The organism is Nitrospirillum amazonense (assembly GCF_029594735.1).
GTDB lineage: Bacteria > Pseudomonadota > Alphaproteobacteria > Azospirillales > Azospirillaceae > Nitrospirillum > Nitrospirillum amazonense.
The window spans coordinates 427,304-542,646 of record NZ_JARPAF010000003.1; the positions used below are offsets into that span (position 1 = coordinate 427,304).

The following is a 115,343-nucleotide window of genomic DNA, read 5'->3' on the forward strand; positions in this document are numbered from 1 at the left end:
GATGACGGCGTCCGGCTGGTATTGCCGCACCAGGGCCCAGGTGTTGGTCCAGTCGTAATAGCTTTCGGCGTCGATGGAGCGCTTTTCCCGCGCCCCGCCGTAATAGCCGTCGCCCCCGTTGGCGCCATCGAACCACATCTCGAACAGGGGGCCGTAGCCTGTCAGCAGCTCACGCAGCTGATTGTGATAATAGGTGATGTAGGCGGGCCGGCCATACTCCGCGTGGTTGCGATCCCAGGGGGAAAGGTAGAGGCCAAACCGCAGGCCGGCCCGGCGGCAGGCGGCCGCCATCTCCCCCACGATGTCGCCCTGCCCGTTCTTGTAGGGGCTGTTGCGGATGCAGTGCTCGGTATGCCGCGTGGGCCAGAGGCAGAAGCCGTCGTGGTGCTTGGCGGTCAGGATCAGGCCCGTCAAGCCCGCCGCCTTGGCGGCCCCGGCGATCTGGTCGGCGCTGAAGTCCGTGGGGTTGAACAGGGCTGGCGATTCATCGCCATAGCCCCATTCCCGATCCGTGAAGGTGTTGATGCTGAAATGGACGAAGGCGTAGGCCGCCATTTCATGCCAGGCCAACTGCCGTGCCGTCGGCACCGCCCCCCAGGGTTGCGGCGCCGGCACCTGCCCCGCCGAGGCGCCCACCAGGGACAGCGCGCTGGAGGCGGCACCGGTCGCCAGGACGGCACGGCGCGACGGCAGGAACGGGCGGGACATCGGCAGGCTCCCCGGTATGGCTTATCATTAATGAAACTGAATTAAATTAATGATGCCATGCTTGCGGAAGCGTTTAAAGACCTAAACCCGCGTGGCGGTGAAGGACGGCGGCCGATCCTCCGCCGCGGCACCAAAGCGTGGGTTGGGCCTGGATCCCATGGTGAAGACCAGGCGGCCGCCCTGCACCAAGTCGGCATGCCGGATCCATGTCCGGGTATAGGGCTTGCCCTGCCAGGCGACCGACTGAATGTAGGGGCTGTCCGGGCCGTTGCCGATGGCCTCGATGGTCAGGGTCCGCCCCTCCCCCACCGTCACGTCCACCCGGTCGAACAGAGGGGAGCCGAAGACGTAGATTGGGGTAACCGGATCGACGGCGTACAGGCCCAAGGCACTCATCAGGTACCAGGCGCTCATCTGGCCGCAATCCTCATTTCCGGCCAGGCCGTCGGGATCCGCCCGGTACATGGTCTTCAGCAGGCTGCGCACACGCGCCTGGGCCTTATGGTGGGCGCCGGTGTAGGCGTAGAGATAGGCGATGTGGTGGCTGGGCTCATTGCCATGGGCGTATTGGCCCACCAGGCCGGCGATGTCGGGGGGGGCGTCGTCCGGCAGCTCGGAACTGGTGGTGAACAGCTCATCCAGCTTGGCCTCGAACGCCGCCGGGCCGCCGAACATCTCCATATAGCCGTAGATGTCATGCTGGTTCAGGAAGGTGGCCTGCCAGGCGTTGCTTTCCGTGAAGTCGCGCCACTTGCGGCTATGGCCCATGCCGCGCGGGTCGAAGGGCTGGGCCCAGCTTCCGTCGGTAAAGCGCGGGCGCATGAAGGTCACGTCGCGGTCGAACAGGTTGCGGTAATTCAGGGAGCGTCGGCGCAGCGCGTTGGCGTCGTCCGCCGCCCCGACGGCATCGCCCAGGCGGGCGATGGCCCAGTCGTCATAGGCGTACTCCAGTGTCTTGCTGACCGCCTCTTCCACCGTGTCGCTGGGGATGTAGCCCAGGTGCCGGTATTCCGGCAGACCGCTGGTCTGGGCCTGGAAGGCCTGCTTGCGGAAAACGGGCCAGGCCGCCTTGTAGTCGACGCCGGGTATGTTCTTGGCCGCCGCCTCGGCCACCACCACCGCCGAATGCCAGCCGATCATGCAGCCCGTCTCGGTACCCTGCAGGGGCCACACGGGCGGACCAGCGGGGCTTTCCTCCGCCATGCGCACCAGCCCACCGACGATGTCGCCCACACGGCCGGGCGGCTGGGCCAGGGTGAACAGCGGATGCAAGGCGCGATAGGTGTCCCATAGGGAATATGTGGAGTAGTTGTTGGCCCCCGCCGGCAACTGGCGCACCGTGCTGTCCATGGCGCGATAGCGGCCGTCCACATCGCTGAACAGCGTGGGCGCCAGCAGGGCGTGGTAGAGGGCGGTGTAGAAGATCTTGATGTCGGCGGCGTCACCACCCTTGGTGATGGCCAGCCGGCCCAGTTCCGCCTCCCACGCCGCGGCCGCCGCCGCGCGCACACCGTCGAAATCCCAGCCGGGGATTTCCGTGTCGAGGTTGCGCAGGGCGCCGTCGATGTCCACGGCCGACAGCCCCACCTTGACCAGCAGGGGGCCGCCGTGGGCGTCGGGCAGGTCCAGCACGCACTTCAGCGCCGCCCCTTCGACATCCTGCGCGCCCTCAGGCATGGCGTGGTCGTTGCTGTAGAACCGCGCGCCGGCGAAGGGGCGCGACAGCTTCATCGCGAAGTAGATGACCCGCCCCTGCCCCCATTGGTGGACATGGCGCCCGCCCACCAGCGTGTCCTTGCCCACCAGGCGCAGCGAGGCGCCGGTGATGCGGGTGACGGAGCCGGCGGGGTCCTGGAAGCCGTGGGCGAAGTCAATCAGCAGGTGGGCGCCGGCCGTGTCAGGGAAGTAGTAACGGTGCAGGCCCGCCCGCGCCGTGGCCGTCAACTCCGCTTCGATGCCGCTGTCCTTCAGCCGCACGCGGTAGTAACCAGGCGTCGCCTGTTCGTCCGCATGGTCGAAGCGGGCGCGGTATCCTTCATCCGGGCTTTCCAGCGTACCGGGGTCCAGGCGGACGGGGCCGACCCGGGGCACCACCAGCACGTCCAGCATGTCGCCCACGCCGGTGCCGCTGAGATGGGTGTGGGAAAAGCCCAGAAGGCTGCGATCCTGGATATGATAGCCGGAGCAGGCGTCCCAGCCGGCGGTGTTGGTGTCGGGGCTCAGCTGCACCATGCCGAAGGGCACGGTGGCGCCGGGGTAGGTGTGACCATGGCCGCCGGTGCCGATGAAGGGGTCGACGTGGCGGCAAAAGCCCCCGCCGGCTTTCGGCCCCGTGCCGGCGACCGCGGTGCCGACACCGCCCGCCAGCGGCACCAGGGCCGTGGCAGCCACACCGCCCAGCAGGTCACGCCGTGTCATCATGGAAAGGCCCTCCGTCATCATCGGCTCAGGTCAAAGGCTGGCGCAGCAGCGCCGGCTTGCGCGCCATCAGGTCCAGGATCAGTTCGCCGAACAGGCTGTTGGCCCAGGCGAACCAGGGTCGGGTGAAATGGCCGGGATCGTCCTGGCCGAAAGCCTCGTGCATGAAGCCGGTGCCGGCGTGCGTGGTCTTAAGCCATACCAGGCACTGGCGGATTTCCGCGTCGTCGTCGCTGGTCAGGGCCCGCACGATCAGCGACATGGGCCAGATCATGCCCAGGCCGACATGCGGCCCGCCGACCCCCTCCGCCGCGCGGCCCCGGAAGAAATAGGGGTTGCGGCCACTCAACACCCGTTGCCGGGTACGCCGGTACAGCGGGTCCCCGGCGTCACAGCAGCCGAGATAGGGCAGGCTGAGAAGGCTGGGCACGTTGGCGTCATCCAGGAACAGGGCGTTGCCGAAACCGTCGACCTCATAGGCCCAGACCTCCTGCCCCTCTCCATCCGCGATGCGGCCGTTCCGCGTCAGCGCCACCGCCACGGTGTCCGCAAGGCTGTGGCAGGCGTTGGCCAGGGCGATGTCGCCATGGATGGCCTGCGCCATGTCGGCGAGCTGGCGCAGGCTGGCCACGGCGAACAGGTTGGCAGGGACGAGGAAGGGCAGCACGCAGGCGTCATCCGACGGCCGGAACATGGAATGGATCAGCCCGACCTTGGCCGTGGGGGCGCCGTAGCCGTCCAGCGGCAGCGTGTCGCTGGGCGTTTCGCTGGTGCGCTGGAAGCGGTAGGGCCCGGGCCCGTCCAGCCGCTGCTGCTCACGGAAGGTGCGCACCACCTGGGCCATGGCCTGGCGCCAGGCGGCGTCGAAGGGGACGGTGTCACCCGTCGCCCGCCAATAGCCGTGGGACAGGCGGATGACGTGGCACAGGCTGTCCACCTCCCACTTCCGCTCAGCCACCCCGGGCTTCATCTCCGTCATGTCCTCCTTGGCCCAGCTCAAGGGCGTGGTGGCATCGGCGTCTCGGCTGAAGGCGTTGGCGTAGGGGTCGATCAGGATGCAGCGCGCCTGGCGGCGGATCAGCCCCTGGTAGAGGTGGCGCAGGGCCGCGTCCCGCCGCGCCAGCGGCAGATAGGGCCAAACCTGGGCGGAACTGTCGCGCAGCCACAGGCAGGGGATGTCGCCGGTGATGACGAAGGCGTCAGGGCCGCCGTCCAGGGATCCTAAGGATACCGTGGTGTCCAGGGTGTTGGGATAGCAGTTCTGGAACAGCCAGTAGAGTTCCGGGTCGGCGATGGCGGCGCGGGCATCCCGTATCACCGCCTCCACCGCCGGGCTCATGCAGCCCCGGGCGGCGGGTGCGGGGCGCCGGCCGGCCGGGATGGGCGCGGCGGCGGCACGAAGCGGACCCGACAGGCCCATACCCACGCCGGCCACGGCCATAGTCAGCACATCTCGGCGATTAGGCATCCACAACCCATGTCCGGGGCCCGTGATGGGAATGGGCCGGTTCCGCCGGCCTCATCCCCCGCAGAATAGGGAAAGGCCCTGGTGACCGCCACCAGGACCTTTCGTCTCAGCGCAGGATCAGTAGCTGTACTTCATGCTGACCAGGATGGTCCGGCCCGTCTCCACCACGTCGGAGATGGCCAGGCTTTCCTTGCCGATGTGCGACCAGTAGGAGACGTCGTCGAACAGGTTGGCCACCGACAGGTCGGCCCGCACGCCATAGCCGAAGTCGTAGCCGGCATGCAGATCCACCCGCTGGGACGAACGGACCCACAGGTCATCCCAGCTGCTGCCCAGGCCCAGGTAGTCGTACTGGGCCACATAGGCGCCGGTGTAGTGGTAGATCAGGTCCAGGGTGAAGCCATCCTTTTCATAGAAGGCCTCGATATTGGCCATCCATTCCGGGGCGTTCTGGATGCGCTCGTTCGGGTCCAGCCCGGCGGCCTTGGTATCGACCGAGGTCCACTGCCGCGTGAGGTTGGCACCGATGCCGAAACCGTCGAACGGCGCCGGCATGTCCTGGAACTTCTGCCGGGCGGACAGTTCGACGCCATAAACCTGGCCGTCCCCACCGTTGGTGGGATGATGGAAGATCACGGAGTTGCTGTTGGTGACAGCCGGGTTCGAATAGGTGCTGCCGTTGTCGTAGATGTAGTTGGACAGCTGCTTGGCATAGCCCGCCACAACCAACGTACCGCCGTGGCCGCTGTCCCACTGGCCGGAGACGTCGTAATTAACGGCGGTGATGGCCTTCAGGTTGGGGTTGCCCTCGGTGATGGTGGTGACGCCGTTGGAGATGCTGGTCTGCGACCCGCCGCCCAACTGCACGAAGGGCGGACGGGTGTAGCTGGTCCAGATGGCCGCGCGGTAGACCGAATTGTCGTCGGGCCGGTAGTTGGCGAAAATGCTGGGCAGGGGCTCGTTGTAATGGGTGCCGTTATAGCCCCAGTGGCCCGCCAGCTCATTGCCGTCGGCATCATGCGGCGTCACCCAGAAGGTGTTGTGGATGGCCGTGTGTTCGAACCGGAAGCCCGGGATGACCTCCAGGTCGTTGAACTTCAGGTTGGCCATCACATAGGCCGCCGTGACCGCCTCGGTGCCCTTCTGCGTGTTGCAGTTCCAGTTGTTGACGTAGAGGCTGCTGCAGCTGTCCAGGTTGCTGGGGCTGGAATAGGTGTTGTACAGGCGGAACAGGGCGGCCTGGTCGATGACCGGCACCGGCCAGTTGTAGACGCCGGGGTAGACCGCGGAATAGTTGCCGTTGATGATGCCCAGAGAACCAAAGGTGCGGCCGTCGGTGAAGTTGCCGTTGTACCAATCGCGGTTGGTCACCTGGCGCTCGCTGTCCTGATACTTCACGCCGAACTTGATGTATTCCAGCGGGCCGGCGTTCACGTCGTACCGGGTGTCCAGCTTGGCGCCGCCGCGCACCTGGCCGCTGTACTGCTCCGTCAGTTCACCCCGGTCGCGGGCCGGCAGGCTAGCGACATTACCCAGCTGCGAGATGATCTGCGAGCCGACCAGCGGATAGGGCAGGTCGTTCACATATGTCGCCAGGACGTTGTTGCCGTAGGCGAAGCCGTTGCCGTCGTTCTGAGTGGACCGGGTGGAGATTTCGATATGGTTGGGGCGGTCGTTGTCGCCCCAGCTCAGGAACACGCTGGGGCTGAAGGTCCAGTTGCCCCACTTCTTCTCCCCGCCCAGCTGGGCGGTCGCCAGATCGGAATATTCCGGGTTGGTCTCGTACCACAGGCGGGTGGACAGGTACTGGATGTTGGGGTGGTAGAGGCCCGTGCTGCCAATTTGGTCGTAGGTCACATTCATGCCGACCAGCTGGCTCAGCGTGCTGTTCTGTTCCGTCTGCGCCACGGCGTAGCCTAGGCGGAAATAGGCGCTGGTGGTGTCGTCCGGCCGCCAGTCCAGCGAGACGTTGCCGCCATAGCGCTCGGTATAGCCGGAGGAGACGCCGGCGTTGAAACCCGTGGTCTCCAGATTCTTGGACGGGTCCAGGTTGCTGGGGTTGCTGCCATCGGCATTGGCCACGGCGAAGGCCCAGGCGTTGTCGCAGCAAGTGGACTCCATCACCGCGCCCATTTCGCTGTTGGCGTAGTGGCGGATGTCGTAATAGGCGCTTACATAGACGCCGAACTGGTTGTCGCGGCCGAACTTGCCCGCCGCCTCACCCGCCAGGCCGTAGCCCAGGCTGCTCTTGTTGTAATCCTCCGCCCGCGTCTCCAGCCGGCCGCTGGCCGTGAAGCTGAACATCAGCGGCTGGTTGTAGTCGAAGGCCGTGGGCGTGCGGAAATCGACGGTGCCGCCGATGGCGTCGCCGTCCATGTCGGCCTTGGACGTCTTGTTGACGACAATCGTGTTCAGGCCGGATGGCGGCAGCAGGCTCAACTGCACCTCGCGGCTGTAGGGCATGCCCTGGGCGACGTTGACGCCGTTGATCAGGTTGACGTTGTACTCGCCGTTCAGGCCGCGGATGGAAGTGAACATGCCCTCACCGCGCGAGGCGCCGTCGATGCCGCCCACGAAGGACTGGCCGGTGTTCATGACGTTCACGCCGGGCAGCAGCCCCAGCGCCTCGGCCACGTTGTGCACCGCCGTGTGCTCCAGGTCCGCCGCCGACATGACGTCGACGGTGTTGCTGGCGTTCATCTGCAGGCTGGAGGCTTGGTAGCGGTTGGCGGCGACGATGATCTCTTCCAGGGCGGCGGTGTAGGCCTCGAAGCTGACCGTCACGGCACCATCCCTGGGCACGGTCACGCGGGTCGAGCTGGTGTGCAGGCCGGGGCGTGAGGCGGTGACCGTGTAACTGCCCTCGGGAATGTTAGCCAGGGTGAAGGTCCCGTCCTCGCCCGAGGCGGTGGAATAGCCGGTACCGGGAATGGTGATGGCCGTGGCGGCCAACGGCTTGCCGGTGCCCGGGTCCACGATCGTGCCGGTGATGCTACCTGCGATAGCCGGCAGCGAGAACGCCATCACCGTCGATCCCGCCAGAAGGCCAGCCCTGAATTTGCCCAGGCCCATATCTTGCTCCCCGATTTTAGTGGAGCGGCGGCCGGTTTCACCGGGGCAACGGTCCCCGGGGAAAGGGTGGTTCAGCGCGCCGTTCTACCTACACAGGAACGCCTGGCCGGCGGCCAAGTCAATTCATTTTTTCTATTTTCTTTATTTTTGATCTAAAAATTTCATTCTATGCCGCCCCTCATATGAAACCTGGGCTCATGAAGATGGAAGGGGGGGCCGGCGAAGATATTGGAATTGCTTGCATTGCCGGATCAAGCCATACGGCCGTATCGGTCAATAGAGTGGCCATGCCTCAAGGTGATGTTTGACATGGGCGCGGGAAAGCGCGCTTTCCCTAGTCTTGCGCAGGCGCATCGCCACCTGCCGATGTAAAGCCCCGGACCATACGAACCCTTGGATGCGCCAACGGTTTCAGGCGGCACCGGACACCCCGCCCTTTTGCCGACTCGCGAAGGTTGTCACCGCGGCGGCCAAATGGAAAATAATTTCCACAATATCGTGTTTGGGAATATATTTATCGAAACAGGCTCCGCACACGACAGGGAAAGCCGACGCCATGGCCGTCATCCGCCGCCGCCTCGCCACCATTCTGGCCGGAACCGCCCTCGCCACCCTCATGGCGCTCGGGACGCAAGCCAGGGCGGATACCGCCCCGCCGGGCATGGCCCAGGCCTATGCGCCGACGGCGGAGAACCTGGCCGCGCGGCAGTGGTTCCAGGATGCCCGATTCGGCATCTTCCTGCACTGGGGCCTGTATAGCGAACTGGGTGGCGCCGGCAAGATGGGTATCGCCGAATGGATCATGGATGAGAACCAGATCCCCGCCCGCCATTACGAACGCCTGGCCCGGTTCTTCAACCCCACCGCCTTCGACGCCGACGCCTGGGCCCAGACCTTCAAGGCGGCGGGCGCCCGCTACGTCGTCATCACGTCGAAGCACCATGAGGGCTTCGCCATGTTCGCCAGCAAGGCCAGCCCCTACAACGTCGTCGACGCCACCCCCTTCCATCGCGATCCGCTGGCCGAACTGGCCGCCGCCTGCCGCAAGGCCGGGCTGAAGCTGTTCTTCTATTATTCGCAGCTGGACTGGCACCATCCTGACTATTTCCCCCAGGGTACGACAGGCCATGCCTCGGAACGGCCGGCCGGCGGCGACTGGGACCGCTACATCGATTTCGAACAGGCGCAGCTGCGCGAGCTGCTGACCCATTACGGGCCTATCGGCGGCATCTGGTTCGACGGCTGGTGGGACCAAAAGGACACGGCCATGCGCGACCGCTGGCGCCTGGATGAGACCTACCGCCTGATCCACAGCCTGCAGCCGGCCGCCCTGATCGGCAACAACCACCACCAGACACCCTTCCCCGGCGAAGACTTCCAGATGTTCGAGCGCGACCTCCCGGGCGAGAACAGCATGGGCTTCAACAAGGCCGGCGTCAGCGCCCTGCCCCTGGAAATGGCCGAAACCATGAACGGATCCTGGGGCTTCAACATGATCGACGACCAGTACAAGTCGACGGCGACCCTGATCCGCAGCCTCGTGGGCGCCGCCGGCCGCAACGCCAACTTCCTGATGAACACCGGCCCCATGCCCAATGGCGAGCTGCAGCCGGAGAACGTCCAGACGTTGAAAGAAATGGGACAATGGCTGAGACGCTATGGCGAAAGCGTCTACCAGACCCGGGGCGGCCCCGTGACGCCGCGCCCCTGGGGCGTCACCACCCAGGCGCCGGGACGCGTCTATGTTCATGTCCTGGACTGGAAGGATGGGCCCCTGTTCCTGCCCCTGACCCAGGCCGTGCGCAAGGCGACCCTGCTGCGCGACGGCAGCGCCGTGCCGGTACAGCCCCGGCCGGACGGGCTGGAACTGACCCTGCCGGCGGCGACGGGCGAGGCCATGGACGGTTGGGACCGGGTGATCCGCCTGGATCTCAGCCCCTGACCGGGCCCGTCAGCGGCGCATGATCCAGTCGTGCGCGGGGTCGTTGCGGAATATCCAGCGCCGCTCCGGCCCCGCCATCACGTTGAGGTAATAGAGGTCGTAACCGTGGGGTGCGCCCACCGGATGATAGCCCCGGGGGACCATGACCACGTCGCCGTCCTGCACGCAGATGGTCTCATCCAGGCTGCGATCGTCGGTGTAGACGCGCTGGAACGCGAAGCCCTGCGGTGGGTTCAGACGGTGGTAGTAGGTTTCCTCCAGCGCCGTCTCATGCCCGGCCTCGGCCGTGTCGTGCTTGTGCGGCGGATAGCTGGACCAGTGGCCACCGGGGGTGATGACCTCCACCACCAGCAGGCTGTCGGCCGGCTTGCCCTCCGGCAGGATGTTGCGGACATGGCGGGTGTTCGTGCCCTGGCCCCGCACCTCGCGCGGCATCTCATCCGCCGCGATGACGCGGGCCTGGGCGCCGGCCCGGCCCGGGGCGGTACAGACCGCCAACTCGACGGCATTCGTCGCCACCACACCATAGGACTGGCCCGCCGGCACATAGACCGCGCCCGGCGCCTTGTCCTCGAACACGCTGGCGCGGCCGCCGACGGGGCCCAGGTCCTGGTCCCCCGCCGTCACCCGCGCCGTGCCCGACAGCACCACCAGGCAGGTCTCGCGCCCCGACTCCGCCCCGTCGAGGGTCTGGCCCGGCGCCAGCCGGTGCAGGCGGAAACCGACATGGGTCCAGCCAGCACTTTCCGGCGTCACCTCCAGCACGCGGCCATCGCCGCCGGGCGCCTGGGAACGCACCAGCAGGGGCGACGCGCTCATGACGCCACCGTCAGACCGGCACCCGCCGCCGCCTGCTGCAGGTGGCGCAGGCCCATCTCGCCGTACTGGCGCGGGTCGGCCTTGGCGGGATCCTGTTCCGCCTCGATGATGACCCAACCGCTGTAGCCGATGTCGGCCAGGGCCCGCATGACGGCGGCATAGTCCAGGCGGCCGTCGCCGGGCACCGTGAACATGCCGTCCAGCACACCGTCCAGAAAGCTGCCACCCCGGTTCATCAGCGCCTGGAACACCGGCTGGCGTACGTCCTTGCAATGGACATGGGCCACGCGGGCCGAATGGGCGCGGATGACATCCACGGCGTCGATGCCGCCCAGGGCGGCGTGGCCGGTGTCCACCGTCAGGCCCACCGACGGGCCGGTATGGGCCAGGAACTGGGCCAGATCATCCGGCCGTTCCACCACTGTGCCCAGGTGATGGTGATAGGCGAAGCGCAACCCCTGCCCCGCGATATAATCGGCGACCTCGGTCAGCCGGCGGCCGAAGACGGCCCACTCGGCGGCGTCCAGCCGGGGCGTCTGCGCCAGCGGGCGGGCGCGGTCGCCATGGATGGCGTTACTGGTCTCGGCATGGACAAAGACGGTGCTGCCCATGGCCTTCAGCAAGGCCAGATGCCCCTGCAAGGCGGCAATCTCGGCCGCCGCGTCATGGGCCAGCAGGTTGCCGCTGTACCACCCGCCCACCAGGTCCAGGCCATGAGCGGCCAACAGGGGCCTCAGCGCCTGCGGATCGCGGGGGAACTTGCCGCCCAGCTCTATCCCGCTGAACCCGATGGCGCGGGCGTCGGCCAGCACCGTTTCCACCGGCGTCGCCCCGCCCAGTTCGGGCATGTCGTCGTTGATCCAGGCGATAGGACTGACGCCGAAGCGGATGGCCCCAGAGCGGACGGACATGGCGGTTGATCTCCCTAACGTTGGTCTTTTGTCTTCTCGTCATACGCCGCGCGGGCCTGGCGGACGGCCGCCCGGTCGGACACCTCGGGCACGGCCACGTCCCACCAGGCGCCGCCGGCGTCGGTGGACACGGCCGGGTCGGTGTCGATGACGATGACGTACACACCCTTGCCCGATCGCGCCTCGGCCAGGGCAGCCTCCAGCGCGGCAATATCCGCGACCTTGCGCGCCGCGGCGCCCAGGCTGGCGGCATGGGCGGCGAAGTCGATGGCCGGCAGGGCCGCGTGGCGCGTATCGGCCAGCAAATTATTGAAGGGGGCGCCGCCGGTGGCGCGCTGCAAGCGGTTGATGCAGCCGTAGCCGCGGTTGTCCAGCACGGTGATGGTCAGCTTCAGGCCCAGCATGACGGCCGTGGCGATCTCGGAATTCATCATGAGATAGCTGCCGTCGCCCACCACGACGTGGACCTCGCGATCCGGCTCCGCCATCTTCACGCCCAGGCCGCCGGCAATCTCATAGCCCATGCAGGAATAGCCGTATTCCACGTGGTAACCGCCGGGCCGGCGCACCCGCCACAGCTTGTGCAACTCCCCCGGCAAACCGCCTGCGGCGCAGACGACCACCGCATCCTCGGCCGCCTGGCGCCATAGGGCACCCAGCACCTGGGCGTCCGTGGGCAGGACGTTATCGCCCCCCGGGGCCCCCGGCGCGGCCATCGCCGCCTCCCACGCCTGATCCCAGGCCAGCGCCGGGTCCGCCAGGGCCCGCGTCCAGTCCGCCGGCACGCGCCAGCCGGCCAGCAGCGGCGCCAGGGCCGCCAGCACGGCGGCGGCATCGCCCACCACGCCCACGGCACCCTGCTTAGCCGCGTCGTGGGCCGAAACGTTGACCTGCACCAGCGTGCGCGCCGTCCCCCGGAACAGGGCGCGGGATCCGGTGGTAAAATCCTGCAGGCGCGTGCCAATGCCGATGACCAGGTCCGCCTCGGCCGCCGCGGCGTTGGCCACGCCGGTACCGGTGACGCCCACGGCGCCCAGGTTGGACGGGTGATCCCAGGGCAGTGCCCCCTTGCCCGCCTGCGTCTCCGCCACCGGAACGCCGGTGGCCGCCGCCAGGTCGGCCAGCCGAGCTTCCGCCCCAGCGTACAGCACGCCGCCGCCGGCAATGATCAACGGCCGCCGCGCACTCCGGATGCGCACCACCAGGTCGGCCAGGTCATAGGGGTCGGCCGGCGGGCGGCGGATGCGCCACAGGCGGGGGGCGAAGAAATCCTCGGGATAATCCCAAGCCTCGGCCTGCACATCCTGGCAAAAGGCCAGGGTGACGGGGCCGCAGGCAGCGGGATCGGTCAGGACCGCCATGGCCTTGGGCAGGGCGTCCAGGATCTGCTCGGGCCGCGTCAGCCGGTCGAAATAGCGTGAGACCGGCCGGAAACAGTCGTTGGCCGACACCGTGCCGTCGCCGAAATCCTCGATCTGCTGCAGTACCGGATCCGGCCGGCGGCTGGCATAGACGTCGCCCGGCAGGAACAGCACGGGCAGGCGGTTGACATGGGCCAGGGCGGCCGCCGTCACCATATTGGTGGCGCCCGGCCCGATGGAGGTGGTGCAGACCATGGCCCGCCGGCGGCGCGCCTGCTTGGCGAAGGCGATGGCGGCGTGGGCCATGGCCTGCTCGTTATGGGCGCGATAGGTGGGCAGGGCGTCCTGGCTGGCCTGCAGCGCCTCCCCCAGCCCCGCCACGTTGCCATGGCCGAAGATGGCCCAGCAGCCGGCGAAATAGGGCACCGCTTGCCCGTCCGCGCCCTCGACCCGTTGCGCCGCCAGATAGCGCACAGTCGCCTGGGCCGCCGTCAGGCGCAGCACCCTGCCGCTCACGCCTTTTGCCCTTCAGTCACGGCCGCGCGGGCCTGCCGCCAGGCGTCCACCAGGGTCTTCAGCTTGCCCGCCATCATGGCCACCACCTGTTCATCGTCCAGCCGGTTGGCAAGCCAGCCGCGCGCAACATCATAGAAGATGGTCCGCCCGACGGCGAAGCCCTTGACGATGCCCGAGGGGGCCGCCGCCTGGAAGGAGGCCAGCAGTTCCTTCTCCGGCGCCGAGAGGCCCAGCAAGACCACGCCCCGGCAATAGGGGTCGTTTTCCAGCACGGCCCCCTCGATATTGCGCCAGGCTTCGGGATCGGTCACCGGCTCCAGCTTCCACCAGTCCGGCTTGATGCCCAGGGCGTACAGGCGGCGGATGCCGCGGGCCACCGTCATGGCATCGACCGGCAATCCGGCCGGCACGATCATCTCGACCAGCAGTTCATGCCGCGTCTTGCGACAGGCATCGAACAGGCGCAGCAGCTGCCGCTCCTGCCGGTCGCGCAGGTCGGCGGCGTCGTCCGGGTGATAGAAGACCAGGCACTTGACCACATGGTGCAGCGGCCATTCCGCCAGCTCCGTCGCCACGTCGGCGGAGCTTTCGAACACCAGCGGGCGGGACTTGGGTTCCTCGATGGGGCGCCCGATCCAATAGGGGTCGTCGGCGGAACTGGCCAGGGCCGCGAAGCCATAGCGGCCATCCAGCAGCAGGCCGAAGCGGTCGTCGCCGCCGGCCACCGTTTCCACCGCCCGCAGGGCCAGGGCCTTGAACAGCGGGATGCGGGCCGGGTCGGCGCCCAGCTCCGCCACCAGATCCTCGAACTGGCTGCGGTGGTCCACGGCCAGCACCGTCAGCTCGTCATAGCGCCGCCGTCGGGTGGTGGCCCAGTGGATGTGTTCCAGTTCGGCGCTGTCGCGCAGGCGGTGGGGCAGGCTGGGCTGGGCCAGGAACCATTCCAGTTCCGGCCAGGTGGGCATGGCGGGGGCGCAGCCGTGGCGCGACACGACGATGGCGCCGCAGGCGTTGCCCCAGGCGCAGCAACGCTCCAGCGGCTCATCGCGCAGCCAGCCGCGCAGGAAGCCCGCCATGAAGGCGTCGCCGGCGCCCAGGACGTTGAACACCTCGACCGGGAAGCCGGCCACCACGACGCCCTCTGCCAGGGTGGCCGGAATGGCACCGGGGAAGGCGGTGCAGCCACCCGCCCCCTGCTTGCAGACGATGACGGCGCCGGTCTGGGCGCGGATGGCGCCCAGCGCCGCCAGCGTGTCGGTCACGCCGCCCAGGATGTGGATTTCCTCCTCCGTGCCGACGATCAGGTCGCACAGCGGCAGCACCTCGCGCAGGCGGGTGGTGACGCCCTCATGTGCAACAAAACGATCCTCGCCCCGGTCGCGGCCAGCCAGGCCCCACAGCACCGGTCGGTAGTCGATGTCGAACACCACCCGACCGCCGTTTTCTTTCACCAGCCGTGCCGCCGCCACGCTGGCGGCGAAGGCCTGGGGCTGGGACAGGTGGGTGCCGTTGATCAGCACCGCGCCGGTATGGCGCAGCCAGTCGCGGTCCAGATCCTCCACGTCCAGCGCCATGTCGGCGCAGTTCTCGCGATAGAAGATCAAGGGAAAGTTTTCGCGGTCGCGGATGCCCAGGACCACCAGGGCGGTCAGCCGGTCGGGGTCGGAGACGACACCGGTGACGTCCACCCCTTCCCGCTCCAGCTCTTCCCGGATGAAGCGGCCCATATGGTCCGCCCCCACCCGGGTGATAAGGCCAGTGCGCAGGCCCAGGCGGGCGCCGCCGGCCGCGGTGTTGGTGGGACTGCCGCCCAGGTACTTGGCAAAGGACGCCATGTCCTCCAGCCGGCCGCCGACCTGCTGGCCGTAGAGGTCAACGCTGGATCGGCCGATGGCGATCAGATCCAGCGACTTGGGACGGGTTTGGACGGGGGATTGCGCAGAAGACGCCATGCCGGTTCCAGCCTTGGGGGCGCCGGATCAGCGCCCGATAGAATGGAACGTATATTCCACGTTTCATGTTTTTGTAAATAACGTATCGCCAAATGGGTCAGGCTTTCCGGCGGCGGGGCCGCGATACGCCCCTGGCGCTCGCCCGTTCGCGCTCGAACGCCAGGCTGATCACCAGGGTTTGCGCCAGGCACAGCGAGGCCGCCAGCGACCGGAAGCCGCGCACCTCGGACTCGCGCACCTGCAGGACATGGACCGCCATCTTGGCCATGGGGCTCACCAGGCTGTCGGTGATGGTCAGGACCTTGGCGCCGGCGCCGGCCGCCGCCTCGACGGCGTGCACCGTTTCCTCGGCATAGGGGTGGTAGCTGACGGCGATCAGCAGGTCGGTTTCCCCGACCGCGCCCATCTGCTGGCTGGTCAGGCCGCCCACGCCATCGACGAAGATGGTGCGCTTGCCCACCTGTTGGAATGAATATGCCAAATAGGACGCCACCGGGAACGCGCGCCGAAAACCCATGATATACAGGGTTTGCGCCTGGTCGATCAGCTTCACGGCACGCGCGAGGTCGGCCTTGGTCATGGTCTGGCCCAGGTTTTCCAGCGCCAGCGTGTCGCGTTCCACGAATTCCGCCAGCAGGTCGCCGTCGTCGCCGGCCCCCGCCTGGTGGTCCAGGGCGGCATTGAATTGGCGCACGCGCTCGCCATAGCCCAAGGCGGTGTGGTTGGCCAACAGGCCGTCGCGCAGCAGGCGCTGCATGGGCATGGCGCCGGAATAGCCCAGCGCCTTGGCGAAGCGGACGATGGCCGAAGGCTGGACGCCCGAGCGTTCCGCCACCACGGCCAGGGTTTCCAGCGCGAGGTCGTCCGGATGATCCAGGACAAAGCGTGCGATCTGCTGCAGCCGCTTGCTGAAGGTGTCATAGCGTTCCAATATGGCGGCCCGCAGCTCCTCGGCCGTGCGCGGCACGGTGGCACTCCCCGTCATCGCCCCTCCAAAATCCTATGTGGCCCCAAGAATAGACTCTCACCGGGTGAAGGCAACGCCACCCGGCGTTATGGATATTCCATCATACCCCATGGTATGATATTTTCATTCCATAATGTGATGATGACCGCCCCGCTGGCGCCGAAACCGGCCAGCCGGGCGGCCAGGCCTTGACAGGGAGCCTGCATGTTCGACATCGCCATTCTGGGGGCCGGCCGCATCGGCCGCATCCACGCCCGCAACGTCGCGGCCCACCCGGCCCTGCGCCTGAAGTACGTCACCGATCCCAACGCCGCGGCCAGTGACGCCGTGGCGGCCGAAACCGGCGCCGCGGTCAGCGACCTGGACACGGTGCTGGCGGACGAGGGCGTGCGCGGCGTGATCATCGCCAGCTCCACCGATCTGCACCTGGACCAGGCCGCCCGTGCCATCACCGCGGGCAAGGCCGTGCTGTGCGAGAAGCCGCTGGACATGGATCTGGCCCGCGCCCAAGCCGCCGCCCCGGTCCTGGGCGGCGACGTTCCCCTGATGCTGGGTTTCAACCGCCGCTTCGACCCGAACTTCGCCACCCTGAAGGCCCGACTCGAGGCCGGCGCCGTGGGGGCGCTGGAAACCCTGCAGATCACCAGCCATGACCCGGCCCCGCCGCCCGTCAGCTACATCAAGGTATCCGGCGGGCTGTTCAAGGACATGGCCATCCACGACTTCGACATGGCCCGCTGGCTGCTGGGCGAACCGGTGGTGGAGGTGTACGCCGCCGCCAGCTGCCTGGTGGATCCGGCCATCGGCGAGGCCGGGGACGTCGACACCGCCAAGACCATCCTGCGCACCGCCACGGGCAAGCTGTGCGTCATCAGCAACAGCCGCCGGTCCGGCTATGGCTATGATCAGCGCATCGAGGCCTTCGGGTCCAAGGGCCTGCTGCGCGCCGACAATATCCTGGAAAGCAGCGTCTCTACCTGGGGCGGTGCCGGCGGCAACCCGGGCGCCGCCAGCGACGCCTTCCAGAACTTCTTCCTGGACCGCTATGCCGAGGCCTATCGGCAAGAGGTGGCCCATTTCGCCGAGATCCTGGCCGGCACGGCCAAGCCCAGCGTGGGGTATGCCGACGGCGTGGCGGCCCTGGCCCTGGCGGAGGCCGCCGCCCGATCCGTCGCCACCGGCCAGGCCGTGCGCCTATGACGACGGCCCTGGAGCCTGCTTCCCAACCGGCCCTGAGGCCCGTCCGCGGCATCGGGCTGGGCGGCGGCTTGGCCGCCAACATCCTGAACATGGTGGGCATCGGCCCCTTCATCACCATTCCCCTGGCCATTTCCGCCATGGGCGGGCCGCAGGCCATGCTGGGTTGGCTGGTGGGCGCCGTGCTGTGCGCCTATGACGGCCTGGTGTGGGCGGAACTGGGGTCCGCCTTCCCCCGCTCCGGCGGGCCCTACCATTACCTGCTGCACGCCTTCGGCCCCGCCCGCCTGGGCCGGCTGTTCAGCTTTCTCTATCTGTGGCAGTCGCTGCTGATCGGTCCGCTGTCCATTGCCTCGGGCACCGTGGGTCTGGCGCAGTACGCCAGCTTCCTGGCCCCGGACATGAAGCCCTGGCACATGATGGCCATCGCGGCGGCCGTCTGCCTGGTGAACACCGCCCTGCTGTACCGCGACATCCGTTCCATTCAGCGCCTGTCCATCGCCATCACGGTGGTGGTGGTGGCCGCCTGCCTATGGATCGTGTTCAGCGGCGCCCTGCATTTCGACGCCAGGCTGGCCTTCGACTTCCCCGAAGGCGCGTTCAAGCCCACGGGCGCCTTCTGGATGGGCATGGGCTCGGCCACGCTGATCGCGGTCTATGATTACGGCGGGTACAACAACGTCTGCATGATCGGCGAGGAGATCAAGAACCCCGGCCGCACCATCCCCCGCGCCGTGCTGCTGTCCATCGCCATCGTCGCCTTGCTGTACCTGGGCCTGAACCTGTCCATCCTGGGCACCCTGCCCTGGCAGACGGCGCAGAAGTCCGGCGCCGTGGTGGCGGATTTCATGCAGGTGATCTATGGCCGCTGGGGTGGGGTGGTCGTCTCCGTCCTCATCCTGATCGCCAGCTGGGGGTCGGCACTGGTGGTGCTGCTGGGCTTTTCCCGCGTGCCCTACGCGGCGGCGGTGGACGGGCGCTTCTTCAAGCCCTTCGCCCGGCTGCACCCCAAGGGGCGCTTCCCCACCGTGTCGCTGCTGTTCATGGGTGTGGCGTCCGCCATCGCCTGCTTCTTCTCGCTGGCCGACCTGATCGCCGTGCTGATCGTCATCCAGACCCTGTTCCAGTTCACCGCCCAGTGCGTGGCGGTGGTCATGCTGCGCCGGCAAGGAGCAGCGGCCCCGGGGCAGTTCCGCATGCCGCTGTACCCCCTGCCCGTCATCATCACCATCGCCGGCTGGCTGTATATCGTCGTCACCAGCCAGCCCCGGCACATCGCCATCGGTATCGGCATGCTGGCGCTGGGTGTCGCGATCTATCTGGCGCAATCGCGGCGCGAGGGGGCCTGGCCCTTCCGGGTGCCAGCCTGGCGAGCGCCATGACCGCGACCAAGACCCATGACGTGGCCGTGGTCGGTGAGCTGTACATCGACCATGTGCTCAGCGGCTTCACCACCTGGCCGCAGCCGGGGGAGGAGGTGGTGACCGACGCCTACACCCGCGAGGTGGGCGGCGGGGCCGCCAACACCGCCTGCGGCCTGGCCCGCCTGGGTCGCGCGGTCCAGCTGGTGGGCATCGTGGGCGAGGCCGATGCCGCCTGGTTCCGTCAGCGCCTGGCCCCTTATGCCCTGGACACTGGCGGCCTGCGCATCGGCGACGGCGCCACCGGGATCAGCATCAGCGTCTCCACCCGCGAGGACCGGTCCTTCTTCACCCATATCGGCGTCAACCGCGCCCTGCCGGCCCTGCTGTCCGACCCGGCAACGGTCGCCGGCTTGACCCGAGCCCGCCACGTGCATTTCGCCCTGCCGCTGGATCGTGCGGTGGCCGACGCCCTGCTGCCCGCCCTGCGGGACGCCGGCTGCACCACCTCGCTGGACGTGGGTTTCCAGCCCGGGTGGCTGCCCGATCCGGCGAACCACGCCACCTGCCGCGCCGTCGACCACCTGCTGCCCAATGAGAAGGAAGCGGCGCTGTTCTGCGGCAGCGACGGGACGGAGGACTATCTGTCCATGGCCCGCCGCCTGGCCCTGCCCAATCCCATCCTGAAGCTGGGGCGGCGCGGCGCCCTGGGCCTGGACGGCGCCGCGACCCTCAGCGCGGCCCCGCCCCCCGTGGACGCCATCGATACCACCGGCGCCGGCGACGCCTTTGACGCGGGCTACATCGACGCGCTGCTGGACGGCGCGCCGGTGCTGGAACGCCTGCGCCGCGCCTGCATATGCGGCGCCCTGTCCACCCGGGTGGCGGGCGCCTTGGGGGGCATCCCCGACCGAACGGAACTATGGAGCACTTATGAGCAATCCTACCGATCGTAAGATCGCGATGATCGGCGGCGGCGGCGTGCGCACCCCACTGGTCATCTTCGGCATCAACGAGGCGGCGGAGGCCCTGGGCGCCCGCGAGATGGTGCTGTACGACCCGGACCAGGAGCGTCTGAAGGTCATCGCCGCCCTGGGCCGCGCCGTCGTCGCCAAGGAGGGCGGCAGCCTGGTCATTCGGGAAGCCGCTGCCATCGAGGACGCGGTGGAAGGCGCCGATTTCGTCCTGAACAGCGTGCGGGTCGGCGGCATCGCCTCGCGCGCGGCGGATGAGCTGGCGGCCATCAAGCACGGCTATCCCGGGCAGGAGACCACCGGCCCGGCCGGCGCCGCCATGGCGCTGCGCACCGTGCCCGTGGCCCTGGACCACGCGCGGGTGGTGGAGCGGCTGGCGCCCAGCGCCTGGATCGTCAACTTCACCAATCCCGCCGGACTGATCACCCAAGCCGTCAGCACCCACACCAAGGCGCGGGTGGTGGGCATCTGCGACACCCCCACCGAGCTGCTGCACCGCATCACCCTGGCGCTGGGCGCCCGGCATGACGAGGTGGTGTGCGACTATGTCGGCCTGAACCACCTGGGCTGGGTGCGCCGCATTCGCCTGCGCGGCGAGGACGTGACCGACCGTGTGCTGGACGACGACCGCATCCTGTCGCAGCTGTACACCGCCCCGCTGTTCGACTTCGCCATGATCCGCACCCTGCGGCTGATCCCCACGGAGTACCTGTTCTTCTACTACAGCCGCCGCCGCGCGCTGGAGAACCAGAAGCGCCAGGGCAGCAGCCGGGGCACGGAGGTGGAGCAGTTGAACCACCAGCTGTTCGCCACCCTGAAGGATCGCCTGGGCGCCGACGATGGCGAGGGGGCGGTCGCCGCCTACGCCGCCTATCTCAACCGCCGCTCCGGCTCCTACATGAAGCTGGAGGCCTCGGCCGGCTCCGCCTTCGACAAGGACGCGCCGTTTGACGAGGATCCCTTCCGCGTAGCCAGCGGCTACCACCGCATCGCCCTGGACGTCATGACGGCGCTGTGCGGCGACAAGCCCGCGCGCATCATCGTCAACACCCGCAACGACGGCGCCGTGCCCAACCTGCCGGACGACGACATCGTCGAAACGCCCTGTCAGATCAGCCGCGACAGCATCATTCCGGAACCGCTGGAGCCCCTGCCCGACGAAGTCCACGGCCTGGTGCAGTCGGTGAAGTCCTATGAGCGGGCCGCCATCCGGTCGGCCATGAACACCGACCGGCTGACGGCGCGCATGGCCTTCCTGATCCACCCCGCCATTGGGGAGTGGGAGCCGTCGGACCCGCTGCTGCACGACCTGCTGGACCGCTGCATCCACTGCTGATCCCAACCGCTGATCAGGCACCGCGAGGGAGAGGATCCAGCGCGGTGCCCGGCCAGCGGTCAGGCCTGACGCACCGCGACGTTGCGGCTGAAGCCGAACTCGGCCCCGGCGGGCGTGCGGAACACCACGTCCAGGCGCCGTACGCCCGCCCCGGGGGCCAGCGCCACGGTCAGCGGCCCCGGCGGTGCCGCCGTCTTGCGGCCCAACAGGCGGCCGCCCTCATAGACGTCGCAGGACCCGACCAGGCTAAGGAACGCCACGCGGCCGCCCTGGCGCCCCACCTTGGCCTGAGGGGTGAAGCGGACGGAGCAGAGGGTATAGCCGTCCGCCGTCTGCGGGTCATGCGCCCAGCGTGTGCCGAAGTCGTCCCACGCCGTCATGTCCGCGTCGCGGTAGGCAAGCGCCCCTTCCATCGTGGCGGCAGGGGGAGCCGCGTACCAGGTATCCAGGATCAGGTCGGAGGGAGCGGTCGCCTGCTCCGTCGGGGCCGCCGCCGCCTCGACCGCCATGCGGGCACTGGCGGATTTCAGGCCGGGCGCGATGGCCGTCAGCGTGAGGGCCCCACGGCTACCCGCCCGCGTTTGCACGATGACCTGAGCCAGGCCGTTGAACAGGGCCCGGCGGGTGCCTTTCTCGGGGGCGGCGCTGTTGGGATCGCCGTTGCCCAGGCCGATGATGTCGCCCCCCTCGATGGTAAAGGTGACCATGTCCTGGGCCAGCGGCACCGGCCGGCCCTGGGCGTCGATCGCCTCCACCATGACGGGCGTGGCGTCCAGCCCATCGCCGCGCAGGCGGTCGCGGTCGGGCGTCAGTCTCAGGGCCGCGGCCGGGCCCGTCGTCTCCACCTGCGCGCGGGCCGTGACCTTGCCCCCGGCATAGCCCACCGCCTCCAGCCGTCCCGGGGCGTAGGCCACCATCCAATGGTTCATCTCATAGGGGTCGACCGCCTGCCGGCCCTGGGAGCGGCCATTCAGGAACAGCTCCACCTCCTCCATGTTGCCGCAGGCCATGACCTTGACGGGCCGGCCCTCCCGCCCCGCCCAGTTCCAGTGCGGCACCAGGGCCAGCACGGGGCGGTCCGTCACCCATTGGGCCTGGTGGATGTGGAAGGCGGCCTTGGCGAAGCCGCACAGATCCATGATGCCGTAGAAGGAGGAATTGGAAGGCCAGCCCCAGGGCGACGGCTCGCCGTGATAATCGAAGCCCGTCCAGACGAAGCCGCCGGCGATGAAATCGCGCGTCGCGATCGCCTTCCAGGCGGCGCGGTGGGTGTTCCAGTCCTTCACCGGGTCGTCATAGCCGGCGATGGTGCGGCTGTCCTTGTCCGTCACATAGGCGCCCCGGGTGCTGAAGGCGCTGGTGTCTTCCGACGAGATCAGCGGCACGTCGGGATGGGCGGCATGGAAGGCGTCGTACTTGTCCTGCTGGTAGTTGAAGCCGACCACGTCCACCGCCTGGGACACGTTCACCGGGGTGAACAGGCCGCCGTTCATGGCCGCCGTCACCGGGCGGGTGGTGTCCAGCGCCTTCACCGCGTGGGCCATGCGCCGCACCATCTCATACCCGGCGGCCGATCCCTGCATCGGTTCCTCGTTGAACACCGACCAGAGGATGACGGAGGGATGGTTGCGGTCGCGCCGCACCATCCATTCCAACTGGGCCAAGGTGTCGGGCGACGGGTTGAACTGCCGGTTCTCATCCATCACCAGCAGGCCATGACGGTCGCACAAGTCCAACACCACGGCCGATGGCGCGTTGTGGGTGCAGCGGATGGCGTTGCAGCCCAGTTCCTTCAGCCGCCGGATGCGGTAATCCCACAGCGCGTCGGGTATGGCGGTGCCGACGCCGGCATGGTCCTGGTGCACGCACACGCCCTTGATCTTGAGCGGCCGGCCGTTGAGAAAGAAACCCTTGTCCTTGTCAAACCGGGTGGTGCGAAAGCCGCAGGTGGTGGTGACCGCGTCCACGCACCGGTCCCCCGCCATCAATCGGGTCTGGACGCGGTAAAGGGTGGGCGCCTCCACGCTCCACAGCCGGGGATTGGCCACGCCCAGGTCCAGCCGGGCGACGCCCTGGTCTAGGGGCGTGATGCTCACCGGCGCCTGGCCGCTGGCCACCACCCGGCCGTCGGCATCCTCCAGCGTGCTGACCACCATCATGGCGGCGGGGTTCTTGCCGCTGTTGTAGGCGGTGACCTCCACCGGCAGCACCCAGCCGTCCCCTTGCGGCACTGGATGGGCATAGACGCCGTCGGTGATGATGTGGACGGGATCGCGCTTCACGATGCGAACGGGGCGGTACAGGCCGCCCCCCTCATACCACCAGCCTTCCATGGCATGGGCGTCCACGCGGATGGCCAAGGTGTTCAGGTCGTCGCCGAAGGTGGCGAAGGGCGTCAGGTCGATGGTGATGCCGTTGTAGCCGCTCCAGTTCCGGTCCACGACGGTGCCGTTGAACCAGAGGGTGGCGTGGGTGGCGATGCCGTCGATCTGCAGCTCGATATGGCGGCCCTGGTCGGCCGGATCGAAGCGCAGGACGGTGCGGTACCAGGCGATGCCGCGCCGGCGGTAGCCCTGGGCCCGGTTGGCGTCGGCCTCGATGGGCTGAAAACTGACGAAATCATGGGGCAGACGCACGTCGGCCCAGTCGGAATCATCAAAGCTGGGGGCGGCCGCCCCCCAGGCCTTGCCGGCCTTGGCGTTGTCGTAGGAATCGTCCTGGCTGAGGATCTCGGGGAACGGGATGTCGCCCTCGAAGAAGCGCCATCCCTGGTCCAGCGCCAGCACCTCGCGGGGACTGGCGATGGGTCGCGGCGCCATCGGGGATGCCGCGAAGGCGCCCACAGCGCCGATGGGGTCGCATCCGCCCACCGCCACGGCGATGGCGCCACCCGCCTTCAACATCTGCCGCCGGCTGATACCCCCGTCCCTGACCGCCACCGCGCCCTCCCCCGCTGATTTAGCGCCGATGCTACTGGGCGGTCCGGAGTGTCGCAATGACTATTTCATATTTATAGTATTTGGAAATTACGTTCCATCCAGGTGAGCATCAGGACAACCGCAGGCGCGGTGTCAGCATGAGGCAAAGCACCGCCCCCAGGGAGGGCAGGATGGTCATGGGCAGGATCAGGCCCAAGGCGGAAACGACCGTCTGGCGATCTCCGGTCCGCCAGACCAGGATCTCGCTGACCACCAGGATGGCGACGGCACACGCCACCTTGATGCACAGGGTCAGCAAGCCGAATACCTGTGTTGGCGCCAGGCGATGGCCGGACATCGCGGGTGACGCGGCACAGGCCCCGGCAGCCGCCCACAACAGCATGCTCATGCCCCCCAGGCCTGTTCCCAGCAAACCGGCAGCGGCGGCGGTGAGCGGCAGGCTGTGCGCGCCGGAGACCAGGAAGGTCAGCGCCCCGGTGATGGCCGCCGCCGCCGAGGCGCGAAACGCGGCCGAGGGGCTGTGTCGGTCCACCACCAGCGTCCACAGCGGCTGCCCCACCAGCCCGCCGATGGCGACGCAGGCCATGACGGTTCCCCGCGCCAGGGAGGAGGTGAGGACGGTGGCGGCGAAGTAAGGCTCCAGCCGCGTGAATACCGAGGCCGTCCCAGACAGGACGAACTCCGCCGCCAGCACGGCGGCCAGGGCCATGGGGAACCGGAATTGCGACAGGAAAGGGCGCGTCATCGCCGGTGCCGACGGCTCCAGGGCCAGTCCGCCACGCGCAGCCCACCAGAACCAGCCGGCGCTCACCATGCCGAGCCCCCACAGCACCAGGGCGAAGACGGCAAAGGCGCGCGCCTGTTCCAACCCGCTTCGGGCCAGCAGCAGCGGCGCCGCCACTGCGACGGACAGGGTGGCGAGGCCGGCGCCGACGAAGCGCAAGGCCGACAGGGCGGTGCGCGCCCTGTCGCCAGCGACCATGCCCAGCACGGCGTTCTGCGGCACGTCATACAAGGCGTAGGTCAGGCGGAACAGCAGCCCGGTGCCCAGCGCATAGAGGATGCGCCAACCGGCGGGTACCAGCCCGGTGGCCAGGAACAGCAGCAGCGACGCCCCCGCGAGGACGCTGCCCAGGACGTGCAGGCGGGCGGCGGCCGGAACGGTCGCCGCCCGGCGCCGCAGCACATGCCCCATCACCATATCGGTGGCGCCATTGATCACCAGCGACACCGCCAGCACGGCCCCCATGGCGCGGGGCGGCAGGCCGCACGCCTCGGTCAGGAAATAGGCGAACAGCAGCTCGCTGCTGTACCAGATCAGGCTCTTGCCATAATGGCCGACGCTGTAGGCGCGCCACACGGCCACCCGCAGCATCCGCGCCCATTCCGGGCCGCCATTCCCATCCATGCTGGACATCCGGCCCACCCGGCTTTGTTCGGGCGGCACACTAGCCCGTCCGCCGTTGCGGCTTTATGACAGGATATCAGGCGAAGAACGCCTCCCGCAGGGGCATGACGGCGGCACCCAGCGCCACCGGGTCGCCCAGCGCCTCGGCCACCACCACCGCGGGAAGCGGCGGCGGATAGCCCCGGCGATTGGTCGGGACCGGCACGACGATACGGTCGGCCAAGGCCTGGGCGATGGAGGGGGGCAGCCGGCCGCCGATGACGATGAGGCCGGGATCCATGCTGTAGGCCAGAAGCCCGCACAGCATGGCGAAGGAGGGCTGCGCCTGTTCCAGCCAATCCGCCACACCCGCCCATCCCACGTCGATGGCCTGCACCATTTCCTCAACCGTCGCGAAAACGTGGCCGTGGTTCTTCAGGCAGGTCTGCAACAGGTCCAGGTTGGCATACGTCACGCCGGCCAGCGTCCAGATGCCGCCGAACTCCCCCGCGTTACCGTTCTGGCCCCGGAAGGGCTTGCCATCGGCGATGATGCCGCCGCCGAAGCCATTGGTCAGGTGCAGGTAGGCGAAGTTGCGGCAGCGCCGGCCCACGCCGAACAAGCTTTCGCCGATGGCGGCCACGGTACCGTCGTTGTCCACACGGACCGGCAGGCGCAACGCCTCTTCCAGGATGGGCTCGATCTCCACCATCGCCCAATCGTCCAGGTAGGCCGGTGGGTTGAACAACCGCCCCCGCCCTACATAGAAGGCGGAAATGCCCACGCCCACACCCACCAGGCGCCGGGGATCGATCCCTGCCTCCTCCTCCAATTCCCGGCGAAAGGCCCGCAGGCGTTCCAGCACCACCGGCCGCGCCATGGTGGGCATGGCGGCGCGCCGCTGCCCCCGCACCGTGCCGGTGAAATCCATCAGAGTCATGGACACGGCGTCGCCCAGCAGCGACACGCCCAGGGCATAGGCGAAATCAGGGTTGAGGGAGACGTGGACGCTGGGATGGCCCGGCCGGTCCGCCTGCCGCGCCGCCGTGCGTACCAGCCCGTCTTGGTGGAACCCCTGCAGCAGCCGCGTCACCGTCGGCTGCGACAGATCCAGCGACCGGGTCAGTTCCGCCTGGCTCAAGCCCCCGCTTTTCAGCAGCAAATCCAGAATGCGCCGTCCGCCCTCGCTGACGGGCCGGGCCACCGAAACCATAGGAAGGGTTGGTTCTGACTCAGGAAACATCCGCATGGGAACAGGCAGCCGGTAACGGGTGACGACAGCACCATAGAGACATAAGCCCCCGCCGTCATCAAGGCGTCATACATTCCGCATAGTATGCATGCTGCATACATTTAACGCGCCGTGGGCGCCCGCGGTTCCATCCGCGGTTCAAGGGCCGGAACAGGCCAGGGGAAAGAAATGAGGTTGGGGACCATGCTCTGTGATAAACGCCGCCGGCGCGTGCTGATGGGGTCCGCGCTATCCTGGGGGCTCCTGCACGCGACGACCGTCTGGGCACAGCCGGGCACGGGTGCGGAAACGGCCGCACCCGTCGATACCACCGACAGCCCGGAAGAGATCATCGTCACCGGCGTGCGCCGGTCCAATGCCAAGGCGATCGACACCAAGCTGAACACGCCCGGCGTCACCGACGTCATCAGCGCCGACGACGCCCAGGCCCTGCCGGACCGCACCATCGTGGAGGCGCTGCGGCGCGTGCCCGGCCTGTCCGTCCTGCCGGCCACCGACAACGAACACCCGCGTGATGAGGCGGCGACGCCTGTCATCCGCGGCCTGGGCCCCGCCTACAACAACGTGACCATCGACGGCGTGCCCATCGCCAGTCCCGGCACGCCCAACGGCAACCTGGGATCGATGGGGCGCGGCGTGCGGCTGGACATCCTGCCCACCTCCATGATCAGCGAACTGCAAGTGACCAAGACCTTCACCGCCGACCTCGACCCCAATGCCGTGGGCGGCGCCATCAACCTGAAGACGCGCAGCGCCTTCGACAACGGCGGCCGCCCCTTTTTCACGGCGGAGGGCGCGCTGGGCATGGCCAACGACCATGGCCAGCCCCGCAGCCAGGATCCGCTGGGCCGGCGCATCAGCGGCACGGGCAGCATGACCTTCGGCCCCGACCATATGTTCGGCGTGGTGGTCTCAGCCAATTACCAGAAGCTGGACAGCTTCACCGACACCCACATGACGACGGACACGGTCCACTATAATTTCTACAACAGCGCCGGCGTCCTGCAGAGCAACAACAACCTGGGCAACGGCATCGCCGTGCCGCAGCAGGACAAGTATTGGTATGTGGAAGACAGCCGCCAGCGCGTGGGCGTGACCACCAAGCTGGAAGCCCAGCCCACCGACACCCTCTACGGCTTCCTGACGCTGGGCCATTACCGCTTCGTCGACACGATGGAGCGCAACGAAGTGATCCTGGATCCCCGCAGCACGGCGCGGGTCTACAACCAGACCCCCACTTCGGGCAGCTATCCCGGTGGCGACGTGGAGGTTGGGTTCGAGCATTCCAACATCATCACCAGCACCAACCTGGCACAGGCGGGCATGGACTGGCACCCGGCCGACAACCAGGTGCTGTCGGTACGGGGCGACATGTCGCGGTCAACCTATCGCGAGCCGTTCGACATGGTGAAGTACATGAGCGGGGTGAGCTATCCCGCCCCCGGTTCAGCCGGCGCCATCACCTCCAGCGCGGCCAAGCCCGCCTATGGCTTCACCTATGACACCAGCCAGCTGAACCAGCAGTTCGCCATGCCGCCCAGCGCCTACTACAACCTGTCGAACTATGGCGGGCTGTACTGGCGCGATGCCAAGCGGTCAGCCGATGACGACATCAAGAACGCCCGCGCCGACTACCGCTACAACATGGGGGCCAAGGACCAGGGTCTGGGCTTCGCCGTGGGCGCCAGCTTCACCGACGACCGCCCCGACTACAACGTCTGGCGCAATGACTGGGAGCCGAACAACACCGCCGGCCGCGTGCTGCTGGTGGACGCCGCCGGGCCGGCCGGCGCGCCCATGAAATATTCCAATGGCCTGAACTTGCTGACCATCGACCCGGCCAAGGCCTGGGCCGTATTCAACGCCAACCCGTCCTGGTTCAACCTGACCGACCAGTCGTCCTTCAACAACCAGGACAACTTCAAGCACACGGAACAGACCGTGGGCGCCTATGCCACCGTCGCCTACGCCCTGGAGGACTTCCACGCCCAGGTTGGCCTGCACAACGACAGCACCGACCAGGACACGGTCAGCCGGGCCAAAATCTCCGGCGCGTGGACGGACCTGAAGACCAGTTCCAGCTACGACTACCTGCTGCCATCGGCCCTGGCCAGCTACGACATAACCCATGACCTGGACGTGCGCGTGGGCGCCAGCCAGACCATAGGCCGGCCGAGTTACGACAGCTACGCCGCGCGCACCTCCATCAGCTTCACCAACGCCTCCGACCTGGGCAATCCCAACGCCACCGGCGTGTCCGTCACCATCGGCAACCCCAACATCAAGCCGCGCCTGTCCACCAACGTCGACCTGGCCTTCGACTACAAGCTGCCCAACGAGGGCGGCGGCCTGCTGTCGCTGGCCCTGTTCAACAAGGACATCAAGGACGAGATCTTCACGGCCAGTTCCATCGGCTACACCTACCAGGGTGTCACCTACAGCAACGCCGTGGTCTCCACCCCGCAAAACGCCAGCAACGCCTCCATCCGGGGCGTGGAGTTGAACGCCATCGTCAACTCGCTGGAATGGATCCATCCGTGGCTGCGCGACTTTGGCGTCAGCGGCAACTGGTCCTTCATGGAGGGGGAGCTATCGGTGCTGCAGTCCAGCGGCGCCAGCCGCACCTTGAGCCGACTGGTGGGCCAGCCCAACCAGACCCGCAACATCCAGGTCTTCTACAGCGACAGCGATTTCGAGGTCCGCCTGGCCTATAACCGCCAGGGCAAGGCCCTGCGTTCCATCGTGCCTGACATCGCCTGGCAGGATCTGTACTGGGCCCCGCGCGAACAGCTGGACCTGCAGGCCAGCTACAAGGTGCGCGACAGCGTCACCCTGTTCGGCGAGGCCAGCAACCTGACCCACAGCCGCCTCACCAGCCTGGTCGGCCCCAACCAGAACCTGCTGAAGGACAGCTACTCCGTCCCCACCGTGTTCTGGGTGGGCGTGCGGTTCACGCCGGACCTGTGACGGACCGGAAGCCCCGGGGCGACGGTCCCCGGGGCGCTTCTCCACCTTATCGACGCGAGATCACCCCCGTGCGGTTCACCCGACGCCATCTCCTCTCCGCCGGCGGCGCCACCGCCCTGCTGGCCCCTATCCGGCGGGCGCTGGCCCTGTCACCGCCCCCCAACGGCGGTGGCCTGGGCGATATCCGCCATGTCGTCATCCTGATGCAGGAAAACCGCTCCTTCGATCACTATTTCGGGACGCTGCGCGGCGTGCGCGGCTTCCACGATCGGGCGACCGCACCCGGCAGCAACGGCGATATCTGGCGGCAGGCGGACGGCCAGGGCGGCCATGTGCGCCCCTTCCCCCTGGATGGCGCCGCGACCGCCGCCCAGAACATTGCCTCCCTGCCCCACTCCTGGGTGGACGGGCATGCCGCCTGGAACGGGGGCCGCAACGACAACTGGGTGCCGGCCAAGGGGGCTTTGACCATGGCGCATTATACCCGCGCCGACATTCCCTTTCACTGCGCCCTGGCGGACGCCTTCACGATCTGCGACGCCTTCTTCTGCTCCACGCCCAGCGCCACCAATCCCAACCGCATCCATCTGATGACGGGCACCCCCGACCCGTTCGGCAGGGCGGGCGGCCCGGTGCTGAAACAGCCGGCGGAGGGACCGGACTTCCAGCCACTGAATGGGCCGCCCTTCTCCTGGACCACCTATCCCGAGCGCCTGGAACAGGCCGGCATCTCCTGGTGCGTCTATCAGGGGGTGGACGCGGACGGCCCCTTCACCATCGACGTCCAGGACATGATCCGGCCGCGGCATCGCCCGGCGGTGGATGAGAACGACGGTGTCAGCTGCTTCAACGCCCTGCGCTTCTTCACGCAGTTCGCCCACGCCCCGGTGGGGTCGCCGCTGCACGCCAAGGCGATGACGCGCCGGCCGCCCAGCGTCTTCGCCGCCGATGCCAAGGCGGGCCGCCTGCCTGCCGTCTCCTGGCTGATGCCGCCGCACAACCACTCCGAACATCCGCGCTATGCCCCGCTGGACGGGGCCGCCTATATCGCCACGGTGCTGGAGGCGCTGACCGCCAATCCGGAAACGTGGCGCCACACCGCGCTGTTCGTGCTGTACGATGAGAATGACGGCTTTTTCGACCATGTCCTGCCACCGGCCCCGTCGGCGGGGCCGAGCGGCGGCCTGTCGAACGTGGACCTGACGGGCGAAATCAACGCCGGTGATGGCCAGCCCTTCGGCCTGGGCGCCCGGGTGCCCATGATCGTCGTTTCCCCGTGGACTACGGGCGGCGCCGTCTGCTCGGAAGTGTTCGACCACACCTCGGTCCTGCGCTTCCTGGAGGCACGGTTCGGCGTGGCGGAGCCCAACATCAGCCCCTGGCGCCGGGCAGTGTGCGGCGACCTGACCAGCGCCTTCGACTTCGCGCAGGCGGCGCAGGCACCGGCGGCCCTGCCGGATACGCGCGGCTACCGCGCCGAGGTGGAGGCGCAGGCCCACCGGCCAGAACCGATACCCCGCCGTCACGATACGCCATTGCCGCAGGAACCCGGCCAGCGCCCGCTGCGGCCCACGCCATATGACTTGGCGGTGGATCTGGTCGCGGCGCTGGGGCGGCCTCCCTCTCTGGTCTTCCACAACCGGGGCCGGGCCGCCGCCGTTTTCCATGTCTTCGACCGCCTGATGCCCGGCGCCGGCCCGGCGCGGCACACGGTGGCCCCGGGCACCAGCCTGCCCACGCCGGTGCCGCTCAAGGCCGGACAGGGCTGCGAGGTGCTGGTGCTGGGCCCCAACGGCTTCCTGCGCCATCTCACGGCCGGCCCGGACATGGCTGGCCGCTTGTCCCTGTCGGCTACACCCAACGCGGCCGACATGACGCTGACCCTGACAGTGCATAACCATGGTGGCGAGACGGTGCGATGGCACCTCGCTGACGGCGCCTACGGGGCCGCACCCGTCACGGCGACGGTCGCGGCCGGGGCATCCCAGGTCCTGTCCTGGCCCACCGCCGCCCATGACGGATGGTACGACGCCACGGCGACCCTGACGGGCCCCGGGGGGCAGTTGAGCTGGCGCCTGGCCGGCCATATCGAAACCGGCCAGTCGAGCCGGTCCGATCCGGCGTGGGGGGTGTCGAGCTGAAAGGTTGGTACGTCCCGCCCGTCGTTCTGACATAAATGCGCGGATGTATGCGGTGCCGGTCCGCCAGCAGGATAGCCTCGCGCACGGGCGGCGACAGCGTGGCGCTGGGCCAGCCACCCCGCCCTTCCTGCGCCGCTTCTTCTGATCACGGAAACTCGTTTCCGATAGCCACGTACTGGAAGGAGGCGGCCACCAGCACCATGAGATGCCACAGGACGTTATGATAACGCACGCGGTGCGCCAGATAGACGCCGACGCCCAGCGTATAGGTCAGCGCGCCGGCACCAATCCATGGCCCAGTGTCGGCCAGCAAGCGGCCGGACAGCGCGGGGATCAGGGGCAGGCCGATCCAGCCCAGGCCAACATAGAGGATGAGGCCCAGCCGTTCATGGCGGCGGGGCCACCCCAGCTTCAACAGGATGCCCGCCGTGGCGACACCCCAGACAATGCCAAGGGCCACGGTGGCCGTCACAGCCGGCAGACGTGTCAGCAAGGGGGTGTAGGTACCGGCGATGGCGGCGTAGATGAAGGCATGGTCCAGCCGCCGCAGATAATCCTTGAGCCACCCGCCGCCTATCAAATTATAAGCCGCGGACGCGGTGAACATTCCCGCCATGGCCAAGGCGTAGATGGCCACGGCCGTCAAGCTGCCGGCGCCGAGGGACCCTAAGCGCGACAGGACCAGCCAGGCACCTCCCGACCATCCGGCCGTCACGCCCAGCAGGTGGACGACGGCATCGGCGGCGTACTCACGACGGCTGTAGACGGAACAGCGGAGATGGTCGGGGTGGGTATCGATGGCGTCCCCCCTGAAGGAACGGGCCCCGTCAGCGGCGGCGGGGTGGGGGGCGGCGGGCGGGGGCGGCGGACCCGGGCCGCTCGTCCTTGTGCCGGTAGGTGATGCGCCCTTTGGTCAGGTCATAGGGCGTCATTTCCACCGTGACGCGGTCACCCGCCAGCGACCGGATTCGGCTCTTGCGCATCTTGCCGGCGGTGTAGGCGATGATCTCATGCCCGTTTTCCAGCTTCACGCGGAAGCGGCCATCGGGCAGCGCCTCTTCGACATAGCCGTCGAATTCGAGAAATTCTTCCTTGGCCATTGCATCCTCCCAAATAGGAAAAAGGCGGCGGCACGCCTAGGCATGCCGCCGCCGCTCGTCCAGATGAGGAGGAGATCAGATGGCGCGCAGGTTCTCCGCCGCGGTCTTACCCTTGCGCGGGTCGCGGACGGAGTCGAAGCTGACCTTCTGGCCTTCGTTCAGGCCGCTGAGGCCGGCGCGCTCAACGGCGGAGATGTGGACGAAAACATCGGCGGAGCCATCCTCGGGCTGGATGAAACCAAAGCCCTTGGTGCTGTTGAACCACTTGACGGTACCGGTGGACATGGGATTGCCTTCTGGGATTTTTCCCGTTCGGAGCTGCCCGGCGCGAGAGTGCGGACGGGCATCAAAGTCACGACAGGGAAAAGAACCGGCGTCAGCCGGTAGATGGCCCAGTAGCAAAGTCGACCGGCACAGCATCCACCCGGCGGCGCGAAACCACAAGCATTAACGCACGCCCTTCAGAACATGGCTGTAACCCGCGCCCTCTCCTGCCGTGGGTATTGTGGCACCGAAATTCCGCACCATGACGGATATGTTCGCCTTCAACCGGCCGCTCTTCCTGACCGAGGACCCTATTTTTATGTGGCAACCACTCCGGATGTGTCCCTCTGAAGCGGTCGCACCCTAGACCCCCAACCGGCGCAGGTCGGCGTCGATGGCGGCGGCGTAGGCTGGGCCGAAGAGCCGCAAATGGACCAGCAGCGGCCAGAGCCGGTAGACCGGCAGCCGCTCGCGCCACCCGGGCTCCAAGGCCAAGGCGTCAAGGAACGACGCCGGCGGATGGTCAAACAGGGTCAGCATGGCCGCGTCCACCTCGCGGTCACCGACGTAACAGGCCGGATCGATCAGGCCGGAAACGCGAGTCCCGGACACCAGCACATTGCCGCCCCATAGGTCGCCATGCAGCAGCGACGCCGGCGGGCATCGCGGAACGTGATCGCCCAGCCGGTCGGCCAAATGCTCGATACGGGAGCCGAGGCCGGCATCGACATGAGCGATGTGGCAGCGCAGCCGCTGCTCCGCCCAGAAGCCAGGCCAGTCTTCGGCGCGGCGATTGGGCATGGCCACAGAGCCCAGGCAATGGTCATGGGACCAGCCATAGGGCTCATCGGCGGACGCGTGCAGCCGGTTCAGGCAGGCGGCCAGATCGTCCCAGGCCGCCGCCGGCGTGCCGTCAGCGGGCAGCTTTTCCATCACCAGCCATCCGCCATCCGCCGCCAGCACCGCCGGCGTTGGAACGCCGGTTGCGGCAATGGCCCGCAGCATGGCGCCTTCCCGTCCGGCGCCGTCGCCGTGTTTGGCGACCACGCACGCGCCATCCGACAGCGTCAGCTCATAGACAACGGAGAGATCGCCCCCCGCCAGACGGCGCAGAGACAGTACGCGCCGCCCTAGCAGGCCAGATAAGCGATCCTTCAACGCATCCATGTCACCCCTCATCCGTCACAGGCCTGAAAGAGCAAACAACCAGGCGGCCCAGATCCCCAGGGCCAGGCAGGGCCCAAAGGGGATGGGCGTGGCCGCGTCCACGCGCCGGCCGGCCAGGCGCAGCGCCGCCATCGCCAGCAGGCCGGCCAAGGCGGCGGTCAGCAGCACCTGGGGCAAGGCGGCGGGGCCGACCCACGCCCCGCCGGCGGCCAACAGCTTGGCATCCCCCCGGCCGATGCCGTCACGGCCCCGGAAGCGGCGGTACAGAACCTCCAGCAACACCAGGCCGGCATAGGCCGCCGCCGCCGCCGCCAGCCGGTCGATGGGCAAACGCCCGTCCTGCACCCATGCCACCAGGATGCCCGCCATGATCAATGGCAGGGTCAGCACGTCGGGCAGGATCATGTGGCGCAGGTCGATCCATGCCAAAGCCAGCAAGACCCAACCCAGGCCCGCCCCCGCGCAGAGCGTCAGGGAATCCAAGGGCATCAGGAAGGCCAGGCACAGGGGCGGCAGGACGGCCGCCAGCTCGATCGCCGGATGGAAGGCGCCGATGGGCGCCGCGCAGTGCCGGCACCGTCCCCTGGACCATAGGTAGGAGAGAATGGGCACCAGGGAGGCAGGACCCAGCGTATGGCTGCACCGGTCGCACGCCGACCGCCCCCAGACAACGGACCGCCCTTCCGGCAGCCGGGTCACGACCACCCCCAGAAAGCTGCCGACGAAGGGGGCGGCAATCAGCAATGTCCAAAGGGTGATGATGTCCACTTTCCCGTTTCCCAACGCGTCCCGGGGCTCCATGGGACCGCCCGCCATACCCCTCCGATTCGCGAGGGAATTTCAACAGCCAATCGGCACCGGCAGCTGGAAATGAGCCGTTAACGCCGCTGAAACGGCGCCACACTTTTGAATCTTTCAAAATTTTAAGTACAGGTTCGATGTCACCGGTTACCTGTCCGGATAGACGACACACCCATCCTTTCGATGGCTTGCGCACGACCGCAGCACATTCCTGCGTTCCAGGTAACAATGTATACCGTTGCATCATGTTTAAAGTTGTAAGCGAGAGCTTTCCCCTTTTGGACAGTTAGATTCGAATTTTGTAACCATTGCGGCCATATGAAATCAGAACATGCGGCAGTAACGTTGAGAACGACATCGATAACATTTTAGGAATTAACCACTTCTTTGACTCGACAGTGCGGGATTATACAGCCTCCCGAAGAAACGCGCCCGCTCAGGCGGCGCTACTGCAAGAGAAGACGGGGCATGTCTCTCGCAAGTTGGGGGCTTAAAATGACAGCTCGTGCCTTGCTCGCGTCCTTAGGGGCGCTGAGGGTTTTGTTTGTCGGGTTAATTATTAGCGGTATTTTAGGAATGTCCGCTGCATGGGCGGATAATGGCACGGCATTGCCGCCGTCCAACCGCATCTCCATCAACCTGGGCGAAACGCCATGGCGCTTCCTGAAGGACAGCGACCCGGCCAACGCCATGGATCCCGCCTATAACGACACCCCCAGCAACCCTAATCCGAACGAGGTATGGACTTCGGTCGGCGTGCCCCATTCTCCCAGCGACAACGACACCTTCCTGAATCTGAAGTCCGGTGGCGGCCAGGGTCAGCTGACGGGCAACATCACCTGGTACCGCAAGCACTTCTCGCTGGATAACGCCTACAAGACCCGCAAGATCTTCGTGGAGTTCGAGGGCGCGCACATGGGCGCCCGCGTCTTCATCAACGGCCATTTCATCCCGGGCAACAGCCTGGTGAATCCCAACGCCACCCACGTCGTTGGCTTCGTGCCGTTCATCGTCGACATCACGGACTATGTGAAGTTCGACGGCGCCGACAACGTGCTGGCGGTCAAGGTGGCGCGCGGCGACACCTTCTTCACCAACCCCAATTTCTCCGGCGCCTTCCGCTTCGGCCAGGCCGACAGCGGGCTGTTCCGCCCGGTGTGGATGTACATCACCGATCGGGTGCACATCCCGCGCAACACTTACGCCGTGCTGAACACCTGGGGCACCTACGTCTCCACGCTCAGCGCCAGCGACGCATCAGCCACCGTTCGGGTGCAGACCAACGTCGCCAATGAGTACGCCAACGCCCAGACGGTGACGCTGAACACCCAGATCGTGGACGCGTCGGGCAACGTGGTGGCGTCCGCCCAGGACACCAAGACGCTGGCCTCGGCGCCGCTGCCCGCCGTGCCGGCGCAGAACGCGCCTGAAACGGCCCCGCCACCCGCCACCTTCGACCAGACGCTGACGGTCGACCACCCCACCCTCTGGTACCCGAACAACAGCCAGTGGGGCCGCCCCTACATGTACACGGTGGTGCACACCGTCAGCGTGGACGGCGTCGTGGTCGACGCCACCACCACGCCGCTGGGCATCCGCACCATCGCCTGGGACCAGAACTTCCCCATCATCAACGGCCATGCCCATTACCTGTGGGGCGCGTCGGGCCGCTACGACTACCCCGCCCTGGGATCCGCCGTGCCGGAGGAACAGCAGTGGCGCGACGTGGCCCTGCTGGCCAACGCCGGTGGCAGTCTGTACCGCCCGGGCCATTCCGCCCAGGGGCCGGAGTTCCTGGCCGCCGCCGATGCCTTTGGCGTAATGATGGTCCAGCCCAGCGGCGATGGTGAGAACGGCTTCGCCCACCTGTGCCCGGGCGACACCTATGTCGGCAACTGCACCGCCTCCACCCTCGACATCGAGATGAAGAAGGAGGTGCACCGTGACATGATTGTGCACGACCGCAACAACCCGTCCGTGCTGGCGTGGGAGGCGGACAACGGCGTCACGGACACCGGCTTCGCCCGCGCCCTGAAGTCCCTGTCGGAAACCTGGGACCCGGTCCTGACCCGCGCCCAGTCCGACCGCACGCCCGATGCCGCCAACGGCGACATCCTGGGCTGCTCGGGCGACGGCTGCGACATCGGCGTGAAGCGCGACAACCCCAACGTTCCGGCCTGGGGCTCGGAATACTGGGACAACGGCGTCGGCCGCGACCTCTACGACTTCGAACTGCCCTTCGCCGCGCTGTACATGAAGCAGTGGGTGCAGAGCGTGGCCATGAAGTCCTTCGGCATGGCCCACTGGTACCTGGCCGACACGCCCGGCGAGATCGTGACCCAGGTTGACGGCCCCGGTTCCCCCACCGGTTCCGCCAGCGGCCACACCCCCGAAAGCATCCGCGGCAACGGCGCCTCGATGATGGACGCCAACCGCATTCCCCGCCTGCTCTACCACATCTACCAGGCGGCCTGGACCCCGTACGACACCCGGCCGGTCGTGAAGCTGGCCTATCACTGGAACCGCGTGGGCCAGGTGCGGGTCAACGCCTTCTCCAACTGCCCGTCCGTGCGCCTGCTGCTGAACGGCCAGCGCCAGGGCGGCGACATGACGCCCAACCCGCTGACCAGCGACGTCAGCCCGGACATGACCCAGAACACCACCCTGCTGCCCACGCAGGTGCATTGGGACGTGATGTGGGCCGCGGGCACCCTGACCGCCCAGTGCCTGGACGCCAACGCCCGCGTGGTGCTGGACACCGCCGGTAATCCCATCCAGGACACCCAGGTCACCGCCGGCACGCCGGACCACATCCGCCTGACCGTCACGCCGGAACTGGTCCGGCCCAACGGCCAGCCTTTCGCGGTGCAGGCCAACGGCACCGACGCCGCCTTCATCACGGCGGAGGTGGTGGACGCCAACAATGTGCGCGTCCCCAACGTTTCCCCCACCCTGACCTTCGCGGTCAGCGGGCCCGGCACCTACCGCGGCGGCGCCGACCATTACGTCAACGACGGCCAACCCGACAGCTATCACGCCCCGGGCGACCCCAACCTGACGGCAGAGGGCGGCGTCACCCGCATCGCCGTGCGCGCCCAGTTCACCCCCGGCACCGTGACGGTCACCGCCACGGCACCCGGCCTGGGCGCCGGTACCGCCAGCTTCCAGACCGTGCCCACCACCGGGCCCAGCCTGGGTGTCAACGGCAACCTGTCCGTCCCGGCCACGCCTGCCGGCCAGCTGTCCATCGTCACCCCGCCACAGGACCAGACCGTCACCGTCGGCCAGACGGCGACCTTCACGGTGCTGAGCGCGGGGGCGGCGCCCCTGAGCTACCAATGGCAGCGGGGTGGCGTCGCCATCCCCGGCGCCACCAGCTACAGCTACACCACCCCCGCCACCAGCCTGGGCGACAACGGCGCCGCCTACAGCGTCATCGTCTCCAACGCTTCGGGCGCCAGCGTTACCTCCACGGCGGCCTTGCTGACCGTGGTGCCGCCCACCGTGCCCACCGTGCTGACCCAGCCCAAGGGGGCAACGGTCATCGCCGGCCAGAACGCCAGCTTCAGCGTCCAGGCCAACGGATCGCCGGTGCTGAAGTACCAGTGGTTCAAGAACAAGGTCCTGATCGATGGCGCCACAGGGTCGATCTACAACACGCCCGTGCTGACGCTGGCCGACAACGGCGCCAGCTACACCGTGGTGGTCACCAACACGGCGGGCAGCGTCACCTCCGACGCCGCCGTCCTGACCGTGGGGGCCGCCACCCCGCCCACCATCCTGACCCCGCCCGCCAGCCAGGCGGTGCCGGTGAACCAGACGGTGGTACTGTCGGTCCTGGCCTCGGGCACGGCGCCGCTGCATTACCAGTGGACGCATGACGGCGTGGCCGTCGGCCCCGACGCGGCCAACTTCGTCATCCCGTCGGTGCAGACGGGCGACGCCGGCGCCTACACGGTCACCGTCACCAACGTGGCGGGCACCATCACCTCCAAGCCCGCCGCCACCCTGTCGGTCAGCGGCAGCAACGGCACCAACCTGGCCCAGGGCAAGACGCCGCTGGAAAGCAGCGAGCAGAACGGCGGCCTGACCGCCAAGTACGCCTTCGACGGCAACGCCACCACCCGCTGGTCCTCCGCCCCGCAGATCGACCCGTCCTGGGTGGGCGTGGACCTGGGCTCCCTCCAGACCTTCGACGAGGTTGTCCTGGTGTGGGAGAACGCCTACGCCACGGAATACCAAATCCAGGTTTCCAACGACGAGGGCGACAACAAGACCTGGACCACCGTGTACCCGGCGGACGGCAGCATGGCCGTGGGCCACGGCGGCACGGAAACCCTGGCCTTCCCCAGCACCACCGCCCGCTTCGTGCGCATGCTGGGCAACAAGCGCGCCACGGACTACGGCTACAGCCTGTTCGAGTTCCAGGTCTACGACGTGCCCCAGTGCGGCACGGCAACGGAGCGCTACACCCTGCAGCCGGCCAAGTCGGGCACCTATGTCTCGCCCATCGCCGGCATCCCCAACGGGCCTTTTGTGCCCACCGTGGTCGACAACGTCAGCGGCCTGACCTGGCAGCAGTACGTGACCACCTTCACCCAGGCCGGCGCCCAGTTCACCCGGCCGGTGGCCGAGCAGTACTGCGCCTCCGTAGGCATGCGCGTCCCCACCCAGGACGAGGCGCTGACCATCGCCGGCAACAACTATTCGGCCTGCGCCTTCCCCAACCCCTGGACCACCTGGACCGAAACCGACGTGGCGGGTGAGACCGACCGGTCCTACTTCGTCTCCTCGGCCGGCCAGTCGTCCTCGCAGATCACCGACAACTCGCCAGGCTGGGCCCTGTGCGTGGTGGGCAAGCCGCTGGCCGCCCCCACCATCACGGCGCAGCCCGCCAACCAGACGGCGCCGCTGGGCGGCACCGCCACCTTCACCGTCGGCGTCGGCGGCCCCGGCCCCTTCAGCTACCAGTGGCTGGAGAACGGCGCGCCCATCGGCATCACCACGGTTCCCACCTTCACCACCGCACCCTTGCAGGCGACCGATGACGGCGCGTCCTTCAGCGTCATCGTCAGCAACGGCGGCGGCAGCGCCACCAGTGCCACGGCCACCCTCACCCTGAACGGCACCGCCGGCGACGGTAACGGCAACACCGGTAATGGCGGCAACGGCAACACCGGCGGCAACACCGGGGGCGGCAACAACAATGGCGGGGGCAATAACGGCGGCGGCAACGCCGATCCGCTGGCGCCGCCCACCAAGTCCCCGGCATCGGACCTGGCCGCCGGCAAGAAGGCCACGGCCACCAGCGACCAGGGCGACGGCTATCCCGCGTCGGCCGCGGTGGACGGCGACCTCAACTCCCGCTGGTCGTCCGGCTTCAGCGACACGGAATCGATCACGGTCGATCTCGGTGCCGTCCAGACCGTGGACCGCGTGGTCCTGCGCTGGGAAGCCGCTTACGGCGTGGGTTATCTGATCGAGGTGTCGACGGACAACAAGTCCTGGAAGACGGTGCACACCGAAACCCAGGGCAAGGGCGGGGTCGATGACATCCGCTTCGACGCCACCCAGGCGCAGTTCGTGCGGATGAGCGGCACCAAGCGCTCCAGCCAGTACGGCTACAGCCTGTTCGAGTTCGAGGTCTACAACACCGCCACCACGCCGCAGTACACCCTGACCGCCACGGCCGGGGCCAACGGCGCCATCCTGCCCGGCACGGTGTCGGTCCTGGCCGGCGCCAGCCAAACCTTCACCTTCCAGCCGGCCAACGGCTTCGCTGCCACCGGCGTGACGGCGGACGGCCAGAGCGTGGGGCAGGTGGCCAGCTACACCTTCACCAACATCCAGGCCGCCCACACCGTGGCCGCCACGTTCAGCGTCTCTTCGGCGGCGGTGGACCTGGCCTTGCACCAGCCGGCCACCTCCAGCGAGCTGGAGAACGCGGGCTACCCCGCCGGCAACGCGGTCGACGGCGACCCCAACACCCGCTGGTCGTCCGCCGTCGGGCCCACCGCGTGGTTGCAGGTGGATTTGGGCACGCCCAAGGCCTTCAACCGCGTGGTGCTGAGCTGGGAGAACGCCTACGCCGTGGGCTATCAGGTCCAGGTGTCCAACGTGGGTGGTGCTGATGACCAGAACTGGACCACGGTCCATCCCGAAACCAACGGCAAGGGCGGGATCGAGGACATCACCTTCACCGAAGTGACCGCCCAGTATGTGCGCCTGAAGCTGACCCAGCGGTCCGGCCCCTACGGCTACAGCCTCTGGTCCTTCCAGGTGTACGACATGCCGACCCCGCCGACGCTGACGGCCCAGCCCGCCAACGTCACGGTGATGGCCGGCCAGACCGCGCAGTTCACCGTGGCCGCCACCGGCACCGCCCCCTTCACCTACCAGTGGTACGTGAACGGGCAGCTGGCGGCGACCACCGATGCCCCCCTGTTCACCACCAAGAGCCTGACCACCGCCGACAGCGGCACCACCGTCAGCGTCGTCATCAGCAACGTGGCCGGCACCGTCACCAGCGGCAGCGCCACGGTGACGGTGACCGCCCCGCCCCAAACGGGGACCGGTTCGGGTGACACGGGTAATGGAAACACCGGTAACGGCAACACGGGCACCGGGGGCACGCCGCCGGTCTCCACCAACGCCAACCTGGCCCTGGGCGTCACCATGACGGCCAGCGGCACGGAGAATGACGGCTACCCCGCCGGCAACGCCGCCGACGGCAGCACCAACTCGCGCTTCTCCTCCAACTTCGACGACCAGGCTTGGCTGCAGGCCGACCTGGGCGCGGTGCGGGCGCTGAACCGGATGGTCCTGCGGTGGGAAAACGCCTACGGCGTGGGCTACGTGATCCAGACCTCCGCGGACGGCAAGTCCTGGAACGACGCCTACACCCAGACCAACGGCAAGGGCGGGGACGAGGATCTGTCCTTCGCCACCGTGAACGCCCGTTATGTCCGCCTGCAGGGGGTGAAGCGCTCTTCCGGCTACGGCTACAGCCTGTTTGAGTTCGAGGTCTACAACACCGCCAGCACGCCCCGCTTCACCGTCACGGCGACGGCGGGCGACAACGGCGCCATCACCCCGGCCGGCGCCACCCAGGTGCTGCAGGGGGCCGACCCGCACTACACCTTCACCGCGGCCGACGGCTTTGTCGTCACCAAGGTGGCGGTGGACGGGCAGGACATCGGTCCCCAGGCCGGCTACACGTTCACCAACGTCCTGGGGCCGCACAGCCTGGCCGTCACCTTCGGTCCGGCCTCGGCCGGCGTCGACCTGGCGGCCGGCAAGGCGGCCACCGCCAGCGGGGTGGAGAATGACGGCTACCCTGCCGGCAACGCGGTGGACGGCAACCCCAACACCCGCTGGTCCTCCGCCTTCGTCGATCCGTCGTGGATCGCCATCGACCTCGGATCCCCACAAACCTTCAACCGCGTGGTCCTGAGCTGGGAAAACGCGCACGGCATCGCCTACCTGATCCAGGTGTCAAACGTGGGCGGCACCGACGACAAGGACTGGACCACCGTCTACACCCAGGCCGCCGGCAAGGGCGGGGTGGAGGATCTGGGCTTCACCCCCGTGACCGCCCGCTACGTCCGCCTGCTGGGCACGCAGCGGTCCAGCCCCTACGGCTACAGCCTGTTCAGCTTCCAGGTGTTCAACAACCAGGCGGACCAGGCGCCCACCATCACCAGTCAGCCGCAAAACCAGACCGTGGGCCTGGGCCAGAGCGCCAGCTTCTCGGTCACGGTCAGCGGCACGGGCCCCTTCACCTACCAGTGGCAGCGCAACGGGGCCGATATCGCCGGCGCCACCAGCGCCAGCTACAGCACGCCGGCCACCACCAGCGCCGACGACAACGCCCAATATGCCGTCGTCGTGACGGGTCCGCAGGGCACGAAGGTGACCAGCACCCCGGCCATCCTGACGGTCAACGCCAGCGGCCTGCCCTACACGGTCTTCCCCGGCTTCGTCGGTGTCGACCTGCAGAACAACACCCACGGCGCCTACAGCGACGACCAGGTGTACGTGGCCGTCATCGGTCGCGACCCAGCCACGGGGCAGTTCGCCTGGCTGAAGCCGGACGGCACCCTGACGGCCGCCAGCGCCGCCGACAATGACGGCGCCGGCCACCTGACCAAGAACGGCCAGAACTACAGCAACTACTTCTTCACCCTGGCCCAGGCCAAGCAGCTGAAGTTGCCCAAGATGGACAGCGGGCGCGTGTTCATCGCCCTGGGTGAACCGCTGTACATCAAGATCCTGATGGATGCGAACAACCAGGTTGGTTACGCGGGCCCCAATCCGCTGAACGGCACGGACCCCAACATCAACGTCTATTACGACTGGTACGAGTTCACCTACAACGCGTCCGGCTTGTGGATTAACACCACCCAGGTGGACCAGTTCGGCCTGCCGCTGCTGGTGGACGTGTACGGTGCCAACAACACCTTCCACAAGCAGACCGGCATCAACCAGAGCCGTGCCGCGCTGTACGACGCCTATATCGCGGAGACGCCGGCGGCCTTCCATTCGGCCCCACTGTCGCCCTACCGCATCATGGCGCCCTACAACGGCACCTTCGACGTGGGCCAGGCCAACGCCACCTACTTCGACGGCTACGTCGACCAGATCTGGGCGTTCTACGCCACCAATACCCTGACCATCGACATGTGGGGCGGCGCCCGCCGCTTTGTCGGTCAGGTCCAGGGGGGCCAGATGGTGTTCAGCGAGGTCGACCTGAAGAACGGCGCCTACGTCGGCGGCAGCTACATCGTGAACAAGCCGACGACGCAGGACGTGCTGCGCGGGGCCGGCGCCCTGCACACCGGCAACGACACCGAGCTGGCGCTGGAAGCCCAGCTGTGCGCGGCCTTCAACCGCCACATCATGGACAACGCCGGGGCCTGGGCCACGCCGTCCGTCTGGTACAGCGCGGCGCCGGCCAACTTCTACGCCAAGTTCTGGCACGACCACAGCGTCGGCGGCCTGGCCTACGGCTTCGCCTACGACGACGTGTCGGACCAGAGCTCCACCATCACCACCGACACGCCGGAGCACGCGGTGTTCGGCATCGGCTGGTGACGGCGGCAACGTCAAGCAACCGAAAGGACGGCGGCGCCTGAAAAGGCGTCGCCGCTTCTTCGCATTTCAGGACCAGTGATTTAGGGGTCGAGGATGAGGGGATTTGAGAACAGGGCGCGCGAGCGGGGTTTCACCCTGCTGGAACTGCTGGTCGTGGTGCTGATCATCGGCCTGCTGGCCTCTTACGTCGGGCCCAAGTACTTCTCGCAGGTATCGAAGTCCGAGGTGACGACGGCCAAGGCGCAGATCGAGGCCTATGCCAAGGCCGTCGATAATTTTCGCCTGGACGTGGGCCGCTTCCCCACGACGGAGGAAGGGCTGGCGGCCCTGATGACCCGCCCGGCCACCGACGGCGACAAATGGAACGGCCCGTACCTGCGCAAGGACGTGATCCCTGATCCCTGGGGCCACCCCTACCTTTATCGCTCCCCCGGAGAGAAGGGCGAGTTCGCCATCACCTCCTACGGACGTGACGGCCAGCCGGGCGGCAGCGGCCCCGACGCCGACATCAGCAACGAGTAGGCGGCCAGGCGGGGATCATTTCGAATGCGGTATGAGGTCCGGGCGCTGTCGCCCGATCACCTGATGACCCAGCTGGTCCTGGATGCCCAGGATGAGGACGACGCGCGCCGCCAGGCGGCGACGCGTGGCCTGGCCGTGGCCGAGGTGCGGCCGGCCAAGGGCCTTCGCGTGCCCGCGGCCCTTGGGGGAGCGACCGCCCGCCAGTGGTCGCTGGTGCTGTTCAGCCAGGAGCTGCTGGCCCTGCTGCGTGCCGGCCTGTCCATCGTCGAGGGACTGGAGGCGCTGCTGGAGAAGGAGGCGAACGAAACCGCACGCGCCATCCTGCAGCGCCTGCTGGCCGGCCTGCGTGACGGCAAGCGCCTGTCGGTCGTGCTGGCGGAACAGCCGGCGCACTTTCCGCCCCTCTATGTCGGCATCGTCCGCGCGGCGGAGGGAACCAGCGATCTGCCCCGCTCGCTGGCGCGCTACCTTGATTACCGCCAGCGGGTGGACGGCGTGCGCGGCAAGGTGGTCAGCGCCGCCATCTATCCCTGCATCCTGGCCCTGGTGGGCGGGGCCGTGTCCTTCTTTCTGGTGGGCTACGTCGTTCCCAGCTTCGCCCAGATCTACCAGGGCACCGGCCGTTCACTGCCCTTCCTGTCGCGCCTGCTGATGGACTGGGGCCGCTTCGCCGGAGCGCATTCCGCACCGCTGGCGGCGGGCATCGTCGCCCTGGCCGCCCTGCTCGCCCTCGGTGTCCGGCACACCGTTCGGCGCGGTGGCGTGGGCCGGCTGCTGGCGGTCATCCCCGGCATGGCGGCGCGGGTGCGGATTTATGAGCTGTCGCGCCTCTATCTCACCATGGGCATGCTGCTGGAAGGCGGCATCACCGTGGTCGCGGCCATGGCGTCCATCCAGGGCATGATGTCGGCCGACGTGGCCGCCCGCCTGCGGCTGGCCAGCGACGCCGTGCAGGCCGGCACGCCCCTGTCCGACGCCTTCGAGGCCCAGGGCCTGGCCACGCCCATCTCGCTGCGCATGCTGCGCGTGGGGGAACGCTCGGGCGAACTGGGTGCCATGTTGACCCGCTCCGCCGAGTTCTACGACGGGGAGATCGGGCGCTGGATCGACCGCTTCACCCGCATCTTCGAACCGCTGCTCATGGCCGCCATCGGCATCATCGTCGGCGCCATCGTCGTGCTGCTCTACATGCCCATCTTCGACCTGGCGGACAGCCTGCAATGAGCCAAGACGCGCCCCTTCTAGCATTGGATGACGAAGCCCTGCTGCGCCAGGCGCGGCGGGCCGCCCTGGCCAGCCGGCGCGGCACGCTGGCGGAGTTCGAGGCCCTGGCCGGCGGGGAACCGCGCCAGCGCCTGCACCGCCTGGGCCAGGTGTTGGGCCTGCCCGTGCTGGAGACGGCGGCCATGCTGGCCCTGACGCCGGCCCTGGACCTGCTGCCCCTGCCCCGCGCCATGCAGCGCCATTGCGCCCTGCTGCGCCAGGACCGCGGCGGCCTGCTGGCGGCCGTCCCCGATCCCTTCGACGCCGACCTGCTGACCTGGCTGGAAACCCAGGCGGGGGGGGCGGTAGGGGTTGCCCTAGCCCTGCCGGCCGACATCCACGCCTATCTGTCCAAGCTGGAAGAGTCCGTGCGCGCTATGGACAGCGTGGTCCAGGCCGGCGACGGCGACCGCCGCGACGGCCGCACCGCCGCCATCCTGTCCTTCGCCAGCGTCAGCGAGGCCGCCAGCCCGGCGGTGAAGTTGGTCAACTCCACCCTCTACGACGCGCTGAAGGCCGGCGCATCGGACATCCATATGGAAAGCACGGCCACCGGCCTGGCCATCAAGTACCGCGTCGACGGGGTGCTGGACCGGGGCACGGCAATCAATGGCACCGAAACGGCGGAGCAGGTCATCAGCCGCCTGAAGGTTCTGGCCGAGTTGGACATCGCCGAACGCCGCGTGCCGCAGGACGGCAGCTTCCGGGTGGAGGCGGCGGGCCGGGAGATCGACCTGCGCGTCTCCATCATGCCCAGCATCCATGGCGAGGACGCCGTCATCCGCATCCTGGACAAGCGCGCCATGATGGCGGCCTACGGCGCGCTGAGCCTGGAAACGCTGGGCTTCGACGCCGCCTCGCTGGCCATCCTGCGGGAGTTGGCGGAGGAACCCCACGGCATGCTGCTGGTCACCGGCCCCACCGGCTCGGGCAAGACCACCACGCTCTATGCCGCCCTGACGGAAATCCACAACGGGCGCGACAAGATCATCACCATCGAGGATCCGGTGGAATACCAGCTCCCGGGCATCCTCCAGATCCCGGTGAACGAGCGTAAGGGCCTGACCTTCGCCAAGGGCTTGCGCAGCATCCTGCGGCACGATCCCGACAAGATCATGGTGGGCGAGATCCGCGACCGGGAAACGGCGGAGATCGCGGTGCAGTCGGCCCTGACGGGGCACCTGGTGCTGACCACCGTGCACGCCAACAGCGTGTTCGACGTCTTCGGCCGCTTCACCCACATGGGCATCGACCCCTACGCCTTCGTCTCCGCCCTAAACGGCATCTGGGCCCAGCGCCTGATCCGCGTGAACTGTCCCCATTGCGCCACCGACTACGCGCCGGAGGACGGGGAGTTGCAGCGCCTGGGCCTGACGGGGGAAGCCATCGCCGGCTTCCGCTTCCGCCGCGGCCTGGGCTGTGGCGATTGCCGGGGCACGGGCTACAAGGGCCGGCGCGCCATCGCCGAGATCCTGACCCTGACGGATGAGCTGCGCGAGATGGTGGTGGAGAAAAGCCCCATACGCCTGATCAAGGACACGGCCTATCGCAACGGTACGCGCATGCAATAAGGGCGGGCCAATTAGGGGGGAAGCCCGATAGGATGGGGCGGCGCGGGGGCCGCCCCATCACTTTTCAACCACGGGGACCGCGTGGGGCCTGGGGCCCCAACGCTTCCACCGCCACGTGCAGCAGCCGCCCGACGCCTTCGGCGTAATCCCGGCTGGCCTTGACCGCGAAAGCCTGGCCGAAGCGCTGCAGATCCAGCGGTGTATGGCATGCCGACAGGGCCTTGCACGCCTCGCAGTCCTCGTGGAAGCGCCCCTCCCAAAGCCGCACCAGCTCCTGGACGGTGCCCAGCATGCCTTGGGTCCAGCGTCCATAGACACTGTGGACGTCGTCCAGCCAGGCGACGTTGCCGGTCAAAACCTCTTCCATGACGCCTTTCGCCAAGGTCCCGGCCGGGTTCAGGGGTTGCGTACCATCAGGCATGATGACCTCCATTTCTTCAGGTGTGGATGTCGAGCGGATTGGGCCCTGTGAAATGCGGCGGGCTTGACGCGTCCCGGGCGGATGGTGCCGTGCCGCCGTGCCGGGCCAAGGCCGGCAGGTCGGTGGCCAACGACGCCAGGACCATCAGGTCCCGGGCCGCAAGGACGCCGACCAGGCGGCCGTGGTCCAGGACCCACAGCCGGTGGCGCCCGGCCTCGCCCAGCCGGCGGAGCGCGTCGACCACGCCGGCGTCGGCGGCGATGAAGTCCAGCTCCCCGCACGGCACCATGATGTCGCGGACCGGGGTCGCGGCCCATTCGTCGGGCGTCAGGGTGGCCACCTGCGGGATGCCGACGACGCCCATGACGCGGCCATCCCAGACCACCGGAAAGCTGCGGTGGTGATAGCGGTAGACATAGCGGGTGAGGAAATCACCGACGACGGCCTGCGGACTGACGAAAATGGGATCCGGCGTCATGACGTCGGCCACGCGCATCCCGCCCAGGACCGTACGCACCTGCATGTCCCGGTAGCCGCTGGCGGCGGCGTTCCGAAGGAACATGCCGATGACCACCCCCCACAAGCCGCCCATGACATCGCCGGTCGCGGTGTTCCAGAAGCCCAGCGCGATGAGGAACAAGCCGAACAGGTCACCGCAGGCCGCCGAGACATGGGTGGCCCAGGCATAGTCGCCCCGCAGCCGCCACAGTGCCGCGCGCAGCGCCCGGCCGCCGTCCAGCGGGAAGGCAGGCACCAGGTTGAACAGCGCCAGATAGGCGTTGAGCTGGCCCAGATAGGCGAGGGTGGTGGCCGCCGCCGGCCAGCCGCCCAGAACCGGAAGCGGCTGCGACACCGCCCAGCAGGCGAGAGCGATGACTCCACTGGCGGCGGGGCCCGCGATCGCCACCAGGAACTCGTGCGACGGCTTGCCGGGCTCGTCCGCGATTTCGGCCACGCCGCCGAAGACGAACAGGGTGATGCCGTTGATCCGCATGCCGAAAGCGCGCGCCACCACGCTGTGCGCCAGTTCATGCAACAGGACGCAGACGAACAGGCCCAGCGTCCCCGCCACCGCCATCCACAGATAGACTGGCCTCGGCATGCCGGGAAGCAGCGCGGGGAACACCCCCGCCGCCAGCGACCACCCGATCAGGGCCGCCACGAAGAACCAGGACAGGTCCACAAAAATGGGAATGCCGAGCACATGCGGCAATTTGAGGCGAGCTGAGGCCATGACTCCTCCCCTTCCCGGCCCGCCGATGGGGAAGGCCCCTTGCGGGCCGTGACGGCACTATGCGCCCATGCCGGCACAGGCGCCTTGCGATGCATCAAGGCCGCCGCCGCCACGGCTGCCATGATGGGTATGGCCGGCCCCATGCCGCGGACCGGCGATAGGAGGCACCCCATGACCGCCGCCGTCCCCGCCACCATCCTGCCCCATGCCACGCCCCGGCGCGCGCGCCGTCCGGCACCACAGCCAACCGCGGCCGTGCCGCTGCCGCCATCACCACCCGCAGCGGACGCCGATCCGGATTTTCGCGCCCTCGACCGTGCCCTGCGCGCCACGGCGGCGCGGATGACGCAGGGACTTTCGCCGTCGGTGCTGCTGGAAGCATGGACGGACTGGGCCTCGCATTTGTCGGCCAGCCCCGGACGGCGTCTGGGCTGGGCACTGGCGGCGGCGGATGCCGCCGGGCAATTCGCCGTGTGGCTGGCGGAAGCGTCCGCCGCGGGCGATGCCGCGCCCCTGGTCGATCCGCAACCCGGTGACCATCGCTTCGCCGACCCCGTCTGGCGGCAATGGCCCCACGTGGCCGTGGCCCAGGCCTATCTGCTGGGCGAAAGGCTGCTGCTGGATGCCGCCCGACGCGTGCCCGGCGTGGCGCGCCAGCATGAGAACGAATTGGCCTTTCTCTTCAGCCAGTGGGCCGACGTCCTGTCGCCCACCAACGTGCCCTGGCTGAACCCCGTCATCATGGGGCACACGCTGCAGGAGGGCGGCGCGAACTTGGCGCGCGGCTGGCTGAACTGGATGGAGGATGCCAACCGCCTGATGAAGGGCGCACCACCGGCCGGCGCGGAGGAGTTCCAGGTGGGCCGCGACGTAGCGCTGACGCCGGGCGCGGTCATCTACCGCAACCGGTTGATGGAGGTGATCCAATACGCGCCGGCCACACCCACCGTTCATGCGGAGCCGGTGCTGATCATCCCCGCCTGGATCATGAAATACTACATCCTGGACCTGCGGCCGGAGAATTCGCTGGTGCGCTGGCTGGTGGGGCGCGGCCACACCGTCTTCATGGTGTCATGGAAGAACCCTGATGCCGGCGACCGGGATTTGAGCCTGGATGATTACCGCCGCCTGGGGGTCATGGCGGCCCTGGATGCGGTCACCGCCGCCGTCCCAGGCGAGCGGATTCACGCCTGCGGCTATTGCCTGGGCGGCACCATCCTGTCCATCGCCGCCGCCACCATGGCCCGCGACGGGGACGACAGGCTGGCCAGCCTGTCCCTTCTGGCGGCCCAGACCGATTTCGCCGAGGCCGGCGAGCTGATGCTGTTCCTGGATGAACGCCAGGTCAGCCTGCTGGAGGACCTGATGTGGACGCAGGGTTACCTCAGCGGCGGCCAGATGTCCGGCGCCTTCCAGTTGCTGCGCCCCAACGACCTGATCTGGTCGCGCTTCATCCGCGACTACCTGCTGGGCGACCGCGAGCCCATGACCGACCTGATGGCCTGGAACGCCGACACCACGCGCATGCCGGCGCGCATGCACGGCGAATACCTGCGCGGCCTGTTCCTGGAAAACCGCCTGTCCGCCGGCCGCTTCGCCGTGGAAGGGCGGGTGGTCGCGCTGCGCGACATCAAGGTGCCGATCTTCGCCCTGGGCACCGCGCGCGACCATGTCGCCCCCTGGCGTTCGGTCTACAAGATCAACCTGTTCAGCGACACCGCCGTCACCTTCACCCTGGTATCCGGCGGGCACAACGTGGGCATCGTCAACCCGCCGGTGGCGGAGCGGGGCAGCTATCAGATCCTCACCCGGCAGCATGAGCAGCGATACGTCGATCCCGACACCTGGGCGGCCTCGGCACCCAGCCACGGCGGTTCCTGGTGGCCGGCGTGGGAGGCGTGGTTGCGCGACACGGGAAAGGCGGCCCAGGTGGCGCCGCCGCGGCCATCGACAACGCTGTGTCCGGCACCCGGCGAGTACGTGCACCAGGCGTGAGGCAGGGCAACCCTCCGGGCGCCGGGTGGCGCCCGGAGGGTTGCCTGGGCCGGAACTCGTCCGCCCCTTACCATCCGCTCCTCACCATCCGTTGGTCAGGACGATCTTGCCGCGCGCACGTCCGGACGCCTGGTGACGGAACGCCGCCACGGCATCGCGGCCCGGCAACGTCCGGTCAATCAGCACCTCGACCCCGGCGGCGACCTTGTCCATGACGCCAGCCAGCCGGACGGCATCCGACCTGTGGAAGACGAACGCCGCCTCCACGCCATGTGCCTTCGCGAAAGCCTCATCCGGCGGGGCGGCGATGGAGGCCAGGAAACCGCCGGCGCGCAGCACCTCGTAGGACCGGGCCTGCGTGTCGCCGCCGATGGTGTCCAGGACCACGTCCACGTCTGAGACGCGTTTGGTGAAATCCTGGTTACGGTAGTCGATCACGAGATCGGCACCTAAGCGTTCCACGATAGCGATGCCGTCGCCGGACGCGGTGGCCACCACCCGCGCGCCGGCATGGCGGGCGAACTGGATGGCGAAGCTGCCGACCCCGCCTGCGCCGGCATGGATGAGTATCGTCTGCCCAGCCCCCAGCCGGGCGACCTCGAACAACGCCTGCCAGGCCGTGCCTGCGGCTGTCGGGACACCGGCGGCCTGCTCAAAGGTGAGGGCATCGGCCACACGCACCAGTTGGTCGGCCGGAACCACCGCGAACTCCGCCAAGGCGCCGCCGCTGGTCGGCGCCGTCCGGGCCACGACCTGGTCACCGATGCTCCAGCCCGACACGCCGTCGCCCACGGCCTCGATGGTGCCGCTGAGGTCGCTTCCCAACGTATAGGGGAAGGTCAACGGGAAGAAGGCCTCCATATAGCCGCGCTGCAGCTTCACATCGAGCGGGTTCAGGCTGGCGGCTGCAACGCGCACCAGCACGTCGCCCGCCCCAGGCCGGGGCATATCGACGGTGTCGATGACCGGATCCGCCCCGTAGCCATGAATACGAAACGCTTTCATCGTCACTTCTCCCCAGTGCCCAGGGCGCCCACCTGATGCAGCCAGCCGAACCAGTCCTCCAGGTGCCACGTATGGGTGACGCGCCCGTCCCGCACATAATGGAACTCGTGGATCGGGATGGTGAAACGGCTGCCGGTCGGCGCCACGCCGAACCATTCGCCCTGGTGGGTGCCCGTTATTTCGGCGCGGACAGCCGCCCGGCCCGGCGCGCCGATCAGTTCGTGGATGATGATACGCACGTCGGGGAAGGCGGCGCTGAAGGCGCGGACCAGCGGCTTCATGCCCTCGCGGCCCGGGGCTTGGCCGGGGGCGAGGGGAATGTCCTGCCAGTCCGTGGCCAGCGCCTCCTCCAGAAGGTCGGGATTATGGTCGGAAAAGGCGCGGTAGAGCGTTTCGATCGCGACGCGATCCCGCTCGGCGAGCCCATTGGATGTGACGATAGGGTCCTGCGACATGGACTGTCTCCTTGTTGACGCCTTCCAAAGCTAGGCAATCGACCAACATTCTTGAAATCGATAGTCTATATGTGGAAACATCCATGGCATGGATTTGCATGGCATCGACCTCAACCTGCTGGTCGCCTTCGACGCGCTGATGGCGGAGCGAAGCGTCACGCGGGCGGGCAAGCGGATAGGACGCACCCAGCCGGCCATGAGCGCCGCGCTGGCCCGGCTGCGCGCGCTGTTCGGGGATGAACTGTTCGTCCGCAGCCCATCGGGGTTGCAACCCACCCAGCGCGCCAGCGACCTGGCGGAGCCCCTGGGCCGGGCGCTGGCTGAGATCAGCCGGACGCTGGAGTTTACCCAGCGCTTCAACCCCGCCACGTCGTCGCAGGCGTTCACGCTGGCCCTGTCCGATCATCCGGCCCTGGTGCTGCTGCCGCGGCTGACCGAAGCCCTGCGGCAACGGGCGCCCAATGTGACGCTGCGCATCAACGCCTTCACCCATCGGGACGACGCCGTCGCCATCCTGGACGCCGGCGACGCCGACCTGACGATCAGCGTCCCGCCCCGCCAGCCGGTGGGCGGCCGTATCCTCAGCCAGCCGCTGTTTGAGGAGCGCTTCGTCTGCATCATGCGGCGCGGCCATCCGGCCGCCTCGGAGATGCTGGATCTGCCGACGTTCCTCAGCCTGTCCCATCTTCTCGTCTCGCCGGAGGGGGAGCGGTTCGGCCAGGTCGACGCCGCGCTGGCGGCGATGGGTTTGCGCCGCCGCATCGCCTTGTCGCTGCCGCAGATGTACGCCGCCCCTCCCCTGGTGGCCCGCTCCGACCTTATCGCCACCCTGATGGAGGGTGCGGTCGACGCGTCCGCAGCGCGCGATGATCTGCTGATTCTGCCGCCGCCGGTCGCGCTGGGCACCGTGTCGTTCGCCATGTCCTGGCACCGCCGGAACGACGCCCATCCGGTCCAGCGCTGGCTTCGCGAAACGTTGTCGAGCCTTTATGCGATCCAGCCCGCGCAGGGCTGATCATCGAGGCAGCGGCGTTTTCCAAATTTGGAAATCGAACTGCCATTTTCTTGCATTTCTTTCCGAGACCGGCGGAGCCAATCTGGCGTCACGACATAGATGACGCCCGCCCTCTGGTCCTCCCGCGCCCGTCAAGGCGCCGCGTCGCCACGAGGCTGGCCAACAAATCACCACCACCAACCGACATGGCGCCCGCGCCCCCGCGGCCCGCATGCGCCGTCGCGTCTTCAGGAGAGGAAGATGAAATACAAGACATTGGGAAATACCGGCCTTCTGGTCTCGCAACTCTGTCTCGGGACCATGACGTTCAGCGACGGGACCGGAGTCTACGAGCATATCGGCAACGTCGGCCAGTCGGGCGCCGATGAACTGGTCAAGGCCAGCATCGATGCCGGCATCAACTTCTTCGACACGGCGGATGTCTATTCGGCCGGCGCCAGCGAGCGGACGCTGGGCCAGTCGTTCAAGAATCTGGGGATTCCCCGGAACGAGGTCGTGCTGGCGACGAAGGTCTACAGCCGGATGGGCCAGGGCCGGAATGACGTCGGCGCGTCGCGCGGCCACATCATGGACGCCGTCGAGGCCAGTCTGCGCCGGCTCCAGACCGATCACATCGACCTGTATCAGATCCACGCCACCGACACCTTGACGCCGGTAGAGGAGACGCTGCGCGCGCTCGATGATTTGGTCCGCCAGGGCAAGGTCCGTTACCTGGGCGTGTCCAACTGGCAGGCGTGGCGGATCGCGACGGCGCTGGGCGTCTCCGCGCGCCTCAACCTGGAGCGGTTCAACACGCTGCAGGCCTATTACTCGATCGCCGGGCGTGACCTGGAGCGGGAACTCAAGCCGCTGCTGGAGGCGGAGAAGATGGGCCTGCTGGTGTGGAGTCCGCTGGCCGGCGGCCTCCTGTCCGGCAAGTTCAGCCGCGAGAACCAGTCGCCGGAGGGGTCGCGCCGCTCTTCCTTCGACTTCCCGATCGTCGATAAGGAACGGGCCTGGACTGTCATCGACACGCTGAAGCCTATCGCGGCGGCGCACGGCTGCAGCCCGGCCCGCATCGCGCTGGCGTGGCTGCTGGCCAAGCCCGTCGTGACCTCGGTCATCGTCGGCGCCAAGCGGCTCAGCCAGTTGGAGGACAATATCGCCGCGACCGGCATTGTGCTCAGCGACGACGAAATCGCGGCGCTCGACGCCGTCAGCGAGTTGCCGCCGGAATACCCCGGCTGGATGCTCGCCACCCAGGGTTCCGACCGGTTAGGGCCTGTCGACCTGTGGGCCGACAAGATATCCCAGACGTCGTGATCAACGCGCGCCAGGCGCCGGATATGGCGCCTGGCGCCCCGAAAGCTCGGGATTGGCCCGCATCACTTCCTCGGTCAGAAAGTCGCCAACGGCCCGAACCCGGGCGGACGCGACAAGGTCAGCATGGGTCACCAGCCAGACCTCGGCGCTGAACATCTGATCAGGCGGAATGACCCGGATGAAGTCCTCCTTCATGGTCAGGAAATCCGGGATGACGGCCAGGCCCAGGCCGGCGCGCACGGCGGCGATCTGGGCGGGCAGGCTACTGGCGACCAGCGCGATCTTGCAGCCGGGATATTCCCGCGCCAGCCAGGTCGCGGCCGGCATGAACGCGTGGCCGTCATCCCAGGCGATGAAGTGCCGTCCGCCCAGCGGCTCGCCGGCTATGGGAGGGTGCCGCTCAATGTATTCCCTGCTGCCGTAGACCGAGTAGGTCATGTGGCCCACGCGCCTGACCGTCAGGTTGCCGCGCGTCGGCCGCACAACGCGGAGCGCTATGTCCGCCTCGCGTCTTCCAAGCTCAGCCGTGACGGTGCTGGTGATGATTTCCAGGCAGATACCGGGGTAACGGTCCCGGAACGCCGGCAGGGCGGGGATGATGAGGTCCGTCGCCAGATTCTCGGACGTCGCGAGCCGGACGGTTCCCGCCGGCGTCTTGTCGAGGCCCGCGGCACCGCGTTCCAACGCCAGGATGCCGTCTTCGACCCGTTCGGCGTACCTCAGCAACTCGCGCCCCTCGTCGGTGAGGAAGTAGCCGGTCTGATGCCGTTGGAAGAGAACCATTCCGATGCTCTCCTCGAATTCGGCGATGCGGCGACCGACGGTGGACTGGCTCACCCCGAGATCGGCGGACGTCCGGGTGAGGCTTCCGGTCCGCGCCACGGCCAGAAAATATTTGAGGTCGTTCCAGTCCATGCCCGTCATGCCCGGCCGCGTTATTGGGAGCCGGCCTTCACCCCTGGAGCAAGGATGGAGGCGAAGATCACCCGCTTGAATTGCTCGATGGGTTGGGGGGACCGGTCCACTTTCATGCGCATCATAGCGCCCTCCCAGGCGGAGAGAAGAAAGGTCGCGACGTCGCCGGCATCGAGATCGTCCCGGATCTCGCCCGATTCCTGGCCGGCACGCACAGCCTCGGCGAACGCGTCCGTGAGGGCGCGGCAAACCTCGACCAGATGGGCGCGCAGCACGTCGCTCTGTTCCGGCACCTCAAGGCTCATGTTGCCGACAAGGCAGCCGTATCGCCAGCCAGCCGCTTCCAGCCGTTCGGTGATGGCATCGAAATAGGCACGCAACCGTTCGACGGCCGGCCGGCCTTTATCACGCAGCGTGCCCTCCATGATCGCCTGTGTGCGCTCATGGTAGCGATCGAGGATGGTGGCGGCGAAAGCCTCCTTCGATCGGAAATGGTTGGTGAAGCAGCCCTGGGGCACGCCGGCATCACTGGTGATCTCGCGCACGCCGGCACCGGCGTATCCACGCTCGTGCACCGTACGCACCCCGGACTCGATGATTTTTTCGCGAAGGGACGGTCTGGCCATTGCTAATAAATACAGTTGGACGTATTGCTTGGCAAGCACAGTTCCGCCGACGGCCCCTGAACGCTCACGGGGGATCCCCCGCGTGGAAGTGCCCAGCGCGACAATCCAAGAAGGCGAGAGATATGGCGATCATTGACTATACCCGCGCGGCGCTGGACGCGGCGGGCAGCACGCTGGCCGAAGCGGGCCCCGTCTATATGATCAACCTGGTGCGCTATCGGGACCAGGCCACCTATGAGGCCACGTTTGAAGCGGCCTCCGACTTGCCGCCCTGCTCGGGCAAGGAGGCCTATTTCCAGCGGTATGCCCCCGCCTTCCAAGCGATTGCGCGGGGCGAGGACTATTCGGTTTTCTGGGTCGGCAATGTCCGGGGAGTGCTGGTGGGCGTCGCTGGCGAAGCCTGGGACGATATCGTCATCGTCCGTTATGCGAACTTCGCCACGCTGCGCCGGATTCTTGAGAACCCGGCCTACGCGGAGCAGGCCGCACCACACCGGCACGCGGCGCTCGCGGACTGGAAATTCATGGTCACCACTCAGCCCGAGCTGCCACGGTGAACAGACTTCCGCCCCCGCCCGCGCCCAACGGAGCACCGGAAGGACGCCCCTGAGGCCCTGTCAGCCTGCCGCCGTTCCGGCATCCGCGGCGATGGTGGTGATCAGATGGCCATGCGGATCGACCTCCGTCACGCAATCCGGCCCCACCGCGAAAGTCGACTCCCGCTCCTCAAACAGGGCGGCGCCGACGATGCGCATGCCCGGCGCCAGGGCGTAGCGGTCGTAGATCGCCGTGTCGACCAGGCCGAAATCCGGGAAATCGACCCGCCGGCGGCCGCGCAGCGGCTCCGCCCCCTCCTCCCGCGTCCGCGTCAGGCTGATCGGCTGAATGGGCAGCGAGGCGGAGAGGCGCCATCCGACCACCTCGACCGGCATGCCCTGGGCCGCCCGGCCGAACCGGGCGCGATAGGCCGCGCCGAAGGCTTCGTGGAGAGCCCCACCGTCACCGGCGGCGATCGCCTCCGCCGGGATGCCGACCGACACCTCGAAGCCCTGGCCGACATAGCGCATGTCGGCATAGAGCCTGGTCTGCATCGGCACGGTGGCGGCACTGGCCGCGTCCAGCAGACGCCGGGCCTGATCCGCCATGTCGGCGATCAGTCCCCGCACATGGGGCCAGTCCAGCCGAGCCACCGGCGACACGTACCCGCGCACGAAGTCGACCGTGGGCGGCGCCACCAGGAAGCCGAAGGCCGAGATGACTCCCGCGCCCGGCGGCACGATCAGCTGTCTGACCTTCAGCAGCTTGGCCAAGCCGTAGGCATGGACCGGGCCGGCGCCGCCGAAGGCGATCATGGTGTAGTCACGCGGATCTTTGCCGTTCTCGGCGAGGTGCATGCGGGTGGCCCCCGCCATGCTTTCGTTGACGACGGCCTGGATGCCGCGCGCGGCCCCGGATGCGTCGATACCCAGCGGCCGGCCCAGCCGGCTTTCCATCGCGTCGCCGGCCGCCGTGTCGCGCAGGCCCATCTCTCCCCCCAGGAAATAGGCGGGATCAAGATACCCCAGCATCAGGTCGGCGTCGGTTACCGTCGGCTCCGTGCCGCCGCGTCCATAGCAGACCGGGCCGGGCACGGAGCCGGCGCTGCGCGGCCCCACCTTGAGCAGGCCCAGGGTGTCCAGCCCCGCGATGGAGCCGCCGCCGGCGCCAATCTCGATCATGTCGACGACCGTGACCTTCAGCGGCAGCCCCGACCCCTGCTTGAAACGGTGCAGGCGGCCCGCCTCGAAGTCATGCTTGATGTGGGGGGCGTAATCCTCCACCAGGCACATCTTGGCCGTGGTCCCGCCCATGTCGAAAGAGATCACCCGCCGCTGTCCCGTCTCGCGGGCGATGTGCGCAGCCGCCATGGCGCCGGCGGCCGGGCCGGACTCGATGAGGCGCACCGGGAAGTTCTTGGCGTCCTCTATGGTGGTGATGCCGCCGCTGGACAGCATGATATACAGCTCGCCCGCGAAGCCCAGAGCGCGCAAATCATCGACCAGCCGATCCAGATAGCCGTGCACGCGGGGCTGGACATAGGCGTTGACGCAGGTGGTGTTGGTCCGTTCGTACTCGCGGATCTCCGGCGCGACCTCGGCGGACAGGGAGACCAGCAAGTCGGGATAGAGCCCCCGCACCACCTGACGTGCCGCCAGCTCGTGCGCCGGATTGCGGTAGGAATGCAGGAAGGCGATGGCCAGGGCCTCGATGCCCTCTTCCTCCACCAGGTGGCGGAGGGCGTCGCGCACCGCCTGCTCGTCCAGCGGCATGAACTCGCCACCATCGGCCTTCAACCGCCCCGGGATGTCCAGGCGCAGGTGACGCGGCACCAGGACGGGCACGGGTTCCAGCGCCAGATCGTCCACGTCGTACCGGATCTCCCGCCCCATCTCCAGGATGTCGCGGAAGCCCGCCGAGGCCAGCAGGCCGATCTTGGCGCCGGTCCGTTCCAGCACGGTGTTGGTGATCAGGGTCGTCCCGTGAACGATGCTGTGGATTTGATCGATGGTCGAGTTGGTCTCCGCCAGCAGGCGGACGATGCCCTCGACGATGGCCCGGCCCGGCTGGTCGGGGGTGGTCAGGCGCTTGCCGGTGGCGCTGAGGTCGCGGGCCTCGTCATGCAGGACAAAGTCGGTGAACGTGCCGCCGATGTCGACGCCGATGCGGATGGTCTTCTGCTTCATCACTTCAGTCCAAGGGCCAGAGCTTGCGTGGGGTAGTCGCGGCGTACGGCGTCGGTGGTCACCACGCCCCGCTTCAGATCGGTTTCGACGGCCGCGACCGGCCGGTCGGCCGGCGGTCCATAGCCACCGCCCCCGGGGAAGGACAGCGTCACGCTTTCGCCCGGCTGGATGAGGGAGCGTGACTTCATGGGCACGGTGCGCCCATCCCGATGGGCGGCCAGCGCGGGCGCCCCGGGGCCGCCCCCCATGATGCCCAGCGCCGGATGGCGCTCACGATCCCCCAGCAGCACCATCTGGATGGGTGCCGCGGCGGCGTTCAGGATTTCGCAGTCCTGGCCCAGGCCGCCGCGCTGGCGGCCCGCCCCGCCGGAGTCCGGCCGAAACGCCTTGCGCAGGAACAGCAGCGGCGACACCGTCTCCATCGCCTCGACGCTGCCCGCACCGGAATTGGTGGGGAAGGCGGTGGTGGACAGACCATCCCGCTCCGCCGAGGCGCCCATGCCGGCGCTGGCGAACAACAGCTGGCCGAAGCGCCCCCCGTCGGCGGTGCGCCCGCTGAAATGTGCGCGCAAGGCCGGCGCCCCGCCGCTGTCGGCCACCACCCGTTCCGGCATCAGCGGCGACAGCGCCTGGAACAGGGCGCAAGACAGCAGGTGCCCCGTCAGGTGGCGCGCCATGACCGGCGCCGGTGCGGTGGGATTCAGGATGGTCCCGGCCGGCGCCGTCACCCGGATGGGGCGGTAGGAGCCCTCATTGCGCCGCGTGAACGGGTCCAGCAGGCACTTCAACGGATAGATGGTGTAGGCGCGGGTATAGTTGAGCGTCGAATTGATCGCGTACGCCACCTGGGGGGAGGAACCGCCGTAGTCGACGGTGATGTCGTCGCCGGCGATGGTCACGGCGCAGGCGATGCGCGTCGGCTGGTCCCCCACGCCATCGGCCTCGATGGCGCCGCGATAGACGCCATCGGGCAAGCCGGCGATGGCGGCGCGCATCGCCCGCTCCGCCAGGCCGGTCACGGCGCGGCCCAGCCGTTTGAAATCAGGCTCGCCCGTGTCCTCCAGGAACTCCACCGCCCGGCGCCGGCACACCTCGTTCGCGTTGACCTGCGCCTCGATGTCGCCGAACACGATGTCCTTGAGGCGGATGTTGGCCAGCAGCAGCTGCACCAGGTCGTCATTCAGCTCCCCCGCGCGATAAAGCCGGACCGGGGGGATCAGCACACCTTCCTCGATCAGCTCGGTCGGACCCTCCTTGAAGGTGCCGCCAATATCGGGCGCATGGGCGGCGGAACCGGAGAAGCCGACCAGCACGCCGTGGTGGAAGATGGGGGCGACCACGACGATGTCCGGCAGATGGCCCGTACCGATCCAGGGATCGTTGGTCATGACCACGTCGCCCTGGCGCCACGTCGATGCCGGGAAGCGGTCCAGCATGGCGCGGGTGGCACGCCCGACCAGGGCGGCGAAAGCCGGGATCCCCAGGGTGCACTCGCCGATGGTCTCGCCGCCCGCGTCCATGAGCACGGTGACGTAGTCGTTTGATTCACGGATGACGGTGGAGAAGGAGGTGCGCAGCAGCGTCGCCGCGGCCTCATCGGCGATGGCGATCAGCCGGCTCCACCAGATTTCCAGGGTAATGGGGTTGATCTCGCTGTCGATCATGCTGGGTCCTTCACACGGGAAAGGGTGGGCTGGTCGGATGCAGGCTGTGCCGCCGCGCCATCCGCCGCCACCAAGGACAGGGTCGAACGATAGGATCGCCGGCCGGCGGCGAGGATGAACGCCGCCGCGGCGAAGCCGCCGGGGGCCACGATGGCGATGGACCGGCCGATCATCATCGGGTTATGGAAGACGTGATCGTTCAGCACGCCGACCAGCAGGGGCCCGAAGGTCGCCGCCAGCAGGTTGGAACTGGCGATGTAGCAGGCCGACGCGATGGCCCGCATGCGGTTGGGCACCAGTTCGGCCAGGCAGGCCTGGACCAGGCCGAAGTTGAAACCGACCACGAACTGGATGGAGCCGATGGCGACCAGAGCCACGGCCTGGTCGGTGACCGCCATGACCAGGCTGGCGACCGCGCAGAAGGCCGCCGAGCCGGTACCGACGATCAGCTTGCCGTCCTTCCGGCCCGCCCGGGTCAGGGCGTCGGCCAGCATGGCGCCGACGATGGCGCCGAGCGGGCTCAGCACCAGGGTCATGCCCCCCAGCTTCTGGCCCGTGGGCCCCAGCGCCCAGCCGTGGACGCGGACAAAAAAGGTGGGCGCCCAGGACGCCAGGGTCGAGGCCGCCATGCTGGTGGTAGCGAAGCCGCCGACCGTGGTCAGCAGGGCCGCCTTCTTACGGGCGAATTCCGCCAGCACTTGGCGCAGGCTGGCGGTGGCCTCTGACCGCCGGCCGTCGTCCGTCAGGCGTGCCGGTTCCCGCACCGACAGCAGCAGCGGCACCATCAGGATCCCGGTGGCACCCAGGATGATGAAGACCATCCGCCACGGCTCCGTCTGGCCGGCACCGTCGCGGCCGAAATATTTCAGCAGCGTGCCGCCAAGGCCGAGCGCCAGCCCGCTGCCGAAGAAGACCCCCATGGAATAGATGCTGAGCGCCCGCGTCCGCGCACCCGGCGAGAAGTAATCGGCGATCAGGGACACGGCGGCCGGCGCCAGGGCCGCCTCGCCGATGGCGACGCAAATCCGCGCGCCGAACAGTTGCGGCATATTTTGCGCCAGGCCGCACGCCGCCGTGGCGGCGCACCAGACGACCAGCCCCACCAGCGTCAGGTTACGGCGGTGCCGTGTATCCGCAACACGCGCCAGGGGAAAGCCGAACAGCGTGTAGAAGACGGCGAAGGCCGCGCCCTGCAACAGACCAAGCTGAGTGTCGTTGAGGTCAAAGCTCTTCTGGATCGGGCCGACCAGAAGCTGCAACAGAGCCCGATCCATGTAACTGAAGGTGAAACATAGGCACATCACAACGGCGACATACCAGGAATACGCGGTGTCCCGGCGATGCAGGGCGGCCTGCCTGCCCATTTGCGTCCTCCCGATTTTATTATTGTATGCTTGAGTGAAATACGGGTACCGCGAGGGCGTCAGGCAAGCTCGACCGACAGCAGGCGGGCGAACTGCTGACCGCCATGCATGTCGCGCTCATGCCGCCAGCCTTGGGGGTGCGGCCGGGGGTAGGAGATCTTGATCATGCGCAGCGCGTCCACCGGCACACGCTTCACGCCGCCCGGGTCCGTGCCGAACAGGCGGGCGAACAGGTCGGGCCCCAGCTCGGGCGCGTCCCGATAGCGCGCGAAACTGTCGTCGTCGGTGAAAAAGAAATCCACGGTGATCCAGAAAGGACCGGCGTTCTTCGACCGGACATGCCGGCACACTTCAGCGATCTTAGGCATTCGGCGTCTCCAGATGCTCAACGGTGCCGGTCGATGACACGTCCACCCATTCCGTCCTGACCAGTTCGAACCCGTCCTCGGTCTCGACGACATGGTTGAGCAGGAATTCATAGACACGCCCGCGCGGGATCTCGGCCGGCGTGAAGGGGAAGGCGTAGCTGGGCAGTTCCATGTCGAAGCGTATCGGCATGTGGAAGAAATAGGGGTTGCAGGATCGCGCCATACGGTCGGCCAGATCCTGGGTGCGCGCCGTCACCACAAACAGCACGCCCACGTCGCGCGGTGGCGGGGTATCGGCGGGCACGGGCTGGCCGGACGTACCGTTCCAGCCGTACAGGCGTAACGAGACCTCGAAATTGCCCGCCTCATCGCCGAAGGTGGCGGTGATGCGATCCACCAGCGTCTTGTGCATGCGGTCGTGGAATTCATCGAGGTTGGCCAGGACTTCCGGATCCTCAATGCCGATCAGCATGATGGTCTGGTAGTCGCCGCCACGGGCCCCCTCCAGCTTCATGGTGTAGGGCATGGGCCGCCAGATAGAGCCGACGACCCGGGTGATGCGCGGCTCGACCTGGGTGTAGACCGCCTCCTTGGCATCCAGGATGCCGCCCGGTTCCACCAGTAGGAAGGGATCGCTGTTCTCATACAGCAGGTGGGCCGAGACGCTTTCGGGCGTGCAGCGGTTGCCGAGATCCAAGGGTTCCATGTCGAAGTGGTCGGTCCCGACATGCATCAGCACGCCGCCCCGCCGCAGGTTGGTCGTGCACTGCCCACCGCATTCGGCAATCTTGGCGGCGTGCCAGGTCTGGGCCACGCCGGCGCCCCGCATCAGGGGCACGGCCGACAGCACGGCGGTGTCGGTGGTCCTGCCGCCCAGCACCAGGTTGGCGCCGCGCTGGACGGCATCCATGTAGGGCTCGGGCCCCATCAGGGCCACGATGTGGTCGCAGGCGTCGAACAGCTCATCGGTGGCCTGGCCCAGCGGCGCCAGCGGCCGGATCTTCCCCTGCGCCAGCTTGCGCTTCAGCACCGCCGCCGGCTGTTCGCTATACAGGCAGGCGATGCGCAGGCCTATGCCCAGTTCCCGCGCCACCTCGATGGCAATGTCGCGGGTCCAGTCCACGCTGGCGTCCGCGCCGCAGGTGCCGCAGGTGCCCACCAGCACCGGAATGCCGGCCTCATCGGCCATCTGCAGAAGGACCAGGAGATCCTGCTTGATCGACTCCCTGTTCATCTTGGAGACGCCGCGCGCCAGGTAGGAGGGCCCGCTGTCCGTCGAACCGGCGTCAATGGCGATGGCATGGGCGCCCTGGGCCAGGCCATAGGCGATGTGTTCCCGTTTCACTCCCGCGCCGAGCATTCCGCTCGGCACGATGACCTTGGTCACCGTCCGTTCCAACTCCGACATTTCCTCGTGTCCCGTCCGTTTATTCTTAGCAAGATGCATAACAAACTTGACCGACGCTACGGAGTAAGGGATAAGTCGTCAATCTTGATTATAAAAGTTTAGAAATGGTCGACGACGACTACATATCGGCTGAAGAGGCCGCGGCGCTGCTGGGTGTCACCATCGACACCTTCTATGTCTATGTGACGCGCAAGAATTTGCGGTCCACGGGCATTCCCAATTCGCGCAAGCGCCGCTATTGGCGCGCCGATGTGGAACAGCTGCGCGGCCGCGGCCGCAAGCCACCGGCCAGCCCGACGGACCTGGACGCCGAAAGCTCCATCACCCTGCTGACTGAGGACAATCTGTTCTACCGGGGGCAGAGCGTCCGGGAGCTGGTGAACCGCCCCACCTTCGAAAGCGTGGCCGCCCTGTTGTGGGACGTGGACGCCGACGCGGTGTTCGGCGAGTCGCTGCCGGCGTTTCCCGATACGGTCAAGGCGGTGCGCCGCGCACTGGCGGATGAATCGCCCCTGGATCAGGCCATCGCCCTTTTCCCTTTGATCGAAAAGGTGAATCCGCGCTCGCAGGATTTCTCGCCGGCCGGCATGGCCCGGACGGGCGGCGACGTGCTGCGCGCCTTCACGGCGCTGATCGCCGGGCATGACCGCCCCGACCGCAGGGCCATTCATGTGAGCATCGCCGAGGCCTTCGGCCTCACCGACCGCCAGTCGGCGCTGTTGCGGCGCGTCATGATCCTGGCCGCCGACCATGGGCTGGAGCCTGCGACCTTCGCCGTGCGGGCGATCGCCAGCACCGGTGTCTCTCCCTGGCGGGCGGTGTCCACCGGCCTGACCATCGCCATCGGCCGCAAGACACGCCCGGTCCAGTTCGCCGCCATCGGCCGGCTGGTCAAGGAAATCGTTGAAACGGAACGGCCTTTCGAGCCCATCACCCGCCGTGTCCAGGAAGGCGACGCCATCGCGGGTTTCCTGCCCGCCACCAGCGGCCGCGACGTGCGCGCCACCGTCCTGCTGGACCTGCTGGACGCCGACTATGCGCGCGATGCCGACTTCCAGCGGTTGATGGCGGCCATCGGCGCGGCGCGGGACATCGGCGGCTATGAGCCGAGCTTCGCCCTGCTGGGCGGATTCGCCGGACTGAAGCTCGGCTTACGCTCGCGCGAGGCCACCTTTTTCCTGGCCCGCGCCGCCGGCTGGATCGCCCACGCCATCGAGCAGAGCCTGGGCGGTGAGCGCGAGCGCCACGAACCGCACTATCGCGGGCCCCTACCCGGCCTGTGAATGGGACCGCCCGTCCGCGACCACGCAGTCGGCGGGCGGATCGCCGCCATCCAGCACGGCCACGACCGACCGTGCGGCGATCATGTTGGTGCGGTCCAGCCCTTCGCGCGACGAGGCGGCGGCATGCGGCGTCGCCACCACGTCGTCGCGCGCCAGCAGGGCGGCGGTGACCTCGCGGTAATCCTGATCGCTTTCGCTGACGAAGACGTCCAGCCCGGCGCCGGCCAGACGCCCGGCCTCCAGCGCGGCAAGCAGGGCGCGATCGTCCACCAGGCCGCCGCGCGCGGCATTGACCAGGATGGCACCCGGCTTCATCGCCGCCAACGCCGCCCCGTCGATCATGAAGCGTGTCGCGGGCGTCAGCGGCGCATGTACGGACACATAGTCACTGCGCCGCAGCAGTTCCGGTAGCGAAACGAACTCCACACCCTCGGGGGCATCCGGGGGAACAGGCCCCGGTGTGCAGACCAGCACCGTAGCGTCGAAGCCGCTCAGGCGCCTGATCACGCTGCGCCCGATGCGGCCGTATCCGATGATGCCGACGGTCTTGCGGTACAGGTCCGTGCTGATCTGGATGGCCCATTTGCCCGCGGCCATGTCCGCCTGGGACCGCCGGAACCGGCGCCCAACAGCCAGCATCAGACCGATGGTATGGTCGGCCACGGCGGCATCGTTGCCACCGGCGGCGATAGTGACTACCCGGCCCAGCTCCCGCGCCGCGGCCAAATCGACCCGCTCATATCCCACCCCCCGGCGGGACACCACCGCCAGATCCGGCAGGGCCGCCAGCAGCGAGCGGGTGACGCGCGCATGCCCGACGATCCAGCCGGCCGCCCCGGCCAGGCAGGCCCGCAATTCGTCTTCCGTCAAATCGGCATCGGCCCGACCCGGCGGCAGGGCCAACACCTCAGCCTCACAGCCTTGGTCGCGCAGATAATCCAGCGATGCCTGATCGAAAAACTTCTGACTGATAAGGACTCGACGGTTTCCTGCCATGACACCCTCCCGCGCCGCCGCGACGCGCCGTTCATTGACCGATAGGTTCGTTGATTGATGGGCGACGAACATGAGGGGGCACCTCTCGATCTGTCAAGATCAAGGCGCCATCACAGACAGACTACTTAACTATATCAATCAAGATTGACAATATTCAGCCTTGGCTTAGCGTAGCTGGACCATTTTCAGGTTCTGTTAAGCGGCTTAAGCCGCGGGCACCCAACCCGCTGGCGATGTTCCCATCATGGCTGACAAACAAAAACCCGCCGCACGAACGGTCGGGCTCAGGGAGGGTGTAAATTGAAAAAAGGAAGCTATCGTCTTCGTTGTGGCATTGGCGCCGCCGCGTTGGTGCTGGGCCCGGTCTGGGCCGCCGCCGCGCAGGAGGCGGGGCCGGACGTCGGCCAGTTGGATGAAATCATCGTCACCGCGCAAAAGCGGGCGCAGTCGGCCGACAGCGTCGGCATGTCCATCACCACGCTGAGCGGTGCCGATCTGCAGCGGCAGGGGGTCGACAGCGTCGGCGACCTGGCGCGCGTCGATCCCAGCTTCGTCGTTTCCCAAACCAACTACAGCTCGCCGGTCTACAGCATCCGCGGCGTCAGCTATAATGATTTCTCCATCGCCGCGACGCCCACCGTCAGCGTCTATACCGACGAAGTGCCCTACGCCTATCCGGCGCTGTCCAAGGGGGCGACGTTCGACCTGGAGCGGGTGGAGGTGCTGAAGGGACCGCAAGGCACGTTATACGGCCAGAACGCGACCGGTGGCGCCGTCAACTACATCGCCGCCAAGCCCACCAACCAGTTCGAGGCCGGGTTGGACGGCACCTTGGGCCGCTTCGCCGCCGCCGGGCTGGACGGCTTTGTCAGCGGCCCGATCAGCGACACCCTGGCCGGCCGCTTCGCCTTCAGCATCCGCGAGGGCGGTGACTGGCAGCAGAGCAATACGCGCGACGACACCTTGGGCCAGCAGAACAGCGTGAAGCTGCGCGCCCTGCTGGACTGGAACCCCACGGACGCGCTGCAGGTCCAAGCCAACTTCAACGGCTTCATCGACCGGTCCGACCTGCCTGCCGCCAACCTGGTCAAGATCGTGCTGCAGCGGCAGTCCTCGGCCGCCCTGGTCCCGAACACGACCAAGGCCAAACCCGGCCCGGATGATCCGGAGGCGGCGGACTGGCTGGCCGGGACCACGCCCCGGGTGGACGAGTCCACCGAGCAGGCCTCGCTGCGCGCCGACTACGCGCTGCCCCACGGCATGACCCTCACCTATCTCGGCTCCTTCCAGCACTTCACCCAGAACGACCTGAACGAGCCGCAGGGCGCCAACTATCATTTCAGCCAGCTGCAGAGCGGCATCGTCAACGCCACGTCGCAGGAACTGCGCTTGAGCGGCAAGGAGTTCGACGACCGCCTGAACTGGTTGGTGGGCGCCGACTACGCCAAGGCCTACACGCGCGAAACCCAGTTGTACGATCTCGCCGGCTCCTCCTCCTCCTTCGCGCTGACCAACGTGCCGCTGCTGATCGGCAAGCCGGCCATTCCGCCCTTCAGCGGCAACCGCAGCGATTCCGATGACGATTCGATCAGCCGCGCGGCGTTCGGCAACGTCGAATACCACCCGCTGGAAGAGTTGGGCATCACCGCCGGCGCCCGGTACACGACCACGGCCATCAGCCATGGCGGGTGCACGCGCGACACCGACGGCAACACCGCCGCCGGCGCAACGGTGATCGAGACCATCCTGAAGCACGGAGTCGGCGTCGTCCCAGCGGTGCGCGGCGGCTGCACGACGCTGGACGCCAGCTCCACGCCGGCCTACATCAACCAGCGGCTGAGCGAGGACAATGTCTCCTGGCGGGTCGGCCTCAACTGGACCCCGGTGGAACGGACCCTGATCTACGGCACGGTCAGCCGCGGCTTCAAGGCCGGCAGCTTCCCGACACTATCCGCTTCCTCCTATCTGCAATTGCGGCCGGTCACCCAGGAGGAGTTGCTGGCCTATGAACTGGGGGTGAAGACCCGCCTGCTGAACAACCGCCTGGAAATCGACGGTGCCTTGTTCCACTACGACTACACCAACAAGCAGCTGGAGGCTCGCAGCCTGGATCCGAATGGCGTGTTCGGGCTGCTGAGCGTCCTGGTCAACGTGCCCAAGTCGAAGGAAGACGGAGCCGAGCTCAGCCTGCGCGCCAAGCCCCTGGACAATCTGACCGTCACCGCCAAGACGACGTATCTGCATTCCTGGGTCGAGAGCGATTATTTCGGCTACAATGCCTTCACCACCACGCCGGTGAATTTCAAAGGCCAAGCCTTCCCCAATACACCCCGATGGTCTTTCCTGGTGGATGCCCAGTATGACTGGAGCGTCAGCAGCGCCTACACCGCCTTCGTCGGCGCCAGCGCCCGCTATCAGACCAAGACACAAGGGCTGTTCGGCACCCAGAGCGCCATCAGCCAGGGCTATCCCTCAACCTACAACGCCGACTACGGCGTCATCGACCTGCGGGCTGGCCTATCGTCCGTCAGCGGCACCTGGCGCTTCGAGGGTTTCGTCCGGAATCTGACCAACACCTTCTACGCCATCCAGACCACCCGCGTGGGCGATTCCGTCGTCCGCTTCCAGGGTCAGCCGACGACCTATGGGGTCACGGTCTCCTACCGGTACTGAAGCCATCGGGGGCGGGTCCATGGTCAGCTCGCTCGGCCATCGCCATCATGATGTGGCGTTGTCTGCCCTGGCGGCCCGCCCCGTCCTACCCACCACCGTGCTGGTGATGCATGATTTAGTCCGACTCTGGACGCGGGCCCGCCTGGCGGATCACCGCCAGCGCCGCCGCCGGCCAGGCACGATCGGGCAGCAGGTGGTCGTCTTCCACCCGCATGCCGATCTCCGCCCGCCAGCGGCCGCCGACACGGGACGAATTGTGCCAATTGCCGTTGGCGGCGTTGTCGGCGGTGACGCCCCAGGCGAAGTTCTTGCCCACGGTATTGGCGTTCAGCCAATAGCCGTCGGTCTCCACCACATTGCCCTTCACCCGCAGGTGCTTGCTGCCCTCGTCCAGGTAGATGCCGATGCGGTCGGCGATGTCGAAGACGTGGTTGTCGCGGATGACCGTGCCGGGGTTGGCCGACAGGTTGTAGATGGCGCCGCCGTCGAAGAACCATTTCTTCACACCATGGATGCGGTTGCCCGCCACCGTCATGTTCCGCAGCACGGTGGGCTGGTCGAACACGGGGTTGTGCAGATAGCCCTTCTGGGTTTCCCGGTAGTTCCGGTTGCCGCCCACGTCGTTGTAGCCCCAGCCCCAGCCGATGGCGATGCCGTCGTAATTGGCGTCGGAGATGTCGTTGTGCAGAATGTCGGCCCTGTCGATGTAGGTCGCCAGTACCGCCGCGTTGTCCTTGTAATCGCGGGCCACGTCGGTGATGACGTTGTCGGCGATGGTCAGGTTGCGGTTGACCTGGCGCGGATCGGCGGGGTGGTGCGATTCCACCCTAACGCCGCCGGCCATGATGGCCCCGCCGGCGATGACGGCGAAGCGGTTGCCCAGCACCTTCACCCCGTCCGTCCCCAGGCCCACGCCGGTCAGGTGGGCGTTGGTGTCGTTGCCTATGCCCAGCGCCACCTGCCCCAGCTGGCTGAAGGTATTGCCTGTGAAGGTGATGTCGCGCGCGGCCGAGACCTGCACGGCGCCGGGGATCTGGTCCCACTTCTGGCGCATGCTCTCGAATTCCGGGCACCCCCAGCCGCAGGTGGCGTAGGCGTCCGCCGGCCGCAAGGGGGAAACCTCCTTGAGGTAGGCGCCGCTCTGCTGATTGGCGTAGCCGGTGTCCCGCGACGGCCCCATCCAACTGGTATGGGAAAAGCGCAGTCCCTGGAAGGTCAGGTTGCGGATGGGATGGTCATAGCTGCCGCCGATGGCGACCAGCACCTCCAGCCGGGGCAGAATGATCGTCATGGCGGTGATGTCGGCGTCGGGCCGGGGCTTCACGTACAGCTTGCCGGCGGCGGGATCGATGTACCACTGGTTCTGGTTCATGTGCCACTCGCCGCGCTTTCCGAAGAATTCCGGCGCATTCACCAGGAACAGCCGCGCCTGGTCAGGCATGAAGGGCTTGTTCAGCGTGTCATAGCCCCAGCTGTTGTTGTCCCAGGCCGGCTGCTTCAGCGTGACCTGCATGCCGTCGATCCGCTCCACCGGGGAATAGCGATCGGTGAAGATGCCCGTGGCCTCCACCTCCAGCCGCTGCGGCGCCTTGACGGCGGCGATGGAGGCCAGCGCCGGGTTTTTCAGGATGAAGCCGTGGGCGGTGAACTCCACATCATGGTGGGTGATCTCAATGGCTGGCCGATCGGCGGCTGTGCCGTCGATCCACAGCTGGCGGCTATCCAGGCCCTTGGGCACGTCGGCGACGTAAATGTCGTTCTCTGCGTCCGCCAGCGTCCAGCCGGTGACGCGCATGCCGCCCGAAATCAGGGCCTTAGCCCCTGCCGCCGCCTTCCACACCACGTGGTAGTCCCCCTGCCCGCCGTCGGCGGCGGCGAAGACCAGCGGCTTGTCCAGCGCGTACGTGCCGGCCGCCAGTTCCACCGTGACGTCACGGTCGCGATTGGCCGCGCGCACCGCCGCCTGGGCGCGGACCAGGGTGCGGAAGGGCCGTGCCATCGTTCCGGGTGCGGAATCATCGCCGCCAGGCGCCACGTGAAAGGTCACGGACTCTGCCGCCGCGGCCACGCCGGGCAACAGCAGCAGCACACCCGCCAGCAGCAGGCGGGTCCAGGGCGGCGGGGTGATCATAAGCAAACGCTCCCTAATGTTTATATCCCGCCCAATACCGGCCGCCCCACTACAGGCCGCCCCAGTACAAACCGCTATCAAACCACCTGCCGTGCCGCATCCAGGCGCAAGGTCAGGTCGGCGCGGCCCGGCATTTCGGCCAGGATGTGCCGGGTCAGGCGTTCGTAGAACTGGATGAAGCGGCTGACCTGGTCGTCGGTCATGGTGCCGTCGGTGGGCTTGCCCGCCGCGCGCAGCTTGGCGCGCAGGCCCTCCTCCTGTTGGATGCGCCAGCCGCGCACCACGGCGAAGTCGGGGGCGGCCAGCAGAACCAGGGCGTCCAGACGACCGAACAGGCGCTGATAGTCCCCGGCCAGGGCGGCGTTCACATGCTGACGCCACTCTCCGCCGGCATCGCGGTCCCGCTCCAGCTCATTCACCGGCGGGCCCAGGTCGGCGGCATCCTGCGGCACGGCGCCCACGCACCAGCCTTCGAACAGCACCACGTCGACCGGACCCTCGACCCAGGCGCCCTCGGCGGTGCGGCTGTCCACGGCCTTGTCGAAGCGCGGTAGCAGCGTGCGGCCCGGCGTCCCCAGCCCGTCCAGAACCGCCAGGCCCAAGCCTACGTCATGCGTGCCGGGCACGCCGCGCGTGGCCAGCAGGGGATGGACGTCACGGGCCAGATCCTGCCGCTCTTCCTTGGTCAGATACAGATCGTCCAGCGATAGTACGGCGACCCGCAGGCCCGACGCCGCCAGCCGCTCGGCCAGGCCGTCGGCCAGGGTGGACTTGCCGCTGCCCTGGGCACCGCAAATGCCCAGGATGAAGGGGCGGCGCGGCACATCATCCAGGCGCCGGCGCAGCAGGCCCTCCACCAGGTCAAGCGACGCGGTCATGCGGCACCTCGCCCGCGAAGAAGCGGTCCAGGTTGGCGGCGACCCGCATGCCCATGGCGGTGCGCGTCTCCAGCGTGGCGCTGCCCAGGTGGGGCAGCAGCACGGCGTTGGGCAAGGCGATCAGGCCGGGGTTCACCGCCGGCTCCCCCTCGAACACGTCCAGGCCGGCTGCGGCGATGGCGCCGCTGGACAGGGCCGCGATCAGGTCCGCCTCGTTCACCACGGTGCCGCGCGCAGTGTTGACCAGGATGGCGGTGGGCTTCATGCGCGCCAGCAGGGCGGCGTTCACCAGATGGCGCGTGGCCGGCCCGCCGGGGCAATGCAGGGATAGGACATCCGAGGTGGCGGCCAATTCCTCCAGGCTGTCGATATGGGCGGCGTCCAGGGCCGCCTCCATGGCCGCATCGGCCCGGCGGCGGCTGTAATAGGCGATGGACAAGCCAAAGGCCCGGGCGCGGGCCGCCGTCGCCTGGGCGATACGGCCGAAGCCCACCAGGCCCAGCCGCTTGCCCGCCAGCCCCTGGCCCAGCAGGTGGGTCGGACGCCAGCCGGTCCACTGGCCGGCGCGCAGCTCCCGCTCCCCCTCGCCCGCGCGGCGGCTGGCCATCAGCATCAGCAGGATGGCCAGGTCCGCGGTGGCGTCGGTCAGCACGTCTGGCGTGTTGGTGACGACGATGCCGGCGGCCTTGGCCGCCTCCAGGTCGATATGCTCGAAGCCGGCGCCGAAGTTGCCCAGGATGCGCACCCGGGCATCCGGGGCCGCCAGGATGGCGGCGCCAATCCGGTCGGTGACCGTGGGGCAGATGGCATCATACCGGCCCATGGCCTCGGTCAGTTCAGCGGCGCTCAACGGCCGGTCGCCAGGGTCCACGGAGACGTCGTAGCGCTGGCGCAGGTGCGCCTCCACGGCGTCGGGCCAGCGGCGGGTCAGCAGGATCTTCGGGGCCATGGCGCTTCCTGTTCAGGCGGTGGGCGGGATGGGCGGGCATCATAGCCCTAAATCACCGGGGCGCAGCCACGACAGAGGACCCAGCCCCGTCGGGGCGGAAGACGCGGCCGAACAATGGGGCCTGGGAATTAGCGGGGAGCAGGTCGGTCATCATCGGAGGCCTCAGCGCCGCTGGAACATGGGCGGCCGCTTCTCCTTGAAGGCGGCGCGGCCTTCCGCCGCGTCGGCGGTGGCGAAGCAGATGGTCTGCAGATCGCGCTCATACGCCATGGCCTGTTCCAGAGGCATGGAGAAGGCGGCCCGCAGGTTCAGCTTGGCCGTTTCGGCCGCGATGGGCGCCCGGGCGGCGATGGTGGCGGCCAGCGCCTGGGCGCGGGGCAGCAGGGCCGCCGGCTCCACCACCTCGCTGACCAGGCCCCAAGCCAGCGCCCGGGCGGCATCGACCGGATCGCCCGTCATGATCATCAGGGCGGCGTTGGAGGCCCCGATGGAATGGGCCAGGAAAGCCGCCATGCCGCCGCCGCCGATCCAGCCCAGCTTGATCTCCGGCGCCGCGAACTGGGCGTTGGTGGCGGCGATGCGGATGTCGCAGGACAGCGCCGTCTCCAGCCCGCCGCCGAAGGCATAGCCGTTGACGGCGGCGATGGTGGGTTTCAGGCAATGGTGGATGGCGTCGCAATAGTCGGCGCGGTTGCGGAAATCCCAGGGTGTCGCATAACTGTCCAGTTCCCCGATGTCCGACCCGCAGCAGAACGACCGTTCGCCCTCCCCGGTGATGACCACGGCGCGGATGGTGTCGCTGCCGTTGCATTCGGTGACGGCGCCGGTCAGGGCCTTTGCCATCTCCGGCGTGACGGAGTTCAGCTTCTGCGGACGGTTGAGCGTCAGGGTGGCGACGTGGCCATCCACGCTGAACAACACTTCATCGGTCAATTCATCTCTCCATGCCCGGCTGGCGGGACGCGGCGTACAGGCTCTGCAAGTCGTCGATGACGGCGCCGTGCGGCCGCCCGTCGGCCAGGGCGGCGCGGATCAGGGCCGAAGCCGCGGTCTGGAAGGGGATGGCGCCGGGATGGCGGGGCCGGACGAAGGCGGCCTCCAGCGTGGCGGCGGTGTCGCGGTAGAAACCGCCCCAATGGTCGTTGACGCGCGCGTCGGCCCAGGCGGAGCTCAGGCTGGGCTGCCCATCATGGTCGGGGATGAAGCCGGCCTGGGCGCCGGCCGACATCAGCCAGCGCAGATGGTCCAGCAAGGCCGGAGTGACCTGGGCACGGGTGGTGATGCCGATGCCCGTGCCGCCCAGGGTCGATCCCGGCCGGCCACCCGGCGCCTGCCGGGGGGCATCGGCATAGCGCAGCGGACGGCCGCCCGCCTCAGCGCGGGTGTAATTGACATAGCCGTAGATCAGCGGGCACAGCGCCACATCGTCCGCCGCTGCCATGCGGCCCAGGATGCCGATGGGGTTCAGGTCGGCCAGCGCCGCCGGGCTGGCCGCCGCCAGCCGCGCCATCAGGTCCAGCGCCGCCACGCCCGTCGCCCGCCCGACGAAGCACTCGGGATCGGCCTCCGCCGGTGGTTCGCCCAGGGCCACGCAGATGGACTGAAACGACAGGACCGCGTGCGGCCCGGCCAGGGACAGCGCTACGGGTCGTCGCCCGGCCAGGGCCGCCACCTCATCCCAGGTCGCCGGCGGGGGCCCGTCGACCAAGTCGGGGCGATAGGCCATCACCTGGGTGGCGGCATCCAGCGGCAGGGCCCAGTGCCGGCCACCGTAGCGATAACTGGACAGGCAAGGGCCGATGACGTCCCGGCCCCAGGCCGTGATCTCATCGGTGCCGAACAGCGCCTCCAGCGGCACCAGGCACTGGCCGGCCACGGCGTCGCCCACATGGGGATGGTCCAGCACGATCAGATCATAGCGCCGGCACAGTTCCGCGATGGGGTGCTTCTCGAAGTCCTCCAGCGAGTGGCGATCCCAGGACAGGGCCAGCCCGTCGCGCGCCGGGTCCAGCGCGCCGCCCGCCGCCGCCAGGGCGTTGTAACCGCGTGGATGGTCCCAGGTCAGGGCGCGGTAATGGGGCACATCATTCGACATGGGCAGGCTCACGGCACCCCCACGACACCGGCGGCCAGCAGCCGCTCGATATCCACCTGCGACAGGGACAGACCCTCCAGCACCTCGCGCGTGTGTTCGCCTACCAGGGGGGCGCCACGGTCCAGCACCGCCGGCGTCTTCGAGAAGCGGATGGGGAAGCCGGGCGTTTTCACCCGGCCTTCGGTCGGGTGGTCATAGGTGATGAAGGTGCCGTTGTGGGCGATCTGCGGGTCGGCCACCAGGTCGGCATAGCCGTAGACCGGCCCGCACCAGATGTCATGGGCGCGGAACAGTTCCAGCCACTCGGCGGAACTGCGGCCCAGCAGCCGGATGCGAACGCAGGCGACAATCTCGTCCCGGAACTTCCAGCTGTCCGCCTCGTCGTTCAAGCCCTGCAAAAACGGCTCGTCGATCAGCTTGCCCAGCTTGTCCAGCCCGGCCATGGCGACGACGATATAGCTGTCGGCCGTCTTGAACACGCCGTAGGGGGCGCGGATGTAGCAATGGGCGTGTGCCTCGGCCGAGCGGGTCTGCGGCTTGCTGCCCACGGTGAAGACGGACAGTTCCTGCATCTGGAGGGTGGTGATGGCGTCCAGCATGTTGACCTGGACCAGTTGCCCCTCCCCCGTCCGCTCCCGGTGCAGCAGGGCGGCCAGCGCACCCTCGAACGCCGTGTAGGCGGTGATGGCGTCCACCAGGTACTGGCCGGCCGGCTGCGGCGGCTGGTCGGCGCTGCCGGCCGACAGCATGGCGCCGGACAGCGCCTGCAACAGCAGGTCCTGCCCCGGGTAGTTCACATAAGGGCCGTCCTCGCCATAGCCGGACATGGAGACATAGACCAGGCCCGGGTTGATGGCCGACAGCGCCTCATAATCCACGCCTAGGCGCTTTGCCACGCCAGGGCGGTAGTTCTGCAGGAAGACGTCGGCGTCCTTCACCAGGTCCAGCAGGATCTGCCGGCCCTCCGGCGCCTTCAGGTCCACGGCCAGGGAGCGCTTGTTGCGGTTCAGCGACAGGAAGGAGACGTTGATCTTGTTGCCGCGGGCGCCGCCGGCCGAGGCGTGGCGCTGCCATTCGCCGCTGGTCGGTTCCACCTTGATGACATCGGCGCCGAGATCGCCCAGGCGCTGCGCCGCGAAGGGGCCGGCCATGGCGATGGAACAGTCGAGAACGCGGTATCCGCTGAGGATGCCCATGATGGTGTCGTCCTAGGACAAATTGGAATGGAAGGAAGGGAGGCGGCCATGGCGGAGGGGTCAGTGCATGACCCAGCCGCCATCGACGTTCAGGGTCTGGCCGCTGATGAAGCCGGCGGCGTCCGACGCCAGGAAAGACAGGGCGGCCGCGATGTCGCCGGGGTGGCCGCGCCGCTTTACCGACTGGTGGTCCAGCACGAAGCGGGTATAGCCCTCCGGATCCGGGTGGATCTTCTCCGCGTCCGTGGGGAAGGCGCCGGGGGACAGCGCGTTGACGGTGACGCCGTAGGCGCCGAATTCCCGCGCCCAGGCCCGCGTCAGGCCGACCAGGGCGCCCTTGGATGCAACGTAGGGCGACAGGTTGGCCCAGCCGCCGTAGAAGGTGATGCTGGCGATGTTGATGATGCGGCCCCAGCCCCGGGCTCGCATGTGGGGCAGCGCCACCTGCACCGCCACGATGCCGGCGTCAACGTTCACGCGCTGGACCGCCTGGTGATCCTCCACGCTGTAGTCCTCGAACGGCTTCGCCGGATAGATCGCGGCGTTGTTGATGACGACATCCAGCCCGCCCAGCGCCGCCGCCTGGTCCGCCAGCAGGGCACGGAAACCCGTCAGGTCCGACAGGTCGGCCTGGAGGGGCACCAGCCGGCCGGCACCGATGTCCGCAGCGGCGTCCGCCAGGGCCGCGAGCTTGGTGGCGTCATGATCGACGGCCACCACGGTTGCGCCCTCGCGCAGGAAATGCAGGGCGGCGGGCAGGCCCAGGCCGCCGGCGGCACCGGTATACAGGATGATCTTGGCCTCGATGGACATCGGCTGCTTCCTCACGCGCGGATGATGGGGCGGAACTCGCCCGAGGGTGGGGGATAGTCGGCGTCCGGCTGGCGGGCGATGGCCTGGATGCGCGCCACGGACGCGGCCACGGACGCGGCGTCCGGCAGAATGCGGAAGACGCTGTCGTAGCGCCGCTCCTCCTCATGCTCCAGCCAGATCAGTTCATCGCGCCGCTTGGCGAAGGGCTTGCCGAAGACGTGGTTGGTGGAGGGCTCGATGCCCAGGGCGTAGTGGCCCTGCTGCAGGTTCTGCCATTCATACATGGCCGGGAACTGGCGCTTGTCCGTCTCCACCTCCAGGCCGAAGCCGATGGCTTCGTTCACCAGGGCGACGGGCACGCGATTGTCCGCATTGGCCGCCATCTCGTGCTGCCAGACCTGCTCATGGAAATCGCGCCGCGGCGCCGGCAGGGTACGGTAGCCCACCCCCTGCTTGCGGTAATCGTCCCCCGCGTGGGAGGCCCAGACCACGTCACGGATGGGCGCCACATAGCGCGACCCTTCCGCCAGCACCGGATGCCCGACGTTGATGTGGTAACAGTACATGTGCGGTGTGCGGTAGAAGCCATGGTTGACCACCCGGTCATGCAGGCGGATTTCGTCCGTACCCACCTTGGCCTCGACGCGGCGGATCAGGTGCAGGTCCTCCCCGAACACGGTGGATTGCTGCACCACGCCCTCCGCCCACAGCCAGCAGTCCTCCCCTTCCCAGCGCTCGCCATAGCCGGTGAGGCGCGCGGGAATGGTGCCGATGCGGCCATGGAGGGAGGATTTGACGCCCCTGCGCGGGCCATAAACGTAATGGTCGGCCGCATCCTCATCCATGAACAGGATGTGGTCCAAGCCGCAGGTGACCAGCAGGCCGGAGAAGGAGCGGAACCAGCCCAGGCCGCCCTCCCCCTCATACTCATGCAGGCCGGGATGGCGGAAGCCGGACGGGGAATGCCATCCGACGGCGCGGCCGTTATGTTCGCAATCCGCGATGTCCATGGCCCGGTCGACCAGGACGGTGAAGCGCAGCCCCGTGCCCGTGCGGAATTCCAGCAGGCGCACGCCGCGCTCGACACCATCGCCCAGGATCATCAGCCGCACGCCGGCGAATTGGGAGAGGGAACCCGTGTGGGCCGCGACATCGCGGCGGGACCGGACCTGTCCGTAAAGGCTGACCATCCCGTATCCTCCGTCAGTCTGGTCTTGGGGCTTGCTGGCCTTGGGGGCTTGCTTTTTTGGCGCCTGGATTTCGGGGATTAAGGCCTCCAAACGCGGCCTTGTCAATTCAGAAGCGCCATGTGATATCTCAGATATCAAAATAAAAACTTCAGAAGGTGCGAAATGAGCGACACACACCGGCTGTGCTTCACCGTGGACTTGCGGGACGACGCAGAGCTGATGGCCCGCTACAAGGCCTGGCATGGGCCGGGCGCCGTGCCGAAGCCAGTGGTCGATGCCATCCGGAAAGATGGCATCCGCGACCTGGAAATTTGGCTGTACGGCACGCGCATGGTGCTGATCATGGAGGTCGGCCCCGACTTCGACCCCGTGGCCAAGGCGGCCAGCGACGCAGCCAACCCCGAGGTCCAGGAATGGGAGCGGCTGATGGGCACGTTCCAGCAGCCCCTGCCCGGCACACCGGCCGGCCAGACTTGGGTCGCCATGGAATGCATCCACTCCCTGAAGGAGCAGGCGTGACGAGAGGGAGCGCCGTGAACCCGGCCGCCATCAACGCCGCGGCGCCTCGTCCTGCTGGATGCCGGAGCGTTCCATCACCGCCCGCGCGCCGGCCGGCCAGGCGTCGCCCTTGACCTCGACATTGTCGGCCAGACGGTTGTTGAGATAGTCGGTCAGCGTTCCCCGCGCCCGCCCGTCGCGGAACCAGTTGCCCGAGGCCAGATCGTCCATGGCCGTGCGACGGGGAAGGTTGAAGTCCAGGGTGTTGACGTTCAGCCAGACATCGACCTTGTCGACGACGTTGTTGCGCACGGTCAGGTACCGCGACCCCTCATCCAGGTAGAGACCGATGCCGCCGGGGACGTCGTAAATGTAATTCTCGGCGATCAGGCCGCCGGGATCGGCCGAAAGATGGTAGATGGCGCCGCCGTCCCCATACCATTGCTTCACGGAATGCACGCGGTTCCCGACGATGACGGCGTCACGCAGGATGGTGGGCGTGTCGTAGACCAAATTGCCCGGCTGGTCGTAATAACCGCGCTCCCGCGTCCGATAGGCAGAGCTTCCGCCCGGGTCGTTGACGCCCCAGCCCCAGCCAACATCGATCCCGTCATAGGGCGTGTCCGACACGTCGTTATGCAGGATCACCGGCGCCGTCGCATAGGTGACCAGGATGGCCGCCTGTTCCCGATAGTCTTGCGACACGGTCCTGATCCGGTTGTTGCGGATCAGGATGTCGCGGACACCCATTTCGGGACGCGGCGGATGGTGGGCATCCGGCGTGACACCGCCCACCATGATGGCGCCGCCCGACAGGTCGGTGAACAGGTTGCGCGACACCTCGACAGCGATGGCGCCCAGCCCGATGCCGCTGTCATTGGCATCGGCATTGTTGCCGATGCCCAGCGCCACCTGCCCCAGGTGCGCGAACTCGCCCCCCTCGAACAGGATGCGGGTCGCGGCGGCCACCTGGATCGCCGCCGGCTGCTGGCGCCAGTGGTTGCGGGCGGCCTCGAACGCCCAGCAGCCCCACGAGCAGTCCCGTATCGGCTCCTGGGGATAGTCGGGAAGCTGGCCGGCCAGGAAGGCGCCGCTCTGCTGGCTGGCATAGCCCTGCGGGCCGGATGGTTCCAGCCAGCTGGTATTCTGGAAGCTCACTCCCTTGAACTGCAGATCCTTGACCGGCACGTCATAGGTGCCGGCGATGGAGACCAGCATCGACAGGCGCGGCAGAACCACCGACGCCGTGCCCAAGTCCTCCCCGGCGCGGGGCTTGTAATAGAGACGGCCGGCGGCCGGATCGGCATACCACTGGCCGGGGTCACGCAGGAAGGCCAGGGCGTTGACCAGGAAAAGCCGGGCGGAGGCCTCGGAAACCGGCCGGGCGATGGTGTCATAGCCGATGATGTTGTTCCGCCAACCCGGCTGCTGCATGACGATGCGGTCGCCCTCGATCCGTTCCACCATCGCGTGCCGGTCGGTGAACCAGCCCGTACCCTCGACCTCGATCCGCTTCTGGTCCGGCACGTCGGCCAAGGCCCGCCAGGCCGGGTCGACGATCTCCATCCCCCAGTCGTGGAAGCGGAAGGCCTGGCGCCCCACCTCCAGCGTCGCCCGACGGGCCAGCCGGTCATTGACCCAGATCTGGCGCGGGTCGACGCCGCGCGGGATGTCGGCCGCCCATATCCCCTTGGCCGGATCGGCCAACCGCCAGCCGGTCACCGTGTCGCCGCCGGAAATCACCGGCTTGGCCCCGTCCGCCGCCTCCCAGCGCACCAGGTGCCCCGCCTGCCCGCCATCGGCCGCGGAGAAGCGCAGCGGCTCCGCCAGGCGATAAACCCCGTCGGCCAGCCGCACGATGACGTCCCGGTCGCGGTTCAGGTCCCGCACGGCGGCCTGGGCACGGGCCAGCGTGGCGAAGGGGTGGGCCGGCGACCCGTCGCCCGTGTCGGACCCGGTGGGCGATACCGACAGGACCACGGGCGGCGGCGTGGGCCGTTGCGGGATCTTGATGGTCGCTAGCAGCTTTTCCCCGTACAGCCGTTCCGGCTGATGGCCGGGGGGCAGGTCGGGGGTGGGCAAATCGGGGGCGGTTGCTGTCTGCGACCACCCCGGCGCCGATGTCAAAAGCAGAGCCAACAGGCTGAGACGCGCCGCATATGATCCCATCGCTCATCCCCTTACAGGCTTTGTTTTCAAGACGCCGGCCGCCTCAGCGTACCGACCGGATCGGCAACACGAAGAACGAGGAGGCGAAGACGAAGAGGATGGCCGCGATGAACAGCACGCTGTAATCGCCACCGGACAAGCCCAGCAACCAAGCCGACATGACGGGACTGATGGCCTGCGGAATATTGATGGCCGTGGTCAGGATGCCCAGATCCTTGCCGGTGGACCCGGTGTCGCGGGGCAGCACCTGCGTCATCAGCGCCATGTCCACCGCCGTGAACGCGCCGTAGCCCAGCCCGACGATGCCGGCATAGAGGTACATCCCCTCCACCGTCGGGATGACCAGCGGGACCACGCAGGCCGCCGCCATGATGACGGAGGAGAAGAAGACGAAGGGCTTGCGCCGCCCCACCCTGTCCGACAGGAAGCCGGAAACCAGGCCGGAGAACAGCAGCATGACGAAGGTGATGGCGGAGATGTTGCCGATGACGACGTTGGCCTGATCCACCGACAGCTGGATGTAGTCCCGCAGGATGTAGAGCTGGTAGGTCACCACCCCCTGGTATCCCATGTAGATCGTGAAGCGGCCCAGGAAGGCCCAGCCGAAATCAGGATACTGGCGCGGATTGATCCAGAAGCTGCGCAGGAAGCCCGGCAGGCTGAAGGGCGCGGGCTTGAGGTGTTCGGACGGCACCTCACGGTTCAGGAAAACGAAGGCGACGCAGCAGGCCGCGACGGCCAGGGCGAAGACCAGGTAGCCTAGCACCAACTGGCTGGCCAGTTGCCCCGCCACGATGATGCCCACCGTGCCACCTGCCGTCATGCCCGCCCCGATGAAGCCCGAGGCGGTCCCCCGATTGGCCGGCGCGAAGCGGTCGGCCACTACGGTGGATAATGGCCCCTGCATGGCGTTGTAGGCGATGGCCGCCATCACCCACAGCACGGTGATGGACCACAGGGACGTGACCAGCGACACGCCGAACAGGCACATCGACCCGATGAGGGAGGCCAGCGCGATCCACGGCGACCGCCGGCCCCAGCGCGACCGCGTGCGGTCGGACAGGGCGCCGGCGATGGGGGTGGTCAGCGTCGAGAAGATGGACGTGATGGACATGACGATGGCGAGGTTCGCCGCCTTCGCCGCCGGATCCAGCGCCGCCACCTGGTTGGGCAGCAGCACCGAGATGACCCCGTTGTAGAGGGCCAGCAGCACGAAAAAATTGATCAGCAGCGACCAGAGCAGGACCCAACGCCGCCGACCCGCGACATGCTGGCTGGTGTCTTCCGCCGGGGCGGAAGGAAGGGGGACGTCCATGGGAATGTCGCTCATCTTTGGTTGATCTCTCCCTGACTGCCATCATGACCGGCCCTCTTGGGTGGGGCCGCTGCCGATCAAGTGCCTATCGATGCATTATCCGCCGCCCAGCCGGTAGACCCGCCGCGCCGTCTCCCGGCAGACGGCGTGCCGCTCCGCCTGGGTCCAGTCCGCGGCGATGTCCTGGAACAGCGTCAGCCACGCCGGGTAGCCGCCGGCCAGGTCCACCACCGGCCAGTCGCCGCCGAACAGGCAGCGCCCGGCACCGAAGCAGGCCAGGACATGGTCGATATAGGGCCGCAAATCCTCCACCCGCCAGCCGTCCCACCGCGCCTGGGTGGTCAGGCCGGAGATCTTGCAGGCCAGGTTGGGGAAGCGCGCCAGCCGGGCCACGGCCTCGGCCCAGCCGTCGGCCCGGATGTCACCGCCGTGAGTGGCGATGTCGGGCTTGCCCAGGTGATCCAGCACGGTGACGGCATCCGGCACCGCCGCGTACAGATGGTCCAAGGCATGGGCCAGATCCCGCAGCTGCGGCGCGCGGGCGCAGATGTCCAGGCTGAACCCCGCCTTCGCCGCCCGCACCATGCCGTCCAGGTGGTCAGGGTCGGTGACGAAGGCCAGCGGTTCGTTCTGCACCGACCGGCGCACGCCCCGCACCAAGGGCCGTGCGGCCAGGGCGTCGATCGCCGCCTGCGCCCCCGCCCCCCGTTCCAAGGGCGCGAAGGCCACGATGCCGCCCACCGGTACCCGGTCCGCCAGGCCGGCGACCCAGTCGACCTCATCCAGCGCCTGGGCCGGATCGCAGTCCGCCTGCACGAACACCGCCTGCTCGACAGGCAATCCCAACGCCGCCCATTCCGCCGGGGTGTGCGGCCCGGCGATGGAGGGAACGTGGGACAGCCAGTCGTAGCGCAGGCGCGCCGGATCCCAGAAATGCAGATGGGCGTCGATCAGCATGGGCTTATCCCGCGCGCGCAAGGCGGACCTGCGGCGGGGCGGCGCCCAGGTCGGCGCGGTCCAGGATGGCCGGCCGACGCCAAACGTGCCGCGCCTCCTCGCTCAGCACCAGGCCGTGGCCCGGCGCCTCCCGACCGTAAATGTAGCCGTCCTCCAGGCGGTAGCTCTCCTCCACCAGATGGTCGAAGTTCTGATAGGAGTATTCCAGCCACTCGACCTCCGGCAGGGCCAAGGCCATGTTGACGCCGACCTCCAGGAAGGAGTTGCCCAAAGTCACCGGCACCACCTTCTCCGCCGCCAGCCAACCGATGCGCATGACGTCGGTGACGTGGCCGTGGACGTTCAGCATGTCGGCCCCGCCCGCCTCGATCAGCGCGCGCTTGCCCGACACGTCCAGATATTCGCCGCTGTTGATCAGGGTGCGGCCGGCCGTCTGGCGCAGCAGGCGCAGGCCGTCGAAATCGTTGCGCTGGATGGGATCCTCCAGCCAGAAGATCTCGTGCCCGGCCTTGCGCATCAGCTCCAGGTTCAGGATGGCCTGCTTGGGTGACCAGGCCTCGTTGGCGTCCACCATCACGGTGGCGTCAGGCCCCACGGCCTGCTTCAGCAGATCCAGGCGGTGGATGTCGCGCCCGATCTCAGGATGGCCCACCTTGATCTTGAAGGCGGTGAAGCCCTCGGACGCGGCATGGGCGAACAGGTCCTGGAACGCCCCATCGTCCAGGTGGAAATCCAGGCCGGACGCATAGGCGCGCACCTTCTGCTTGCGGGCACCCAGCAACCGCCACAGCGGCAGGCCCACAGACTTGGCGAACAGATCCCAGACGGCCTGCTGGAACGCTTCCTCGAACGGCAGGGTATAGCGCCGGGCGATGCCGCCGCGCGGCCGGGTCACCCGATGGGCCAGGGCACCGGACTGCTGCCCCTCCACCCCGGGCCACACCTCCGACTGGAAGACGCGGATGATCTCCGCCTCCTCCGGCAGGGGGAAGAACAGCGACTGAACGAATCCCAGGCCCGTCGACCCGTCGGAACCGACCAGTTCCAGGGCTGCGACATGAACGTCGTCGGTACGGACTTGGCTATCCCCGATGACCCGATCTCGGGCAAACTGGAATCGTGTGATGCGGAAGTCGACGATCTGCATTTTCACCGCTACACTCTATTCAGATATCGATATCTGAAATATCAGGACACGAATTAGATATGGCAGCGGCACGCAAAAAGCAAGCGGCAAACGCGGCGATCGAGGACACCGGCAGCGCCCCGGAGGGCAAGCGCCTGAGTGAGATCGCCTACAGCGCCATCCTGGAAGGGCTGTTCGCCCGCAAGGTGCCGGCCGGCGCCTTCGTGTCGCAGAATGACCTGGTGCAGTTGCTGGGCATCCCGGTGCAGCCCTTGCGCGACGCGCTGCGCGTGCTGGAGGCGGAAGGGGTGCTGACCATCCATCCCCGCTCCGGCATCCAGTTCCTGAAGCCGGACTTCGAATTCGCCCGATCCACCTATCAGTTCCGCTCCATCATAGAGCGCGCGGCCGCCCGCACCTATGCGGAAACCGGCGACGCGGCGGAGATCGCGGCCCTGCTGGCCGACCACCAGGCCCTGATCGCCGCCATAGAAAAGGATGGCCTGACCCCCGCCCTGACCCAGACGCTGGAAGGGCTGGAGCAGCGTTTCCACGGCGCCATGATCGCCTGCCTGCGCAACCCGCTGATCGAGACGACGGCCCGCCGGCTGAAGAACTACGTCACCCTGATCCGGCTGGAACGGCTGATCACCCAGCCGCTGGCCCTGCGTACCTTGAATGAGCATATCGAGGTGCTGCGAGCCTGCACCGACCGCGACGGCGACCGGGCGGAAGCGGCGCTGACCGTACACTTCCAGGCGGCCCTGCAACGCATCCTGGGCATGTTCTGAGTCTGCGGTCGCGCGCCGTTGACATATGAAATGACGTATCTAATATATCAGTTGCGACTCAACCGTCTCAACCGAATGGATACGTGATGAAACTGGCCCGTTACGGCGCCCCCGGCCATGAACGCCCCGCCCTGCTGGATGCCCAGGGCGCCCCGCGCGACCTGACCGGCATCGTCGATGACATCGCCGGCGACGTGCTGACCAGCGCCGGCCTGGCGCGGCTGGCGGCCATCGACCCCGCCACGCTGCCCGCCCTGCCGGCGGGCCAGCGCATCGGGCCAGCCGTCGGGCGCGTGGGCAAGATGATCTGCGTGGGCCTGAACTTCCGCGACCATGCGGCGGAATCCAACCTGCCCCTGCCCAGCCAGCCCATCATCTTCATGAAGGCCACCACCGCCATCTGCGGCCCCAACGACGACATCGTCATCCCCTACGGCTCGGTGAAGACGGATTGGGAGGTGGAGCTGGGCGTGGTCATCGGCGACACCGCCCGCCATGTGCCGCTGGAAAAGGCGCTGGACCACGTGGCCGGCTATGTCCTGATCAACGACCTGTCGGAGCGTGAATTCCAGCTGGAGCATGGCGGCCAATGGGTGAAGGGCAAGAGCTGCGACACCTTCGGCCCCATCGGCCCCTTCCTGGCGACCAAGGATGACATCCCCGACCCGCAGGCCCTGGGCATGTGGCTGACGGTCAACGGCCATCGCTACCAGAACGGCACCTCGGCGGAGATGGTGTTCGGCGTGGCCCACCTGGTCAGCTACATCAGCCGCTACATGACCCTGATGCCGGGTGACGTCATCAGCACGGGCACCCCCGCCGGCGTGGGCCTGGGCCAGACCCCGCCCACCTATCTCAAGCCCGGCGACGTGATCGAACTGGGCATCGACGGCCTGGGCACGCAGCGCCAGCGCACCGTGGCCTGGAGCGCGGTGGCGCAGAACACGGTGGCCCAGAACACGGTGGAATAGCATGGCGCTGGACCCCTCTTCCCTGGGCGCGCTCGGCTTCGGGGCCGCGCCCATCGGCAACCTCTACCGCGCCATGCCGGAGGAGGACGCCGAGGCCACCATCCGGTCGGCCCTGGAGGCCGGCATCCGCTACCTCGACACCGCCCCGCACTATGGCTTCGGCCTGTCGGAGAAGCGCCTGGGCCGCATCCTGTCCGCCTTGGACCCGGAGGGGAAGCTCATCCTCTCCACCAAGGTGGGCCGGCGGCTGGACCCGGTGCCGGACGCCGACTTGACCCGGGTGCGCCAGGGCTTCGTGACGCCGGAACCGTTCGAGAGCCGCTTCGACTATTCCTACGACGCGGTCATGCGCTCCTATGAGGCCAGCCGGCAACGGCTGGGGCGGGAGCGCATCGACATCCTCTACGTCCACGACATCGGCCGTTACGTCCACGGCGACCGCCATGCGGAGACGTTCCGCCAATTCATGGCGGGCGGCTACCGCGCGCTGCGGGAGCTGCGCGACGGCGGGGCCGTGGGCGCCATCGGCCTGGGCGTGAACGAGTGGGAGGTCTGCGTCGAGGCGCTGGCCCACGGCGATTACGACCTGATGCTGCTGGCCGGCCGCTACACCCTGCTGGACCAGTCGTCGCTGGACGTGTTCCTGCCGCTGTGCGCGCAACGGGGCGTCAGCATCGTCATCGGCGGCCCCTACAACTCCGGCATCCTGGCCACCGGCGTGAAGGGCCCCGGCCCCGTCAACTACCAGTACCAGCCGGCCCCGCCCGACATCGTGGCCCGCGTGGCCGCCATCGAGGCGGTGTGCGACGCCCACGGCGTGCCCCTCGCAGCGGCGGCCCTGCAATTCCCCCTGGCCCATGGCCAGGTGGTCTCCGTCATCCCCGGCATGGACAGTCCGCGTCAGGTGGAACGGGCCGTCAGCCTGGTCCGCCACCCCATCCCCACCGCCCTGTGGGCGGACCTGAAACACCAGGGTCTGCTGCGCGCCGATGCGCCGGTGCCTGTTTAATCAGGCCGCTCCAGTCCCCTGACGCTCCCCGCAAAACTGCGGCGGATGCGGTCGCATCCTAGGGCGGCATGCCGCTGACATCACCTGAAGGAAACACCATCATGGGACGCCTTGAAGGCAAGACCGCCATCGTCACCGCCGCCGGCCAGGGCATCGGCCGCTCCAGTGCCGAGCTGTTCGCCCGCGAGGGCGCGCGGGTCATCGCGCTGGATATCAACCCCGAAACGCTGGCCAGCATGACGGGCGTGGAGACCCGCACCCTGAACCTGCTGGACGGCGTGGCCATTCAGGCGCTGGCCGAAGACATCGGCGGCATCGACGTGCTGTTCAACTGTGCTGGCTATGTCCACGCCGGCACGCTGGCCACGACGGCGGAAAAGGACCTGGACTTCTCCTACGACCTGAACGTCAAGGCGGCCTTCCGCATGATCCAAGCCTTCCTGCCCGGCATGATCGCGCGCGGCGGCGGCTCCATCGTCAACATGTCGTCGGTGGCGGGCTCGGTCCTGGGCGTGGCCAACCGCTTCGCCTACGGCGTGACCAAGGCCGCCGTCATTGGCCTGACCAAGTCGGTCGCCGTGGACTTCGTGGGCCGGAACATCCGCTGCAACGCCATCTGCCCCGGCACGGTGCAGTCGCCCTCGCTGGATGAGCGGCTGGCCGCGACGGGCGATGCCGACGCCGCCCGCGCCGCCTTCGTCGCCCGCCAGCCCATGGGCCGCATCGGCCGGCCGGAGGAGATCGCGGAACTGGCCCTCTATCTCGCGTCCGACCTTTCCTCCTACACTACCGGCACGATCAACGTCATCGACGGCGGCTGGTCGAACGCCTGACGGCGCTGTCGACGTTCGATACCAGTGGCATGAGGTTCTCATGCCACTGTAGGACGCGACCGCGTCCGCCGGAGATTTCCGGGGAACGCAGGGGACTGGAAATCGAGGAAGCCAAGCGGCCGGATGGCCGCGCCCGGCGATTGAGGGGCGGCCTTTGATCGGTCACGATCAAAGGGCAAGATGGAGACTTCCGCATGATCATTTCCTCTCCTCGTGATTTCCGGGAGGCGGCCAGGCGCCGCCTCCCCCGCTTCCTGTTCGACTATGCCGACGGCGGTGCGGGGACGGAGCAGACGATGCGCCGCAACGTTGACGACCTCGCCGACCTGGCGCTGCGCCAGCGCGTGCTGAAGAACGTGGCCGACATCACGCTGGGCACCCGCCTGTTCGGGCAGGACGTCGCCCTGCCCGTGGCCCTGGGGCCGGTCGGCATCTCCGGCATGTTCCGCCGGCGGGGGGAGGTGCAGGCGGCCCGCGCCGCCAACCGGGCGCGCCTGCCCTTCTGCCTGTCCACCGTCTCCATCTGCTCATTGGCGGAGGTGGCGGCGGGCACGGACGGGCCGCTGTGGTTCCAGCTCTACGTCATCCGCGATCGCGGCTTCATGCGCGAGCTGCTGGCCAACGCCAAGGCGCTGGGGGCCAAGGCCCTGGTGTTCACGGTGGACATGCCGGTGCCCGGCACCCGCTACCGCGACGCGCATTCCGGCATGTCCGGTCCCAACGCGCCGCTGCGCCGCGTGCTGCAGGCCGTGGCCAAGCCCGCCTGGGCCTGGGACGTGGGCCTCCACGGCCGTCCCCACCGGCTGGGCAACCTGGAGCCGGTGCTGGGCGACAAGAGCGGCCTGAACGACTACATGGGCTGGCTGGGTTCCAACTTCGACCCGTCCATCTGCTGGCAGGATCTGGAGTGGATCCGCCAGGGCTGGGACGGCCCCCTGATCATCAAGGGCATCCTGGACCCCGACGACGCCCGCGCGGCCGCCGACATCGGCGCCGACGGCATCGTCGTCTCCAACCACGGAGGCCGGCAGCTGGACGGCGTGCTGTCCTCGGCCAAGGCCCTGCCCGCCATCGCCGACGCGGTGGGCGACCGCCTGACCGTGCTGGCCGACGGCGGCGTCCGCTCCGGCCTGGACGTGGTGCGCATGCTGGCCCTGGGCGCCAAGGGCGTCCTGCTGGGCCGCGCCTGGCTCTACGCCATGGCCGCGCGCGGCGAGGCCGGGGTCACCCAGCTGCTGGAGATCTACGCCAAGGAAATGAAGGTCGCCATGGCGCTGACGGGCGTGCGCGGCGTGGGGGAGATCGACCGGTCGATCCTGGCGTGAGAGGGAACCTCTTTTCATGACAGAACGCGCCGTTGTGCGCCTCTACCCGCTAATCTGCGATGACCCAAAAAGAACCCCACCCCGTTACCGGGGTAGGGGGTGGGAGGTTGGTGGAAGAAACGCCGGTCTGGGAGAAACCGGGTGAGATGCCGGGAGCCTAAAACTTCACGCGCACGCCGGCGGCGAAGCGGCGGCCGGTGGTGCGGTACTCTTTGGTGCGGTCGGGCGTGGTGGAGTAGATGAACTCGTTCTCGTCCGTCAGGTTCAGGCCTTCCAGGGTGAGGGAGATGTTCTGCGTCAGGTCGTAGGACAGGCTGGCGTCCAGCTGGCCGTAGGCGTCGAAATATTCCGGATCGCCGTTGCGGCCGCTGGCCACCTGCAGGAACTTGTCGCGCCAGGTGTAGGCCAGGCGGGCCTGGACGCCGTACTTCTCATAGAAGGCGACCAGGCTGTAGGAGTATTTGGACAGGCCCTGCAGGCCATAGCTGGCGCCGCTGACCACGTTGGCGTACTGGGCGTCGCTTTCCACGTAGGTGAAGCTGGCCTGCCCGCCCAGGCCGTCGAACGGCCCCGGCAGCCTGTCGAATACCTGGCGGTAGCCGACCTCCAGCCCCTTCACCGTGGCGCCCTTGCCGTTGGTGGGCTGGGTCACCTGGAACACCACCTGATCCACCTTCTGCGGCGTCGTGGCCTGGGCCACGAAGCTGTCGATGTTCTTGTAGAACAGGGCGGCCGACAGCATGGACAGGGGCTGGAAGTACCATTCCAGGCCGAATTCCGCCTGTGAGGCGCGGAAAGGGTTCAGGTCGGGGTTGCCCTTGGTGATCTGCTCGTTGCCCGGGTTGGACAGGATGGTCTGGGCCGGCGACAGGTCGGACAGGGTCGGGCGGGTCATGACGCGGGAGGTGGCGAAGCGGGCCACCAGGTCGTCGGTCAGGTCCAGCTTGACGTTCAGCGACGGCAGGACGTCGGTGTAGTGGCCGCTGAAGCTGATGGGCTGGACATCCGACAGCACGATGAGGTTCTGGCCCTGGCCGTTGGGCTTGGCGCTCAGCACGGTCTGCGCGGCACCGGCGCTGGTGTACGTCGTGTCCTCGATACGCACGCCGGTGTTGACGGACAGGGGCAGGCCGCCGATCTCCGTCTTCAGGTCGAACATGAGGTAGCCCAGGTTCACCTTCTCCTTCACGCGGGAGCTGGCGGCCGGGTCGGCCACGGGCCGGGTAAAGATGCCCTCCGGCCGCGACAGCAGGTAGTTGACCATGGCGTGCGGATCGTAGGTGATCCAGTTCCGCACGATGTTGTCGCTCTGGTACTTGGAGAAGAAGTCCATGGTCGTCGGCGTGAACAGCGACGACGGCAGCAGCACCGCGCCGCCGCAATAGGCGCAGGACACGGAACCCGGCTGGCTGATGGCGTCCGCCGTCTTGGTGCGTTCCTGGTGCGACGCGCCGGCGGAGATGGAGATGCCGCCGCCGGGGTCCCAGGTGCCGTCCAGCTTCGCCTCGTTGATCTCATCCTTGTAGTCGGTGCCGCCCCACAGGTTGTAGTGGGCCCCGACGTGGTTCACGTCGGTCGCGACGTTGGGAATGGTGGGCGAGGTGAAGTTATAGTCGTAGATCGGGCTGCCGTTGCGCCGGTCGAACGTCATGGTCATGTCGCGGCGGCGGATGGTGGAGAAGATGCTGTCTTCCTTGCCGTTGCGCGTCGCCTGCGAGGTGGAGGCGTCGAACACCAGCTTGAAGGCGTCCTTGTGCCAGGCGGTGTTCAGGCCCACCAGGTAGGTTTCGGTCAGGCGCGGGGTGTAGGTGACGATCTCGTCCACCGTGCCGCCGACGATCTTCTGATAGACGGCGGAGCCGTTCTTGACCACCTGGTCGACCAGCGTGCCGGAGGAGAAGTCGTAGGCCAGGCCCTGCGACTGGTCGATCTGGTCCATCTTGGTATAGAAGCCGTCCAGCGTGAACGTCAGGTTGTCGTTCGGCTGGTACTGGACGGTGCCGTTCAGGCCCGTGCGCTTGCGCGACGTCTCATAAAAGAAGGGCGACAGGTTGGACGGCATGTCCACGCCGGTAAAGCTGCCCACGCCGGGGGCGGTGCGGCCGTACCAGTAGTCGGTAGGGTCGACGTTGCCGCGCTTCACATGGCCGGCGCCGATGTCGAACTCGTCATCGCGGCTGTCGCGCTTCTCGTAAGAGGCCACCAGCGCCACGCCGAAGGTCGATCCCGGATTGTGCCAGCTGACGACGCCGGACAGCGAGGGGTTGGTGCTGTCCGCCAGCTCGCCATACAGCGCGCGGGCGCTGCCGGCCACCACCAGGTCCTGCTTCTGCTCCAGCGGGCGTACCGTGCGGATGTTCACCGTGGCGCCGATGGAGGCGCCATTGATGTTGGCGCTGGGGCTCTTGTAGACGTCGGCGCCGGAAATCAGTTCGGAGGGCAGGACGTCGAAGCTGAACTCACGGCCCACGTTCTCCGTGGCCAGGGTGCGGCCGTTCAGGGTGACGGTGTTGAACTGGGGTCCCAGGCCGCGGACCGAGATGAACTGACCGTCGCCACGGTTGCGATCGATGGCGACACCGGTGATGCGCTGCAGGGATTCGGCCACGTTCTGGTCCGGCATCTTGCCCAGGTCTTCACTGGCGATGCTGTCGACGACGTTGACCGAATTGCGCTTGATCTCGGTGGCCACCTGCAGGGAGCGCTTGATGCCCGTGACCACGATCTCTTCCAGGCCCTGGTCGTCGGTGGCCGGTGTCGCCGCCTGCTGAGCGAAGGCCGTGCCTACCGTGGCATGCAGCAGGGCGCAGCACGCCACACCTTGGGCGAGCCCCATCAACGTACGCTTCATTATGAACGTCCTCTCCCTGATCGATGGGCTTATGACAGCGAGATGCCAGTGCCCGTTGTTTGAAATATCAGTGCCACGTTATGAAATTCCATGCAACGGCTTTTCTGCACTCAGCCACATCAAAAATGAGATTGGGGAATGGATGGCGCGGGGCGCGATTTCGCTACAGCGTTAGGCAGCCGGCAACGCGCAAGACCGGCGGCATTCGCGCCGCCGGCCTCGTTCCAAACCCGCAATGACCGTGACTCTCGGGCAGGCGGCCCAAGCGCGCCGGGCCCGCTTCTCCTCCCAGGCGCGGACCTCGTGCCAGCCGGTCGGAAACAGAATTCCTTGAAGTCGGGCCGCCCGCGCAGGTTCTCCCCATCCACTTCAAGCCTAACGGGCCCGATTCCGGCTGTGAGGGAGCCTATGAAGCCATCGCCACGGCACCCCTGTTAGGTCTCCGGCAGCTGGAAGATCAAATGTATGGCGGCAGCCTCGACCTATCAGATCTACGGGCCCTGCTGCCGTGCATAAATTATCCTGAAACCCTGACCAAATGTTCGGAAATAACTATATATTTCAATAACATGGTGCTTAGCGGGACGGGGGTCTGGCCAATTTCAGCGTGATTTGGCCACTTTATGTGTTGGGGGACACTGTTGTCCTCTAACACATAACTTGGCCAACGGGGGCACGGCGGCTGCGGGTTCTGGGCGTTAATCTATCTTAATTTTGGCCAAGCCTTCGAGAAATCAAATTGGCGGGGCGCCTGCTACACCACGCGGGGGGACATGACCAGGGTAAGCGTCAGCGGATCGGCGAGCAGTTCAAGGGTTGACGGCCTTCTTCATTCTTGAAGCGCTGGCGATCCGCTTAAGAGTAATGCGGATCTGCTCTTCATCGATATCGTCGGGGTCGTAGGGGCCGCCGTACCATTCGAGGGCTTCCTTCTTCTTTTTGCTGCCTCTGCCCTTGTCGGGCCCGGCGATGTCATCGAGGAAGTCGTAGTAGCCGGGAACTCCGCCGCAATCCTCGGGCGGGCAGCGCCGCTCGCCACCAAGGAACTGGGGATAGGGCTGGTCCGGCTGAGCGGCCTCGACGCGCTCGATGATGATCTGGTGTTCCCAGTTGTCGCCCATGTCGTAGACGTAGCCGAACGTCTCGACACCGGCATCGAGCAACTTTTGTAGCTTGATCGTGCTGGCGCGCTTGATAGTGCGCCCCCAGTCCATGCCATCGGGATCGGGAAGGCCGTAGGTGGCCCCCTCGACCTCGAACTCCCACAGATGGTAGTCGAGCCAGCCCATGGCGGCCTGGATGATCTTGTGGAGCGCCGCGAGGCTGGTGGTGCCGCGCACGGCAACGCGGCGCCAGACCAGGGGTTCGGTATGGAGCAGTTCGATGCGCAGGATGGCAAGGGTGTCGGCGGTCATGCCGCGAGTTTGTCAGCCCGGCGCATCCAGTTCCAGGGCAGAAGTTCGGCCAGCCGGTTGATCGGATGCCCCTTGGCCATGCGGTCCAGGACATCCGCCAGATAGGCCTCGGGGTCGAGCCCGTTCAGCTTCGCCGTCTCCAGGACGGAGTAGAGGAGTGCCGCCCGGTCGCCGCCCGCCTCGGAACCCAGGAACAGGAAGTTCTTCCTGGTGATCGCGATGCCACGCAGGGAGCGTTCGGCGGGGTTGTTGTCGATGGCGATGCGGCCGTCGGCGACATAGAGGGTGAGCGCGTCCCAGCGGTTCAGCGCATATCCGATCGCCTTGCCCAGCGTGTTCTTGGCCGACAGGCGCCGCTGCTGCGCCTCCAGCCATGGCTTGAGGTCGTCGAGGATGGGAACGGCGAGCTGCTGTCGCGCGTCCCGGCGCTGTTCGGCCGACAGGCCGGTGATCGCGGCCTCGACCTCGTAGAGCCGCCCGATCCGGCGCAAGGCCTCTTCAGCGATCGGCGACTTGGTCTTCTCGTACTGGTCGTAGAGATGCCGCCGCGCATGGGCCCAACAGGCCGCGTGGACGACGCCCGATGGGACGATACCGGGCGGGGCCAGGCCCGATGGCCGGGTCAGGGCCTCATAGCCCGTGTAGGCGTCGGCCTGGATCACGCCGCTGAATCCGGAGAGATGCTCACGCGGGCGCTCACCCTTGCGGTCCGGGCTGAAGCGATAGAACGCCGCCGGCGCATGATCGCCACACCAGGGCCGCTCATCGACCAGGTAGGTCCAGAGCCGACCGAGCCTGGTCTGGCCGTTGCCCGGCGCCAGCACCTTGATCGGCGTGTCGTCGGTGTGGATGACCGGCGCCGCCATCACATGGGCGCCAATCAGACCGGCCAGGGGGGCCACCCACCAGGCGGCATGGCCGACCCAATCGGCCAAGGTCGCGCGCTCGATCGCGATGCCCTCGCGTGCCAGGATCGCCGATTGCCGGTAGAGCGGCAGCCCGTCCAGGTACTTCGACACCACGACATTGGCCAGCAGGCCGGGCCCGGGGCGGCCCTTCTCCACCGGCAGGTCCGGGGCCGGCGCCTGGAGGATGGCCTCGCATGCCCGGCAGGAGAGCTTCGGCCGGATGTGGCGGATCACCTTGAGCCGGGCCGGGATCTTCTCCAGCACCTCGGTCACGTCCTCGCCCAGCCGGGAGAAATGCGTGCCGCCGCAGCCGGGGCAGACGTCACCGGGGGAATGGACGATCTCCTCGCGTGGCAGGTGCTCCGGTAGGGGACGGCGCACCGGATGGTGCTGATCCCGCTGGCGTCGTTCCGGGGCCGCGTTCCCGGCATCCAGCGACGGCGCTGTCCGGGTGGCCTCGCCTTCCTCCAGGTCTTCCAGCATCAGTTCCAGTTGGGCGATCTGCCGGTCGAGCTTCTCCGACGAGCGGCCGAACTGCATCCGGCGCAGCTTGGCCAGTTGGGCCTTGTACTGCTCGATCAGGAGGCGCGCGCCGGTCAACTCCGCCCGCGCCGCGGCCAGTTCGGCCTCGCGTTCGGCGAGCCTGGCACGGAGCTCGGCGATCTCTGCGGCGGCGTCGGTCATGGAACGGATTCTACCCGAAAACGCCGCCGTCGGCAGGGTGGTGGACAGCACCCGAGTCACTATGACGCGCCGGGGGCCACATGGGACCGAGCGCGCTCAGCAGGCCGCGTCCGGTTGCCAGGTGCGCACCGGCGTCCGCCAATCGATCCCTTCCAGCAGCATGGAAACCTGGGCGGCGGTGAGCGCGACCGAACCCTCCCTGGCCTGCGGCCAGACGAACCGGCCGCGCTCCAGCCGCTTGGAGAACAGGCAAAGGCCCTGGCCGTCCCACCATAGAATCTTGATCAGGTCGCCACGCCGCCCCCGGAAGGCGTAAAGCGCGCCGTCATGGGGATCGAGCCTCAGCATCGTCTGCACCTGGGCGGCTAGGCTGTCGAACCCGCGGCGCATGTCGGTCGCGCCGCACGCCAGGTAGATGCGCACATTGCCCGGAATACCGATCACGAAAATGCCGCCAAAACCCGTCGCAAGGCCGCCTCGCCGACATCACCGGTGATCCGCAGCCTCACGCCGGTCGGCAGCTCGACCTCGATCATGCCGATGGAAATGGGGGCCTGCTCCGCCGCTTCAGGAACGACCGCCGGTTCGGGCAACGCCGCATCGGCAACGACCGAAACCGGAACGAACCCCGTCAACTCACCCGACCGGAACTGCTTGCGCCACGTCGACAGCTGACCGGTGCTGATACCGTGCATGCGGCACGTCAGGCTCGGCGACGACCCCGGCGCCACACTCTGCGCCAGAACCCGCAGCTTCTCCTCGGTACTCCAGCGCCGCCGACGCTCCGGGCCGCCCAAAACCTCGCCGTGCAGCTCCGAAGCGCTCGTATGAGCACTTCGAAGCGCCTCCTTGCCGATCACCGTCACGTCATCCATGCGTCCACCACTCAAGCCGAGCGGCAAGCATGCCCATCAATAACGCCATGGGAAGGCGGGGCTGCGCTGACGCTTACTGACCAGGTTGAACGAATTGGAGTTTAAAATGCCACTCGGCTCATGGGCTGATGCCTCAGGTAAATCCAGCGCGGTTCAAACCGATGCACGTGGCGCAACAACGGCAAGGCATGCAAAGACATTCGCCCTTTGCAATGGAGCAACGTGCTGAACTATCTCGCCTCTTAACCTCAAACTTTCACCACCCAGCACAGTATGAAATTTATATACAGCCCCTGTCGGGCGACAATACTCAGTGAAGATATGTTATTTTTCGGCAAACGGGAGTCTATCCAAGATAGCATCAAATACTTAATCCAAGTATTTTACGTAATTTTTGTCAGCCTATCTTGTTCCGCTTATTTTATTCTGAAAACGCCAGATCTTTCCGTTCTCGATCAAACCTCTCAGCTCGGCCAACGAGTCACGGCCAGTGCCGGCACACTGCCGGTCAAGTTCCCGGAGGAGGTGGGCATATTCATTACGGAGGTTGGTCGCGAAAATGCCCGGATCGTCCGAACCCACACAGACACTCATCCTCTCGCCCGGCCCATTCAAGCCCAGCCAACGGAATACGTGATGCTCGGCATAGGACCGGTAAACACTTATCCGGACATTACTGGTCGGCAGTGTCTCAAGTACGATGCCACGCGCATTGATCTTCTTCAGAACGCAGTCCTGTAGCAGCCGCATCTGCTCGGAGTTCAAAGGCTCGTCCATCGCCTCACAATCGACGGCGATCATCTCCTCACTGCGGCGGACCACCTCGCCATAACCCGCGGCGCCATGATGGCGGATGAAGAGGTCGTAGGCCTTCTGGTTCTTCCGGGCCTCGTCTACTCTGACAAACTCTGCCTCCAACGCCCGGTCGAAAGCGGTCAGACGCGAGCCGGACAGGCCGAAGGCCACCAGAGGATCAAGCCCCCGCATCTCCCAAGCTTCGTACAGGAGGTCGGGCGGCTCCGCCCCGCCATAGATATCCCGGGAGAGCCGAGCGATTTCGGTGCCGAGTTTGACGACCGCCCCACTTTCCCCCGCCTCGGACAGCAGGCGATAGGCCAAAACCAAGTCGTCCAGCCGCTGCCCTCGGGTCAGCGTAATGACGGTGCCCATGCGCTCGCGCCACAGCGCCGGTTCGATACCAACGGCTGTTGCGTGGCCGATCCGGTCGCCGCGTTGCAAGCCCACCAGCTTGATTGTCTCATACACCGCCCGGATGCCGGTAAGCAGGTGAATGAAGTCCTCTCCGGCATGATAGCTAAAATGGTTGAAGCCGGCCTTACGGATCGTCCGGAACAGGGGGGCGAAGACCTCCGGGGGCGCGTGCAGTTCGTTAGCGGCAGCGTCGAACCCCACCAAGTAGCGGCGTAGACGGGGATATTGCCGCACTAATTGCGACAGGACACTCCACTGGGTCCGCAGCCTCTGGCGAAGCGCATAATGTCGGCAGGGAAACTCGGACACACCGGGCTTCCACGAATCCTTCATTTTCACGAAATGCGCAACTAGCGCCAGGCGCAACCGCTTGCCGTCGGCTGGCGGCTGCCAATCATCAAGGAGGTCTCCGAGGGTCGGTCGCTTGTTATCGAACCGGCGGCCATGGAAACGCTGATAGCCTTGTATGATGCCGGCGAACAATGCTGCCATATCGTTCCGGTCCACCTTTGGCGCGAAGCGGCCCTCCATCAGATCCAAGTCTCCCGACTCAGTGAAGTCGAGCTGACGAAATCTGTTCTCATAGGCCTTTTCGGTAAGCTCACGCAGCTCGTTTACCGTGATCTTCTGAAATTGATCGAACCCGTACTGGTCCCGTTGCTGGACCAGCATACGCATGAACTGTGACTGGAGAAGCAGATAACAGTAGACGGCATGAACCAACCAGTCGGCGACCCTTTCTTCCAATGCGGAGAGGATGGCCGCCAGGAACAACGCTTCCTGCATCAGGGGCGTGACATCCGCCATCCCGCCATAAGCGCTTTCGATCGGATGCTCGGTCGCGGGAAACGGCCAATCCGTTTCGAACTCCCAGGCCGGCGTATCGCCCGCCATCAATTCGGCCAGCTGACGGTTGGAAAAACCCTCAAACCTCGCCGGTTTCCGTCCGGCTAGAGGCAGGATGACGGCATAGGTCAGCAACCGCCTTAGCCGCCGGGCGACGTGCAAGCGCCGCAACAACTCTCGATGAGTGAGTGTCCGGTCATCCTGTTGCAGTTGCTCAATCACCTCGCTGTTCAGTTCCGACTTCAGGAACTGCAGGGCGAAGCCCTTTGGCTTAGCCATCGCATCCAGCCAAACCAACTCCGTTTCCGTTCCACCGTTGAGATGCATGTGCATCTCATCCAGCCCCAGCGTCCGGATCAAATGATCCAGTCGAGGCTCCCGCACTGTTGGCAGGGAACTGTAACGGACCTGCGGCCGGACAAAGGTCTTCAGAAATTCAGCCGCTTCCAGCCGTGGCAAACGGCCGCCGAACGGGTGACGCCGCCGCAGCGCGTCGGCTACGACAAGCAAGGGCGGAACATCGGTCAGTAGTTCCTGCCACGCCTCGAACCGTTCCATCGGGACACAATAGTGGCGGTGCCCATCTTCCTGAAGAAAGGTGGCCCGCATCCAGCCAACCGTGCCGACCAGCAAATCCGATAAGGATTTATACTGCCCGACGGTCCTTTCCTTTGCAGCCTTCAGGAAATGGTCCGGACGGCTAGGATCGCCCGCCCGCCCCCGCAGGAACAGCCCGCGCTGAATGTCATCATTGAAATTCGGCAGGCGCCCCGACAGATAAATCCGCAGGGCATCAACATGCCGAAAGACCTCCCGATAGAACAACTCCATCGCGGTCAGCCTGCCTGCCCGTTGTCCGGTTCATCCTCATCCGGTGCAGCATCCGCAGCGGTAGTAGGCTCTTCAGGCTGATTTCGAGGTCTGCCCCTGGGCTTCCTCGGCCCAGTCAGCTGTTTGCTGGACGTCCCGTCTTTGTTGTCAGCCGAGGAGGCATCAGAGTCGTCAGACTCAGACCTGTCGATATTCCCATCTCGCCGAATCCGGTCAGACGGATCAATGACCTTGTTCCCCCAAACCGGGTACTGCATCGCACCCGATTTCAGGACCGGCACGGAGTTCAGCGGGGCCCAGAGATTTTCGAAAACGCCGATCACCTCGTCCTTAATTTCGACGCTGCTGCGCCGCTGGTTGAAATCATTATCGTCGGCGGCGGCACCGGGCCAGCAACGGATCTGTTGTTCGAGAAGTTTCCAGCCCTCTATCTTGTTGCCCCGAGCCACAACCGCCTGTGGTGCGAGAAAAAATGCCCAAAGCGGGCAGGAAAAAATAAGCTCAAATAGAGGAAGTTCGCTGAAATCCACTGCGGCATTACCTCCGTAATTAGCTTCGGAGGCCACGTCCTTGAAAGGAAAATTCTGCCAGAACGGCGTATCCGACGTGGTCGGATTGTCGAGAACCGGCTCTGCCTTCGAAGGTGAACCTGCGTTCTTGGATGCGACATTTCGGCTGACTCCACTCACCAGCATTTCTTCAACGAGAACGGAATTCAGGAAGGCGACGATCTGCCGGTGGAGCATAGACCCGGTATAGATCGCTCCAGCTGTTAGTTCATCGTCCATGCGTGTCAGCGTATAATATAGACGGGTAATGATCCTACCATAGACGCTCGGCGGCATCTCGAGGTGGACTCCTGCTGAACGCTCTAGCCATTTAGAGAAATAGACTAGAAACAGATCAAGATCATTATCTGCGGACGGCTGCCCAATATCCGCCGAAACCTCTTCTTCGGCACCATCATCATCCCCATCCGTTTCATCGGCGTTCCTAGAACTGATTCTCCTGGTGCTCGCCTCAGCCACCGACCCGGGCGCAACACTAAACCTGGGGGCCGGATAGGAACGGAGCTGGCACAGGCGACTGAATGTCTTGCGGACCTGTGCAAGGCGTTCGGAATCACCGCCCTCCCTATCGATTTCTAGGAACTCAGCCAGGCAAGCGATCAGCGAAAAAATGGATACGTGGGAACGGTCCTTGGATCGAGCGTCGGACATGATGCACGCCGCTAGGTGCGTGACCTGGGCTCGGCCAAATTTTTGGCTCAGGCTGCTCAGTGTATTGTAAACGTGCCCACGCCAGGGCCCTTTCTCCTCCCAACCCTGTCGGGCCAATTTCCACCAAGCCAGGATTGGTCGCGAAGCATATTTCTGGCACGCGTCATCTAATTCCTGGATATGCTCCCTGAAGAGTTTGGCAGCTTCGCCCGCCTTGCCCTTCGCCAACTTGCCCGCATAGAGGTGTCTGACCATGTTGGGGGTGTCAATCTTGGCCCCACTCACCGGGATCGTGCCTCGATCGATGCCCTGCTCTCGGCGAGACAGGGATCGCTGAACTCCAATGGCACGGCGGGCCACAGTCGATGGCCGTTCACGCAAATCAAGCCCCAACGCCTGCACAATCTCATGCGACTTCACCTCTTCACGCTGGAGCATGAATTCACGCGTGAGTCCCAGTTTGATCATATAGACAAGCGACTGGCCCGGCGCGTCGCTGAAGCTCTTCGCAAACTGGCTGGCAAAGACGATAGCCACCATGTTCTGGTCCGCATCGCCATATTCAGGCCGCAGGCGATAGGTGGTCTCCCAGCCGCCGGTGGTCTCGCTCCAGGCGATCATCTGCGCGATCAGGGCATCAGGATCGCCGCTGGCGATAGCAATGGGGTCAAGGTGCTTATGGTATAACGCCGACGCGAAGATATTCGGCAGGGCGGCGCGAAATTCGTTCAGCGTCCCTGGCTTAACCCTGTCCCCCTCCGCAACGACCTTATCCCCGGCCTTCAGAAACTGGAGAACGGTTCGTAACGGCTGGCTCAAGATGGCGCGCCGATACAGCGCCGCATCCCCACTGTCGGTCACGAAAATGACCTTTTCCAGAAGCTTATCGATGAATTTCGATATCGTCAGTTCCGGGGACGAGTTCGACGCTTTGACAATAATGGTGTGCCGATCCGCACGGGCATCTTCGATCTCCACCAACGTCGCCAAGGTGATACGGTTTTCAGGCTTCAGCACTTTTTGCAGGTACTGCTCTTCCAACCTGTCCACCATGCGGACCAGCGGATCGGCGTTCCAGGACGTCAGGCTGTCTTCTCCGTGGTGATTCCGATGGGGGCGGTCATGCCGTAATAGACTATCGCCAAGATTCAGATACTGCTCACGCCGAACAAGTTGTGAGTAAAGGCCAAAATCACCGGAGATCAGCAATATTACGTGTGGAGTTGTTAAGTACTTCCGGATCATCTCCAGAACGGGCCAACCCTTTTCGAACTTAGTATCAATGTCGTCGAAGGCAAGGACGAAAGCCGACTTACCCAGAAAATCGAGTGCACAGCGGATAAACTTATGGAAGCGCCGTTCAAACTCCGTCCCGCTGTGCGCTCGCTCCAGGCCATGATTCATCACATGCTGGGGGTCGTCCCAACTGGCATCGTAAGCGCTCTGCGACCCAACTCCCTCTAGGAGGGATAAGCCACCGGCCAGCTCCCTCCAATTTTCCTGAAAGGAACGGTATTTGTCGTCGCCCTTGGGCGACACCTGCCTATTATTGTAATACTCATTACACGTCTTCACGATCTTGGCGACAATCGTGATGATAATGTTCTCTTTACCCTCCACAAGGGTGGGGTCGATTATGTCGAGAACCATAAGTCCGTCATCACCCGAGCTGCGGATGTCCTCAAATATGTTGAGGATGAAGGTTGTCTTGCCGCTGCCGCGGGAACCATTCACCAGGACGGCGTTATGGACACGATCCTGGACCCCTGTGCCTCTCGTCTCGCTACGTCCCTTGCTGAGCACCGCGTTCTGCTCGAACTGCTTCAGCAACGCTCTCACACGGATCGTGGCATCGCGCTGGATGCGGTTGTTGGGGTCCGTAATCAGAATGACGTCGGTGGGCTCCTTAAGGTCGATGACAATAGGTGCTGCGCTCACGAAATACCTCATACGACGGGGACTGACACACGTATCATTTTGCCTTACATCACATCAACACATCCATTTATATACAAAATCCAGGCAGCAACCATCTCTCCCAGACAATCGTCTGAGGGACCCTCCGGCCATGACCAGATGACCACATCGCTACGCCATCGCGCACTCGGACAGCAGATCTGCGCCGACGGCACGCCGTCCGATGTCGCGCAGGTGCGCATGATGGGTGAAGAACAGCACCTGCGTCGACGACGCCAGTTCCGCCAGGACCCGCAAGCCGGCCTCGGCCCGTTCATCATCGAAATTCACGAACAGGTCATCGGCCAGGAAGGGCAACCGCACCCCGGCGGCAATGGACTGCTCCACCGCCGCCAGCCGCAGGGCCAGGAATAGCTGGTCGGCGGTGCCCTCGCTCATCCCGTCGATGGGAACCAGTGTCACCTTATCTTCCCGCAAGCCCAGAAGGCGGGGCGTGGTCGGTTCGTAGTCGACCTTGAGCTCGGCGAAGCGGCCCAGGGTCAGGGTGCGGAACAGGTCGCTGGCGCGGCGCAGCAGCGGTCCTTGGCGCTGTTCGCGATAGCGATCCATGGCCCAGCGCAGCATCAGCGACTGCGCGCGCTTCAGCACATATACCTCCGCCTGGGCCTTCATCTCCGCCCGGGCCGCCTCTGCATCGGTGGCGGCATCCACTGCCCCATGGGAGCCCTGATCCAGGGTATCGAAGGTTTTGCGGGCTTCGCCCAAAGCGTCGGCAGCGGCAGTCAGGGTTGGTGTCAGGGCCCTGAGTTCGTGGTCCAGGTCCGTCGCACGCACCGCCACGGTATCCGGGTCACAGGCTTGCCATTCGGCGATGAGGTCGGCCAGGGGGCGGTTGTCCCCCTCCGCCACAATCTGCCGCTCGGCCTCCGTTTGACGGGCGATGTGTTCCCGGTGGGTTTTCGACCGTTCCAGGAAGGGTCGCAGATCCGCTGCCGTCTCAACACCCGCTCGGGCCATGAGCGGCGTAATACCTTCCAGGGCAAGGTCGTGGTCCAGGATGGCGCCATCGACCTCGGCTTGGTGTTTCTTGGCCTCCGCCTTCAGACTGCTGATTTCCTGCGCCACCACGCGGGCGTCGGCGACGCGCGCCCGCAGCACATCCAGGATCTGTGCCGGATTCCCATCCGGGTCCAGGCCCACCTCCAACGCCAGCGCGGCCACGGCGGCCTGAAACGCGGCCCGGTCCCGGGTAATGCCGGCGATGCGGTGGCTATGCTCGCTGATCTTTTCCTGGGTCGCGCGCAACTCCTCGACTAGTTCCAGCCATCCGTCGATGGTGCCCATGTCCAACCGGACGGCCAACCGCTCCTGTTCCTCCGCCCACTCCTGGGCCGCGGCCTGGACTGCCTGCTTGTCGCGTTCCAACTGCCGTTGCAGGCGAGAAATCTCCTCATCCAGGCTAGTAAGTCGCGTTCGCTTCTCTCGGAAGGCCTGGTGCAGCGCCTCGCCTTCCTGCTTTTCCCGGTCAGCCGTCGCCAGAAGGACGGACAGTCGATCCGTGACTGGTGGCGCCTTAAGCACCTGAGCCAAGTCACTCATCGCCCTTTGCCCGCGCTCCCGTGCACGGTCGACCCTCTGGCGCGCATCAATTGCCGCCCAGTGCCCCTCCAGCGCCCGCTGCCGTTGGGCAAGCCAAGCGCGTAAAGGCAGCGGCGCCAGCGGCGGCAGCGCCTGGGATTGCAAGCGTTCCTCCCAGGCCAGCCGCCGAGCCTCCGAGCTGGCCTCCGCTTCCCCTACTGCATCCCGTATAGCATTCTGGCGCGAGATCAAGCGCTCCCGGTCTTGATCCAAGGCAGTCAGCCGGGCGGACGCCTCCGCAGTTTCATAGCGGCGGTCGACGACGTGGTCGGCATTACCCACCGCCGTGGCATAGGTTTCAGCCACCGCAGCAGGCCTGTCCAGAGGACGCCCCTCACGTAAATGGCTGTCGATGTCCTGCCAGACAGCATCTCTCTGGCTTCGTGCCTCTTCCACCTCAGCGGCCGAGACGGCCTGTCCAGTCTGGGCCAACTGGACGCGCTGTAGATTCCGCTGCTCCAACTCCGTGGCCAGGCGGCGTTCCTCCGCCCGCAGATCTTCCAGGCCCGCTGCCGCCCTCAACTCCGCCTCCGACGCCGCCTGGATTTCCAGGTCGTCGACTATGGGAAGGGCCGCCAGTCCGGCGGCGTCCCCTTGCCAGGGACGGAGGGCGGCCAATGCCGCCTGGGCTTCCGCCTCCGCTCTCTCGGCGGTTGCCCGTTCAACGGCACAGCGTTCGTCAAAATCCTCGCCCAGCGCCTGCGCCTGGCTGATGGCCGCCGTCAGCACTGTCAGGCCTTCCATCAGGACGGCATCAGCCAATTCCACGCGCAACGGCTCGGCCTGGGCGCGTTTATCCTCCACGTCATCCGTCCGAGACCGTAGACTGGCCAATGCGGCGGCATGCCGCTGCGCGATGTCGCGCAGCTTGCGTGCCACCAGGCTGGAGGGCAGGTCGCCGGACAAGGCCAACTCGGTGCGCAGGCGCGCAGCCCGCTCTTCCATGCCCCGCCGTTCCCCCTCCAGCCTGGTCAGATCGATTCCTCCCTTGGAAGCGGTGCCACGCTCTTCCGTCAGGCGCTCGATGCGATCCGCGAGGGCGAGAATGGGATCGACCTGCAAAGGCTTCAGGCGTTCCAACACATCATCACGACGCCGTTCGGCCGCAACGCGGTTCTGTTCGGCCTTGGCGATCCTCATCAAAAAGACTTCTGCGCTTTCTTCCTCCACGCTGGTGAATTTGACCACTTGCTCCATCTCAGCAAGCACCACCAGCGTTGCTTCGCGTTGCCGCATGGCCGGGCTGATGCGGCGCAGGCGTTCCGCCGCGATGCGTTCAGTCTGAAGCAGAGCCAGCTTCTCCCGCAGATTCTTGAGCGCCTGCTCGCGCTCTTCGACCAAGGCGCGGGCGTCGGACCATTCCTTGGGCTTGAGCTGCTGATCGCGCAGGGCATCCGTGCTGGCTTTCAACTGCCGTTCGGCCATGGTGAAGGTGCGCTTGGCGGCGGCGCGCTTGCCCCAGATGCCGCTGGCTTCCTCTTCCAATGCCGCCAGGACCTCGGCGATGCCGGTGAGGCCGGAGCCGGCGGCGAATAGAGCCTGGCCCAAGTCGCTGCTGGCCTCCACCATCGCCTCCCCACCTCGGCGCAAACCGGCCTGGTCCAGGCTGAAACCGCTGCTGAAGGTTTCACGGGTCACGCCGTGCAACAGCGCCGATAGCCGTCCTTCGTCCAAGGGCTGGTCGCTGGCATCGATCAGGCTGTGGTCCCGGGTCTTGCGGCGGCGGCAGGCCAGCCGCTGCCCGTCCTCCTCCAAGGTGGCGCCGATACGCATCAGCGCATAGTCGAAGCGGAAATTGTAGGCGCTGCGCAGCGGGATACCGAACAGCAGATCGGACACCGCCGCCAGAGTGGTGGATTTCCCCGCCTCGTTGGGCCCGTAGATCATATGAAAATCCGGGACGCCGGCGCGAAACGACAGCTGGCAATCCTCAAATCGCCCGTAGCGCTCCAGATGCAAATCAGCGAAACGCATTCACTCAGCCTCCCCGCCCGCCAACCGCGCGCCCAAGGCGCTGCCGGCGATGGCCAACAAGGCGGACCAGTCACCCCGGTCGGCCATGGCCGCCAAGCTGCCATCATCGTTGTCACCGGCAACTTTGACGGCGGTGAGGAAAGGGGCCAGATCTTCGGCCAAGGCGGCGGCCAGTTCCAGAGCGCCCTGTGCCTCCGCCAGCATGGCCATGAAATCCTCCGCGACGCCGTCCTTAATCGGTGGCGCCGCCGGTGGCGACACATCCAACTGTACCTTTTCAATCCAAAGGTCGGGGGCCACCCCCGCCGCCAGGGCGCAGATCTCATCCCGGTGACGACCTCGGCGTTCCTGCAACGCGCCCGCCAGCGGCGTCCGGCCACTCAGGACCACCCGGGCAACCATGGGGCGTCCCTCCGAATGGACCGCATGATGACGCGCCAGAGCCTGTCGGGTGGCGGTGTCGACATCGTCCAGGGTCTGGGCACCGCTACAGTCAACGTCGACACGTGCCCAACGCAGCGTGTCCAGCGGCACGTGGCGTAGCCTGGTCACCACACCGTCCTCCACCTCCACATACACGGCACCCTTGGGCCCGGCTTCGCGGATGTGACGGCCCTGCAGGTTGCCGGGGAAGACCACATGGGGCCGTTCGGCATGGATGGCATGGTCATGCACATGGCCCAGGGCCCAGTAGTCGTAGCCCCTGGCGCGTAAATCATCGACGCTGCAGGGTGCGTAGGTCGCGTGTCCCTCATGTCCGGTCAGGGCTGTATGCAGCACGCCAATGTTAAAGTGATTCTCGACAGGACCTGGGTAGCCCGTCGCTAGGTTGTCGGTTACGTGAGCGGTGGCGAAACTCTGTCCATGAATGGCGACATGTAGATGTGGAATGAGGTGCGTCGTCGGCTTCGTCCTAAACTGTTGGACATTCGGCGGCCAAGGCAGCTTCTTCCTGATATCAGAAGCCGCATCGTGATTGCCGGCCAGCAGGTAGACCGGAATTTCCGCGGCCGCCAGTTTGCCCATGGCACGGGCGAAGTAGAGCCCGGTGCTCATGTCCTTCCAATCGCCATCGAACAGATCGCCGGCGATCAGCATGAAGTCCACCGCCTCGTCGCAGGCGAAGCTGACCAGATTGTCGAAGGCGGCCCGTGTCGCGTTCCGCACCTCTTCAAACGGCAAACCCTCGTACCGTGCCAACCCGTGCAACGGACTATCCAGATGGATATCTGCGGCGTGGATGAAGTGGAAACTAGCCATGCACCTTCCCTCTCGCCGTGTATACTCTTTCGATAGAGCTACTTCCGGTTAAGAGGCATAATCATGGTGGTGGACGAGATCGTCAATGACGCGGATGGTAACGTTCAGGAGCCCCAGTTGGCCGGGCCCATCCTGGCGATTGATGCCATCGTCACGCCAAAGCTCAGCTTCGCCTCCCACCAGAACGCTGTACCGGTCCTGCGTGATCTGCGTCTGTTGAACCTCGGCACGGCCCCCCTGGAAAACCTGGTTGTCGACATCAGCGCCGACCCACCCGTTTTCGAACCCGTGCAGTGGCGGGTTGATCATGTCGCCCCGGCGGGGGAAACGCACATCACCAAACGGGACCTGAAGCTGAACGCCGGACTGCTCTTGCAGCTGAGCGAGGCGGTAAAGGCAACGGTGACTCTGCGCGCCACCATCGAGGGGGCGGTCGATAGCGAGGCCACGGTCCGTGATTTCCCGGTTGAACTGCTGGCCCGCAATGAATGGGGTGGAGCGGCAGCCATGCCGGAGCTGTTGGCTGCCTTCACCCTGCCCAACGACCCGGGCACCTCCAAGCTGATCAAAGCCGCGAGCGAGGTGCTGCGCCGCAGTGGCCGGCCCGACGGCATCGAGGGATATCAATCCAAAAGTCGCACCCGCGTCCATGAACTGGCATCGGCCATCTGGTCCGCTGTGGCGTCGCTGCGGCTCACCTACAGCGAACCGCCGGCCAGCTTCGAGTGGCAAGGGCAAAAGGTCCGCACACCGTCGCAGGTGCTGGAAACGGGGCTGGGCACCTGTCTGGATACCGCCCTGCTGTTCGCCGCGGTGCTAGAGCAGGCAGGCCTTTACCCGGTGCTCGTCGTGACGCGGGGACACGCGTTCGCCGGCCTCTGGCTGCAGCCCCAGGAGTTTGCGACCCTTCTGGTCCATGACGCCGCCAGCCTGCGCAAGCGTGTCGCCCTACAGGAACTGGTCCTGTTCGAGACCACGCTGGTGACCGGCGGGCACCCATCCCCCTTCTCCCGTGCCATCGCCCAGGCGAATCGGAAGATCGACGAGGAGCATGAGGGCGAATTCGTCATGGCGCTCGATATCCGCCGCGCCCGCATGCAAAGGCTGCGGCCGCTGGCAATGGCAGATGCCGGCAGTTCAAGCGCCCTCCCCGAGGAAACGGAGATTGCTCCCGCCGATGAGGGGCTGGAAGCGGCGCCCGCCTTACCGGACTTCGACTTGGCCGACACGGAGGTCCCCCCCAACACCGCCGAGGGCCGCCTGGACCGGTGGCAGCGCAAACTACTGGACCTCACCACCCGCAACCGACTGCTGAACGTGAAGCTGGGGTCCACCTCCATCCGGCTGTTTTGCCCTAACCCGGCGGCACTAGAGGATCGTCTGGCCGATGGCGCCAGCTTCCGCATTGTGGCCGCCCCGCCCATGGAGGGGGCTGCCGGCCGGGATACCGATCTGCACCTTCAGCGGACGGGCGAGGAGCTGACCCACGTCTATGCCCGCGACGCGTTGGAGCGCGGGGAGATCCTATCGCTGCTGCCGGCCGACAAGTTGGATGCCCAACTGGTGGAGTTGTACCGCAAGACCCAGGTGGACCTGGCAGAGGGCGGAGCCAACACCTTGTTCCTGGCCGTGGGCTTCCTGGTCTGGAAAAAGTCCGGGAGCGACGCGCGAAGCTATCGGGCGCCGCTGATCCTGCTGCCGGTCAAATTGGAACGGCGCAGCGTGCGCTCCGGAGTGAAACTCTCCATCCACGAGGATGAGCCACGCTTCAATCTGACGCTGCTGCAGATGCTGCGGCAGGACTTCGAACTCGACATTCCGGAATTGGCTGGCCCCTTGCCGACCGATGAGTCCGGTATCGACGTGCCGCGCATCTGGAACTTGGTTCGCCGCGCCGTGCGCGACACACCCGGATTTGAGGTGGTCGAGGACGTCATCCTCGGAACCTTCTCCTTCGCCAAGTATCTGATGTGGAAGGATCTGGTTGACCGTACCGAGGCGCTGAAGCGCAACCCGGTCGTCCGTCACCTGTTGGAAACGCCACGCGAGCCTTATGAAGGCGGAGAGGAGCCGCCCCGGCCCCAGGAATTGGACGAGATCGTCGCCCCTGAGGACCTGTTCGCCCCGTTGGCAGCTGATTCTTCGCAATTGGCGGCCGTGGTGGGATCGGCCCGGGGTTGCGACTTCGTCCTGGATGGTCCACCGGGCACCGGCAAGTCCCAAACCATTGCCAATATGATCGCCCACAACCTGGCGCTGGGCCGTAAGGTGCTGTTCGTGGCGGAGAAGCGGGCCGCGCTGGACGTAGTCCACCGCCGGCTTGTCGCCCATGGGCTGGGACCGTTCTGCCTGGAGCTTCACAGCAACAAGGCCTCCAAGCAGGATGTGCTGCGTCAGCTGGACTCCGCCTGGAGCGCGGTGGAGGAGTCGCCAGTGGATACGTGGCGCCGGCGGGCCGCCGAACTCAAGATGAGCCGCGACCAACTGAACCAACTGGTGCAGGCACTACACAGGCGGCGGCCCAATGGCCTGACGCTCTACAACGCCATCGGCCGGGTGGTGCGGGACGGCGCGACCCAAGCATTCCGACTGGGCTGGACGACGGGCGCCGACCATAGCGAAGCGGATCTGGAACACCTGCGGGATACGACCCATAAGCTGGACCTCCATCGCGCGACGGCATCCCCCGATAACTTGGCCGCCTTCGGCCAAATCGGTCAGGGCGAATGGTCCAACGCCTGGCAGGCGGAGTTGCTGGCCGCGGTCGCCGCGCTGGCAAAGGCGGCCATCGCACTCGGTGACGCCCGCGCCCCGTTGGCCCAGGCATTGGGTATCGATATCGCCGGCGACCAGCGCGGCCTTGCCGCCGCTGCGATATTGGCGCGGGCCCTGCAGCAGGTGAGCGGCCTGGATTTGGCATTCGCCTTCAGTCCGGAAGCGGCGCAAATGCTTGACCAGGGTGCCCGGGCGCTCCCCCTCGTTCGCGCCTACCGCGATGAGGCGGCGCAGCTTTCCCGGCCGCAGGAGCCCGCCATCGTCAAGGCGCTGCCGCTGGCTGAGCTGGATGCCGAGTGGGCCGCCGCTAACGCGGCGATCTGGCCCCTCTCGGCCATGAAGAAGAAGGCGCTGGTCAAGCGCCTTGATCCGACTGGGGCGGCCGACCCCGATCAGGACCTGCCCCGTCTGCGTCATCTGCAAGGGCTGCTTCAGCAGTTGGACGCGTTGGCACAGCTGTCGGCCCTGCCCGGCTGGGCTGGTGTGACGACCGATCTGGATCGCCTGGACCGGACACTGAAAGCGGCCGCCACCCTGCGCTCGGCCATCGTCAGCGCGGCCCATACGCCGGACCAGCTCATCGGTCTGCGCGGGGCCTTACGGCGCCTGTGCGTGGACGCCAATGATTTGCTGGCGCCCGAAGGCAGCATCGGCAGGACGGGTCAGCGCTATCTCGACGCCCATGCCGCTTTCCTGGACGCGAAGGACGCCTTCGAACGGGTGGCGAAGGCCCCGAAGCCCGTTGATGATCCCGATCTGCTGAGCCATTGCCAAGCCATGGCGTCCGCTATTTCAGCACGGGCTTCCCAGCTGAATGCCTGGACGGCCTGGCAGCGGGTACGGCAATCGGCGGTCGACCAGGGCCTCGAAAGCTTGGTGACGGCCATGGAAGCCGGCGCCATCCCGCCTGGTGGCGCTGCCGACGCCTTTGACGTCGCTTACGCCCGCTGGTGGGCGGAACGGACCATTGATGCCGAGAGCGCGGTCCGCGACTTCAACATCGCCGAGCACAGTGACACCATCAGCCGCTTCCGCACCCTGGACCAGGAGTTCGGGGCGCTGACCCAGCTTTACATCCGCGCCCGCATCGCCAGCGGGATTCCACCCAAGGACGGTAAGGCGCAGCCCCCCGGTTTCGGTTCCCTGGCGCATCAGTTGAAGCTGCAGAAGCGTCACAAGCCGGTGCGTCAGTTGGTGGCGGAGATGGGAGCGGCCCTGACAACGCTGACCCCCTGCCTGCTGATGAGCCCCCTGTCCGTGGCGCAATACCTGCCGCCGGACGCAGCACCATTCGACCTGGTGATCTTCGACGAAGCCTCGCAGATCACGCCTTGGGACGCGGTGGGGGCCATTGCCCGAGGCCGCCAGGTGGTGGTGGCGGGCGACCCAAAGCAAATGCCACCCACCAGCTTCTTCGATCGTGGCGCGAGCGCAGAGGAAGACGACAGCGAGATCGAGGCCGACCAGGAAAGCATCCTGGAAGAATGCCTCGGTGCGCGCCTGCCACAGCGCCGCCTAGCTTGGCACTACCGCAGCCGGCATGAAAGCCTCATCGCCTTTTCCAACCACCGCTACTATGACGGCGACCTGATCACCTTCCCCGCCCCGGTGACGCGGGACACGATGGTGACTTGGCGACAGGTGTCGGGTGCCTGGTCCCGCGGCAAGGCCCGGTCGAACCAGGTGGAAGCCGAAGCGGTGGTCGAGGAAGCTGTCCGCCGCCTATTGGATCCGGGTTTCGTCGATGAAAAGGGCAACCGGCTGACTTTGGCCGTGATCACCTTGAATTCGGAACAGCAGAAGCTGATCGAAGACCTGCTGGATCGCGCCCGGCGGCGCCATCCGGCGCTGGAACCATATTTCGCCGAAGACGTGCCGGAGCCGGTGGTGGTCAAGAACCTGGAAACGGTTCAAGGCGATGAGCGGGATGTGATCCTGTTGGGCATCGCCTACGGCCCGGAAACGCCGGACGCGCCCGTCATGTCGATGAACTTCGGCCCCCTCAACCGCGCCGGCGGCTGGCGGCGTCTCAACGTCGCCGTCACCCGGGCGCGGCGGGAGATGGTCATCTTCACTTCCTTCCCGCCTAACCTGATTGATCTCAACCGCACCAGCTCGGACGCCGTACGCGACTTGCGGCATTTCCTGGAATACGCGGAGCGCGGCCCGCGGGCCTTGGGTGAGGCCGCCAGCGGTTCGGCGGGTGGCTTCGACTCCCCCTTCGAGCACGCAGTGGCCCGAGGATTGCGCGAGCGGGGATGGACAGTCGTGCCACAGATCGGTGTTTCCCGCTTCCGCATCGACCTGGGCGTGGTGCACCCGGATCGGCCGGGTGACTACCTGATCGGCGTGGAATGCGATGGCGCTTCCTATCACAGCGCCGCCACGGCGCGGGATCGCGACAAAGTTCGGGAGGCGGTGCTGAAGAGCTTGGGCTGGACACTCACCCGGGTCTGGTCGACGGAGTGGTGGATCGATCAGCAAGGCGCGCTGGACCGGCTCCACGCCGAATTGACCACCGCCCTGGAACAGTCGCGCGCCGAGGCGGCGGCAAAAGCGGCGGAAGCGGCGGAAGTCGCCCCGGCACTTGAGGCCAGCACGGTGGAGGACGCGGCGGAAGCCCCGGATGGCATACCCCCGTCAGGGGATGCGTCGGAAGAGCCGGAGCTGTTCGGTGGGGATTACCGCTGCGCCAGTTTCGATCACATGACCACCATCGACCCGGAGAAATTCCAGGAGCCCGACTATCTCCCTCACCTGAAGGACATGATCCTGCATGTCGTGGCAACGGAAGCGCCGATCCGCGACACCGCCCTGGTAGAGCGCATCGCCCGAGCCCATGGGTTCAAACGATCCGGCCGGCTGATCCGCGAACGCGTGTTATCGATCGCCCGCGGTGTCGCCCATGTCGAAACCGAGCATACCGGCGCCACCTTCGTCTGGGCCGACGCGATGGCACCCTCGGCCTGGGAACAGGCCCGGCTTCCTTATTCCGGGCTGGATGTTCGCTCCATCGAGGATATCGCCCTGCCGGAGCTCTCCGCCGTCATTCGGTCCTGCGCCGACACCGAGGATCCGCTGACGGACGCCGCTCGCCGCCTCGGCGTCCGTCGCCTAAGTGCGGTGGCACGGGAGCGCTTGGCTATGGCCAAACCGATAACTGGACACATCAGGGATTAGGGCTGGCCGGTGCGATAAAACTACTTATCGGATCTAAAATGGCACCCACGTATTTCAAGCGATCGCCTATCTAGAAGAGATCCAACACGACTATAAGACTGAGATGCCCGACAGAACGTCGGCGAGCAAATGAATCAAGAATAACCTGCGATTTGGTGTATTATTCAGCGTTCTGGCTCCACTAATCGAGTCGGCTGGTATGATGCGCGGGGGATGTTGCGATGGCGAGGGCACTTTCTGAATTAACGCTCGATGAGGTCGTTGCTGTCCTCATTGGGGGTGAGGCAGTCGCTCTCGCCGACCGCAGCGAATTGACCCTAGATAACGCCGATAGCCGAACTCTGTTGGCTTTCTATAACCGCGACCGCAGCTCTTACTGGAACCCTGACAAAGATACCGCGATCCGCGAAGGGGAAATTGACAAGCTTCTTGAGGCATTGGAGCGCCCCTACATAGCTCCACCGCTGCCGAGGGCCGTCGCCCAGGGGCTACAACGTTGGCGACTGATCAAAATCGAAGCACACCGATTCCGGGGCTTGCACCGGCATTGCGGTGATCAGGGCCGAGACCCCAAGCCATTCGTCCATGACGTCGCTGGCGACGTCACACTGTTCCGCGGCTTTAATGGCGCAGGCAAGACATCGTTGCTCAATGCGGTGTGCTGGTGCCTGACAGGAGTCGGCTATCACGCGCAGGCGTTGCCCTCTTCGCCTCATGACCTGATCGATGTCCAGGTTCAGCCGGACGATGGCCAACCCGGAGCAACTCCGGCGACGTTCAAGATGCCGCCTCTGGTACCTATCCCTACGGACGAAGAACTCGCCCTCACGGGCGGTGAACCGAAAGTCGACACCTGGGTGAGGCTGACCTTCCGGTCGCTCGTTGCCCCCACCCGCGTGGTAGAGGTGGAACGTAAACTTCAAAAGACACCAAAAGGAAAACTCGAGGTCCCTGTTTCGGGATTAGAGGATTTGGGGCTAGGCGATTTGGCGCTACAGGCCGGAACCACCATGCCCGCCATCGCTGCCGCCATGCGCTTTGGCGACAAGACAAGTCTGTCACAGGCAGTGGCAACATTAACTGGGCTCCGCCCGCTGGCCGCCTTCGGCTCACGGTGTGAAAACGTCCACGACCGGCTCACCGACAAGTTTACAAAGGCAGCGACCACCGAACGTGACAATGCGGCAGCAGATGTGCGGAATCAGATCATCACACTGCAAGATCTGGTCGAAGCACATTCCGGCGTTCCGGCGTTGGGCATGGTGATGGTACCGGACCTCGCGGCGCCTGACGCCTGGAAGCAGGGCATTGCCAATGCAAAACAGGCTCTCGATACTGCCGAGGCGGCTACCAAGACAGATGCCGAACTGTTGCTTGGTGTCCTGCCCCGGCACAGCAACGACGCCGACATCCAACGCTTCGTCGCCGACATCGACGCGGCCACCGCTCTCATTGGCGGGACCGCGCTCAAGGCGCTTCCCTCTTGGGACAAGGCAGTCAAGCTGGGCCAGCTCGCCGAGGATGTTTTAGCGGCCGCCGAGACCCAGATCGCCTCCGTCGTCGACGAAGCGCGTCAGGTCCACCATAGCTTGGCTGATAAGCGTAGGGCTGGCCGTATCCGGCTCTACGCGCTCGTGGCGAAATGGCATGAGGAGCATTACCCCGGCCAAGCCATCCATGCGTGTCCGGTTTGCGGAACCGAACTCGTCGATGGGGCCGATGTTCCTCCAGATGCCCTGCTTGATATGGAGGTGGTAACTGCCCTGGAAAACTGTCGGGCGGCCGACGCCGCAGCATTGAAAACTGCAAAGGAATGGGAGCGCGACAAGGCACGGGAATTCGTGACGCAGCTGCCTGACGGGCTGCGGGCATTCGCTACCTCGGCCCTGCCGCAAACAGCCCTCCAGCTATACGGCGATGCGCTGGCCAAGGAACTGTTCAGCACCGACATGGACATGCCCCAGAGCATGAGACCGTTGGCCAAGAACGTCGCCAGCATCTGGTCTTCCGCCATCGCCGGCGCGGCACCGATGCCGAATGCCTATGACACCGATCTGCCCGACGACATTCCCAACAACGAAGGGCTGCGCAATAACCTGGTGAATATCGAACGTGCTATTCGGATTGCGCGGTATCGAACTGCGAATAGCGAATTTATTCGGCAGGCCATAAAGCGGACTCTAAACGAGATGCAGGACTTGGACGAACTTGGTGTCGCCCAGAAACCGTTGAAAGAACAACTAGCAATACTGAAGCGATTTGCCCAGTCCTCGACATCCTTTCGGGCGGTTCGCCGCCAAGTGGTGCAGATCGATACAAATTGCCAAATCTGGGCAGCGAAGTTAGAGAGAATCGGCAAGCTTGCACGGGCAGCCACGGCCATCCAGCCATTCATGGCGCTACCTGCGTTGGTTCATCAGCAGGTCGGTGGGCTTATCGAACATCTCAATTCCCGCGCCACCCATTGGGCCACCCTAATTTACCGACCACAGTTCAACGGAGCGCCGTCGTATGCGGGCCTCGACCCGGATCACGCCGACACCTTCATGCTGCTTGCGACCAACGGCAAACATCGGGTCGCCGCTCACCACATCA

General features: G+C 66.8%; 75 protein-coding genes (2 of these 75 running past the window's edge). 25 read left to right on the forward strand and 50 right to left on the reverse strand.

Going from position 1 to position 115,343, the window contains the following annotated elements; genetic code table 11:
* The 4 genes from P5F91_RS20130 to P5F91_RS20145 form a co-directional block, all read right to left on the reverse strand.
* Positions 1 to 708, reverse strand: the start of a protein-coding gene (locus P5F91_RS20130) for an alpha-L-fucosidase (protein ID WP_246134467.1). The gene continues 1,422 nt to the left of window position 1, outside the view; 708 of the gene's 2,130 nt are visible here — the first part of the coding sequence; the start codon lies at positions 706 to 708; its stop codon lies off the left edge, out of view.
* Positions 709 to 789: 81 nt separating this feature from the next.
* Entirely contained in the window at positions 790 to 3,129 is a 2,340-nt protein-coding gene (locus tag P5F91_RS20135) for a GH92 family glycosyl hydrolase (RefSeq protein ID WP_277908085.1), read from the reverse strand.
* A gap of 25 nt (positions 3,130 to 3,154) precedes the next feature.
* On the reverse strand, positions 3,155 to 4,594 hold the full coding sequence (locus tag P5F91_RS20140; protein ID WP_277908086.1) for a glycoside hydrolase family 125 protein: 1,440 nt from the start codon (positions 4,592 to 4,594) through the stop codon (positions 3,155 to 3,157).
* A 117-nt stretch (positions 4,595 to 4,711) separates the two neighbouring features.
* Positions 4,712 to 7,618, reverse strand: a complete 2,907-nt coding sequence (locus P5F91_RS20145) for a TonB-dependent receptor (protein WP_277908087.1) — start codon at positions 7,616 to 7,618, stop codon at positions 4,712 to 4,714.
* Positions 7,619 to 8,222: 604 nt separating this feature from the next.
* Here P5F91_RS20145 and P5F91_RS20150 point away from each other — a divergent pair.
* A complete protein-coding gene (locus tag P5F91_RS20150) occupies positions 8,223 to 9,608 on the forward strand; it encodes an alpha-L-fucosidase (RefSeq protein ID WP_277908088.1) in 1,386 nt (461 codons plus the stop codon).
* A gap of 9 nt (positions 9,609 to 9,617) precedes the next feature.
* Here the strand turns inward: P5F91_RS20150 and iolB are convergent, their stop codons facing one another.
* The 5 genes from iolB to P5F91_RS20175 all read right to left on the reverse strand — a co-directional run bounded on the left by iolB (position 9,618) and on the right by P5F91_RS20175 (position 16,152).
* Positions 9,618 to 10,427: a 5-deoxy-glucuronate isomerase gene (iolB, locus tag P5F91_RS20155; protein WP_277908089.1), complete on the reverse strand. Its 810-nt coding sequence runs from the start codon at positions 10,425 to 10,427 to the stop codon at positions 9,618 to 9,620.
* The gene (gene iolE / locus P5F91_RS20160; protein ID WP_277908090.1) at positions 10,424 to 11,338 is read right to left on the reverse strand and encodes a myo-inosose-2 dehydratase; all 915 of its coding nucleotides are present in this window, start codon (positions 11,336 to 11,338) and stop codon (positions 10,424 to 10,426) included. Before iolE ends, iolB begins: the two co-directional genes overlap by 4 nt.
* A gap of 14 nt (positions 11,339 to 11,352) precedes the next feature.
* Entirely contained in the window at positions 11,353 to 13,215 is a 1,863-nt protein-coding gene (iolD, locus tag P5F91_RS20165) for a 3D-(3,5/4)-trihydroxycyclohexane-1,2-dione acylhydrolase (decyclizing) (RefSeq protein WP_277908091.1), read from the reverse strand.
* On the reverse strand, positions 13,212 to 15,167 hold the full coding sequence (locus P5F91_RS20170) for a bifunctional 5-dehydro-2-deoxygluconokinase/5-dehydro-2-deoxyphosphogluconate aldolase (protein WP_277908092.1): 1,956 nt from the start codon (positions 15,165 to 15,167) through the stop codon (positions 13,212 to 13,214). Before P5F91_RS20170 ends, iolD begins: the two co-directional genes overlap by 4 nt.
* A 97-nt stretch (positions 15,168 to 15,264) precedes the next feature.
* Positions 15,265 to 16,152 carry a MurR/RpiR family transcriptional regulator gene (locus P5F91_RS20175; protein WP_145611860.1) on the reverse strand — a complete coding sequence of 296 codons (888 nt, stop codon included), beginning with the start codon at positions 16,150 to 16,152 and terminating at the stop codon, positions 15,265 to 15,267.
* Between the two features lie 186 nt (positions 16,153 to 16,338).
* On the opposite strand from P5F91_RS20175, the gene iolG reads away from it, so the two are divergent.
* The 4 genes from iolG to P5F91_RS20195 are packed head-to-tail and all read left to right on the forward strand — an operon-like array spanning position 16,339 to position 21,002.
* Positions 16,339 to 17,334: an inositol 2-dehydrogenase gene (gene iolG / locus P5F91_RS20180; RefSeq protein ID WP_145611862.1), complete on the forward strand. Its 996-nt coding sequence runs from the start codon at positions 16,339 to 16,341 to the stop codon at positions 17,332 to 17,334.
* Positions 17,331 to 18,713, forward strand: a complete 1,383-nt coding sequence (locus P5F91_RS20185; RefSeq protein ID WP_145611864.1) for an APC family permease — start codon at positions 17,331 to 17,333, stop codon at positions 18,711 to 18,713. The genes iolG and P5F91_RS20185 overlap by 4 nt, the downstream gene beginning before the upstream one ends.
* Positions 18,710 to 19,648 carry a carbohydrate kinase family protein gene (locus P5F91_RS20190; protein ID WP_277908093.1) on the forward strand — a complete coding sequence of 313 codons (939 nt, stop codon included), beginning with the start codon at positions 18,710 to 18,712 and terminating at the stop codon, positions 19,646 to 19,648. Before P5F91_RS20185 ends, P5F91_RS20190 begins: the two co-directional genes overlap by 4 nt.
* The gene (locus tag P5F91_RS20195) at positions 19,626 to 21,002 is read left to right on the forward strand and encodes a family 4 glycosyl hydrolase (RefSeq protein WP_145611868.1); all 1,377 of its coding nucleotides are present in this window, start codon (positions 19,626 to 19,628) and stop codon (positions 21,000 to 21,002) included. The genes P5F91_RS20190 and P5F91_RS20195 overlap by 23 nt, the downstream gene beginning before the upstream one ends.
* 59 nt (positions 21,003 to 21,061) lie before the next feature.
* On the opposite strand, the gene galA is transcribed toward P5F91_RS20195, so the two are convergent.
* The 3 genes from galA to P5F91_RS20210 all read right to left on the reverse strand — a co-directional run bounded on the left by galA (position 21,062) and on the right by P5F91_RS20210 (position 26,541).
* Complete coding sequence (galA, locus tag P5F91_RS20200; protein ID WP_211106983.1) at positions 21,062 to 23,941, reverse strand: beta-galactosidase GalA; 2,880 nt, start codon at positions 23,939 to 23,941, stop codon at positions 21,062 to 21,064.
* 109 nt (positions 23,942 to 24,050) lie between these two features.
* A complete protein-coding gene (locus P5F91_RS20205; protein WP_145611870.1) occupies positions 24,051 to 25,358 on the reverse strand; it encodes an MFS transporter in 1,308 nt (435 codons plus the stop codon).
* A gap of 67 nt (positions 25,359 to 25,425) precedes the next feature.
* Entirely contained in the window at positions 25,426 to 26,541 is a 1,116-nt protein-coding gene (locus P5F91_RS20210) for an ROK family transcriptional regulator (RefSeq protein WP_277908094.1), read from the reverse strand.
* 207 nt (positions 26,542 to 26,748) lie between these two features.
* Here P5F91_RS20210 and P5F91_RS20215 point away from each other — a divergent pair, with 207 nt between their 5' ends.
* Both P5F91_RS20215 and P5F91_RS20220 read left to right on the forward strand, forming a co-directional pair.
* Positions 26,749 to 29,547: a TonB-dependent receptor gene (locus P5F91_RS20215; RefSeq protein WP_145611875.1), complete on the forward strand. Its 2,799-nt coding sequence runs from the start codon at positions 26,749 to 26,751 to the stop codon at positions 29,545 to 29,547.
* Between the two features lie 68 nt (positions 29,548 to 29,615).
* A complete protein-coding gene (locus P5F91_RS20220) occupies positions 29,616 to 31,688 on the forward strand; it encodes a phosphocholine-specific phospholipase C (protein ID WP_277908095.1) in 2,073 nt (690 codons plus the stop codon).
* Positions 31,689 to 31,833: 145 nt separating this feature from the next.
* Here the strand turns inward: P5F91_RS20220 and trhA are convergent, their stop codons facing one another.
* The 5 genes from trhA to P5F91_RS20245 form a co-directional block, all read right to left on the reverse strand.
* Positions 31,834 to 32,487, reverse strand: a complete 654-nt coding sequence (gene trhA, locus P5F91_RS20225) for a PAQR family membrane homeostasis protein TrhA (RefSeq protein WP_338424084.1) — start codon at positions 32,485 to 32,487, stop codon at positions 31,834 to 31,836.
* Between the two features lie 28 nt (positions 32,488 to 32,515).
* Positions 32,516 to 32,788 (reverse strand): translation initiation factor IF-1, encoded by a 273-nt coding sequence (gene infA, locus P5F91_RS20230; protein ID WP_040849877.1) that lies wholly within the window; start codon positions 32,786 to 32,788, stop codon positions 32,516 to 32,518.
* 75 nt (positions 32,789 to 32,863) lie between these two features.
* The gene (locus P5F91_RS20235) at positions 32,864 to 33,073 is read right to left on the reverse strand and encodes a cold-shock protein (protein WP_040849878.1); all 210 of its coding nucleotides are present in this window, start codon (positions 33,071 to 33,073) and stop codon (positions 32,864 to 32,866) included.
* Positions 33,074 to 33,415: 342 nt separating this feature from the next.
* Positions 33,416 to 34,219, reverse strand: a complete 804-nt coding sequence (locus tag P5F91_RS20240) for a fructosamine kinase family protein (RefSeq protein WP_277908096.1) — start codon at positions 34,217 to 34,219, stop codon at positions 33,416 to 33,418.
* 15 nt (positions 34,220 to 34,234) lie between these two features.
* Positions 34,235 to 34,987 carry a prepilin peptidase gene (locus tag P5F91_RS20245; RefSeq protein WP_277908097.1) on the reverse strand — a complete coding sequence of 251 codons (753 nt, stop codon included), beginning with the start codon at positions 34,985 to 34,987 and terminating at the stop codon, positions 34,235 to 34,237.
* A gap of 609 nt (positions 34,988 to 35,596) precedes the next feature.
* Here P5F91_RS20245 and P5F91_RS20250 point away from each other — a divergent pair.
* From P5F91_RS20250 to P5F91_RS20265, 4 genes are all read left to right on the forward strand, one after another.
* Positions 35,597 to 44,113, forward strand: coding sequence for a discoidin domain-containing protein (locus tag P5F91_RS20250; protein ID WP_277908098.1), 8,517 nt, complete (start codon positions 35,597 to 35,599; stop codon positions 44,111 to 44,113).
* Positions 44,114 to 44,206: 93 nt separating this feature from the next.
* Positions 44,207 to 44,635 (forward strand): type II secretion system major pseudopilin GspG, encoded by a 429-nt coding sequence (gspG, locus tag P5F91_RS20255; protein WP_145611881.1) that lies wholly within the window; start codon positions 44,207 to 44,209, stop codon positions 44,633 to 44,635.
* 24 nt (positions 44,636 to 44,659) lie between these two features.
* Positions 44,660 to 45,859, forward strand: a complete 1,200-nt coding sequence (locus P5F91_RS20260) for a type II secretion system F family protein (protein ID WP_277908099.1) — start codon at positions 44,660 to 44,662, stop codon at positions 45,857 to 45,859.
* A complete protein-coding gene (locus P5F91_RS20265; RefSeq protein WP_277908100.1) occupies positions 45,856 to 47,469 on the forward strand; it encodes a GspE/PulE family protein in 1,614 nt (537 codons plus the stop codon). Before P5F91_RS20260 ends, P5F91_RS20265 begins: the two co-directional genes overlap by 4 nt.
* A gap of 64 nt (positions 47,470 to 47,533) precedes the next feature.
* Here the strand turns inward: P5F91_RS20265 and P5F91_RS20270 are convergent, their stop codons facing one another.
* Together P5F91_RS20270 and P5F91_RS20275 are read right to left on the reverse strand one after the other, a co-directional pair.
* A complete protein-coding gene (locus P5F91_RS20270; RefSeq protein ID WP_277908101.1) occupies positions 47,534 to 47,890 on the reverse strand; it encodes a hypothetical protein in 357 nt (118 codons plus the stop codon).
* Positions 47,891 to 47,906: 16 nt separating this feature from the next.
* On the reverse strand, positions 47,907 to 49,124 hold the full coding sequence (locus tag P5F91_RS20275) for a site-2 protease family protein (protein ID WP_145612027.1): 1,218 nt from the start codon (positions 49,122 to 49,124) through the stop codon (positions 47,907 to 47,909).
* 171 nt (positions 49,125 to 49,295) lie between these two features.
* Between P5F91_RS20275 and P5F91_RS20280 the strand changes: the two genes are divergently transcribed.
* Positions 49,296 to 51,119 (forward strand): PHA/PHB synthase family protein, encoded by a 1,824-nt coding sequence (locus P5F91_RS20280; RefSeq protein ID WP_186454836.1) that lies wholly within the window; start codon positions 49,296 to 49,298, stop codon positions 51,117 to 51,119.
* Positions 51,120 to 51,200: 81 nt separating this feature from the next.
* On the opposite strand, the gene P5F91_RS20285 is transcribed toward P5F91_RS20280, so the two are convergent.
* Positions 51,201 to 52,124: an NADP-dependent oxidoreductase gene (locus P5F91_RS20285; RefSeq protein ID WP_277908102.1), complete on the reverse strand. Its 924-nt coding sequence runs from the start codon at positions 52,122 to 52,124 to the stop codon at positions 51,201 to 51,203.
* A gap of 2 nt (positions 52,125 to 52,126) precedes the next feature.
* Positions 52,127 to 52,579: an ester cyclase gene (locus tag P5F91_RS20290; protein ID WP_145612032.1), complete on the reverse strand. Its 453-nt coding sequence runs from the start codon at positions 52,577 to 52,579 to the stop codon at positions 52,127 to 52,129.
* Between the two features lie 88 nt (positions 52,580 to 52,667).
* Here P5F91_RS20290 and P5F91_RS20295 point away from each other — a divergent pair, with 88 nt between their 5' ends.
* Both P5F91_RS20295 and P5F91_RS20300 read left to right on the forward strand, forming a co-directional pair.
* Positions 52,668 to 53,594, forward strand: a complete 927-nt coding sequence (locus tag P5F91_RS20295; protein WP_277908103.1) for a LysR family transcriptional regulator — start codon at positions 52,668 to 52,670, stop codon at positions 53,592 to 53,594.
* Positions 53,595 to 53,834: 240 nt separating this feature from the next.
* Complete coding sequence (locus tag P5F91_RS20300; protein ID WP_277908104.1) at positions 53,835 to 54,896, forward strand: aldo/keto reductase; 1,062 nt, start codon at positions 53,835 to 53,837, stop codon at positions 54,894 to 54,896.
* Here the strand turns inward: P5F91_RS20300 and P5F91_RS20305 are convergent, their stop codons facing one another.
* Positions 54,897 to 55,820, reverse strand: coding sequence for a LysR family transcriptional regulator (locus P5F91_RS20305; RefSeq protein ID WP_277908105.1), 924 nt, complete (start codon positions 55,818 to 55,820; stop codon positions 54,897 to 54,899).
* A gap of 11 nt (positions 55,821 to 55,831) precedes the next feature.
* Complete coding sequence (locus P5F91_RS20310; RefSeq protein ID WP_277908106.1) at positions 55,832 to 56,476, reverse strand: TetR/AcrR family transcriptional regulator; 645 nt, start codon at positions 56,474 to 56,476, stop codon at positions 55,832 to 55,834.
* Between the two features lie 83 nt (positions 56,477 to 56,559).
* Between P5F91_RS20310 and P5F91_RS20315 the strand changes: the two genes are divergently transcribed.
* Positions 56,560 to 56,994: a DUF1330 domain-containing protein gene (locus tag P5F91_RS20315; protein ID WP_277908107.1), complete on the forward strand. Its 435-nt coding sequence runs from the start codon at positions 56,560 to 56,562 to the stop codon at positions 56,992 to 56,994.
* A gap of 60 nt (positions 56,995 to 57,054) precedes the next feature.
* Here the strand turns inward: P5F91_RS20315 and P5F91_RS20320 are convergent, their stop codons facing one another.
* From P5F91_RS20320 to P5F91_RS20340, 5 genes are read right to left on the reverse strand one after another with little or no spacing between them, the layout of a single operon-like run.
* Positions 57,055 to 59,160 (reverse strand): hydantoinase/oxoprolinase family protein, encoded by a 2,106-nt coding sequence (locus P5F91_RS20320; protein WP_145612043.1) that lies wholly within the window; start codon positions 59,158 to 59,160, stop codon positions 57,055 to 57,057.
* Complete coding sequence (locus tag P5F91_RS20325; RefSeq protein WP_277908108.1) at positions 59,160 to 60,824, reverse strand: hydantoinase B/oxoprolinase family protein; 1,665 nt, start codon at positions 60,822 to 60,824, stop codon at positions 59,160 to 59,162. The genes P5F91_RS20320 and P5F91_RS20325 overlap by 1 nt, the downstream gene beginning before the upstream one ends.
* Complete coding sequence (locus P5F91_RS20330; protein ID WP_277908109.1) at positions 60,821 to 62,188, reverse strand: spinster family MFS transporter; 1,368 nt, start codon at positions 62,186 to 62,188, stop codon at positions 60,821 to 60,823. Before P5F91_RS20330 ends, P5F91_RS20325 begins: the two co-directional genes overlap by 4 nt.
* A 59-nt stretch (positions 62,189 to 62,247) precedes the next feature.
* Positions 62,248 to 62,556: a DUF4387 domain-containing protein gene (locus P5F91_RS20335; protein ID WP_145612049.1), complete on the reverse strand. Its 309-nt coding sequence runs from the start codon at positions 62,554 to 62,556 to the stop codon at positions 62,248 to 62,250.
* Entirely contained in the window at positions 62,549 to 63,964 is a 1,416-nt protein-coding gene (locus P5F91_RS20340) for an acyclic terpene utilization AtuA family protein (RefSeq protein WP_246134478.1), read from the reverse strand. Before P5F91_RS20340 ends, P5F91_RS20335 begins: the two co-directional genes overlap by 8 nt.
* Before the next feature lie 104 nt (positions 63,965 to 64,068).
* On the opposite strand from P5F91_RS20340, the gene P5F91_RS20345 reads away from it, so the two are divergent.
* Entirely contained in the window at positions 64,069 to 65,247 is a 1,179-nt protein-coding gene (locus P5F91_RS20345) for a citrate synthase (protein ID WP_277908110.1), read from the forward strand.
* On the opposite strand, the gene P5F91_RS20350 is transcribed toward P5F91_RS20345, so the two are convergent.
* Positions 65,233 to 66,243 carry a phosphoglycerate dehydrogenase gene (locus P5F91_RS20350; RefSeq protein ID WP_145612055.1) on the reverse strand — a complete coding sequence of 337 codons (1,011 nt, stop codon included), beginning with the start codon at positions 66,241 to 66,243 and terminating at the stop codon, positions 65,233 to 65,235. The genes P5F91_RS20345 and P5F91_RS20350 overlap by 15 nt on opposite strands.
* A 300-nt stretch (positions 66,244 to 66,543) precedes the next feature.
* Between P5F91_RS20350 and P5F91_RS20355 the strand changes: the two genes are divergently transcribed.
* Positions 66,544 to 68,916, forward strand: coding sequence for a TonB-dependent receptor (locus P5F91_RS20355; RefSeq protein WP_145612056.1), 2,373 nt, complete (start codon positions 66,544 to 66,546; stop codon positions 68,914 to 68,916).
* A 115-nt stretch (positions 68,917 to 69,031) separates the two neighbouring features.
* Here the strand turns inward: P5F91_RS20355 and P5F91_RS20360 are convergent, their stop codons facing one another.
* From P5F91_RS20360 to P5F91_RS20395, 8 genes are all read right to left on the reverse strand, one after another.
* A complete protein-coding gene (locus P5F91_RS20360) occupies positions 69,032 to 71,047 on the reverse strand; it encodes a right-handed parallel beta-helix repeat-containing protein (RefSeq protein ID WP_277908111.1) in 2,016 nt (671 codons plus the stop codon).
* Positions 71,048 to 71,124: 77 nt separating this feature from the next.
* Complete coding sequence (locus tag P5F91_RS20365) at positions 71,125 to 71,925, reverse strand: kinase (RefSeq protein WP_145612058.1); 801 nt, start codon at positions 71,923 to 71,925, stop codon at positions 71,125 to 71,127.
* On the reverse strand, positions 71,909 to 72,874 hold the full coding sequence (locus P5F91_RS20370; protein WP_277908112.1) for a 2-hydroxyacid dehydrogenase: 966 nt from the start codon (positions 72,872 to 72,874) through the stop codon (positions 71,909 to 71,911). Before P5F91_RS20370 ends, P5F91_RS20365 begins: the two co-directional genes overlap by 17 nt.
* 162 nt (positions 72,875 to 73,036) lie before the next feature.
* Positions 73,037 to 73,807: an enoyl-CoA hydratase/isomerase family protein gene (locus P5F91_RS20375; RefSeq protein ID WP_277908113.1), complete on the reverse strand. Its 771-nt coding sequence runs from the start codon at positions 73,805 to 73,807 to the stop codon at positions 73,037 to 73,039.
* Position 73,808: 1 nt separating this feature from the next.
* The gene (locus P5F91_RS20380) at positions 73,809 to 74,969 is read right to left on the reverse strand and encodes an extracellular solute-binding protein (protein WP_277908114.1); all 1,161 of its coding nucleotides are present in this window, start codon (positions 74,967 to 74,969) and stop codon (positions 73,809 to 73,811) included.
* 8 nt (positions 74,970 to 74,977) lie between these two features.
* Positions 74,978 to 76,165, reverse strand: a complete 1,188-nt coding sequence (locus P5F91_RS20385; RefSeq protein WP_277908115.1) for a CaiB/BaiF CoA transferase family protein — start codon at positions 76,163 to 76,165, stop codon at positions 74,978 to 74,980.
* 60 nt (positions 76,166 to 76,225) lie between these two features.
* On the reverse strand, positions 76,226 to 76,978 hold the full coding sequence (locus P5F91_RS20390; protein ID WP_277908116.1) for an SDR family NAD(P)-dependent oxidoreductase: 753 nt from the start codon (positions 76,976 to 76,978) through the stop codon (positions 76,226 to 76,228).
* 11 nt (positions 76,979 to 76,989) lie between these two features.
* Complete coding sequence (locus P5F91_RS20395; RefSeq protein ID WP_277908117.1) at positions 76,990 to 78,168, reverse strand: aldose 1-epimerase family protein; 1,179 nt, start codon at positions 78,166 to 78,168, stop codon at positions 76,990 to 76,992.
* A 162-nt stretch (positions 78,169 to 78,330) separates the two neighbouring features.
* Here P5F91_RS20395 and P5F91_RS20400 point away from each other — a divergent pair, with 162 nt between their 5' ends.
* A complete protein-coding gene (locus tag P5F91_RS20400; RefSeq protein WP_145612065.1) occupies positions 78,331 to 78,687 on the forward strand; it encodes an L-rhamnose mutarotase in 357 nt (118 codons plus the stop codon).
* A 30-nt stretch (positions 78,688 to 78,717) separates the two neighbouring features.
* Here P5F91_RS20400 and P5F91_RS20405 read toward each other — a convergent pair whose 3' ends face one another.
* The 4 genes from P5F91_RS20405 to P5F91_RS20420 form a co-directional block, all read right to left on the reverse strand.
* Positions 78,718 to 80,835: a right-handed parallel beta-helix repeat-containing protein gene (locus tag P5F91_RS20405; RefSeq protein WP_277908118.1), complete on the reverse strand. Its 2,118-nt coding sequence runs from the start codon at positions 80,833 to 80,835 to the stop codon at positions 78,718 to 78,720.
* A gap of 43 nt (positions 80,836 to 80,878) precedes the next feature.
* Complete coding sequence (locus P5F91_RS20410; RefSeq protein ID WP_145612067.1) at positions 80,879 to 82,165, reverse strand: MFS transporter; 1,287 nt, start codon at positions 82,163 to 82,165, stop codon at positions 80,879 to 80,881.
* Positions 82,166 to 82,246: 81 nt separating this feature from the next.
* Positions 82,247 to 83,107: an amidohydrolase family protein gene (locus tag P5F91_RS20415; protein ID WP_211106994.1), complete on the reverse strand. Its 861-nt coding sequence runs from the start codon at positions 83,105 to 83,107 to the stop codon at positions 82,247 to 82,249.
* 4 nt (positions 83,108 to 83,111) lie between these two features.
* Positions 83,112 to 84,254, reverse strand: coding sequence for a mandelate racemase/muconate lactonizing enzyme family protein (locus P5F91_RS20420; RefSeq protein ID WP_277908167.1), 1,143 nt, complete (start codon positions 84,252 to 84,254; stop codon positions 83,112 to 83,114).
* A gap of 59 nt (positions 84,255 to 84,313) precedes the next feature.
* On the opposite strand from P5F91_RS20420, the gene P5F91_RS20425 reads away from it, so the two are divergent.
* The 5 genes from P5F91_RS20425 (at position 84,314) to lldD (ending at position 89,162) form a co-directional block, all read left to right on the forward strand.
* Positions 84,314 to 85,024: a GntR family transcriptional regulator gene (locus P5F91_RS20425; protein ID WP_277908119.1), complete on the forward strand. Its 711-nt coding sequence runs from the start codon at positions 84,314 to 84,316 to the stop codon at positions 85,022 to 85,024.
* 86 nt (positions 85,025 to 85,110) lie between these two features.
* Positions 85,111 to 85,995 (forward strand): fumarylacetoacetate hydrolase family protein, encoded by an 885-nt coding sequence (locus tag P5F91_RS20430; protein ID WP_277908120.1) that lies wholly within the window; start codon positions 85,111 to 85,113, stop codon positions 85,993 to 85,995.
* A 1-nt stretch (position 85,996) separates the two neighbouring features.
* Complete coding sequence (locus tag P5F91_RS20435; RefSeq protein ID WP_277908121.1) at positions 85,997 to 87,004, forward strand: aldo/keto reductase; 1,008 nt, start codon at positions 85,997 to 85,999, stop codon at positions 87,002 to 87,004.
* Between the two features lie 101 nt (positions 87,005 to 87,105).
* On the forward strand, positions 87,106 to 87,837 hold the full coding sequence (locus P5F91_RS20440) for an SDR family oxidoreductase (protein WP_211106996.1): 732 nt from the start codon (positions 87,106 to 87,108) through the stop codon (positions 87,835 to 87,837).
* Positions 87,838 to 88,031: 194 nt separating this feature from the next.
* On the forward strand, positions 88,032 to 89,162 hold the full coding sequence (gene lldD, locus P5F91_RS20445; protein WP_277908122.1) for an FMN-dependent L-lactate dehydrogenase LldD: 1,131 nt from the start codon (positions 88,032 to 88,034) through the stop codon (positions 89,160 to 89,162).
* A 157-nt stretch (positions 89,163 to 89,319) separates the two neighbouring features.
* On the opposite strand, the gene P5F91_RS20450 is transcribed toward lldD, so the two are convergent.
* The 9 genes from P5F91_RS20450 to P5F91_RS20490 form a co-directional block, all read right to left on the reverse strand.
* Positions 89,320 to 92,013, reverse strand: a complete 2,694-nt coding sequence (locus P5F91_RS20450; RefSeq protein ID WP_277908123.1) for a TonB-dependent receptor — start codon at positions 92,011 to 92,013, stop codon at positions 89,320 to 89,322.
* An 809-nt stretch (positions 92,014 to 92,822) separates the two neighbouring features.
* Positions 92,823 to 93,428, reverse strand: coding sequence for a plasmid pRiA4b ORF-3 family protein (locus P5F91_RS20455; RefSeq protein WP_277908124.1), 606 nt, complete (start codon positions 93,426 to 93,428; stop codon positions 92,823 to 92,825).
* On the reverse strand, positions 93,425 to 95,020 hold the full coding sequence (gene tnpC, locus P5F91_RS20460; RefSeq protein WP_277908125.1) for an IS66 family transposase: 1,596 nt from the start codon (positions 95,018 to 95,020) through the stop codon (positions 93,425 to 93,427). The genes P5F91_RS20455 and tnpC overlap by 4 nt, the downstream gene beginning before the upstream one ends.
* 96 nt (positions 95,021 to 95,116) lie before the next feature.
* Positions 95,117 to 95,464, reverse strand: coding sequence for an IS66 family insertion sequence element accessory protein TnpB (gene tnpB, locus P5F91_RS20465; RefSeq protein WP_088874767.1), 348 nt, complete (start codon positions 95,462 to 95,464; stop codon positions 95,117 to 95,119).
* Positions 95,461 to 95,895: an IS66-like element accessory protein TnpA gene (tnpA, locus tag P5F91_RS20470; RefSeq protein WP_277908126.1), complete on the reverse strand. Its 435-nt coding sequence runs from the start codon at positions 95,893 to 95,895 to the stop codon at positions 95,461 to 95,463. The genes tnpB and tnpA overlap by 4 nt, the downstream gene beginning before the upstream one ends.
* A 402-nt stretch (positions 95,896 to 96,297) precedes the next feature.
* Positions 96,298 to 98,784 carry an amidohydrolase family protein gene (locus P5F91_RS20475; protein WP_277908127.1) on the reverse strand — a complete coding sequence of 829 codons (2,487 nt, stop codon included), beginning with the start codon at positions 98,782 to 98,784 and terminating at the stop codon, positions 96,298 to 96,300.
* A 5-nt stretch (positions 98,785 to 98,789) separates the two neighbouring features.
* A complete protein-coding gene (locus tag P5F91_RS20480) occupies positions 98,790 to 101,942 on the reverse strand; it encodes a P-loop NTPase fold protein (protein ID WP_277908128.1) in 3,153 nt (1,050 codons plus the stop codon).
* Between the two features lie 150 nt (positions 101,943 to 102,092).
* Complete coding sequence (locus P5F91_RS20485; RefSeq protein WP_277908129.1) at positions 102,093 to 105,533, reverse strand: ATP-binding protein; 3,441 nt, start codon at positions 105,531 to 105,533, stop codon at positions 102,093 to 102,095.
* Entirely contained in the window at positions 105,534 to 106,793 is a 1,260-nt protein-coding gene (locus P5F91_RS20490) for a metallophosphoesterase family protein (protein WP_277908130.1), read from the reverse strand.
* Between the two features lie 63 nt (positions 106,794 to 106,856).
* On the opposite strand from P5F91_RS20490, the gene P5F91_RS20495 reads away from it, so the two are divergent.
* Positions 106,857 to 112,748, forward strand: coding sequence for a DUF3320 domain-containing protein (locus P5F91_RS20495; protein WP_277908131.1), 5,892 nt, complete (start codon positions 106,857 to 106,859; stop codon positions 112,746 to 112,748).
* Between the two features lie 221 nt (positions 112,749 to 112,969).
* Positions 112,970 to 115,343, forward strand: partial view of an ATP-binding protein gene (locus tag P5F91_RS20500; protein ID WP_277908132.1) — the 5' portion only. Its footprint extends 1,595 nt past the window's final position; 2,374 of the gene's 3,969 nt are visible here — the first part of the coding sequence; it begins with the start codon at positions 112,970 to 112,972; its stop codon lies off the right edge, out of view.

Coding starts and splice junctions, on each gene's coding strand:
- P5F91_RS20450 (WP_277908123.1), bottom strand. CDS start 92,013: ATGAAGCGTACGTTGATGGGGCTCGCCCAAGGTGTGGCGTGCTGCGCC.
- P5F91_RS20265 (WP_277908100.1), top strand. CDS start 45,856: ATGAGCCAAGACGCGCCCCTTCTAGCATTGGATGACGAAGCCCTGCTG.
- P5F91_RS20315 (WP_277908107.1), top strand. CDS start 56,560: ATGGCGATCATTGACTATACCCGCGCGGCGCTGGACGCGGCGGGCAGC.
- iolE (WP_277908090.1), bottom strand. CDS start 11,338: ATGTCCGTCCGCTCTGGGGCCATCCGCTTCGGCGTCAGTCCTATCGCC.
- P5F91_RS20140 (WP_277908086.1), bottom strand. CDS start 4,594: ATGCCTAATCGCCGAGATGTGCTGACTATGGCCGTGGCCGGCGTGGGT.
- P5F91_RS20495 (WP_277908131.1), top strand. CDS start 106,857: ATGGTGGTGGACGAGATCGTCAATGACGCGGATGGTAACGTTCAGGAG.
- P5F91_RS20420 (WP_277908167.1), bottom strand. CDS start 84,254: ATGCAGATCGTCGACTTCCGCATCACACGATTCCAGTTTGCCCGAGAT.
- P5F91_RS20240 (WP_277908096.1), bottom strand. CDS start 34,219: ATGGATGCGTTGAAGGATCGCTTATCTGGCCTGCTAGGGCGGCGCGTA.
- P5F91_RS20250 (WP_277908098.1), top strand. CDS start 35,597: ATGTCCGCTGCATGGGCGGATAATGGCACGGCATTGCCGCCGTCCAAC.
- P5F91_RS20430 (WP_277908120.1), top strand. CDS start 85,111: ATGAAACTGGCCCGTTACGGCGCCCCCGGCCATGAACGCCCCGCCCTG.
- P5F91_RS20385 (WP_277908115.1), bottom strand. CDS start 76,165: ATGGGCATCCTCAGCGGATACCGCGTTCTCGACTGTTCCATCGCCATG.
- tnpC (WP_277908125.1), bottom strand. CDS start 95,020: ATGACCGACGCCGCCGCAGAGATCGCCGAGCTCCGTGCCAGGCTCGCC.
- P5F91_RS20440 (WP_211106996.1), top strand. CDS start 87,106: ATGGGACGCCTTGAAGGCAAGACCGCCATCGTCACCGCCGCCGGCCAG.
- P5F91_RS20270 (WP_277908101.1), bottom strand. CDS start 47,890: ATGCCTGATGGTACGCAACCCCTGAACCCGGCCGGGACCTTGGCGAAA.
- P5F91_RS20280 (WP_186454836.1), top strand. CDS start 49,296: ATGACCGCCGCCGTCCCCGCCACCATCCTGCCCCATGCCACGCCCCGG.
- P5F91_RS20260 (WP_277908099.1), top strand. CDS start 44,660: ATGCGGTATGAGGTCCGGGCGCTGTCGCCCGATCACCTGATGACCCAG.
- P5F91_RS20185 (WP_145611864.1), top strand. CDS start 17,331: ATGACGACGGCCCTGGAGCCTGCTTCCCAACCGGCCCTGAGGCCCGTC.
- P5F91_RS20175 (WP_145611860.1), bottom strand. CDS start 16,152: ATGACGGGGAGTGCCACCGTGCCGCGCACGGCCGAGGAGCTGCGGGCC.
- iolG (WP_145611862.1), top strand. CDS start 16,339: ATGTTCGACATCGCCATTCTGGGGGCCGGCCGCATCGGCCGCATCCAC.
- P5F91_RS20205 (WP_145611870.1), bottom strand. CDS start 25,358: ATGTCCAGCATGGATGGGAATGGCGGCCCGGAATGGGCGCGGATGCTG.
- P5F91_RS20320 (WP_145612043.1), bottom strand. CDS start 59,160: ATGAAGCAGAAGACCATCCGCATCGGCGTCGACATCGGCGGCACGTTC.
- P5F91_RS20195 (WP_145611868.1), top strand. CDS start 19,626: ATGAGCAATCCTACCGATCGTAAGATCGCGATGATCGGCGGCGGCGGC.
- P5F91_RS20145 (WP_277908087.1), bottom strand. CDS start 7,618: ATGGCGTTCTCGCTGCCGGCTATCGCAGGTAGCATCACCGGCACGATC.
- P5F91_RS20290 (WP_145612032.1), bottom strand. CDS start 52,579: ATGTCGCAGGACCCTATCGTCACATCCAATGGGCTCGCCGAGCGGGAT.
- P5F91_RS20300 (WP_277908104.1), top strand. CDS start 53,835: ATGAAATACAAGACATTGGGAAATACCGGCCTTCTGGTCTCGCAACTC.
- P5F91_RS20190 (WP_277908093.1), top strand. CDS start 18,710: ATGACCGCGACCAAGACCCATGACGTGGCCGTGGTCGGTGAGCTGTAC.
- gspG (WP_145611881.1), top strand. CDS start 44,207: ATGAGGGGATTTGAGAACAGGGCGCGCGAGCGGGGTTTCACCCTGCTG.
- P5F91_RS20330 (WP_277908109.1), bottom strand. CDS start 62,188: ATGGGCAGGCAGGCCGCCCTGCATCGCCGGGACACCGCGTATTCCTGG.
- P5F91_RS20485 (WP_277908129.1), bottom strand. CDS start 105,533: ATGCGTTTCGCTGATTTGCATCTGGAGCGCTACGGGCGATTTGAGGAT.
- P5F91_RS20340 (WP_246134478.1), bottom strand. CDS start 63,964: ATGTCGGAGTTGGAACGGACGGTGACCAAGGTCATCGTGCCGAGCGGA.
- P5F91_RS20350 (WP_145612055.1), bottom strand. CDS start 66,243: ATGGCAGGAAACCGTCGAGTCCTTATCAGTCAGAAGTTTTTCGATCAG.
- P5F91_RS20235 (WP_040849878.1), bottom strand. CDS start 33,073: ATGTCCACCGGTACCGTCAAGTGGTTCAACAGCACCAAGGGCTTTGGT.
- iolB (WP_277908089.1), bottom strand. CDS start 10,427: ATGAGCGCGTCGCCCCTGCTGGTGCGTTCCCAGGCGCCCGGCGGCGAT.
- P5F91_RS20405 (WP_277908118.1), bottom strand. CDS start 80,835: ATGGGATCATATGCGGCGCGTCTCAGCCTGTTGGCTCTGCTTTTGACA.
- P5F91_RS20305 (WP_277908105.1), bottom strand. CDS start 55,820: ATGACGGGCATGGACTGGAACGACCTCAAATATTTTCTGGCCGTGGCG.
- P5F91_RS20170 (WP_277908092.1), bottom strand. CDS start 15,167: ATGGCGTCTTCTGCGCAATCCCCCGTCCAAACCCGTCCCAAGTCGCTG.
- P5F91_RS20395 (WP_277908117.1), bottom strand. CDS start 78,168: ATGGTCAGCCTTTACGGACAGGTCCGGTCCCGCCGCGATGTCGCGGCC.
- P5F91_RS20210 (WP_277908094.1), bottom strand. CDS start 26,541: ATGGTTTCGGTGGCCCGGCCCGTCAGCGAGGGCGGACGGCGCATTCTG.
- P5F91_RS20400 (WP_145612065.1), top strand. CDS start 78,331: ATGAGCGACACACACCGGCTGTGCTTCACCGTGGACTTGCGGGACGAC.
- P5F91_RS20415 (WP_211106994.1), bottom strand. CDS start 83,107: ATGCTGATCGACGCCCATCTGCATTTCTGGGATCCGGCGCGCCTGCGC.
- P5F91_RS20135 (WP_277908085.1), bottom strand. CDS start 3,129: ATGATGACACGGCGTGACCTGCTGGGCGGTGTGGCTGCCACGGCCCTG.
- P5F91_RS20475 (WP_277908127.1), bottom strand. CDS start 98,784: ATGGAGTTGTTCTATCGGGAGGTCTTTCGGCATGTTGATGCCCTGCGG.
- P5F91_RS20335 (WP_145612049.1), bottom strand. CDS start 62,556: ATGCCTAAGATCGCTGAAGTGTGCCGGCATGTCCGGTCGAAGAACGCC.
- P5F91_RS20380 (WP_277908114.1), bottom strand. CDS start 74,969: ATGTCGAATGATGTGCCCCATTACCGCGCCCTGACCTGGGACCATCCA.
- P5F91_RS20150 (WP_277908088.1), top strand. CDS start 8,223: ATGGCCGTCATCCGCCGCCGCCTCGCCACCATTCTGGCCGGAACCGCC.
- P5F91_RS20295 (WP_277908103.1), top strand. CDS start 52,668: ATGGATTTGCATGGCATCGACCTCAACCTGCTGGTCGCCTTCGACGCG.
- P5F91_RS20370 (WP_277908112.1), bottom strand. CDS start 72,874: ATGGCCCCGAAGATCCTGCTGACCCGCCGCTGGCCCGACGCCGTGGAG.
- P5F91_RS20425 (WP_277908119.1), top strand. CDS start 84,314: ATGGCAGCGGCACGCAAAAAGCAAGCGGCAAACGCGGCGATCGAGGAC.
- P5F91_RS20215 (WP_145611875.1), top strand. CDS start 26,749: ATGAGGTTGGGGACCATGCTCTGTGATAAACGCCGCCGGCGCGTGCTG.
- P5F91_RS20390 (WP_277908116.1), bottom strand. CDS start 76,978: ATGTCCATCGAGGCCAAGATCATCCTGTATACCGGTGCCGCCGGCGGC.
- P5F91_RS20360 (WP_277908111.1), bottom strand. CDS start 71,047: ATGATCACCCCGCCGCCCTGGACCCGCCTGCTGCTGGCGGGTGTGCTG.
- tnpA (WP_277908126.1), bottom strand. CDS start 95,895: ATGGATGACGTGACGGTGATCGGCAAGGAGGCGCTTCGAAGTGCTCAT.
- P5F91_RS20285 (WP_277908102.1), bottom strand. CDS start 52,124: ATGAAAGCGTTTCGTATTCATGGCTACGGGGCGGATCCGGTCATCGAC.
- infA (WP_040849877.1), bottom strand. CDS start 32,788: ATGGCCAAGGAAGAATTTCTCGAATTCGACGGCTATGTCGAAGAGGCG.
- P5F91_RS20325 (WP_277908108.1), bottom strand. CDS start 60,824: ATGATCGACAGCGAGATCAACCCCATTACCCTGGAAATCTGGTGGAGC.
- P5F91_RS20345 (WP_277908110.1), top strand. CDS start 64,069: ATGGTCGACGACGACTACATATCGGCTGAAGAGGCCGCGGCGCTGCTG.
- lldD (WP_277908122.1), top strand. CDS start 88,032: ATGATCATTTCCTCTCCTCGTGATTTCCGGGAGGCGGCCAGGCGCCGC.
- P5F91_RS20455 (WP_277908124.1), bottom strand. CDS start 93,428: ATGACCGCCGACACCCTTGCCATCCTGCGCATCGAACTGCTCCATACC.
- P5F91_RS20275 (WP_145612027.1), bottom strand. CDS start 49,124: ATGGCCTCAGCTCGCCTCAAATTGCCGCATGTGCTCGGCATTCCCATT.
- P5F91_RS20490 (WP_277908130.1), bottom strand. CDS start 106,793: ATGGCTAGTTTCCACTTCATCCACGCCGCAGATATCCATCTGGATAGT.
- P5F91_RS20410 (WP_145612067.1), bottom strand. CDS start 82,165: ATGAGCGACATTCCCATGGACGTCCCCCTTCCTTCCGCCCCGGCGGAA.
- P5F91_RS20365 (WP_145612058.1), bottom strand. CDS start 71,925: ATGACCGCGTCGCTTGACCTGGTGGAGGGCCTGCTGCGCCGGCGCCTG.
- P5F91_RS20435 (WP_277908121.1), top strand. CDS start 85,997: ATGGCGCTGGACCCCTCTTCCCTGGGCGCGCTCGGCTTCGGGGCCGCG.